Below are 114,243 nucleotides of genomic sequence, written 5' to 3'. Positions count from 1 at the left end.
TGCGTACCAACGGCAAAAGTTCGTCCATTTTCTTTTCCACTGCCAGCTGTCCGGCCGCAATGGCAGCGTGCGCGCGATGGAAATCAAGCGTAGATATTTGCGGGCAAACAGGTTGAATCAGAATATCGGGCGGATCACCTGCCATGCGGTTCCTTTTAAGGCGGTTCTCCAGCACCTGGATAGAAGTGGTCATAATCTCTGTTGCCGTTGGCGCTGTCACCGCCCGACGTGTCGTTATGCTGCCTAACCTTTCTTTCAGACGCGCATGCCACGGCAGAGAATCACCATTCTCGCTATTTTCTTCACTGACATTAAAGGAGAGCAAATCTTGTTGCATCAAATGAGCATCGTGCTGCAGGTCGACCGCTATCACAATATCAGCCCCCAATGCACGCGTGAGGGAAATAGGAATTGGGTTAACTACAGCGCCATCAACCAGCCAGTAGCCGTTATGCGCAACGGGTGCCATTAGTCCTGGAATACTGCATGATGCACGAATAGCAAGATGGAGATCGCCTTCAGTAAACCATAATTCACGCCCAGTACTTAAATTGGTGGCAACAGCCGCGAAGCGACGGGAACAATTTTCGATCTCTGTTTCCGGCATTATTTCGCGATATTGATTGAAGACACGCTCGCCGCGCAGTAACCCACCGCGCTGCCAGGAGAGATCCATCAGGCGTAAAACATCCCAATAACTGAAAGAGGTCACCCAATCTTCCAGCGCAGATAATCGATCGCATGCATAGGCAGCGCCCACCAGCGAACCAATTGAACATCCTGCAACGATATCAATTTCAATACCCACTTTTTTTAGCGCATTAATTACGCCAATATGCGACCAACCTCTTGCCGCGCCAGATCCCAGCGCCAGCCCTATTTTTATCTTTCTCATTATTCCCGCAAGATTCCCCTGGAATGCAATCGTAGCCACATCGCTACTGCTCGGTTAACATAGTGCTACTCAGGCGGTTAATACGCCGTTATTGTTTCCAGGGAGATTATTTGTGTCTCAGCTTTGTCCCTGTGGTAGTGCTGTCGAGTATAGCCTATGTTGCCACCCTTATGTGTCTGGTGAAAAGGTTGCACCTGATCCAGAACATCTCATGCGTTCGCGTTACTGCGCTTTTGTGATGCAAGACGCAGATTATTTAATAAAGACCTGGCATCCATCTTGTGGAGCAGCGGCGTTACGTGCCGAATTGATTGCCGGATTTGCGCATACTGAATGGTTGGGATTGACCGTATTTGAACATTGCTGGCAGGACGGCGGCGATATCGGATTTGTCAGTTTTGTTGCTCGATTTACCGAGGGTGGCAAAACAGGTGCAATAATTGAACGTTCGCGATTTTTGAAAGAAAACGGTCAATGGTACTATATTGACGGTACACGTCCGCAGTTTGGCCGCAACGATCCCTGCCCTTGTGGTTCAGGTAAAAAATTTAAAAAGTGCTGCGGCCAATAATGGTTGACGGTACGGTTTAGCAAACACTCTCAACAAGGTTTTTCCAGCAATGCATTCACTCCAACGTAAAGTTCTGCGTACTATTTGTCCGGACCAAAAAGGTCTGATCGCACGTATTACCAATATTTGCTACAAGCACGAGTTAAATATCGTGCAGAACAATGAATTTGTAGATCATCGTACCGGGCGCTTTTTTATGCGCACGGAACTGGAAGGGATTTTTAATGATTCCACCCTGCTGGCAGATCTCGATAGCGCATTGCCAGAAGGCTCCGTGCGTGAGCTGAATCCTGCCGGTCGTCGCCGGATAGTGATTCTGGTCACTAAAGAAGCACATTGCCTTGGCGATTTGCTGATGAAAGCCAATTACGGCGGCCTGGATGTCGAAATCGCGGCAGTTATTGGTAACCACGATAATTTACGTTCTCTGGTTGAGCGTTTTGATATTCCGTTTGAGCTGGTAAGCCATGAAGGGTTAAGCCGCAACGAGCACGATCAAAAGATGGCGGATGCCATTGATGCTTATCAACCTGACTATGTGGTGCTGGCGAAGTATATGCGGGTATTAACGCCGGAATTTGTGGCTCGCTTCCCGAATAAGATCATCAATATTCACCATTCCTTCCTGCCAGCGTTTATCGGCGCACGTCCTTATCACCAGGCCTATGAGCGTGGCGTGAAGATTATTGGCGCAACCGCTCACTATGTGAATGACAATCTGGACGAAGGTCCAATCATCATGCAGGACGTTATTCATGTCGATCATACCTACACAGCTGAAGATATGATGCGCGCAGGTCGTGACGTCGAGAAAAACGTCTTAAGTCGTGCGCTATACAAAGTACTGGCGCAGCGCGTCTTTGTTTACGGTAATCGGACGATTATTCTTTAATCGTCAGCCAAAATAACTGGTTAGCTTTAATCCGTTACGGATGAAAATCACGCAACCAGTTCATTTTTCTCAACGTAACACTTTACAGCGGCGCGTCATTTGATATGATGCGCCCCGCTTCCCGATAAGGGAGCAGGCCAGTAAAAAGCATTACCCCGTGGTGGGGTTCCCGAGCGGCCAAAGGGAGCAGACTGTAAATCTGCCGTCATCGACTTCGAAGGTTCGAATCCTTCCCCCACCACCATCACTCGATTCCATTATCAAACCTTCGGCTTCTCCCCCATTCGCCGTAAAAACTGCTGCTGTAGCCTCAACAAATCCGCTAACGTCAACAACTGATAATCCAGACCTTGCTGGCTGGCAATTTGCGCAATAATGCGGCTTAGCGCCGAATAATGGCGATGATGCCAGTGAGGAAACAGATGATGGGTAAGGTGCAGATTAATCCCACCCAGCCAGTAGCCAAGCCATGCAGGTTGCGGCGTCCAATCAAAGGTGGTAGCAAAGGTATGCGCCAGTCTGCCCACGGGCATTTTGCCCTCTTCTGGTGGTAACTGCGTATGTCCCTTCGCCCAGTGCGTTCCAATAATCAACGTCACAAAAATCAATGACGCCAGCAGCTGGCTGAGCAGATAAGTCAGCAGGATGGTCATAAAACTAAAATCAGACAAAAGCCAGGGAATTATCAGACACAGCGCACAATGCGCCAGTTTCCCGGCTAAGAAATATCCCCAGCCAGCAAAGCCTCGCAGGGCCAGATGTCGCGTGACCGGCGTAAACCCTGCGCGATCGAGCCAGTCCACTACCCAGATATACCAGGGAAAGGTGAGCGCGGCGACCAGTGGCCAATAGCGATGTTGCTGGCGCATAAAAGGTCGCCACCGTTGCCACGGCGTCTGGCGAAGAATGCCATTTTCTGCTGTATCTGGATCGTAAAATTCAATATTGGTAAAACCGTGATGAAAGCGAACGTGGCGCACCCGCCAGCAGTCCGGATCTAGCCCCATAGGAAAAGCAACCCACCGGTTAAGCCGGGCATTGGTCTTTTTACCACGCAAAAACGCATCATGCGAAGCGTCATGCACCACATTGACCGCTAACAACATGGCGCAAAACATCATCGCGAGATACCACAACAGATACAGTCCCCATTGACGTTGAAATAACGCCAGTAAGTAACAGGAGAAACAAGCAATAATCAACACCGCCATTTTGACGAATGCCCATCCGTCGGCATACCGATGATCGCCTGATTTCGCCAGATAAACTTTCGTACCGCTTTGCAGTTGTTTCACCAGTTGTGGATCATCGGCAGGAAAAGTGATTAACCTGTCGGGATTAAACAGGTTCATACTGTTTCCTTAGCGATTTACGTCCTACGCCGATTACAAATAACAGGCAATGGGCCAGCAGAATACCCACTAATCCCTTCCAGAGCAGAGTACTCCATGAACACATATAGACAATAAAATAGAGCAGTGACAACGTCACAGAGCACCACAAAATCATCCCCCAATGCTGCCCGTCGCTCATGCCCCCCAGCGCAACGGAGCCTGCCGCCAGCAGAACAAATAATACGGCTTGCTCGCTGGTAATAAACTCAATGCCATAGCCATATTGTTGAATGTAGCCAAGCACCAGCATAAACAGCAGGATCACCCCTGCCCCTACCGCCCATGGAGAACTCTGGTAGCGACCTTCAATCGCTTTGCCAAATGAGCAAAAGCCCATTAAGCGTAAAAATGGCAGATTACTCTCGCGCATCGGGTTACAGGACAAGCGACTATTTTTTACGCCGTAGCCTACGTCGTATTCCGGCCCGGCACTATACGAACCGAAAAGTTTATCCCACAACAAAAAGGTGCCACCGTAATTGGTATCGGCATATTGCTTTTGATTCAGATGATGGACGCGATGATGCGAAGGCGTGATCAGCACTTTTTCCAGCCAGCCCAGTTTCGGCGTTAGTGCGTTATGGTTAAAAAATTGCCAACTATAGTGAATAATAGAAACCGCCAAAAAGACCTGTAACGGCACACCAAGCATCGCCAGCAGCATAAAAAACGGGATTGAGGTTAACGAGGAGTACCACGAGTTCCGCACGCCTAATGACAGGTTGTAGTGTTCCCCCTGATGATGCACCACATGTACCGCCCACAGCGGGCGCATTTCGTGATGCCAGCGATGTAGCCAGTAAAAGCCGAAATCCCACGCCAGGATAGTAAACAACCACAGCAGGATCACCGGCACATTATCAAACAGTCCAAGGCTGAAGTGATTGACCACCAGGCCATAGCAGAGCACTTCCAGGCAGCGAAATAACCACAGCATCATATGACCGGAGTTGATATTAAAAATAACGTCCAGCCAGTCCACTTTTTGCCGCCCGGTGAATTGCAACACGCCCGCTTCGGCTAACACCAACAGCACCATCGATATGATGGGGAATAATAAATCACTCATATTGTGTCTTCCTTTTCTCGCATGTTGCGCATATCCAACCGCAAATCGACGCCAGCAACGCGCCGCCTACTAAATCGATAAATAAATGTCTGCGTAATTGCAGAATCGAAAAGGCGATTGCTATCGCCCAGACCACGCTCATTAGCGTCAGCCAACGGTTCCCCTTTTTAGCAATCGCCCATACCGCCAACAGCGTTAGCGCGGCGTGTAAGGAGGGAAAACAGTTCTGGCTTGAGTCAATGGCGATCAGCCTGTTGAGTGCGCCCGCGGATATCCCCATCTGATCAAACGAGGGATAATGCATGGTTGTGGGCCAGAGAAGATAAAATACGCCAGCCACCAGTGCGGAAATTTGCATTGAACGGGCCAGCCAGCGCAGGTGGCAAAGTGGCGTGGATAAATAACCTAACGGCACAATGAAAAAAAACGAGAGATACAGCCACACAGCGGAGGGGGAAAACGCAATCAAATTATCAATTATTGACGGTGTTAATTGATATCCCTCACCTTGCAGGTAGTCGCTAAAGTTGTAGATAACCCCAACAGTTCCCCAGCCCAGCAGCATCTGTTTCAGGCGTAGCAGTGAATTGCTCATTCCCGCCCCCACTGACGCACAATGCGCCGCCGCTTGGCTGTAAAAGAGACTGGCACAGTTTGCAGTTCCAGCGACCAAATTAATTGCCCGACAGCGATATCCTGGCGTATAAACAAGGCATTCAACGCCTCCCGGCAATGCTCCAGCATCCACAGCTCGCAATCGGCGATTAACGTCAATTGTGCTGACCCGGTTTGTAGCAGGCGATAATCGACTGTTAGCGGCAGTGTCATTGCCAGCACACGACTACAGGCATCGGCAAAAACGGTCTGAATATCGCCGGATCTTGTTGGTAGTTGCAGTTGGTCATCCTGCCGCCCTTCGATACGCGCAATCGCCATTGTTGCACTGCCACAGGGGCATGGCTGTTCGCTTGCCACCAGCACATCATCCAGTCGATAACGCACTATCGGCTGTGTGGTGCGGGTAAAGTCTGTGACGATCGGCACGAAACGGTGCTCATCCAGCCATTGCGGTTCAATGTGAACAAACTCTTCGTTGAGATGTAACGTTCCACACCGGCAGGTGGAAGCGAGAAAGCCTTCTGTCGCCTGATAAATTTCCCCCACATTGTGGAACACGTTGCGCAGTAATTCCCGATCCTGCGGCTCCAGAACTTCCGCCACCGAAATCACTTTTTTGACCTTTAGCGTCAATTCGCCGGCCATCACCTCCAGCGCCAGTGCGCGTAATACCTGAGCTGGCGCGACAATAATCGTGGGCGCTCGCTGTTGGAGAAGTTTGAGTTGCGCCTGAAATGGCGCTAGCAGATCGTAAAAATCGAGACTTAACCAGCGATTATTCACGCTTTGATACAGGTTGTTGTCCGCGCGCAGAAACAGCGCCACCCGCTCTTTGGCAAATAAATCATCGGGCAACACTTTTGCCAGCACACCGGCGGCCCACATCTGTTGCTCGTGCGGGCTAACAACAAAAAGTCCACGACGCCCGGATGTACCTGATGAAAGCCCAACGCTGAACTTACCAACGCAGGGTTTGAAATCACGACTCTGCTCACTGCGCATTGCACAATCGAGAAGTTCGTCGCGCTTTAAACCTGCGGTATTCATCTCATCGAAGTGCGTCATCATTAACGCTTTATCCATCATTGGCCACTGATTAAAGGGCAACGTCAGATAACGCTGAAACCACGGGCTATGAGATAAGACATTTTGCCGGAACTGATGCAGCCTTTTTGCCTGCCAGTTTTCCAGTGCCTCGCGATCGGTGAAATGCAGCCTGCGGGTACGGAAGTAGCGCCAGATCAACATCAACGGGATCATAAATCCCCCTCATGGCACAAACGAATCTCCACCACACCGTTTTGCCAAAGCTGATGGAGTTGCCCAAGCGTGTGGTAGTAGGCGTGGCTGTCGGACATAACCAGATGCGCCAGTGGTGAAGGCCCTCGCAGCTCCCGGTAGTTAGCTGGCGCCCATGCCGCATCGCCAGCCAGTAAAGTCCAGCCGTTGTCGGTTAACACAAACGCGCCAATATGTCCGGCAGCATGTCCTGGAAGCGGCACGAGAATAATTTCGCCATTGCTTTCTGGCAGCAAATAGCCGCACTCAAACGGTGCCAGTTGCGCGGGCAAATTCACCGATGCGAAACTTTCAATAAAGCGCAGTGAGGAGTCAAAATTCTCCGGGATTAGCCCTGGCACAAAGGCCTGGCGCAGCGCAGTGACACCACGCAGAGTTCTTACTTGCCGCCAGCCTTCACCAGAACAGATGCAGGAAACATCAGGGAAATCACGCAGGCCAGCAATATGATCAGCGTGAAAATGCGACAGAATAATCGCATCAACATCTTTCGCTGCGAGGCCGGTGGCAGAAAGTTGTCGCACCAGCGCCTGTTGCGGATCGAAATAAACCGGCGTGACCTGGCGATAAAGACGAAACACACCAGATTGCGTGTAGTGTTCGAACCACGATGAATAGCCTGTGTCCCACAGCCACCGTTTGTCGCCCACCTCCAGCAGCCAGGCGCGGGCGGGGAATTTGCACACTTTCAGCCCTGCCCCTTTCAGCGCAATACAGCTAATATGGGTACACCAGCCCGTTTCAAATGCGGTTATTTTTGCCATGTTCCCTCAGCCATTGTCCCGTGATTGCAATACCTTGTTCCATCGAAAAGCGTGGGCGATATCCCAGCTCTGTAATGGCCTTTTGCGCACTCAGCGTCATATCGAAACAGAGTGTTCCGGCGCTGTATCGTGTGATAACAGGTTCCTGATTAACGCACTTCCCATACAGTTCCAGGCCACGCGCGATCAGAGAAAGCAGCGACCAGGGAACAGCAGCAATGCGGTAACTCAAGCCCAGTTGCTGGTGCAGCAAGGCGTCAAGCATCACCGATAGCTGCTGCGGCTGGTGATTGCTGATGTTGTAAATACTGCCCGAGCGTAAGCCTTCAACGTTCGTTGCCAGCCGCATGGCATACACCACGTTTTGCACGAACGTGAGATCCAATAACGCGTCGCCCCCGCGCGGCAAACGTAAGCAACCGCCGCCCTGTTGCAATTGCTGCATCAGACGAGGAACAATTACCTGGTCATGGGGGCCAAACAAACCACGGGGACGCAAAAGAATAAATCTCGTGGCAGAATATCGAGAAACAGCGCCAGCAATAACCTGCTCAGCGGCATATTTACTGCTGGCATAATGGCTGGAGAATGCTCGCGCAAGATAAGTTTCTGGCAGGTCATAGTGATGTTGAAAATCAAAGTAAACCGCAGGCGTGGAGATATGGATAAACCGGGGAATATTCAGCCTGCCTGCCGCCTGTGCCAGAGTGTGGGTCACTTTGACATTGGCAAGCCAGAACGCCGTTTTGTCGCCCCAGGGCGAGGACTTTGCCGCACAGTGCCAGACGGCATCGCAGCCGTCCATCAGGCGGGCGCAGTCATCCTCGGTTGCCTCGGTTAAATCGAGAGCCACAAACTGTGCGCCTGCGTTTGTCAGGCTTCTGCCAACCTCACAATTTCGCCCTGTTGCCACAACCGACTCACCCGATTGCAACAAATATTGCACGGCATTTCGCCCAAGGCCGCTGGTCGCCCCTGTTACGAGGATCTTCACGGTAAAAGCACCATGCCAGCCAGCGTTAGTCCCGCTGCCGTGCCAATCAACATTACAGGTTTATCCGCTGTGAAACGACCGCTAATCACTGCTTCATGCAGCGCCGTGGGGATAGAGGCCGCGACCTGATTGCCGTAAAAACGATACACATCGATGAGCGCAGATTCCGGCACTCGCAGCCGTTTACGCATATGTTCAAGGGAAAGATGACTGGCCTGATGCGGAACGACCGTGCCGATATCAGACAGTTGCAGGCTGCTTTTTTGCAGCAACCGAGAAAAATAATCTTCAATAAGCGAAGAAGCAAAACGAAACAGCGGTTTCCCCTGCATATGAAAAAGAAAGTCGCTATCACTCACACCAGAGCGAGGATTACGCCGCGTACCGCCAGCACGAATTTCACACAGTTCGCTGCCTTCGGGATACATTTCGATCAGGCTAGCGATAATCCCGCTGCGCCCATCGCCCCGCTCAACAATCGCGCACGCCGCGCCATCACCAAAAATTAATGAAGACTCTTCATGATCCCAGTCGATACCGCGTGAAGCAATATCTGCCGAAACGATGGCAATGCGTCGATATGCTCCACAGTTTAATAATCCGGCAGCGACTTCAAGAGCGGAAATAAAGCTCACACAGCTACTGTTGATATCAAACCCGGCAACGCCTACGGGCATGGCTGCGGCTTTAAGAATATGAATTGCGCTACAGGGTAATGCCTGTACGGCAATGGCCGATGCACAAATTAGCAGATCAATATCAGAAGGATTTAAGGCTGCCGCTACTAACGCATTATGTAAAGCCTCTGCCGCCAGTTCGGCCTGGCTGGCGTCGTTGCGGGCAAAATAGCGCCAGCAAATACCGGAACGTCGCTCAACATAGCCAACTGGCTTATTTAACTGAACATCCAGTTGTTTAGAAGTGATTTGATCAGGGGGTAAGGCGATCCCCGTGGCGATTATTTTTAACGCCGCGGAGATCGTCGGTTGATTAGGTCGAGCCACGGTCAGTGCTCCTTCACTGCTCCATAGGTGGACCAATCATATAGATGAAGTACGTTTCCCTACAATCCGAAAAATCGGCAGTGTGTAACCGCCGATGTTTGGTTTAGATAATGTTTGGTTTAGATAATGTTTGGTTTAGATAATGTTTGGTTTAGATAATTAGTGACGAGCGCGCACCAGCTGATACTTACGCGTCAGATACTCCACCGGGACACTCCAGATGTGTACCAGACGCGAGAACGGGAACAGCAGGAATAACGTCATCCCCAACACCAGGTGCAGACGGAAGATAAACGCCACGCCATCAAGATGTTGAGAAGCGCCACCGTGGAAGGTCACTACCGACTGCGCCCAGCCAACCAGTTTCATCATCTCGCTACCGTCCATATGCTGAGCAGAGAACGGAATGGTCAGCAGGCCCAGCGCGCACTGGATAACGAGCAGCGACAGGATCAGGATATCCGCTCCGGTAGTCGTTGCACGCACGCGTGGGCTGAACAGACGGCGTTTCAACAACAGCACGCCGCCAATCAGACACAGTACGCCGCTGGCACCACCAGCAAACATCGCCATTTTCTGCTTCACTTCAATCGGCAGCCAGGCTTCATACATCCAGTGCGGCGTCAGCATACCGAAGAAGTGACCGACAAAAATCCCCAGAATACCGATATGGAACAGGTTCGACGCCAGATTCATCCCTTTGCGATCCAGCATCTGGCTGGACGCCGCGCGCCAGGTATACTGCCCGTAGTCATAACGCAGCCAGCTACCAATCAGGAAGACCGCCCCGGCTATGTACGGGTAGATATCAAAGAAGAACATATTCAGGAATTGCATTAGTGCTGTCCTCCGGTGGTGATATTCAGATATTGCGGCGCGACGGCACCGGCAAAGCGACGCTGATGAGCAGTGATTGCTGAATCACCGCAGCCTTTGTCAGCAAAGAATTTAACCTGCTCTTCTTCCCAGACTGCATCCAGCGCCTGCGGCGTATCGTCGCGCGCTTCGTCGGCAATTTTTTCCGCCACTTTGTCGCTGTCGATTGCGGTATTCGCCAGTTTCAGCAGCAGATCAAACAGCACGGCATAACGGCTTTCACGCTGTTGCAGACGCGCACTCAGCAATGCCAGAATCGGCGCAATATCTTTCAAACCCTCCACGGCTTCGCTTTGCGGCAGCTGCGCCAGGTACTCCAGATACAGCGGCAGATGGTCGGGCAATTCGCGGCTGTTTAACTGCAAGCCGTGCTGCTCGTACTGCGCCAGCAGATCCACCATCGCCTGGCCGCGGTCACGGGATTCACCGTGAACATGTTCAAATAGCAACAGTGACGTGGCGCGGCCACGGTCGAACAGTTCGCTGTACTGCGCCTGGGCATCGAGCGGATCCATCGTCGTTAAATCGCGCAGGAAAATGCCCAGCGCATGGGCATCCTCTTTTGGCAGATTTTTCGACGCGGCAATCGCCTCAAACATCTCTTGTTGATGCTGCCATAAGGCAGCATCCGGATATTCAAGGAGACGCGATACAATCACGAGTTCGATCATGGGTGCGGCTCCGTTTTGCTGGTTACGTCGATGGCATCGATACGGCGGCTGTTGAACAGATTGAATTTGGTATCTGAACCGTGGCAGCCATCACCAAAGGTAAAGCCGCAGCCATTTTTCTCCGGGAAGGCTTCCCGCGCCAGTTCACGATGACTGCTCGGCACCACAAAGCGATCTTCGTAGTTGGCAATAGCCAGATAACGATACATCTCCTGTGCCTGGGCTTCGGTCAGACCGACCTCTTCCAGCGCACGGGTATCGACTTTACCGTCAACGGTTTCAGCACGTTTGTAATGACGCATCGCCAGCATACGTTTCAGCGCGCGCAGTACCGGTTTGGTATCACCGGCGGTCAGCAGATTCGCCAGATACTGTACCGGAATACGCAGGCTTTCGACGTCTGGCAGAATGCCGTTGCTGCCCAGTTCACCCGCGTCTGCCGCAGACTGAATCGGCGACAGAGGCGGCACGTACCAGACCATCGGCAATGTGCGATATTCCGGATGCAGCGGCAGCGCCAGTTTCCATTCCATCGCCATTTTATAAACTGGCGACTGCTGCGCAGCCTCAATAACGCTCAGCGGAATACCGTCTTTAATCGCCTGCTCGATGACTTTCGGATCGTTCGGATCGAGGAACACATCCAGCTGACGCTGGTAGAGATCTTTCTCGTTCTCGGTACTTGCCGCACGTTCAATCGCGTCGGCATCGTACAGCAGCACGCCAAGATAACGGATACGACCGACACAGGTTTCTGAACATATTGTCGGCTGGCCGGCTTCAATACGCGGATAGCAGAAGATGCACTTCTCAGACTTACCGCTCTTCCAGTTGAAGTAGATTTTTTTGTACGGGCATCCGGTGATGCACATACGCCAGCCACGGCATTTATCCTGGTCGATCAGGACGATGCCGTCTTCTTCACGCTTGTAAATCGCACCGCTCGGGCAGGTCGCCACACATGCCGGGTTCAGACAGTGTTCGCACAGGCGCGGCAAATACATCATGAAGGTGTTTTCGAACTGGCTATACATCGCCTTCTGGATGTTGTCGAAGTTCTTGTCTTTCGCCAGCTTGTCAAACTCACCGCCCAGGTCATCTTCCCAGTTCGGCCCTTTTTCGATTTTCGCCATCCGTTCGCCGGTAATCAGCGAACGCGGACGGGCAATCGGCTGTGATTTGCTGCCTTCCGGCGCGGTATGCAGGTTCTGATAATCAAAATCAAACGGCTCGTAATAATCGTCGATCCCCGGCAGATGCGGGTTAGCGAAGATTTTACCCAGCAGCATGGCACGGTTACCCATGCGCGGCTGCAGTTTGCCGTTGATTTTACGGATCCAGCCGCCTTTGTATTTTTCCTGGTTTTCCCAGTCAGTCGGGAAGCCCTGGCCCGGCTTGGTTTCCACGTTGTTGAACCACGCGTATTCCACGCCTTCACGGCTGGTCCAGACGTTTTTACAGGTCACTGAACAGGTGTGGCAGCCGATGCACTTATCGAGATTCAGCACCATGCCGACTTGTGAACGAATTTTCATTTTACGCTCTCCTGTACCTGGTCATTGCCTTCGCCATCTAACCAGTCAATGTTCTTCATCTTACGCACTACAACAAACTCATCGCGGTTAGAACCTACGGTGCCGTAGTAGTTAAAGCCATATGCCAGATGGGCATAGCCGCCGATCATATGCGTCGGTTTCGGCGTGATACGGGTGACCGAGTTATGGATACCACCACGCTGTTGGGTAATTTCCGAACCAGGCAGGTTAACGATACGTTCCTGCGCGTGGTACATCATGGTCATCCCTGCCGGAACACGCTGGCTGACAACCGCACGGGCAGTCAGTGCACCGTTGCTGTTGAAGACTTCAATCCAGTCGTTATCGGCGATACCCAGCTCTTTGGCATCGGCTTCACTCAGCCAGACCACCGGACCACCGCGACCTAAAGTCAGCATCAACAGGTTGTCGCTGTAGGTGGAGTGGATACCCCACTTCTGGTGTGGCGTCAGGAAGTTGAGCGCTTTTTCCGGGTTGCCATTGGATTTCTGGCCCATCACTTCTTTCACCGAACGGGTGTCGATCGGCGGACGATAAACCAGCAGGCTTTCACCGAAATCACGCATCCATTGGTGATCCTGATACAGCTGCTGACGGCCAGAGAGCGTACGCCACGGGATCAGCTCGTGAACGTTGGTGTAACCGGCGTTGTAAGAAACGTGTTCATCTTCAAGGCCAGACCATGTCGGGCTGGAGATGATTTTGCGCGGCTGTGCCTGAATATCGCGGAAGCGAATCTTCTCGTCTTCTTTATTCAGCGCCAGATGCGTATGGTCACGGCCGGTAAACTCGCTCAGGGCAGCCCAGGCTTTTACAGCTACCTGACCGTTGGTTTCCGGTGCCAGCGTCAGGATCATCTCTGCCGCATCAATTGCGGTATTGAGCATCGGCTGACCTTTTGCCGGACCTTCCGCTTTTGTGTAGTTGAGCTTACGCAGCAGATCCATCTCGCTCTGGGTGTTCCAGGCAATCCCTTTACCGCCGTTACCGATTTTCTCCATCAGCGGGCCGATAGAGGTAAAGCGTTCGTAAGTTGCCGGATAATCGCGCTCTACGACCATAATGTGCGGTGCGGTTTTACCTGGGATCAGGTCGCATTCGCCTTTTTTCCAGTCTTTCACATCCAGCGGTTGCGCCAGTTCAGCGGCAGAGTCGTGCTGGATAGGCAGCGTGACGATGTCAGTTTCTTTACCCAGATGACCAACGCACACTTCGGAGAATTTCTTCGCGATGGCTTTGTAGATTTCCCAGTCGCTTTTCGCTTCCCAGGCCGGATCGACCGCCGCAGACAGCGGGTGAATAAACGGATGCATATCCGAAGTATTCATGTCGTCTTTTTCGTACCAGGTCGCCGTCGGCAAAATGATGTCGGAATAGAGACAGGTGCTCGACAGACGGAAGTCCAGCGTCACCACCAGATCCAGCTTGCCTTCCAGACCGTTGTCCTGCCAGTCCACTTCTTCCGGCTTCACGCCGCCCTGCTGCCCCAGGTCTTTGCCCTGGATACCGTGCTCCGTCCCCAGCAGGTACTTGAGCATAAACTCATGACCTTTACCGGAAGAACCGAGCAGGTTAGAACGCCAGATGAACAGGTTACGCGGGTGGTTTTTACCGTTTTCCGGCTGTTCCGCAGCGAAACGGATAGAACCCTCTTTCAGGGATTTCACCGTATAGTCCACCGGATTCATCCCGGCTTTTTCTGCTTCGCGAGCGATAGTCAGCGGGTTAGTGCCTAACTGCGGCGCAGACGGCAGCCAGCCCATGCGTTCTGCACGGACGTTAAAGTCGATCAAGTGTCCGGTATAGCGAGATTTATCCGCCATCGGCGACAGCAGTTCTTCCGCAGTCACGGTTTCATAACGCCACTGGCTGGAGTGGTTATAGAAATAAGAGGTACTGTTCATGTGACGCGCCGGACGCTGCCAGTCGAGGGCAAACGCCAGCGGCTGCCAGCCGGTTTGCGGACGCAGTTTTTCCTGACCTACATAGTGCGCCCAGCCGCCCCCGCTCTGACCGACACAACCGCAGAAAATCAGCATGTTGATCAGACCACGATAGTTCATGTCCAGGTGATACCAGTGGTTCAGCCCTGCGCCGACGATAATCATCGAACGACCGTGCGTTTTATCAGCGTTATCGGCAAATTCACGGGCGATGCGAATAATCTGGCTGCGAGAAACGCCGGTAATCTGCTCTGCCCAGGCAGGGGTGTAAGCTTTCACATCGTCATAGCTGGTTGCACAGTTAACGTCGTTCAGGCCACGTTCCAGACCGTAGTTTGCCAGCGTCAGATCATAAACGGTGGTCACCAGGGCGGTGCTGCCATCAGCCAGTTGCAGGCGTTTCACCGGCAGCTTATGCAGCAGCACGTTTTCCAGTTCCACTTTGTTGAAGTGTTCCGTGCCATCGCCACCAAAGTACGGGAAGCCCACCTCAGCGATCTCATCCTGGCTACCCAGCAGGCTCAGTTGCAGCTCGGTTTCTTCGCCAGTTTTGCCGTCGCGCTGCTCAAGATTCCATTTGCCCTTCTCGCCCCAGCGGAAGCCAATAGAACCGTTCGGCGCAACCATTTCACCATTGGTATTAAAGGCGACAGTTTTCCATTCCGGATTGTTTTCCTGGCCCAGTGCATCCACCAGATCAGCAGCGCGCAGCATACGACCCGCAGCGTAGTAACCGTCGCGCTCTTCCAGCATCACCAGCATCGGCATGTCGGTGTAGCGGCGCACATAGTCGGTGAAATACTGGCTTGGGTTGTCGAGGTGGAATTCACGCAGCATTACGTGACCCATTGCCAGCGCCATTGCCGCATCGGTGCCCTGTTTCGGTGCCAGCCACAGATCGCACAGTTTGGCGATTTCAGCGTAGTCTGGTGTGACGGCAACAGTTTTGGTCCCTTTGTAACGCACTTCAGTAAAGAAGTGAGCATCCGGGGTACGCGTCTGCGGCACGTTTGAACCCCAGGCGATGATGTAGCTGGAGTTGTACCAGTCAGCAGATTCCGGTACGTCAGTTTGCTCACCCCAGGTTTGCGGAGACGCAGGAGGCAGGTCGCAGTACCAGTCGTAGAAGCTTAAGCAAGTACCGCCAATCAGCGAGAGATAGCGCGCACCCGATGCGTAAGAAACCATCGACATTGCCGGAATTGGCGAGAAGCCAGCGACACGGTCCGGGCCGTAATTTTTGATGGTGTAAACGTTAGATGCGGCGATCAGTTCGTTCACTTCCTGCCAGGAAGAACGAACAAAACCACCGCGTCCACGCGCCTGCTTAAAGCTTTTCGCTTTATCGGCGTCTTCAATGATAGAAGCCCATGCCTCAACCGGATCGCTATGCAGCGCCTTCGCTTCACGCCACATTTTCATCAGGCGTTTGCGCATCATCGGGTATTTCAGGCGGTTAGCGCTGTAAAGATACCAGGAGTAGCTGGCACCGCGCGGGCAGCCGCGAGGTTCATGGTTTGGCAGGTCCGGGCGAGTACGCGGATAGTCAGTCTGCTGGGTTTCCCAGGTGACCAGACCGTTTTTGACGTAGATTTTCCAGCTGCAGGAGCCGGTGCAGTTTACCCCGTGGGTAGAGCGGACGATTTTGTCATGCTGCCAACGCTGGCGATATCCATCCTCCCAGTCACGGTTGGTATTGAGAAGCTGGCCATGCCCATCGGCAAAGGTTTCACCCTTCTGTTTGAAGTAGCGAAACCGGTCCAGGAATTTACTCATCGGTTTTCTCCTGTGGGAGCCTGTCGGCCCTCTGATAAATCGACATTGCTAATGTTTAAGGGCAAGGTAACGCTCTGAAACAGCGTGGGAATTGATAACGATCAAGAGTGATGGGGATGAAAAATAAAGTAAATTCCTGGAATACCCCTTTAGGATAATTAACATTTATAGCATAACAGACTGTAAATTAAGACGTTTTACACCTGTGGTTATTTAAACCATTAAGATTTTTATGCAGATGGGTATTAAGGAGTATTCCCCATGGGTAACATATTAATGACTCTTAATGAAATCCAGCGAAATAAGCCATACAACATTAGTATGTTGTAACTAAATGACGCATAAAAAAAGCGCGACATCATGCCGCGCAAAGGATAATCAAATATTACGATTTATTTTTTAGAATGCCGACCATATACCGCCCAGGTAATCACCACGCAGGCGATATAGAAAATCAAAAATACTTTCATTGCGCCGACTGGCGAACCCGTTAATGCCAGCGAGCTACCAAACGCTTTCGGGATAAAGAAGCCACCAATCGCGCCAATCGCAGAGATGAAACCCAGCGCCGCCGCCGTGTCGGTTGCCGCTTCACGCATCGCACGTTCGTCAGAACCCCCTTCTGCTTTCACGCGATCCATTGTCAGTTTACGGAAGATCACGGAAATCATCTGGAAAGTGGAACCACTACCCAGCCCAGCGGTCAGGAACAGCGCAAGGAAGACTGCGAAGAACGCCATGAAGCTTCCGCCCTGTCCGTCAGTCGGTAAGGTCAGGAACAGCAGGCCGCTGAAAATCGCCATCAGGATAAAGTTCACCAGCGTGACACGAGTTCCGCCCAGACGGTCAGATAATGCACCACCTGCAGAACGCGCCAGCGCACCAATAAACGGCCCGAAGAAAGCGTATTGCAGAATCTGAACATCCGGGAACTGCGTTTTTGACAGCATCGCAAAGCCCGCGGAGAAGCCGATGAAGGAGCCGAAGGTTGCCAGATACAGAAGGCTCATAATCCACAGATGACCCCGTTTGAGTACCGGCAACTGCTCCTTGATGGAGGCTTTCGAGGTAGCAAGATCGTTCATGCCAAACCACGCCGCAATGGTGAAGATGGCAAGGAACGGCACCCATATCCAGGACGCATTCGCCAGATACAGCTCAGTCCCATCCGGCTGTTTGACGCCCTGGCTACCAAATACTGCGAAAATCGACAGTGATACCACCAGCGGAGCAACCAACTGCATGACGCTGACGCCCATGTTGCCCAGACCACCATTCAGACCCAGCGCGCCACCCTGCTTCTGTTTCGGAAAGAAGAAGCTGATGTTTGCCATACTGGATGCGAAGTTCGCGCCAGCAAAGCCGCACAGCAGAGAAATGATGATGAAGACGCTATAAGGCGTGGAGGTATCCTGCACGGCAAAACCCAGCCAGACGCAAGGAATAATCAGAATACCGGTGCTGAACGCCGTCCAGCGACGACCACCAAAGATAGGAACCATAAAGGAGTATGGAACACGTAATAACGCGCCAGAAACCGAAGGCAGCGCAGTCAACATAAATAGCTGATCGGTCGTAAAATTAAAACCGACTTTCGGTAAGTTCACCGCAACAGCGCTGAACAACATCCATACGCAAAACGCCAGCAACAGACAGGGAACGGAAATCCACAGGTTGCGGCTGGCAATACGTTGACCGCGTTGTTGCCAGAACGCAGGATCTTCCGGTCGCCAATCTGTAATGACAGCTCCAGTAGCCCTTTCGGGGGCGGATGAGTGACTCATAGACACCTCTGATACTCGTTTCGATGTCTGCCACCTTAGTGTCTGTAGCTAAAGGCAATTTGATGTAAATCAAACGATAAGATAACTTTATCTATCATTGATATTTATCATTATCCATAGTGAGTACAGTGATTTCATAAAAATTATGAGATTTTTCACGGTACTGTAAAATCCCTACCCTTACCGATGTAAAGCGACTAACCACACGGCAAATAAGGAGTAACTCTTTCCGGGTATGGGTATACTTCAGCCAATAGCCGAGAATACTGCCATTCCAGAATGTATCGTCACATTCATTAAGGTTATTGCTCATTTAAAGCCTGAAGGAAGAGGTTTACATGCTTAAACGTTGTCTCTCTCCGCTCACCCTGGTTAATCAGGTTGCGCTTATTGTGTTGCTTTCTACTGCTATTGGACTGGCAGGGATGGCGGTTTCTGGCTGGCTGGTGCAAGGCGTTCAGGGCAGCGCCCATGCGATCAACAAAGCGGGATCGCTGCGCATGCAAAGTTACCGTCTGTTGGCAGCAGTGCCATTAAGCGAGAAAGACAAGCCCTTAATTAAAGAGATGGAACAAACAGCATTTAGCGCCGAGTTGACTCGAGCAGCAGAACGAGACGGGCAACTGGCGCAATTACAGGGTTTACAAGATTACTGGCGTAATGAACTGATCCCTGCACTGATACGTGCACAAAACCGCGAAACGGTGTCAGCGGATGTCAGCCAGTTTGTTGCCGGGCTTGATCAGCTGGTATCTGGTTTTGATCGCACCACGGAAATGCGCATTGAGACAGTGGTGCTGGTCCATCGGGTAATGGCGGTATTTATGGCACTTTTACTGGTATTCACTATTATCTGGTTGCGGGCGAGATTGCTACAACCGTGGCGGCAACTGCTGGCAATGGCGAGTGCCGTCAGCCATCGCGATTTTACCCAACGCGCAAACATCAGCGGGCGCAACGAAATGGCGATGCTTGGAACTGCGTTGAACAATATGTCTGCAGAACTGGCGGAAAGTTATGCCGTACTTGAGCAGCGGGTTCAGGAGAAAACCGCTGGGCTGGAGCATAAAAATCAGATCCTCTCTTTTTTATGGCAGGCTAACCGCCGTTTGCATTCCCGCGCCCCGCTGTGTGAACGCCTGTCACCTGTACTCAACGGCTTACAGAATTTAACCCTGCTACGTGATATCGAACTGCGGGTGTATGGCACTGATGATGAAGAGAATCATCAGGAGTTTACCTGCCAGTCAGATATGACTTGTGATGATAAAGGCTGCCAGCTCTGCCCGCGCGGCGTATTACCCGTTGGCGATCGCGGCACAACCCTGAAGTGGCGGCTGGCTGACACTCATACGCAGTACGGTATTTTGCTGGCGACCCTGCCGCAGGGGCGTCATCTTAGCCATGATCAACAACACTGGTGGATACCCTGGTTGAACAACTCACCGCCACGCTGGCGCTGGATCGCCATCAGGAACGTCAGCAACAGTTGATCGTGATGGAAGAGCGTGCCACCATTGCGCGCGAACTGCATGATTCTATTGCCCAATCTCTCTCTTGCATGAAGATGCAGGTGAGTTGCTTACAGATGCAGGGCGATGCGCTGCCAGAAAGCAGCCGCGAACTGTTAAGTCAGATCCGTAACGAACTGAATGCATCCTGGGTGCAGTTGCGTGAATTGCTCACCACATTCCGTTTGCAGCTCACCGAGCCTGGATTACGTCCGGCGCTGGAGGCGAGTTGCGAAGAGTACAGCGCCAAATTTGGCTTCCCGGTGAAGCTGGATTATCAATTGCCGCCTCGTCTGGTGCCTTCGCATCAGGCAATCCACTTGTTGCAAATTGCCCGTGAGGCATTAAGTAACGCCCTCAAACATTCGCAAGCGAGTGAGGTCGTGGTGACGGTGGCGCAAAACGATAATCAGGTCAAACTGACCGTCCAGGATAACGGCTGCGGCGTGCCTGAAAATGCCATCCGCAGCAATCACTACGGCATGATAATAATGCGCGACCGTGCGCAAAGTTTACGAGGCGATTGCCGCGTCCGCCGTCGTGAATCAGGTGGCACCGAAGTGGTGGTCACCTTTATTCCCGAAAAAACTTTCACAGACGTCCAAGGAGATACCCATGAGTAATCAGGAACCGGCTACTATCCTGCTGATCGACGATCACCCGATGTTGCGAACTGGCGTAAAACAGCTTATCAGTATGGCACCAGATATCACTGTGGTTGGCGAAGCGAGTAATGGCGAACAGGGTATTGAACTGGCGGAGTCTCTTGATCCCGATCTGATCCTGTTAGATCTCAATATGCCCGGCATGAACGGTCTGGAAACGCTGGATAAACTGCGCGAAAAGTCCCTCTCCGGGCGCATTGTGGTATTCAGCGTCTCTAACCATGAAGAAGATGTGGTCACCGCACTGAAACGCGGCGCGGATGGCTATCTGTTAAAAGATATGGAACCGGAAGATCTGCTGAAAGCGTTACATCAGGCAGCTGCTGGCGAAATGGTATTAAGCGAAGCATTAACGCCTGTTCTGGCCGCCAGCTTGCGCGCTAACCGTGCCACTACTGAGCGCGATGTTAACCAGTTAACCCCACGCGAGCGCGATATTCTCAAGCTGATTGCCCAGGGTTTGCCGAACAAGATGATTGCCCGCCGCCTGGACATCACCGAAAGCACAGTAAAAGTTCACGTCAAGCACATGCTGAAGAAAATGAAGCTAAAGTCTCGCGTGGAAGCTGCGGTATGGGTGCATCAGGAGCGCATTTTCTGATTACGGTTCCCAGCGCAGTTCGTCGTTTGACAATGCGTCGAACGGTTCGACAAGCGTTAGCGTGATCTCATTGGAGGAGACACGCTGCCCCTGGTTATCTTCCACCACTACAGACAATCGCCAGTGATTGCTCGCCCCTTCCCCGTTCTGCCAGTCAGGCATGATCAGCGTCCAGCCCTCCTCACTGTTGGCTTGTGCGCCCGGCGTCAAACTTAATATCTGCGTATCGCCCTGCCAAATCAGTTGCCGAATACCGTAACGACTGCGGATTTGTAATTTCAGCGGCACTGTTTCGCCAGGTTTTAGATCCCACGGCGGTGTCGCCAGAAACACCGTTAACGTTTTTCGCTGTCGGTACTCAAGAGTCGGAAGATTATTTCGCTGCGGATTGTCATAGCGACTACCACGTAACGACTGACTTTCGACAACCTCGCCCGCAGAAAGTTGTTTTTTGAGCGGTACACCAAAGCGGTAGTTAAGATTCAGCCCGAGGTTATTTTGATTCTCGCCACTTTCACCCTGTTTATGCTGGGCCGTCACAGTGACTAAGGGCACAGGGGTGTAATTTAATCCCAGACTCAACGCGACGGGATTGTGATAACCCGTACCAGAGTTAAACAAATCGACACGATCACCAAAATACTGTTCTACGCTGACACTGGTATTGAGGTGTTGATAGAACGGCATGCGCATCCGGGCTGTCAGGTCGTACCCGCGCGCCATCCGTTGTTCCTGCGTGGCAGTCTGTTCATGCCATGCAGCAAACGGCTGATAAAAGTTTGCCGATAGTCGCAAATATTCGCCCCACGCTTCAGCGCCAAAGCCCGCTCGCTGAAGATTTTCGTCCAGCAAGTTGTCATAAAAAGTGTTATAACCCACCAGCCAGCTGCCGCGCGCCCAGCGTTGCCCAACGCCCACATTGCTCACCAGCCCATCATCCTGCTGAGTAAGACCAAGCTGGCTCCAGGTGAGATAACGATCATTATCTTGTAACGGCACAAACCAGCTTCCACGACTGCCGGTGAAATGTCCTTCGTTATCCACTTTGACGTCAACACTGGCATTTCCCCACGGTGATAGCCAGGACTCTACGTGCTGATTAACCTGTTGACTAAGCGCATCGCGGACTTTTCCCAATGCGAAAGCTTTTGCCTGCTCGCCAGTATCCAGCCCGTTATCATTCATACTGGTTTCGCCGAAATCTTTCACAATTTCAGCAAAGTGTTTTTCCCCATCATGATGTTCAGGTGCCATGCCTAAATCCGGCAGACCATCATTGCTATTCTCAAAGTGATTTGCCGCTTTTTGCTCGAAGGTAGATTGTGCGTTAGCTGTACCGCCTGCCGCCAGCAAGAGTAAATAAAACGGAATAATGCGAGGAACGAAACGGCTCAAAACGTCGGTAACTTCCGGTAAAAATGAAAAACCATAGCCTTAAAGAATAACGATTACTGGCACCTTTTGTCGTATTTTCTCGCGCTTTCAGGAAAATCCTTAAAAATGTGACCGATTGGTCAGACGCTGCAGAAGCAGTAAGATAGAAGATGAGTGTCTAATTCCCTGAATACAGGAGTAAATAATGCAAAAAATCGTGATCGTTGCCAATGGCGCACCTTACGGGAGCGAATCCTTGTTTAACAGCTTGCGGCTGGCCATTGCGTTACGAGAGCAGGAGAACAATCTGGATCTGCGTCTGTTCCTGATGTCTGATGCGGTCACAGCCGGGTTGCGCGGGCAAAAACCAGGGGAAGGCTACAACATTCAGCAAATGCTGGAGATCCTTACCGCTCAGAATGTACCGGTGAAATTGTGCAAAACCTGTACCGACGGGCGCGGGATTAGTACACTTCCTCTGATTGATGGGGTGGAAATCGGTACTCTTGTTGAACTGGCGCAATGGACGCTGTCAGCCGATAAAGTGCTCACATTTTAATGTTTGAGGGGGCGTCGGACGCCCCACTATGAGGGAAGTTTACTCAGGCGAATCCCGGCCGTAACACACCATCCGGATAATTCTCCGCCAGCAGTTTTTTTACCGATACCAGCAAATCATTCAGCCCATCGTCCTGCATTCCCAGTTTGATAAGCTCCTGTTCCAGTGAAAACAGGTATTGTGCATTGGTTCCCAGCGGACCGCTCGCCGCGGCAATCAACGGCGCTATGACCTGAGCGCGAGTGTCAGATTCATATTCTGGATGTCGCGGGTCCATAATAAACACAATGGCGTTTACTGTGCGTCCATCATCAAGATCAAGCTGACACCAGGTTGGCAGATAACAGCCGGTAATCATCTCACGCTTCCACAGCAGGGTTAGTTCCTGCTCCAGCGTCTCTTCTGGCAGTCGATAGGCGACGCCTGTGGTGCGTCCGCCCTCTTTCAGTGCAAGCATTCGTCCCGGCTGGTGCGCAGTCCCGCGCCCGGCGGTCAGACGCAGGCAAAACGCGCGATGCCATCCAACCAGTGTACCGGTGCACGACTCGGTAAACTCCAGTGCCGGATTCCACATCAACGATCCATAACCGAAGATCCACACCGGTCCCTCATCAGGTCGACAAGCCAGCGTCGCCGCCAGCGAAGCCGCCCGTTGTTCTGCTGACCATAAGAGTGATTCTTCAATGGCACCAAATGCCGTTTTACAATCGGCATTCATCAAGAAATCACGCGTTATCACCTTACACCTCCGCCACTGCATACTTCCCTGCGACAACTTTTTGGTGTCTTCCGGACATTTTTACTGCTCATTTTGAAACCACTAACGGGACAATATGCAATCCACGGACCACTTGCAAGGCAACACCGCACGAATAGCTTTAACTAAGCTACCGGTTTGACGATTTTTTATGCCATTTATCATCATCCCCTTTGGCATATTCATGCTTCACAGCAGCCCAGGCCACTTTATGCGCTGTTTCTTCGCGACTGGCGTCATCACGCCGATCTTCTTTATCTTTATATTGATCCCATGCGCTGTTGAACGCTTCTTTATAGATATCCTGGGCATGAGACGGAAGCACGTGCTTTACGCTTTCCGGCAGATCGCTTTTCGTTTTATACGACATCGTTGACTCCTTTTACAAAGTTGAACATTAAGTGTGGTCAACAATATCTACTCTTGCCAAAACATAAGAATTTTCATGTCAGACTCTTCTTAAGAAGTGCTAAAACAAACATTGTCTAAACGTATTACTTATTTTTATGCCCAAATGAGTAAAAAACCGACAGCGGGGTAAAAATTCGTAAAATGTTACCGATATCCAGACAATTTCTGTTATTTTTCCTACCTATTTTTTACATTTTCGATAAATTCATCTGCAAAGGGATAACCATAATGTCAAATGCTCAAGAGGCGGTAAAAACCCGCCACAAGGAGACTTCGCTTATTTTCCCGGTTCTGGCGCTGGTAGTGCTGTTCCTGTGGGGAAGCAGCCAGACACTACCAGTGGTCATTGCCATCAATCTTCTTGCGCTTATTGGTATTTTAAGTAGCGCCTTTAGTGTTGTCCGTCATGCGGACGTATTAGCCCATCGCCTGGGAGAACCTTACGGTTCGCTTATTCTTAGCCTTTCAGTGGTTATTCTTGAAGTCAGTTTGATTTCAGCTTTAATGGCAACCGGCGATGCCGCGCCAACGCTAATGCGTGATACGCTCTATTCAATCATTATGATTGTTACAGGTGGGCTGGTTGGCTTTTCATTATTGTTGGGCGGACGTAAGTTTGCCACCCAATATATGAATCTGTTTGGTATCAAGCAGTATTTAATTGCGCTGTTCCCCCTGGCGATAATCGTACTGGTATTTCCAATGGCTCTGCCTGCGGCGAATTTTTCAACAGGTCAGGCGTTACTGGTAGCATTAATTTCTGCGGCAATGTATGGCGTATTTTTGCTGATCCAGACCAAAACGCATCAAAGTTTGTTTGTCTACGAGCACGAAGATGACAGTGATGATGACGACCCGCACCACGGTAAACCGTCTGCCCATAGCAGCCTGTGGCATGCCATCTGGTTGATTGTCCATCTGATTGCCGTTATTGCAGTCACCAAAATGAACGCCAGCCCGCTGGAGACATTGCTCGACAGCATGAATGCGCCTGTCGCCTTTACTGGCTTCCTGGTGGCTCTGTTGATTCTGTCGCCGGAAGGTTTAGGTGCGTTAAAAGCAGTGTTGAATAACCAGGTCCAGCGCGCGATGAATCTGTTCTTTGGTTCAGTGTTGGCAACCATTTCGCTTACCGTACCTGTCGTCACGCTAATTGCCTTTATGACGGGTAACGAATTGCAGTTTGCACTTGGTGCGCCAGAAATGGTGGTGATGGTGGCCTCTTTAGTACTGTGCCATATCTCCTTCTCCACCGGACGAACTAACGTGCTCAATGGCGCAGCGCATCTGGCACTGTTTGCCGCCTATTTGATGACGATATTTGCCTGACAGTTATATCTCCTCCGATGACGGAAATCGGGGGAGATAATATAAATTCCTGCTTATTATATTTCTTCATACTAGCTGGACAGGTTGTTAATCAGAATTGCAAGCCTGTACCACAACCTGCACGAAATGACTGCAACAGCTGTTGAAAAACCGGAATGTACTCTTTATTGCAAACATTTCAGGGATGAAGTGAAGATGAATTGCGACGTAGTATCCACACCAAGCCGGCGTTATCCGGTGAGGCGCAATGTTGCGGGGGCTTTATCCCTGGTGGCATTGGTTGCTGGAAAGAGAAAACCCCCGCACGTTGAGAGGTACAACCTGACAACAGAACGGGGGCTAATCTTGAACCAGAACAATTCAAGAATAGCCGCAAAATGTTGTCATTACAACAAGGCGGCTATATGACGCTCGCGCAGTTTGCCATGATTTTCTGGCACAACCTGGCGGCACCGATCCTGGCGGGGATTATTACCGCAGTGATTGTCAGCTGGTGGCGTAACCGGAAGTAAGGTGAAAACGGGCGTCAGGCTGCCGTGATGGCAATATGCGCCCGAAACCGGCCGCAGGGGTAACAGCCTGCGGCCTTTTTTGTATCCGGCACCCATGAAAAAAGTCTTAACGCAGAACGCTAAGACTTTATTTTTCAGGCAAAAAAGATTACTTGCTGGTATCCAGTTCTTCGAAACCTTTCACCAGATCATCAATCGCTTTCATTTGCTTGAGGAACGGTTCCAGTTTAGCCAGCGGCAGCGCGGATGGACCATCACATTTCGCATGTTCCGGATCCGGATGCGCTTCAATAAACAGCCCCGCCAGACCTACCGCCATACCGGCTCTTGCCAGCTCAGCCACCTGAGCACGGCGACCGCCGGAAGCTGCGCCAAATGGATCGCGACATTGCAGTGCGTGGGTAACGTCGAAAATCACCGGCGAATTACCAGACACTTTCTTCATGATGCTGAAGCCCAGCATATCGACAACCAGGTTGTCATAGCCGAAGTTAGCACCGCGATCGCAAAGAATCACTTTTTCGTTGCCGCCTTCTTTGAATTTATCAACGATATTACCCATCTGTCCCGGGCTGACAAACTGTGGTTTCTTGACGTTAATTACCGCACCGGTTTTCGCCATGGCTTCAACCAGGTCAGTCTGGCGAGCAAGAAACGCCGGCAACTGAATCACATCCACGACATCAGCAACGGGCTGTGCCTGACTTGGTTCGTGAACGTCGGTGATAATTTTCACGCCAAAAGTCTGCTTCAACTCCTGGAAGATTTTCATCCCTTCTTCCAGGCCCGGTCCACGATAAGAGTGGATGGAGGAGCGGTTGGCTTTGTCAAAAGAGGCTTTGAACACGTAAGGGATACCCAGTTTCTGGGTCACGGTTACGTAGTGCTCGCAAATGCGCATCGCCAGATCGCGAGATTCCAGCACGTTCATACCGCCAAACAGTACGAACGGCAGGTCATTTGCTACGTTGATGTCACCAATGCTAACCACTTTTTGTTTCATAGGATCGCCTTAATCTTGAGTAAAATGTCGATTAATTAATGCAGCACAATATGTTTATGCGCGATGTTATTTATTTGCGCACGGATCATTTCGCTGATCGGGTCTTCCGGACACTGTTCAACGAAATAACTTAAATCGTTCAACGCAACGTGTTCGCAATCCAGTTGCGCATAAATCAACCCGCGATCGCGAATTTCATAGGGATCTTCCGGGTTGAATTGTAATAAAGCTTCGCTGGTGCGTAACGCCAGCTCCATCTGATTTTCTTCCATCAACGAAGCTTTGAGTGTATCCAGCAATTTGCGGATTACCTCAATGTTATCAGCTTCATCAAGGTCTTCATAAAACAGTTCCGCCGACGGGCTGATATTTCCCTTTAACCACACATCCAGCATATGTTCGCTTAACGATTCACCGTTAAAAGGATTAATCAGCCAAATTTCGCCATCCGGACATTCAATGCGCAATATCAGCTGCGTAGGGAAAATCACCGGCAGCAGCGGCAAATCGAGACGATTCGCGACCCATAATAAAACCGCACCTAATGATACCGCACTGCCCTGTCGATTCTTTAACACCTGGTCCAGCCATAATGCATCGGAAAGACGATAAACGCCGCGTGAGGCTTTAAATCCCCAGTCGCCGTAAAACAGCGCGATCAGTTTTTCCAACTGCTCTTCTAAAGGCAGAAGCTGGCTAATTTCTTCCTTCGCCAGACTAACGAGACGCTCCAGTTCGTCGTAAACATCTTGCGAGGGAAAATCGCGGCGGATTGCTTCGCAAGCCAGGATCATGCCTTCGCACAATGGCGCTTTATTAAATTCGAAATCAGCTAACGATCTCATGACTTACCCCAGTAACGGTACTTTTGTGGTGGCGAGTTTAATGATGATGTACAGCACCACCAACGCCAGCGGGAAGGCAATAATGCGCGCCTGCTGACTGTGCATCCGACGATAATCGAGTGCAATAAAACCCAAAACGATATAAATGATAACTCCAAACAGCTTTTCAGTCAGCCACTGTGCCTGCCCGGAAAATGGCTGGATGTGCGCTTTAGCCATCAACGCAATGCCGCTTAACAATAACAGCGTATCGACAACCGGCGGCACAATGCGCGTCCAGCGAGCAAATGCCTGTGGATGCTTCTGATAACGTAGCCAGAAACGTAAGGTCAATAGCCCAACAGAAAGCGCGATACTAATGAGATGAACGCTAAGCAACGTAGAAAAACTTGTCATTGATAATAGCGGCCGAGCGTTACGCGCTCGTTATCCCCATAGTCACGGCAGGTTTCGACGTCATGATACCCCGCGAGGATAAATGCCTGTCGCACCGCTTCACCCTGCTGCCAGCCATGCTCCAGAAGCAGAAAGCCGCCGGATACCAGCGCGTTACGCGACTGTTCGATGATATGCACGATGTCTGCCATTCCACTGTCTGCCGCAACCAGCGCAGTGAGCGGCTCAAAGCGGACATCGCCTTGTTGAAGATGTGGGTCCTGCTCGTCAATATACGGCGGATTGCTGACAATCATCGCAAACTGCTGCCCGGCTAGCGCGCTAAACCAGTCGCTTTGCAGAATGTGGATATTTTTGATAGCCAGATGCTGGGCATTACGTTGTGCCAGGGCGACAGCATCGGGCATACGATCTACAGCGATAATTTCGCAGTCCGGGCGCTCGCTGGCAAGCGCAAGCGCAATCGCCCCGGTACCCGTTCCGAGATCGAGAATACGGCAAGGTTGTTCAGGCAACCGCGCCAGTGCCTGCTCCACCAGACACTCCGTATCCGGGCGCGGAATTAAGGTCGCTGGCGAAACAAATAACGGCAACGACCAGAATTCTCGCACCCCGGTTAAATGAGCAATGGGTTCACCATCGCGACGACGCGTCAGTAGCGCATCAAGTTGCTGACATTGTTCGTCAGTCAGCTGCGTTTCACCAAAGGCGAGAATAAAAGTACGCCCTTTGCCGGTAACATGCTCCAGCAGGATTTCAGCATCACGCCGCGGGCTTTCGCTCGCCTGAAGTTGGCTTATTGCTTCACGTAACCAGTGTTGATATTCCATTATTCCTGCTCGGACAACGCCGCCAGTTGGTCGGCCTGATGTTCCTGGATAATCGGTTCAATCAGCATATCCAGCTTACCTTCCATCACTTCATCCAGGCGGTAGAGCGTCAGGTTGATGCGGTGATCGGTAACGCGCCCCTGCGGGAAGTTGTAAGTACGGTTACGGTCGCTGCGATCGCCACTCCCCAGCAGGTTACGACGGGTAGACGCTTCGGCCTGTTGCCGTTTTGCCATTTCAGCAGCGTGGATGCGAGCACCGAGTACAGAAAGTGCTTTAGCTTTGTTTTTATGTTGTGAACGTTCGTCCTGACATTCAACAACAATCCCGGTCGGCAAGTGAGTAATACGAATTGCCGAATCGGTGGTGTTAACGTGCTGACCACCCGCCCCTGACGAGCGGAAAGTATCTATGCGCAAATCTGCTGGGTTGATGTCCGGCAGTTCTGCATCAGGCAGTTCTGGCATTACCGCAACGGTACAAGCAGAAGTATGAATACGACCCTGCGATTCCGTAGCAGGAACACGCTGCACGCGATGACCGCCAGATTCGAATTTCAAACGACCATATACACCATCACCGCTAATTTTGGCGATGATCTCTTTATAACCACCATGTTCACCCTCGCTGGCGCTCATGATTTCTACACGCCAGCGGCGGGCTTCGGCGTAACGGCTGTACATACGGAACAGATCGCCAGCGAACAGCGCCGCTTCGTCGCCGCCGGTTCCGGCACGGACTTCGAGGAAGGCGTTACGTTCGTCATCAGGATCTTTTGGTAGTAACAGAACCTGTAATTGCTGTTCCAGTTGCTCGCTTTTTTCTTTAGCTTCGCGCAGTTCATCCTGCGCCATCTCACGCATTTCAGGATCGTCAAGCATCATCTGTGCGGTTTCGATATCTTCCTGAACCTGTTGCCAGTCGGTAAAACAGCGCGAAACATCACTTAACTGCGCATATTCGCGTGATAATGCGCGAAAACGTTCCTGGTCGGCGATAGTTTGCGCGTCACCCAGCAACGCCTGAACTTCTTCATGGCGTTCATGCAGGGCTTCCAGTTTGGCAACGATAGAAGGCTTCATAGGCGTAAATGCACCCTGTAAAAAAAGAAAATGATGTACTGCTACTCCAGCCCGAGGCTGTCGCGCAGAATATTCAGGCGTTCGTTATCCCCGTCACGGGCGGCCTGTTGAAGTGATTTTGTTGGCGCATGGATCAAGCGGTTAGTCAGTTTCCATGCCAGATCCTGCATAATGGCTTGTGCGTCGCCGCCCTGCTCAAGGGCCGCTAACGCTTTGGCGGTTAACTCATCGCGAACGTGCTCTGCCTGGCTGCGATACTCGCGAATAGTTTCGCTGGCGCTTTGTGCACGCAGCCACGCCATAAATTCGCTGGTTTCCTGAGCGACAATAGTTTCCGCCTCAACCGCTGCGGCTTTACGCTGCGCCAGGTTGTGCGAAATGATGCTTTGCAGATCGTCCACGCTATAAAGATAAGCATTCGCCAGTTTGCCAACTTCCGGCTCAACATCGCGCGGAACAGCAATATCCACCAACAGCATTGGTTGGTTGCGACGGCTTTTTAATGCGCGCTCCACCATGCCTTTCCCGATAATCGGTAACGGGCTGGCGGTGGAACTGATGATGATATCGGCTTCGCGCAGACGTTCGTCGATATCACTCAGGGCAATAATTTCCGCGCCGACTTCATCTGCCAGAATTTGGGCACGTTCGCGAGTGCGGTTGGCGATAATCATCTTCTGTACTTTGTGTTCGCGCAGATGACGCGCCACCAGCTCGATGGTTTCGCCCGCACCCACCAGCAGTACTGTCACCGTAGAGAGCGATTCAAAGATCTGCCGCGCCAGCGTACAAGCCGCAAAAGCGACAGACACAGCACTGGCACCGATATCTGTTTCAGTGCGAACGCGTTTCGCCACAGAGAAAGATTTCTGAAACATGCGTTCCAGTTCGCTGGCCTTCATATGACCTTTTTGCGAATCGGCAAACGCTTTTTTAACCTGACCGAGGATCTGCGGCTCGCCAAGGACGAGAGAATCAAGCCCACTGGCAACGCGCATTAAATGACTGACCGCATCGTTATCCTGATGCCAGTAGAGGCTATTACGCAGATCGTCTTCGTTGAGATTATGGTAATCACACAACCAGCGAATGAGCGCCTCTTGCAGGTCATCCCGTTCTTCAACGCTGAGATAAAGTTCTGTGCGGTTACACGTCGACAGCACCACGCCGCCCTGCACCATCGGCTGCGCGAGCAGACTGTCAAGCGCCTGATCGAGCTTATCCGGCGAAAACGATACACGTTCTCGCAGCGATACAGGTGCCGTTTTATGGTTGATACCGAGTGCTAAAAGGGTCATGTCTGCGGGAAATAATACCAACGTTGATAGGGTTAGTCTGCTTGCATCATACAGGATGCGTAAGATCAATAAAAGAGAGCGCCCCCTTTTGGAGTAATTGCCGAAAGCCGTTAGATTCTGGCAATTAAGACAACGTGAACATAGACGATGGCTAACGGTAACGCTAGCATTAAGGGTTATAACTGCAACGTATCTCAAGGACTTGTCATTATTATGACCCTGCCCGATTTTCGCTTTATCCGCCTGCTACCGCTAGCTGCCCTCGTGCTCACTGCCTGTTCTGTTACCACACCCAAAGGCCCAGGCAAAAGCCCGGATTCGCCACAGTGGCGTCAGCACCAGCAAGACGTGCGTAATCTTAATCAGTATCAGACTCGCGGTGCATTCGCTTATATTTCCGACCAACAAAAAGTGTACGCTCGCTTCTTCTGGCAACAAACCGGCCAGGATCGCTATCGTCTGCTGTTAACTAACCCATTGGGCAGCACGGAACTGGAGCTGAATGCTCAGCCGGGTAACGTACAATTAGTCGACAATAAAGGTCAGCGTTACACCGCCGATGACGCCGAAGAGATGATTGGTAAACTAACCGGAATGCCGATTCCGCTCAACAGCTTGCGCCAGTGGATTTTAGGTTTACCGGGTGATGCGACCGATTACAAACTGGACGACCAGTACCGCCTGAGCGAAATCACCTACAGCCAGAATGGCAAAAACTGGAAAGTTGTTTACGGTGGTTATGACACAAAAACTCAACCTGCGATGCCAGCCAATATGGAACTCACCGACGGTGGTCAACGCATCAAGTTAAAAATGGATAACTGGATAGTGAAATAATGCGGACACAGTGGCCCTCTCCGGCAAAACTTAATCTGTTTTTATACATTACCGGTCAGCGTGCGGATGGTTACCACACGCTGCAAACGCTGTTTCAGTTTCTTGATTACGGCGACATCATCAGCATTGAGCTTCGTGACGATGGGGATATTCGTCTGTTAACGCCCGTTGAAGGCGTGGAACATGAAGATAACCTGATCGTTCGCGCAGCGCGGTTGTTGATGAAAACTGCGGCAGACAGCGGGCGTCTTTCGACGGGAAGCGGTGCGAATATCAGCATTGACAAGCGTTTGCCGATGGGCGGCGGTCTCGGCGGTGGTTCATCCAATGCCGCGACGGTTCTGGTGGCGTTAAATCATCTCTGGCAATGCGGACTAAGCATGGATGAGCTGGCGGAAATGGGGCTGACGCTGGGCGCAGATGTTCCTGTCTTTGTTCGTGGTCATGCCGCGTTTGCCGAAGGCGTTGGTGAAATACTAACGCCGGTGGATCCGCCAGAGAAGTGGTATCTGGTGGCGCACCCTGGTGTAAGTATTCCGACACCGGTGATTTTTAAAGATCCTGAACTCCCGCGCAATACGCCAAAAAGGTCAATAGAAACGTTGCTAAAATGTGAATTCAGCAATGATTGCGAGGTTATCGCAAGAAAACGTTTTCGCGAGGTTGATGCGGTGCTTTCCTGGCTGTTAGAATACGCCCCGTCGCGCCTGACTGGGACAGGGGCCTGTGTCTTTGCTGAATTTGATACAGAGTCTGAAGCCCGCCAGGTGCTAGAGCAAGCCCCGGAATGGCTCAATGGCTTTGTGGCGAAAGGCGTTAATCTTTCCCCATTGCACAGAGCCATGCTTTAAGCCGGGCAAGCTGAGTTTCGGTGACAACGTCACCTTGTTCCAGACGTTGCATCGCGCTCTTTAATACACCGCCTGGAAAGAATCATGCCTGGCCCGCACAGTTTTCGGCAGATTCTTTCCACCAATGGACGCATGCCTGAGGTTCTTCTCGTGCCTGATATGAAGCTTTTTGCTGGTAACGCCACCCCGGAACTAGCACAACGTATTGCCAACCGCCTGTACACTTCACTCGGCGACGCCGCTGTAGGTCGCTTTAGCGACGGCGAAGTCAGTGTACAAATTAATGAAAATGTACGCGGTGGTGATATTTTCATCATCCAGTCCACTTGTGCCCCTACTAACGACAACCTGATGGAATTAGTCGTTATGGTTGATGCCCTGCGTCGTGCTTCCGCAGGTCGTATCACCGCTGTTATCCCCTACTTTGGCTATGCGCGCCAGGACCGTCGCGTCCGTTCCGCTCGTGTACCAATCACTGCGAAAGTGGTTGCAGACTTCCTCTCCAGCGTCGGTGTTGACCGTGTGCTGACAGTGGATCTGCACGCTGAACAGATTCAGGGTTTCTTCGACGTTCCGGTTGATAACGTATTTGGTAGCCCGATCCTGCTGGAAGACATGCTGCAGCTGAATCTGGATAACCCAATTGTGGTTTCTCCGGACATCGGCGGCGTTGTGCGTGCCCGCGCTATCGCTAAGCTGCTGAACGATACCGATATGGCAATCATCGACAAACGTCGTCCGCGTGCGAACGTTTCCCAGGTGATGCATATCATCGGTGACGTTGCAGGTCGTGACTGCGTACTGGTCGATGATATGATCGACACTGGCGGTACGCTGTGTAAAGCTGCTGAAGCTCTGAAAGAACGTGGTGCTAAACGTGTATTTGCGTACGCGACTCACCCGATCTTCTCTGGCAACGCGGCGAACAACCTGCGTAACTCTGTAATTGATGAAGTCGTTGTCTGCGATACCATTCCGCTGAGCGATGAAATCAAATCACTGCCGAACGTGCGTACTCTGACCCTGTCAGGTATGCTGGCCGAAGCGATTCGTCGTATCAGCAACGAAGAATCGATATCTGCCATGTTCGAACACTAATCGAACCCGGCTCAAAGACCCGCTGCGGCGGGTTTTTTTGTCTGTAATATCCATTTGTATGACCTATGCCTCCTTCACCTGCCATTTAGTTGACAGATGATGCGCTCACGGATGAAACATTATTGTGAACAAAATATTTTCCTCACATGTGATGCCTTTCCGCGCTCTGATCGACGCTTGCTGGAAAGAAAAATATACTGCCGCACGGTTTACCCGTGACCTGATTGCCGGGATAACCGTCGGGATTATTGCTATCCCGCTGGCGATGGCGTTGGCTATTGGTAGTGGTGTGGCACCCCAGTACGGTTTATATACCGCAGCTGTTGCGGGGATTGTCATTGCTCTGACGGGAGGGTCACGCTTTAGCGTTTCCGGTCCGACTGCGGCATTTGTGGTAATTCTCTATCCCGTTTCGCAACAGTTTGGACTGGCAGGACTGCTGGTTGCGACCTTGCTGTCGGGGATCTTTTTGATTCTGATGGGGCTGGCACGCTTTGGTCGCCTGATTGAGTATATTCCGGTTTCCGTCACCTTAGGTTTCACCTCGGGTATCGGGATCACCATCGGTACCATGCAGATTAAAGATTTTCTCGGTCTGCAAATGGCCCATGTCCCGGAACATTATCTACAAAAAGTCGGCGCATTATTTATGGCGCTGCCGACCATTAATGTGGGTGATGCAGCCATTGGCATTGTGACGCTTGGCATTCTGGTTTTCTGGCCGCGTCTGGGCATACGTTTACCCGGCCACCTTCCGGCCTTGCTGGCTGGTTGCGCGGTGATGGGGATTGTTAACCTGCTCGGCGGACATGTTGCTACCATCGGTTCGCAATTCCACTACGTCCTGGCCGATGGTTCTCAGGGTAACGGTATTCCGCAACTGCTGCCGCAACTGGTGCTGCCGTGGGATCTGCCTAATTCAGAATTCACGCTAACCTGGGATTCTATTCGCACACTGCTGCCTGCGGCATTCTCAATGGCAATGCTCGGCGCAATCGAATCTCTGCTCTGCGCCGTGGTGCTGGATGGTATGACCGGGACGAAACACAAGGCGAACAGCGAACTGGTTGGACAGGGACTGGGGAATATTATCGCTCCGTTCTTTGGTGGCATTACCGCTACAGCTGCCATCGCGCGTTCTGCCGCTAACGTCCGTGCCGGGGCAACTTCCCCTATCTCGGCGGTGATCCACTCTATTCTGGTTATTCTTGCCCTGCTGGTACTGGCACCGCTGCTCTCCTGGCTGCCACTTTCCGCCATGGCAGCCCTGCTGTTGATGGTGGCGTGGAACATGAGTGAAGCGCACAAAGTGGTCGACTTGCTGCGTCATGCACCGAAAGATGACATCATCGTCATGCTGCTGTGCATGTCGCTGACCGTGCTGTTCGATATGGTTATTGCCATCAGCGTGGGGATCGTGCTGGCATCGCTGCTGTTTATGCGTCGTATCGCACGTATGACTCGCCTGGCACCGGTAGTCGTAGACGTTCCAGACGATGTCCTGGTTCTGCGCGTTATTGGCCCGCTGTTTTTTGCTGCCGCTGAAGGCTTATTCACGGACCTGGAGTCACGTCTTGAAGGCAAACGGATTGTGATTCTGAAGTGGGATGCCGTTCCGGTACTTGATGCTGGTGGTCTTGATGCGTTCCAGCGTTTTGTGAAGCGTCTGCCCGAAGGATGTGAACTGCGCGTGTGCAACCTGGAATTCCAGCCACTGCGCACTATGGCTCGCGCAGGCATTCAACCGATCCCGGGACGCCTCGCATTCTTCCCGAATCGTCGCGCGGCGATGGCGGATTTATAAGTACGAGATTGACCAGTCAGCGCAAACTGACTGGTCAGCAAACTGCATTATTTGTTAGCTATGACGGCGATTATCGCTACGGCGGCAACGTTTGTCATAGTGGCGAACCCACCAGTAACGGTCGCACACCTGTTCATGCCCGCCAACACGGGCACCCGCCAGCCAGAGAATCGCACCGACGAAAATACTTAGCACAGCACCATGTGCGAAATACTGGGGCATATTAAACTGTGGTAACTGGTTGAGGATTGAATACCCCACGCCGACCACCATTACCACCAGACCCAACCCCATGAGCACGTTACCGAGTAACGAAGCGTTTTTGCGTTTCATATGTCACCTCCGGAACTTTCTGGGTTGTAACAGGGAATACCCCTCTTCCTTATGTGTAAAGTATAGACAACACCCTGTGGGTTATGTGCGGGTGTGATCACAATTACAACCCTTATTTCAACAAAACTTTACAAATAAACGCCTGAACACCTTGACTTTCTAATAGTCCACTTAGGCAATAATTGCATTATCTGCATTTGATACGCAGTTTTTTGTCAAGCGGGGCCGCAACCAGTAAACTACGCGCCAGTTATGTACACACTCAGGACAAAAAAACGTGACGATTAAATTGATTGTCGGCCTGGCGAACCCCGGTGCTGAATACGCCGCAACGCGACATAATGCTGGTGCCTGGTTCGTTGACTTACTGGCAGAGCGATTGCGCGCTCCGCTGCGCGAAGAGGCTAAATTCTTTGGTTATACTTCGCGAGTCACCCTTGGAGGCGAAGATGTCCGCCTGTTAGTCCCGACTACATTTATGAATCTCAGCGGCAAAGCCGTTGCGGCGATGGCCAGTTTTTTCCGCATTAATCCGGACGAAATTCTGGTGGCCCACGACGAACTGGATCTGCCTCCTGGCGTCGCCAAATTTAAGTTGGGTAGCGGTCATGGTGGTCACAATGGACTGAAAGACATCATCAGTAAATTGGGTAATAACCCTAACTTTCACCGTTTACGCATCGGAATCGGTCATCCGGGCGATAAAAATAAAGTTGTCGGTTTTGTGTTAGGCAAACCGCCTGTTAGTGAACAGAAGTTAATTGATGAAGCCATCGACGAAGCGGCGCGTTGTACTGAAATGTGGTTTACAGATGGCTTGACCAAAGCAACGAACCGATTGCACGCCTTTAAAGCGCAATAAGTCGTTGTCTGCGGCATTTTTGCCGAGTGCCGTGTATAATAGGCAAAGTTATTTCCATTTCTGCAATCTGTTAGCAATAACAGGTTGATTATTAAGATATTAAGGTGATTTAAATCATGGGATTCAAATGCGGTATCGTCGGTTTGCCCAACGTCGGGAAATCTACCCTGTTCAACGCGCTGACCAAAGCCGGTATTGAAGCGGCCAACTTTCCATTCTGCACCATTGAGCCGAACACTGGCGTCGTACCAATGCCTGACCCTCGCCTGGATCAACTGGCTGAAATCGTAAAACCGCAGCGTACACTTCCCACGACCATGGAATTTGTCGATATCGCCGGTCTGGTAAAAGGCGCATCGAAAGGCGAAGGTCTGGGTAACCAGTTCCTGACCAACATCCGTGAAACCGAAGCGATCGGTCACGTTGTTCGCTGCTTTGAAAATGACAACATCATTCACGTTTCCGGCAAAGTTAACCCGGCGGATGATATTGAAGTTATCAACACCGAACTGGCGCTGGCGGATCTCGACACCTGTGAACGTGCGATTCATCGCGTACAGAAGAAAGCCAAAGGTGGCGATAAAGACGCGAAAGCCGAGCTGGCGGTACTGGAAAAATGCCTGCCCCAGCTGGAAAACGCAGGTATGCTGCGCGCGCTGGATTTAAGCGCTGAAGAGAAAGCGGCTGTTCGTTACCTGAGCTTCCTGACGCTAAAACCAACAATGTACATCGCCAACGTCAACGAAGACGGTTTTGAAAACAACCCGTATCTTGACCAGGTGCGTGAAATCGCAGCGAAAGAAGGTTCTGTTGTAGTTCCGGTTTGTGCTGCTGTTGAAGCAGACATTGCCGAACTGGACGACGAAGAGCGTGACGAGTTTATGCAGGAGCTTGGGCTGGAAGAGCCGGGCCTGAACCGTGTGATCCGTGCCGGTTATAAGCTGCTGAACCTGCAAACTTACTTCACCGCTGGGGTGAAAGAAGTGCGTGCATGGACCATTCCGGTTGGTGCAACCGCGCCGCAGGCAGCGGGCAAAATCCATACTGATTTTGAAAAAGGCTTTATCCGTGCACAAACCATCTCGTTTGAAGATTTCATCACTTACAAAGGTGAACAAGGCGCGAAAGAAGCAGGCAAAATGCGTGCAGAAGGCAAAGATTACATCGTTAAAGATGGCGATGTGATGAACTTCCTGTTCAACGTCTAAATTAAATCTGCTGTCTCATGAGGTTTCACTGAATCTCATAAGAACCGTAAAACTCTATAAAATCCACGCAATTGCGTGGATTTTTCATTTCGCAATGTCTCAATTCATCTCATAACAACGCTGTCAAAAATGAGTACATGGATGAGTACAACATTCTTCCATCTTCATTTTAAGTGAGTACAATAACGGTATAATAAATAAACAAGGCCCCGTTATGCTCACTGATACGCAATGCCGCACTGCTAAGCCGAAAGAAAAACTCTATCGACTTAATGATTTCAATGGTCTCTACCTCGAAGTGAAACCCAATGGTAAAAAGGCATGGCGCTATCGGTTTAAACTCAACGGTAAATCCAGCATGTTTGCGCTGGGTGAGTACCCGACGGTAAAACTTGCCGAAGCTCGCGAGAAATGCGAGCAAGCGCGTAAGCAAGTCGCAGATGGAGTTAGCCCAACACAGGCTCGTCAGTTAGATAAGATCCGCAAGGTCAACGACGCATCCAACACCTTTGAGCTAATCGCTAAAGAATGGTTGCAGATGAAAGACTGGGCCGGAATTACCAAAACGCGGCGACTGGATATGCTTGAACGTGTGGTTTTTCCCGCCATCGGTAAGCTCCCTGTCAGAGAGATCACTCCACACCATATACTTAAAATTCTTCAGGAAACCGCTAAACGAGGAGCACCAACAGTTGCCGCTGAAGCCCGTCGCACCATTTCATCAGTTTTTGAGTTGGCAGTCGCGACGCTTAGAGCTGATAGCGATCCCGTATGGCCTGTGCGCAAGGCCCTTCCGGCTAATAAGACACAGCACAAACAGGCACTAAATCCCCAACAAATCGGAAAGTTACTAAGCTGTTTTGACAATAGTCGTGGCTCGTATCAGGTTAACTATTGCATGTGGCTTATGTGGTGGACATTGGCGCGTCCTGCAGAAGCCACCGAAGCAGAATGGACAGAATTCAATCTTGATAACGCCCTATGGACTATTCCGGCAGCGCGAATGAAAGCCCGCAGAGAACACGTTATTCCCCTACCCTTCCAAGCTGTCAAAATGCTCAGAACACTACAGGGATTAACCGGGCATCGGCAGCACCTTTTCCCGGGCAGAGACAATCCGCTAGGTCCAATGACATCGCACTCACTGCGCCAGCTACTTAAAAGCCTCGGCTGGAGTGGTACATATAGCCCACATGCAACCCGGACCACAGGAAGTACCCGTTTAAACGAGTTGGGCTATCGACCTGATGCTATTGAGGCCCAACTTGCGCACGCTGATACCAACAATGTTCGTCGCACATACAACCATGCAACTTATCTTGATGAGCGTAAAGTGATGATGCAGGAATGGGCTGATATGTTGGACAAATGGGTAGCAGGATTCAAGTAGAACTTGCTGCACAAAGTGAACCACGAGGATAGAACTTATTCCTCAAGGTTCTGGAGTGCCCCCAAGCCCGTAGACAAATCTGCCCTATAGTTTGAGCATAGGAGGAGTCTATGGGCACACCACGATTTACCCCAGAGTTTAAGGAAGAAGCTGTCCGTCAGGTCACTGAACGGGGCTATTCCGTTGCCGATGTTTCTGAACGCCTCGGCGTATCGGCTCACAGCCTTTATAAGTGGGTCCGGTCAGTCAGACCGGATAACAGCGGGCATCAGGCGCAGGATTTACTGGATGCGCGGACGGAGATTCTCAGGCTTAAAGCGCAGCTTAAACGTACTGAGGAAGAACGGGATATTCTGAAAAAGGCAGCGCGGTACTTTGCAAGGGAGCCCGACTGAAGTACCGCTTCATCAACGATCACCGTGAAATCTGGTCGATCGTAACAATGTGTCGGGTTCTGAAGGTCGCCCGTGCGGGATTTTACGTCTGGCTTCATCGCCCTGTTTCTGCCGGAGAAAAGGATAATCAGCGGTTGCTGGAGCTCATCCGCGATGCTTATGCACTGAGCGGCGGAGTCTACGGTTATCGCAGGGTTCACGGCGATCTTCGTGAAATCGGTGAAGTATGCAGCAGAAACCGTGTTGCCAGAATCATGAAGCGGAACAGGATACAGGCCGTACATGGCTATAAGGTCCCGCGTGGCGTCAGGGGAAGGCCGTCACTGATAGCTCCTAATCGCGTACAGAGGGAATTTACGATGGTAAAACCCAACCAGGTGTGGGTGACTGATATTACCTACATCCGCACCTGGCAGGGTTGGCTGTATCTGGCGGTGGTTATCGATCTTTTTGCCCGTAATGTGGTGGGCTGGTCGATGAAACCAACGCTGTCGCGCGAGCTGGCACTGGATGCGCTGCTGATGGCAGTCTGGCGGCGTAAGCCTGCAGAAAACGTCATAGTGCACAGCGATCAGGGCAGTCAGTATGGCAGTGATGACTGGCAGCGGTTCTGCAGGGCCAACAATCTGGCGCCGAGTATGAGCCGTCGTGGCAACTGCTGGGATAATGCGGTGGCAGAATCGTTCTTCAGTTCACTGAAAAAAGAGCGCATCAGAAAGCGGATATATAAAACCCGGGACATGGCCCGGGCGGATATCTTCGATTACATTGAAGTGTTCTACAACCGGACCCGGCGCCACAGTCATCTGGGTGGCGTCAGCCCGGAGGCCTTCGAAAAGGCCTCACCGTGAGGACAGAAACTGTCTACCGGAATGTGGTCACTCCACTTGAGTCGTCTTGCTGTACTCCTTTGGCCAATCCATTTAGCTCTCCAACGTGATGTTTTCAACGGTAACAAAAGTAACAATATAACATGCAGTCATTTCAACGATCTCAGTGTTACCACCCATTTTGAGCAATCATATCAAAGTAACAAAAGGGGAATATTGTGTGGTTCATCGCTGAAAGCAGGCTAAGATCACCTGCCGGCTATGCATATCATGAAAGTGCTAAATGTCCCGTCTTGTTTATCAACCGAGATAAGCTGTAATTGACTGAGTGGCTCCCCTTAATGCTTTTTCTCAATCAACAGATATGGATGGGACCAGTCAGTGACCTCTTTATATGAAAAAAACCCATCGTGCTCCAGTGCGCAAACGCCCTTATGACTGGCAACGTAATCGTAAACAGCCCGGCTTTCCAGTCCCTGTAACATGTGCGAAAGCAGCTTTCGGCGCATCACATCTGACTTCCTGCGTTTACTGTCAACAACGGGTAATAAAGTGATCCACTAACCGTCACCACCAACGGTTTAATATTGATCCACCTTGTTTACTCAGGATTAGCTTCAGGTATAACCCCGGCCTTTCGTTTCTACTTCAGTCGATAGCTCTCTCCTTTTATCTGGACTACGTGTGAGTGATGTAAGATACGGTCCAGCATCGCCGATGTCAGGGCTGCATCCCTGGCGAACGTCTGATCCCACTGCCCGAACGGCAGGTTGGAGTCCAGGATCATCGCGCTCCTCTCGTAACGTTTAGCGATGACCTGGAAGAACAGCTTGGCTTCTTCCAGACTGAACGGCAGATAACCTATTTCATCGATGATAAGTAGCTTCGGGGCCATGACACCGCGATTGAGTGTCGTTTTGTAACGGCCCTGGCGCTATGAAGTGGATAGCTGTAGCAGCAGGTCCGCTGTTGTGAAGCGAACCTTGATGCCTGCCCGTAGCGGCGGACGCCCATGGCACAGGTGCCGCAGGCGAGCATGCGTTCAACGGAGAGTCGGGTCCATTAGCTGATGCTGTCAGCGTATTTTTCGAGGAATTTATGTAAGAAGCGTCAAAATGAAAGCGCCAACTAATAATGACAGAATTAATAAAATACCAGTAAGCGCGTATGCTATACCTTTTCCAATCTCGTTTTTTATGGTACGTCCAATTGAATAAAGGATTAAAGATACCGATAGCAAAACTATCAAAATAAAACCATACACTAACGCTGCAAGTGGGCCTGGGTTACTCATAATCATCCTTTATGTTTGAAAATATTCTTATTAATACTATGCTGCTTCCTGTCTGATTCTTTTGGTAGTAATGCTGATGGGAATTTGCAATCACATCTCTCCATGTGTACATATCAGTAGAGAAAATACCTGAAAGTGGTCTCCAGAGGGGCCGCATAATGGGTCAACATGGTAAATCTTTACCAAGTTTTGATGCTCCGGAAACGCTTAAGGGCCGTAAAATAGAATGGGAATACGAAAATCTCACCCACGGCAACAAGGCATACAACGGATACGTGACGGCCATTCTTAACTGAAATGAAGATAGCGATAATCAGGATGGCTAAAATAAAAAACGCAGGTATCAAAATCATTCCCATGACTCACGCCCCAGTGAAGTAACATATTATTCACAAATAGATTATTTCCCCGCCTCAGCTTAAACGCCTCTGTTGTAACAGTTTATCAACACCGTGAACTATGCAACTGTGCTTTTTTATGGCTTACGCCGCACCGTCCTTTTTAACTTCTCGCCAGATTCGCCATGCCATAAACGCCAGAACGGCAACGCCAAGTATTAACGCCCCCCACACCAGCAGCGTTTTCCACTGACTTTGTTGTTCGGCTGCCGACGTCGCCGTTAGTCGCAATTCACCGCCGAGAGTTACGCTCTCCTGCGGTATAGCCCACGGCAGATTATCTATCTCCTGCGTTTTACGCAGCGACGCAGGGATCAACATATCGAGTCCAACATCGGCCTTTTTCGCCGCCCGGTTTCCCCACGCCAGCATGTAAGGACCTTTGCCTTGCGTGTTAAAAACCAGTTGATAACTGTCGCGCGCACCGCTCAATGCTGGCAATGCCTCCGGCAATCGCGCATTAATTGTACGTATTCGAACAGCCTCAACTAACTGGCCAGGAAGACGAATATCTTCTGAACGCTTCCCGTCCAGGCGATACAACACCGTTTTTGTCAGTGACTGCCAGGGTTCTTTTTCGCCGCTGCGCCAGACCAGTTCCACCGGTAAAACGCCTTCATTTTCCAGATCGATCCGCAACGATGTCAGGGGCTGCGGCTGTGTCCATCGCCAGACGGCTTCATCATCCGACACCTTATCCGCCCGAGCGCCAATCACAATACGTTCGGACTCCGGCTCATTACTGTCAGCAATAGCGCTCACGCTGTTTAACGTCAGTGCCGGGCTTTGCGAGTTGAGGATCACCAGCAGGTAGCGATTTCCTTCAAGTGACAATGTCAGGTTGGTGCTGATGGCGTCCATTTTCAGACGATCGCTATCCCGCGTCAGATCCATTAACGGCGCATCTTCCTGCACGGGTCGCCAGTAGCGTAAATCACGGCTGACATAAACCGAGGCTTTCCCCTGCCAGTTGCCCGTCGGCGTCCCCCAGTTCAGACGCAATTGCGTCAGTGAAAGAGAGTCTTTCCTCTCTTCCGGCAACGTCAGTAAATAGCTCTGCCCGAGCGCAGTGACATCATCGCTTTGCAAATGAATTTCAATACCGTTTTTTGAACGTAAAACAACAGCATCCCCACTACGTTGACCCTCATCACGCGGCGGAACCGGCGACATATCAAGCGGGAAAAGACGCAGAGCCACTGTCTCTGGCGTAACGGTCTGGGTTTTCTGCGCCACCAGCGCAAACGGCACCATATCCCCCAGATGGTTAAAAACCCGCACATCGCGCAAATCCGGCCATGCAGTGCTCTGATACACCACCTGCGGCAGCGAAATGCGATACCAGGGCGAATGCCCCCGTGGTTTCCAGCGCGACGCCTGTTGCGTAGTCCGTTGGCGCTTCCTTCACTTCATCGCTGCTGACCGCCGCGCCCGCAGTACTCAGTAGCACGCTGCATAACACCGCTTTCATCCATTTCATTTTTCTTCTCCCGCTTTGGGCGGTAACGGTGAAAAATACCCGACGATTAGCACCAGAATTGCCACGCCGATAAACGTGACCGCGCGTGCCAGGCCGCCGCCACGCGCACTGTCTACCAACATCAGTTTCACAATAACAATCCCTAACAATACGGATCCACAAAGCCATTCGCGACGTGAGCAACGCCGGGTCGCACGTAGCATCACCACTAATGCCGCCAGCATCCAGAACAGGGCAAAACAGGTCTGAATCAGCCGCGAATGCCACAGTGTTTCCGCGCTCCAGGGCACTTCGCCGTACCAGGCCAATGCGCGCAGCAGGATGCCATTCAGCCACCAGAAGCTAAGCGCCAGCAGTGCAATGAGCGGCCAGGGACGGCATACCGAAATCTGCACCGGGAAAAAGCGCTGCGAAACGCGATAAAATACAATGAGTCCCAGTAGCGCAAAAGCGGCCCCCTCCTCCAGTGGATTCACCAGCGGCAGCCAGGTCTGGCGATAAACTACGCCATCCTGCAAATTCGTCAGTACTAGCAGAACAACCAATACCGCAGCTACCGGTATCATCGCCTGAGAAGCGTAGAGTGCGGGCCAGCTTCGGAATGGCCATAGCTGACGATGAACCGCCTCATGAACGAGAAAGATGAGCAGGCCCCCCGCGGCCATCATCAGGCCGGAGCCCCACGCCGCCATGCCCCATGGCAGATCTTGCGCAAACCAGAATAGCTCCGCCGCCAGCGCGAGCAGAATCATCCAGAAGAGTGAAAGGTGCGCCAGTCTGGAGAGGCGCGGCGGCAACGTCTCAGCATCACGCCAGAGCAATGCCCCCGCAGCGGGTAACGCCAGACACCAGGCCAGATTCTGCCAGCCCGCAGCAAAAATCTCATGTTGTGAAATTTGAGACAGCAGCATCACCAGCATCGTCGGCCACAGCAACCATTTGCTGACATCCAGCTCCCACCAGGCCAGACGACCAGAGACAATCCGCCAGCCCCAGACCGATATCGCCATTAACGCCAGCACGCCAGACAGCACCAGCGAGTCCTTTTTCAGCACCAGTTGCGATGCCCCAATGAGCGCGATTATCCAGAAGATCAAACCGCCAGCCAACAGAACCCAACTACCCTGCAACTGAATATTGCGCCACAGCCAGGCGGCAGCCAGCCAGCTGAGGCTGAGTACGGCAAAGATTAGCACCAGAGAAAGCGCGCTCATCCCGTTCATCTGCGCCCACAGCGCGCTGCACACTGCCAGCACCAGCAGCGCAGTGCCGCTATAGCTCATACGCCGCTGCTGCTGTTGCACGCCCAGCCAGAGGATGCCGAGACCTTCCAGCGCCCAGGCCATCGCCGTCCAGCGGGCCGAAAGCGCCAGTGGGATAGCGAGCGTGGTAAATGCCCCACCCAGCGCCAGCGCCGCCAGCACCAGCGGCCTCCCCAAAGAGGGATAGCGACGCAATGCAAGCCATGCTAACGCCAGATAGAAACCGCCGTAACCCAGCGCGCTAAGCGCCGGACCATATTCCATATGCCGGGTTATGGCGTACTGCATGCCAAAACCGACCAGCGGCGATGCAAACAACAGCACGCCATCAATAATCTGCTTACCTTTCTCCTGTGCTCGTAGCGATAGCGCCACGCTCAGCACACCAAAAATGATCGTATTGGCTATCAGGAAAAGCTGACTGCTCAGGTAATACTCTGATCGATAGCCGTCGAGTCCCCAAAGACCGCCGATACCAAAGGTAAATAACAGGCCAAGCAGATTAAGCTCGCGCCAGTGTTGCCAGATGCTGATGGCGAGAATACCGACGGAAAGCAGAAGGTAGAAAGAGAAGAGCGCCACATGACTACCGCCGCCGGTGGAAAGCAACAGCGGTGCCAGATAGCCACCGATACTTGCCAGCATCGCGAGGCTGAGCGCTTTTTGCATAATCGCCAGTCCCACGCTCGCCGCGCAAATCGCCACCAGTAATGCAAACGCCAGCGTCATCGGCAGCATCTGCCAGAGCCAGAATGCGCCAAAAACGGTGAGATAGAGCGTCCCCGTAGCTCCACCCTGTATGATCAGCGCATAAACCAGCTGTTTATGCCGCAATCGCCAGCCCACTACCAGCAGGGCAATCGCAAACAGCGAAGTCGCCACCAGACGTAGCTCAAGCGGGAACAGGGAGTGTTCAACCGTATAACGCAGCAGGAAGGAGAAGCCAAGGAAGAGAAGCAGAATACCCAGCTTTGCCAGCGGGTTGCCCTGCATAAACCAGCGCACCAGGGACGACATCACCCCACCAAAAGCGGAAGATTGTTCGACCGCTGGTGTGGGTAGCGCCTCGTTTTGCGGCTTCGGTTGTGGACGCCAGGGGTCAACGGACTCAGGCGTGACATCAGCCACAGGCTCCGACAGCACGATGTTAACCGCAGGCGAAGACGTTTCAACAGGCACAACCATCTGCGAAACACTCTGCGGCACAGTTGTTACCACTGTGGCGGGTGCTTCAGTCACACCGCGCTGCTCAAGCACCTCCACCCGGCGACGCAGGGTCGCCAGCTCAGAACGAACAGCCGTGCTGCGGCTGAGCGCGATAATCGCGAGGATGGGAACCACCACCAGTGCGAAGAATAAAGCAATGCAGCCAAGGGTTAGCAGCTCATCCATGTTTCCACCGTCGCGGTATAAAGATGGGTCAGAATGACACAAACTGTTGTATTTGTGCCATATGCATTAGCAAAGCGAGCCGCTTTTTCAGAAAATACCATCAACCTCTGCACGCAGGCAGAAACTGTAAAATGCGATTAAAACGCAAAGCACGAACAACCGGGCATTCGTGACCAGAATGTATCTCTGTTTACTTTAAGTGATGAGGTTTTGGATCTACGCACTACTCTTCCGCTTCTGAGGCATTGCTGCAGCTCTTTTTTTAAAGCTCCCCGGGTTGGTATAAAAAGCGTTTTATAAATCATTTCATGTGACACATGCATTTCCTGATTATCGGGATAACAGCGTTTTAGCCAACCGCCAATTTGTTCCGGCGACCAGTCCTGATGCATCTTCTCTGCAATGATTTTACACAATGTGGGGCTTTCAATTAGCTTGCAAGGTTTTGGTCTCAGAGCATTTTCCCACGCAGCAGGATCGGCTTTTGCTGCACGGTATTGTTTTGCACCGCCGTGCCTCCTGATCTCGCGGCTAATCGTTGAGGGAGCTATTGATAATTTAGCAGCGATGTCCCTGATGATGCGTTTTGCTACCAGTCCTCTGGATATCTCCTCTTTTTCATCAAGCGAAAACGCTAACCGGTGCCGCTTTCGCACGGGAGGACGGTAGCCACCGGCCTGGTGGATTGTAGGCATGATAGTAGAGTGAAATCTGTCGAACATTCTGGGGGATATCATGCAGGGAATCACCTTGCTTATATCTGTCCCAAATAATCACCTTTTGCTCTGGCGTGTAGTTAATACGAGTTCTTCGTTTCATGGCAACGTCCCCCTTGATTAGGGACAGCGTTGCATCGACCCGTTGAACTCACAGCTCAAAGCGGACATGGATCACTTACTGGATATGCACATCGTTCCAATGCGCATATCCCATTATGATTGACAACGTAATACGCCCTTATCAGAGATCGCAGATAGTTAAATTCAAGAAAGTAAGCTAGTCCTTCACTTTCATCGTGAAACCACGCCAGTCCGGTAGTGAAAGCGCGCCCGTTGCCACTACCCCATCATGATCCAGCATGCAGACACGACCAGGGTTCATACTGACAACCTCACGGATATACGCCTGCTCCACACCACAGATCATAAACGCCAACAGTGCCTTATTCCGCGCATATTGATGATGGTGAGTCTTTTCACGCTGATACACCTCACTATTAAGATCCAGTATTAATCCGACTTCATTAGCGTACCTGTGATAGTTACGCGGTGATGAACAACTCTTGCGGTGTGCGCCATGCACACGTTCCAGCAATGACTCAAGCGCAGATTTCAATGGACTGATATAACGGTTCCACCAACGCAAAATCTTTAGCGCCTTTTTTTTGCTGTTACCGCACCATCCATACACTTTTGCCCCAAGGCCATCATTAACACCAATAGTCACACGCCCAATTCTGTAGGTGGTGGTATGGACCATCTGTTTGCACTGTTTACGGGTCAGCCCGGTATGTTCCATCATGGTTTTATATATCGATGACTTCACACGATAATCGACGTCATACTGTCTGAACAGATGGTTCAGACAGGCCAGATTGCACGCTTCGATGTCATAGTTGAGTAACCCGGTCCGAAATTTAGCTTTGAACTCATTGGGCAGATTCTGGAAAGCTTGATCATAATACCGCCCTCCAAACGTCAGACGATAATGATGGTCGTAAGTGACATATTGTCCCTCAATCCTGCCATTGTAGAGATGGTTAAGGCTGCGTATTCCTGCGCGGTAATAGTGATCCGGCTCACGGCTACGCAATTCCTTCACAAACTGTATACTCATGCGCCCCCGCCCAACTTTGGCCAAGAAGTCCTTTTCCGTTTGTTTTAGGGCCGTCTGGCGTTTCTCTACATCTATCGCATGCCCAGGAGCTTTCCCGTTCCCCTGAAGCAGAGCTCTAAAACTAACAGACTCACCAGTATCCAAGTCAACCAGATTTAACTTACCCCTGGCAGACTCATCACACACAGGCAGCAGGGGGTTGAACCGCCATGCACTGGCTCTACGCTTTTCCGGGTCTTTGCTCGCTTTTCCTGCACGAAATTCAATATCCGAAAGTGTCGGCAGGAAATCAGTTAGCGTGGACATAAAGCACTCCCCCTGGTAACTAATTTCACACTGTCCCAGGAGACTGGCATAGCTGCTACGGATATCCCGGACAGTGCATATAGTCCAGCCATCATCGTCTGTTTCCAGCCATATGTGAGCCAGGAACCACCGTACTGTCTGCCGCCGGGTAACAGCCCATTGCGTATCCCCCACGACATAATCCGTTATTTCAGTAATACGGTCATAAACCCACTTAGGGATCTTCACTGGATAATCCTTTTCAGTACTCACGGTCCCCTCTCAGCATCCTCGTCTCACTACATTAACCAAACTCAACGCTGGGCAATTCGAAAGTCAAAACCCCAGTCGCGAGGATGGGCTCCGCCCATGATTTGCTCCACTCCGGTCGCAAATCTTTCCCCCTGTTCAGGCTGACGCCTTCCCTCACTCGCTGCGCTCGTTCGCCGTATCGTTTAATGACATGAGAAGGAGATGAAGCCTCCGTAGTGCTGCATGTCCCCAAGCTCTCCGTTGCGCTCAATGGCAATGGTGCTCGCTGACCGCTCCCCCCATTGTGTGTAGAATATTCACTGACAGAAACACAGAAAGCCCTCACAGATGCGCTAACTCGTCAGTTGATGGTAAGGATCGGGTGTGCAGAGGCATCCGTGAGCCCCTGCAGAAAACAGACGGTTGCGTTAAAATCGAGACAGTTGGAATGTTAAAGTGCATCAGCGCCATCAAAATCACTGGCAAGCTTTGCAGTTTTACAACAACGAAAATGCAGTGGTTGCCGCTGTTATTCGTCGTTCCACTGCAATTTAATCAACAGCAAAAGTGCATTGCAGTTGCTGCATTACCGGTAAATCAGTGCACTTTCCCTGGGGGTTGCCCAAACGAAAAAGAAACGACACCTGTTCCGAGTGAGTCCAGGGTAAGCAGACTTTTTAACAGTGTCCGGCCTTTCAGTAGCTCCATTCTTGACTTAACAAGAGCGTCTTTATCAGTCAGTGTGTAATCTGCTGTGTGCCAGACTGGATTCAGGGCGCATGAAATCAGTCTCGCGGGATCTTTATACCTGAGCACGATCACTGGTGTGTTAAGCGTCGATGCATCAATGAATGCCCCACCACTTCGCGACATATGCGCTTTTAGCCCCTTAATCAACGTACTGTCATTGGGCAGGAACAAACACAACTGTGGAACCCAGAAAATACGCTCTTCTGGGCCATCAGGCATATGTCGCATCATACTGAAGGTGCCTGTGGCCGGACCGGCGTACCCCAGGCGGTTAAGTACCCGGCTTATCCTCTGCTTATAACGACCGATTTGCGCCCTGAGCGCCCCAATGTTCTTCCATGGCGGCGGAGTTTGCGTATCCTTGTTGAAAAACAGGACCACTCCCACGTATTCTGCTGAATTCCCCGGCAAGACATGCAACATAGCCAGTTGCGCCAGAATGCGTTCCCGCTGGCAATGCGGGCATATAAGACTGTTGCATGGAGATCCGTTTCTGCACTGCCTTAGTTTTTGAGCAATGATGTTGTAGCAGCGATTGCTGCCTTTCAGTTTATTTAGTAAATGGTTAAGACGCTGCAGTTCATACTCACTTTCCTGCTGGGTAATAATAGTGGGGAATGCTTTACTTAAAATCTCAAGCATTGACGGTGCGTGACGAATGTAATCCGGGTCAGATGTTCTGAAGTAATAAGAATCGTTCATTTAATATTCCTAGCTGTATTGATTACCCTGCCACCAAAATGCAGTGGCAGGGTAATATGTCAGTTTTTCACCATACAGAAATGGCTATTACCCGAATGACCTCGCCTGAGCATCTTCATGCCGCTCAACTAACTTATTGTAATCCCAATGATAAGAGGAATTTTTGTCGTTTGTTTCTAAAAAATCTAAAAATAACTCAGGCAACTGATATAAAGCGTATTCCCCGGTTACATCCACCCCCTGATAATGTAATTGCTGAGCGGTAGAACAATATGCACAGGCCCTGCTCCCGCAGGGAATGTATTTACAACGCTCAAGGATAAGCGCCAGTTTAGCGTAGTTGCTCCACATGTCATCGGCCCCGCCGCAATCCTGTATGAGAATATTGGACACTGTATATGCAGATGCGTAGTTAAGCTTACGTATCCGTAAACGCTGCTCCTTTAACACTGCTGATATCGTTTCTTGTGATAAACCAACCTGTTTCCCCATAGTTTCGAACCAAGGAACCAGCGTTTTTTTCGCAGAACTGGTTTTCGATTTTATCTCTTTCATTTCATTCTCCCGCCTGCATACGGCTGTTAACCCAGTTATTGATATCACTCTCCAGCCAGCCTACCGCCCGGCCATTGTCGCCCGTTAGCCTCTTTGACAAAGGAAAGAATCCTTTCGAGATGAGTCGGTACAACGTCGCTGACGAGTTCCCCGTCAGATGAAGTACCTCTTTTTTACGCAAAATACGGTTGGTGTTCATGCTTGTGCTCCTTTGAGCTGTTTCAGGAGCGGGTTATTTACAACCACCAAAAAACGCAAGGATTCACTCAACGATGCCTTCGTTGAGCACGTTAAGGGCATCTTTAATGTGGATGTCATTCGAGATCATCTATTTCTGTCTCCAGAACGGTCATATAAAGAAGCAATTTTCACTGAGGCTCAATGGTGATATTTTGTACAAAACACTGTCATGGAGGTGACTATGATTGGTAACCAAAGCAACAAGGCTGACGCCAGATGCCACCGGGAACGGAAAAGCAGTAACGAGGTCTTTGAATTTCTGGAGAAGAAGCTTTATCTGGGACGGGATACCCGGCAAAAACTGGCACTGATTGCCCGGAAACTGACGGGAGCGGGTTTTAGCCCGGATAAATTCGCTGCGGAGAAAGCGGCAGATGTGCTGAGTGCCTGCGTGAACCACATGTTTAATGACCTGCTCAATGAGGGAGAGCCAAACGGGATTTATAGGCCGGAGGAACACCCCATGATAGTCCCGGCCAGGTCCCCTAAGGCACTGGAAATCTATACTGTTTACCAGCTTGTAAAAGGTCGTTTTGACAAGCTTCATACGGGGGAGTCAGATCGTGAGAAATATGCTTCGGTAGCAGAAAAACTTAATGAGTATGGAATATGGAAACCCCGGTTAAAACGACTCTCTGACGGTAAAGAATGGGCGCGTGAGGATGTTGCGTGGATGCTTCAGCCTGAAAATATCAATGCACAAATTAACATCCAGAATCAAAAGTACGCGCGGTTGAGTGCTGAAGATGAAACTGAAACCGAGTCTGGCAACGCCTCAACTGCTAAAAACATCTGATGCGCTTGCTGGCACTGATCTTCATAGTATCACCACGACAGTCATAGCGCGTCGTCGTGGATATGTCGCTGTGGCCTGCCAACTGGCGGACGGTATTGATATCCACGCCCTGCTCCAGCAAACGGGTGATGAAGGTGCGCCGCATATCATGCGGGGTAAAACGTGCTATACCTGCCGTTTGCTGTAACTCAGCCAGGATACCCGTTAACCCGGTCGTAGTCAGCGGTTGGCTTGCGACCTTACCACTGCGCTGAATTCGCCTAAACAACGCACTGTCAGCCTCGTCTGCGCCAACTTTCAGCCACGCACGAATAGCCTTGTCCACCGCATCCGCCACGTGAATTTCACGGTATTTACGCCCCTTCCCTTGCCTCACCGTCAGGATGCCGTTGTCATAGTCCCGGCGCTCAAGTTTAACCAGTTCCCCGGCCCGCAGGCCCGTTCCGCAAAGCATCAGCACAATGGCGACATCGCGACAGCGCCGTACAGATTGCGGATGCTGTTTTGCAGCCTGAATCAGTACCCGGATTTCCTGCCTGCCCAGCGCCCTTCCCTTGCGCTGGACATCGCCGCTCACGCGCTTAACTGACCGGATACGTGCCAGCGTTTCGGCATCCATGTAATTGAGGTTAAAGGCCGTCTGCGCTACGCCCCGGAGTGCTGACAGCGCCATGTTGACCGATGACACGGCGTAACCGTCATCCAGCAGTGCCGCGCGCACTTTGGCAACGGCGGCGTAGTTAAGTTGTTCCCACGGATAGTCTGCTGCATCCGCACCGTGTTTAAGTATGCTGGCGCTGCGGTTTAACAGGCTGGTGATACCTCGCCGTCCCGAGGGGGCCAGACCGACAATATACGCATCGAACACGGTGGTTTGCACCACCGGCACGACCTGACGCAACGCTGTCCTGCTCATGCGCGTAACCCGCAATAACGTACATTAAACCAAGTAACTTTCAGCATCACACCAGTCCTCGCTCAGCCATCGACACCGTTTCAGTTCCTGCCACGATAAAGTGATCAAGTAACCGCACATCCAGTATTTCCAGCAGCTCCTGAAGCTTTTTGGTCAACTGGATGTCACACCGGCTGGGTTCAGGCTCGCCGCTGGGGTGATTATGGACAAGGATGACGGCGGCGGCGTTATGTTTCAGCACACGCTTAATAACTTCACGGGGGTGAACGCTGACCGAGTTTAGCGTACCCCTGAACAGGATTTCGCGGTGCAGCAGCTGATTATGATTATCGAGTAGGATGATGCCAAACTCTTCATGTTCAAGCGGTGCCAGCTCAACCATCACGCACCGTCGAACATCATCAGGGGAACAGAGTTGAACCCCACGCTGGTAGTACCGGCTAATAATGTCACGCGCCTGGTCAAGGATACGGGTTTCACGCTGGGTAAACATGGTCATGTCAGAACTCCCGTTCAATGAAGTAAATGGCGTCTGGAAACAGCTGGCGGCGGGTTACGCCAGTACGCAGGGAGAAAGCTTTACGGGGCATGGTGGTTCGCCCGTTGCTGTCGAAGAAGCAGAGCATTTCTTCGTCCATTTTGACCAGAAGGGACCAGTGAAACTGGTCGCTGAGCATAATCAGGCGAGAGTGGTCAGTGACGTCAAGAAACCGCTGCATTTCCCTGAACAGCCGCCCGTCTGTTAACCCCCGCTTCCCTGCAAAGGGTCTGGTGATTTCAACCGGGAACTGGCGGCGGTAATGCCCTTTCTGCAACACCTGAGCTATTAACCAGTCTAAGTGGTCTTCTTCAATTCCTTCAGTCAGCCATTCATGCAAAGGCCAGCGCTGCTGATAAGTCTGAATAAGCCAGTTCATTAACGGGCGTCGTTTCACCCTGCCGTCATACAGCCAGCTCAGCATGTTAACCACGCAATAAGCACCGCAAAGACAGTCCAGTTCGCCCTGTTGAGACGCACGTATCCCTCTGTCAGTCGTCACAGATAATTCCCCATAAATTAGTGATGGTTAGTACAGGGGGATTAGCTTTCCCAGAGAACGGTAATGGTGTAGATGTTCATGCCGTGATACTGAATAAAGTTGGATTGCCAGAGTTCAAACAGCTCCCTTCCGGCGTTAACAGGCAGGTCACCAACATAAGCAAGAAAGACATATTGCTGACTCCAGCTGATATCAATTTCCTTTTCAAGTTCGGGGTATACCGTCCCCATATAACTGAAGTCGGTAATGTAATCAAAATACCATTCATCATTGCGTGAAATAATCCGTATTTCGACAGGATGGTAACCACCCTTTTCAGCGCTGTAACTCAGGTCTTTAAATAACAGACTGACGGCTGTAATTTTGGCTTTATGCGGCGGTGGATTTCCCGCTTCATTTAATATGATATTTATTAATTCCTGATCGACGGGCATAGCTAGCCCTTCCTGATGGACAATATTCATCAGTGATTTTCCTGTTCAATATATTCTGATAAGACGTTATGTCTGCACCAGCACAGGTGGGGTTTAATCACCTAATAAATGGTAAGTGCATGACAACGTACTGACTGGGTAAAATATAGTTCACCAGCAATATTATTATATCAAAAATATACTTTTTATGCAAATAGTAACAAAGAGAAACTAATATGTGGTTCAGCAATGAAATAACTGGCAATAGGTTTTTATTCATTATTAAGTGATGGCATACTTTCCATTCTGCCATGTCAGACAGGTCAGGATTCCGGGGTGGTTCCTTCTGTCTGGCATGGCGGAAAACTGACGCTATCACACCTTCCCGTTCAGCTTTTCAAAGAGGCGCTTACGCTCATCTTCGGGCAGCTTCATGATTTGTACCGCCAGTTCAGAAACATTGGGCCCCTGAGACATCAGATCGTCCTTTACCAGCCTGAGGGCCTGCTCCATCAGTTGCGCCCGCGAAGCTGGCGACATATTGCGATACAGCTGCACCCAGAGGCTTAGCTGGCGATCACTGTCGTTGAGAGTAAACGCTTCGCCCTTAGCCCTGTTTCTCTCATCATCAAGCGACATTGTGGCTGCGCTAATATGGTAAACCACACCTTTCCCGGCAGTCCTTTTACGACGTATTTCCGGGTGCAGGGATGCCAGCTTTTCCAAGCGCATCCTGGCGCCACGCGCAGTGCCCGGCATCCCCTCAATATGAGTGAATTCCTCTGCTGTCAGCCAGTCTTTAGCCTCTTCAACAGAAGCTTCAGGATGAGTAGGTATAGCCGAAACTGTTCTCTTACTGCTCATATAAATTTCACCAGATATCAATGCGTTAATATGAAAACCAATAAATAGATACCAAAAGAACTTGAAAGGTATCTTTTATTCGCATTTAATATCCATGTACTGATTCCATGGAGTTAATACTGTGCGTAACTCAACAGCATCGCAGAAAAAGCAAATCAAAGGAAGTTCAGGGAACTGGCATCGTGCCGATATTGTGGCAGCACTTCACAAGCGAGGGTTAACGCTGGCGTTACTGTCACGCAGTCACGGCCTTGCGCCACGGACATTAAATAACGCCTTAGAGCGTCATTATCCCAGAGCTGAGCGCATTATTGCCGGGGCTCTGGATACGACACCGGAAACATTATGGCCGGAAAGGTATGCCCTTAAAAATGGACCTAATAGCAGGTAAAGGATGCAACCATGGCAACCACCATCACTGAAATAACGGAATGCTTTGAGTATTTTTTCAGTTCTCTTTATCGCAGGGAGTTCGTCAAAACCCTGCGTCTGAACGAATGTAGCGAGCGGGAATTACTGCCTCTGGTACGTTGCTATTTGCTGGGTTGGTTTGCAGATAACGTCTCACCGGAAGTAAAAAGCAAACTGCCAGGAACTGTATCCGGGCACGGTTACATTGATTTTGTCATTGACGATGTGGCCGTTGAGTTTGCAGTACGTAAACCAACTGCGGCACGTTCCAATGTCTCTGCGACCGTCAACAGTACAGAAGTAAAGAAATTGATGAAACATGACGGCAAAGCCTTGCTTGTGCTGTTTGATTTCTCTGACACACCCTATTCAGAAGAACAGATTGAATCCTTCCGCAACTGGCCCTCTCTTGGTCGAGGGAATCATCGCAAGTCTGCATTCAACGTCGTTTATTTCTTTGTGGAAAAACGCAGACCGCTGGCACTGGGGAAAATCACCAAAAACATCCGTATCACTTAACAGGGAATTAATTAATGAACAGAAAACTGTTGGCCTTATTCATGGCAGCCATAACGCTACCAGTCGCAGCAGCGCAGTACGTAAAACCCGGAGCGGTTCTAACCCTGCATCCGGGACAGAATAACGCTGAATTCAACATTAATGCCTCAACGGGGGATGGTTCGGGCGTATGCAATATGGAGGGGACAGCACAGCAAATAGCTGCCGGAGAAAGTCAGAAGCGTCGCTGGGTCTGGAATGACAATGCCAGCGAGTGTGTTGCAGTAATTAGTGAACTGACAAACGGTAAGGCCAGCATTATGACACGTGGTTGCGAGGGATACTGCGGGGCTTCTGCGGCAGGCGCAATGGATGGTCTATTTAATAAGAAATAAAAGTATCATTAATTTACGAAGGAACTACAGATGAAAAGAGCAATACTTCTGGTATTAATTGCTGCTGGTTTGCTGGCTGGCTGCGGCGAGAAAACGCCAAAATGTAGTAGTGATGATGCAAAAAATCTGGTCGGGGATATTGCAAGAAAGACAATCGAGAAAGGGATGAAACTGGATAAGGATGTGCGTATTTCTGTAGAAAATGTCAGAACAATTAGCCATGAATCAGATCTGGATGTTTATCAGTGCGCTGCTGATTTAACGTTTACAAAACCAGATTTGCAAAATTCTCTACCAATCACCTACCGGATTCAGAAAACTGATGAGGGTAAAGGTCCGTTTTATATAAACGTAACAGGTTTATAATCACTGAATAACATCCGGGTTCCTTTTGGGTGAAATAATTCATGTTTTATTCCAAAAGGAAACCCTATGAAAAAGATCATCATATTTACCATTATAGCTATTATCACATTTAGTTGGCTCGTTACACACAATACAACTGAGTCCGAAAAAATCCCTCCTGCTAATACTCCCTTTATTATTAAGTCTAACGTACCTGGCATGTGCAAGGTCAGCGCCATCACAACCTCTACAGATACCAAACAGAATATACCTGTCGTAGCGTGCAAAATCAGCATTACGACCGCAATCACTTCCAGTACTACCAGTTACTGATCACTGTGTTTACTTTACCGACAGACTGGGATACAAAAACGTCAAACACCTTCTCAATCAGTCTTATACCGTAAGCAATGCCGGGTGTGTCGGGCTCTGAGGGTTGATTAATTCCACAGGCATATGAAGACTAAATCCTACCATCCCCATACCTGCTGAGCCGCTCCGTTGAACATCTTTATCGCCTTGCTGTGGGTGCCAATCACGGCTATCCCCGCCCGTCTTGTAGGTTGGGGCTCACCAAATACGATGCCACTGGGAAGCTCTTTCAGTGTCACGTAATGCCATTTATAGCCCAGATATGACCTGCTACTGAGCTAACTACATTGATTTGCCTAAATCCTGGGGCCTCTAAAGCGTCAGCGCCGCGCAGCAGTATAGGCAAGCCACTTTTAACGGGTTTTATCCGGCTCCCTGAGGCTGCTTTCAGAAAAGGCGTGTAATCGGATAACTACAGCAACCTAGGGAAGTATGTGCTTGTAGAATGAATGCAGTGGTAATCAAGACTACCGCTTTTACAAACCCCACCAATCGTATAACTGCGATTTGATGGCTACCCATCCTAAGTTACTTCATTAAAATAGCACTATTTTTTGAGGGCAGCGGGATAAGGGCTCTGCGCTCTCCATCCATTGCATGTTCACCCGCAAACCATTCGTAATGAACTTTATTCATGATTGATACCGGCGGTTCTTTATTCTCTATAACTATGATTTGTAAGGTATCAGGCAATTGGGTCAGTGAATGCCAGAAGCCTTCCTCAATACCAGCCGATATGGGTTCATCGAAGCCCGATACCGTAGCAGCGGCTTTCTTCTTATAACTTGTCAGCGGTGAATCAATCACGACTAGCCCAGGATGCGGGTATCCTTTTTTAATACAATATTTTAGTAATCCAATGATGAAAGCTGAATAAAGAATGGCACGAACACCTTTACCGTGAGACTGCCGAGGTTGTCCATCAACAATGATGTCATACTCTTTTTCATTAAATGAAACGTCAGGCTCGGCACCCCATTTCCAGTCTTTTAAAACAGTTTCAATTTCTCTACAAAGTTCGGCCAGCGTACGGGTAGATAATCCCTCCCATTCGAGCCGTGGTTGACTGCTCTTTTCCAGCAGTATTTCTATATCCTTTTGATGTTTTAGTAACTCAAACCATCTCTGTCGATCATTCAACTCAGAGTCTCTTTCAGCTCGCTGCTCAATAGCTAAATCTAGGCTTTCTTTGGAAAGTGTAAGAAGAGGCTCAAAAGTATATTTGATCTGGTTCTTCATTCCATCCAAGCTTTCTTTTGACTTATATCTGTCTATATTCAGAGCTTCTTTTCTTCGGTCAAGATCACTCATCGCTTTTTGCAGGCCTGCAAGGTATCCATGAATTTTTGCAGCTTCAGCTAAAGAAGAACGTCGGACTTCATTACTGTTCATTAATTTTTTAGCGTTCTCACTGTGTGGATGTAGTAAATTTTGTCCACAAAGGGAACAAGGAACTTCCTGAAGTGAAGTGAAATAGTGAGAACCTTCGGAAATAAAATCCAACCGCTTCAGGTCGGAATGGTAACGTTCTTCTAATAGGCTATATCTCGATTGAATTTCAGATACTCCCATTAACTGAGATTCTATTTTTAACGTTAACGCTGTCTCCATTTTTATTCCCTCGAGCAAGTCAGAAATAGCGGCTGCAGCCCTCTCAACTTCATCAATTGCTTGTGCAATCAATTGATCTGATAAATCATCTGCTGAGCTCGTTAATGGAAACTTGGGCGAACAAATTGAGAAACGTTCATCAAGTGGTCGAATCAAATCCTGGATGAATTCAAGCTTCGCCATCAACCTCGCTTTTACAATTTCAGGCTTTTCCTCTACGGTAACACCACCATCATCGTGCCCGGTAAGGATGTATGAAAACATGCGTTTTCGAGCAGTGTCGTCATAACCGGAACGTCCCGTTACTGGCGAGTATTCGTCGATAATGGATACTTCATCTACCAAAAATATAGGAGCGAGCGTTCGAATCGAGAAACGTTGCGTTTCGCCACGAGCATTCTTGCGAAGCTTCGCCTCTTTGATCCCCGCAAAAGGGAAAAGTATGGACGTCACATCTGGCCCCTTACTCGTTCCTTTACGCACAGGAGCAATTATTTTACCTTCTCCATGGATGTCTTGAATAGCGACATCATGTGCCTCTAATTTCCCCCCCTCAAGACCGCGCTTGAGCGTTAACACCCCCCCTTCATCATTTTCGAATTCAACATAAAGATGGGTGTAATCGGTGGCCTCTTTAAGCTTTTTTTTGAGTTTTTCGGCACCAAGAATGTAGTCAAGACAACTCACAAGGTAACTTTTCCCAGTATCAGATTCCCCTGCTAGAATATTCGCACCCTTATAGAAATCAACATAAGCGTCTTGAACGCTGTTTCCGCGCAATAGTATTTTTCTTATACGAAGCATGTTATAAATCCAGTAGATCAATTGCGGTCAATCGGTCGAATTCAGAACCCCATTGCCCCACATTCTGAGATATATATGAAGCAAGTTCTTCATCCGTATATTCATAGAATTGCTTTGTGACCCAAGAGGCACGTTCTGCGAGCTCTTTTGAATACTGTGACATCAAAAGCCGCACAAACCTTCCTGTTAAATTGGTAGCCTGATACAAAATACCTTCGGCAGCAAAGACAACCTTAATCAATTCTCTTGATAGCATTAAATGCAGCCCTGCCTGAATTGCGCTTCGCTTAACAAGAAGCTCTGCTCCCCGGTGAGGAACTGCTGGATGAAGGCTTTTAGGCCCCCTAGGTACGTCACTGGTATGCACAAGAAGATAGTCATACGAAACTATCCTTTGTAGGTCCATTGCTACATTGTCCGCTGCATCCAATATGAACAGAGCACGAAATCCATACTCCAGCGGAGTGTTAAAAGGTCTCTGCTCAAAGTTTCCTTCAAATACTTGCATTTCGCTCATGGATTGCACCAATTAATCAAGTTTGTATTGGCTAGTTGGTGGCATATACCTTCACGATCCTTATTCGTTACGTGAATGGCAAGTGGGTGCGCACCAAGTTGCAGGGTCTGAGCGGCCTTGACGGTATTTTTTAACCGAAGGAGTGGAGTCCCTGTCAGGTCAGAGGTGTAGTGATACAGACCATCATCAAACTCTACAAGTAAAGAATTAAAGAATTCTTGATTCGCCATTTGGTCCCTAGCGAGTTCCTTTAGCCCTTCCGAGCAATAAAAAGTTATTCGGGACCGTTCAAAGAGTTTTACATGGCTGATACTTGATTGAAAATCAACTAAATCTCGCACGTTGGTTTTGATATCAGCGCTGATAACTGAAAAGAGTTGTTCAATATATACAGTTTCAATGGGAGCCACAGATGATGGGGGCCTAGTTGGTGGATCCCGCTCAATTAATGGTGCGCCAAAGACCATAAGATGAAAAGAGGTTTTACTGTGTTCGGCAAGTATCTCAATAGGCTGTTTTGCATGAAAAATACTAAAATCAAACTCTTTAATATATTTTTCAAGTTCAGGCGTCAGGTCAACACTATGTTTCGATGTAATTTGCTTTGAAAAAGTTGCCCACTCGGATAGCATTTTCTCTTTGAGTTTAGTTGGATCATCTAGGAGGTCTTGGAATGGCGATGTTACCCCTTTATGTGTAACAAAATGGTATTGTGTAGGTACTGTGTAGTCCTTGATGAAAGTATAATAGATAACTTTTGCAACTTCGATGCCTGCCTTAGGAAGGCCTAAATTCGCATCATAATGTTTGCATTGATATAAGTGCCATCTTCGAGGAACAGCATCAGATGGATCAAGCCATACAACAATATCTCTGCCTTTATCTCCTGCCCCGCCACGTTGTTGTACTTCGTTGACATATTGCTGACCAGCTAAGTATTCAGAGGCCCATTCGAGTGTAAACCTTTCAAATTCGGCGGCGCTAAACTGTGCCAGACGATCCAAGGGGGCTATTGGAAGCCCTACACCTAACCCAAGCAGCCGAGCGTTCGCACCCGGCCACGTTGTAGGAGCAGAAAGCGCGCCAAGCGTCGAACTTGAATTTTGTTTCATCTTCTCTACCACCACAACCTCCATGGAGAAGTGATATTAAATCTTTAGTCTTTTAAAATTTTACAAAATCTAACACAGTGCGCCAGGAAAGTAATTGACTAAGGTTCCCCACACACAAGAGCAAATCTTAACCTTGCTACGGGACATAACTACTTCCGCCCCACCGGCTACCCAGTCATCGACAGTTTGGCAGCTCACTCCACTGTGCCGAGCATAAGCCTCTTTTGACATCAGCATTTTTATCTCTTTTCATAACCATCACTTTGATGGGTGTAGATTGATAAAATGTTTTTTGATTTCAATAATTGAATCAAGTATGGGTTTGAATAATGAAAAATCGATAGTTTTTCTATTTTCCCTTACTATATAAGTAGCAAATCTATCTTTTCCAAATGTAGTAGAACTGTCATGATTATTGCTTTTATCGAAGCTTTTTCCATTATACTTCATTTGCAAAACTTTTGGTTCAAAAAAATCCTCTAGTGAAGAATAGTTATCCCCTGGTAATAACGGAGTAAAAAGAACATATAAATTACTCTCTAAGTGATAAAACGCCCCTTTTCTAACATCCTCCGCTTTTTTTGGTAGATGCGAATAATCCTTTATTATTTGATTTATGAAGTCAGATGGCCCTGTGTCATTATCTAATAAAATTATCACTGGATTTTTAGGAGGCTGTTTTTCATACGCTTTACAAAGTAAACCATGTCGTCTGAAAAACCTCGAATAGTCTGCAGCTCCACCAGACAAATCGAGAAAATATTTTTTCTTGTCATTGGTTTTAAATAAATTAACTTTTAACACTCTATTCTTTGTGTTTTTTTCCTCTCTAACTAACTGAGGGTAATCCAAAAACAAAGAATCAATTGCACACTTAAGATAAACCGGGTCAGTTTTCCCTTCTGTTAAGATTGTTATTTGCTCATTTCCATAGAAATTTTTATAGTATAGGAATTTGCTGTATGCTTTCTCTCTGGAGTTAAGTCTCTGCTTAAAATCCAACCCAAATCCTTTAACCACATATCTCTCAGGACGCGCATTTTTCTTTGCTTCCACATTATTATATTTATCAAGCATATCGATAAATGCAAATCGCCCTTCTAATTCACTAAGGGTGCCCTTTCTATGTTTTCCATCTTTCTCAATAAGTGTATACGAACCTTCAAAGTATAAAGAATGCGCCATCGCTCTTGTATTCTTTATATACTCTCTGCTTACATTTATTTTTTTATTTACAGTTAAACCTGTAACTTGCTGTCTTGATGTACACCTAGACACTCTGTTTTTATTATGGTTTAAAGTGAAGCCTGCACGATGAATTTCTTCTACCAATATCTTACCTGGTTCGTTTTCTTTCTCATTAGAAACTAATGCATCAGGGATGTTTTTTTTGTTTGTTGAAAACGTAATGTCATCTGCATAGCGGCTGTAACTACAACCATATGTGACTGCTAGCTTTGATAATCTGAAATCTAAAATCCTACAAATAAGATTAGTTATTACTGGAGAACAAGGGCTTCCTTGCGGAAGCGATCCATCCAGGCAGGCTATCTGCGCAATAATGGTTGCAACATTTGGATGTAACTTGAAATTTTGGTTTGCAATAAAATATCCTCGCACGCGACCAAAATTAAAGGATGGGAAGAAATTCTCAATATCAATATTAAATACAATATTTTTATCTCGATGCCTCTCAGCATTTGTAATTATAGTTTTATTCTTCTCAAAACCATGTGATACATTTTGTTTAATATTATTTTTTGCCCAAATTTCTTCCTGGCATATATATAGAAGTTCAGAAAGTCGTTGTTGAATATCTTTCAGTTTTTCATCAGGAGCAAAGATCTCCCGCTCTCCTCCAGACTTTTTCTTTATAGTAAATTTTTTGTATTGATTTTCTGGCCTTATTCTATACAAAACATTAGTCAGAAATGTAACTTTAATCTGAAGCAAATCAGCCAGTTCAAATTTGTTACAACAAGCCTGCAGCCTTGCCAGATAGGTAGGTTTAAACATAACAGTAAATTCCATTATTGATTATGTTAATGCACATGCAGGTACTCTTACGCATTTAACGGTGACGCCAAGATGACTTGACGGCAGTCAGAGGGCGAATACTCCCGACCTTGTTAACACTGATTGCGATACCACAACCAACAAATCTACCTGCATGTGCCGTATTAAATTAGCATAGTCATCATATAACTCAAGCCCCCAATCAATTTTTTTCAAAATCCTCAATAAGTTATAGATGGTTTGCGTTCTGTTCATTTCTGGCATCAGAGTGATGATTAGGCAAGTTAGCTGGGAAAATTTATCCGGAGTATATACAAAGAAAGTAGTCAGCCCAGTTGAATCATCTAAACAAGACCAATTAACTAATTTATTTAAATGAAAAATAATGCTTTTGAGCTAACCAATTATGCACTTAAGCTAAATTTACCGTTTTTGGGGCTAGCCCAACATCGAGGGCGCATAAGCTTTAGCCCACTTTTACTTTCCTGTTTTCTTTAGTAACAGAAGGTTAACTATCAAATATTTTTGTTGGGCTATGTGGGCTAACAGTTTTCATATTTACGTGTTTTTTTATTCTTCTCCGGTTTCCGTTTCAGATACCGGAGTAAACAACAGCGTATAAGCCCAGGGACGTGCATGCTTGAGGTGTCTCAGCCGTGGCATACGTATCAGCCATCCCTCCACGCTGGTGGACTTTTTGAGCATTCCAGCCTCATGAAGGATTCTGCCGGCAGTATCCTTGCTGAGAGGAGTAGAACCTACGCCCTTCGCATTACGAATGCGAGCTAACTCCAAAATGAGTACGAACATGAGTACAAAAAAAATATATCATTAAATGTAGTATAAATTTCAATCAGATACAGCAAAAATTACAATTCAACGTCTAATTCCGCTAATACTACTCTGGCGGTTAATAACGAGCCATTATGTGAGTTGCACGTAATGGCTTTTTTACGCCTGCTACGCGTCTTCTTTCAATTCTGAGTTACCAAAACTCATAATCAGACTCCTGACAATATTAACAATGCAGCTTTTATGTGATAACAATCACAGTGCATTAACCGTTCAAGAGTTTGTCATGAAAAAAACATTTACCTTCAGCCTGTTAGCAATTGTCTTTGCAAGCCTGTTGAGTGCTTGTGTTCCCCACCATCATCACCGCCACAGCGATGGCCCTCGTGGTCCTGCGCCCTCCGGTAAGCCAATGCCACCTTCAAATGGTGGACCAAATCACGGCAGTCATGGTCGCTATTAATTAGTAATTCATAGCGGGAAAGTACATACTCTCCCGCTATCCACGGCGCTTAAACTGCCCTGCATCAATGCCATGTTGCTTCATTTTCCGCCACAGCGTAGTGCGGCCGATTCCAAGTAAAGCCGACATTTCCTGAATGCGACCGCCTGTGACTTGGGCTGCGTTAATAATTGCCTCTTTTTCAACTTCCGCAAATGACAGACTGGTGGAAAGGCGGGTGGCGCTGACATCATCTGTCGCCTGCTCGGTAAACAGATGTTCCGGCAAATCACTGACGCGAATGCGCCCATTATCACTACTCAGAGCAAGATTCTCGATGACGCTGTAAAGTTCAAAATCGTTGCCAGGCCATGCACAGGAAACCAGGCGAGCGAGGGCATCGTCATCAATTTTCAGCCGCGTAGAGAAGCGTTTTTCAAGGCTGCGTAATTTGTTATTCACCAGCGCCGGAATGCTGCCACGCCGCATACGCAGTGGCGGGATGGTAATTTCAAATGCATGCAGCGCGTAATACAGCTGGCGACTAAAACGATTTTGTTCCACCAGCATTGCGAGGTCCGCGGTCGTTGTGGCAATCACTTTGACATCAATGGGTATTAAACGCCGCGCATCCAGTCGCGTGATAACACCCTGCTTGATAACCTGAAGCAAAGCAGACTGTAACTCCACCGCCAGATATTCAATCTTTTCAAGAAACAGCGTGCCGCCGTGCGCCAGTTCCAGCCGACTCAGACGGCCATTTTCATTATCCGTGCGATCGCCACCAATAAATTCTTCCGCCAGCGCCGCATCACCATATAACTCACAATTGACGGCGATATAAGGCCCCGCTGCACGCTCGCTTTCATTATGAATTGCCTGACTTAGCAGTGCCTTGCCCACGCCCTCTTCTCCACAAAGCAGGACAGGAAAGCTACTGCGCGCCGCCTGGCGACCAAAATGAATCAAGCGGCGGGTTTGCGGATCGTCCTGTGGCATATGAGCGAAGGTATGGCTGACTTTTCCTAATTGACTGGTCATTAACTGCCGCATCTGTTCCACAGGATGGAGCAATAAAATAAAGCTGGTTCCCTGCGTTTCTATTATCGGTTTAAGGGTTATCACCGCATCAATAAACTGATGCTGACTTTCAAAGGTTGCTTCTACGTGTTTGAGCGGATGTGCCTGTTTTATTGCTTGTTGCAATACGGCGGGTAACGTTAAGAGTTCAGTGATTGCCCTTCCCTGACTTGCCGTCGCGTCAAGGCGCAAGACTCGCGCCGCCTGGGCGTTGATAAATTGCAAATTACCCTGCTCGTCCCAGCTAATCACGCCATCATCCATACTTTCTAACAGGGCATTAAGTTGATTTAAATGACGGTTAGTTTCAGCGAGCAAACTGTCCGTCAGCAGTAAATTTCCGACCTCGCGTGCGATTGCCAACGTCAACGGCAAATCAGCTGCGGTAGTTTGCTCAACCGGACACGCCAGCGCTATTGTTCCCGTCAATCGGCCCTTGCTGTCAAACAACGGCGTTGCGCAAAAGGCCCAGTTCCAGAGTGCCTGTTTGAAATGTTGATCGGCCATCGTTTTCACGGCCTGACCAGAGATAGCCGCTAACGATAGCGCACAAGTACCAATAATTCCCTCGGCGCAATACGTGCCGTCATTGAATCCCAGTACACTTAGCTGCTGCAAGGTTTGCGGATCGCCATTACGGCTGAGAATGCAGGCGGTTTCATCGAGGATAAGCAACGCACACTCTCGCGGTGCCATATATTCCCAGGCATCTTCCAGCGCAGCCTGCCCGAGCGTCAGCATCGCTTTCTTACGCCGATAAATAGAAGCAAATGTCACGCCCTGGGCCTGGTGTGGTACGTTCCATGTCTCCCGTTTCATCAGCTTATTGCATCTCTCCCAGGAGGTTGCAATTAAGGGAGATATGCCCCGACCATCGTTGTTAAAAGCGCCACTCATATCCCGCATCCCTTATGACAAAAGGTGTTCCGGCTCGCAATTTTAAGTATTAATACACGTAAAAGTTTCAATATGGAACACTCATTAAAGCATATGTTTCACTATGAAACATAATTTGGGCTAATTTTCTTTTCCCTTGCCTGATGCACAATGGATTCATCGGCAGTCAGTGGTCGCCGTGTCGTTGAACATCATCCATGCCCTACCGTAATTGCTGGAGCAAAATAATGAAAAAATTGATCAATGATGTGCAAGACGTACTGGACGAACAACTGGCAGGACTAGCGAAAGCGCATCCATCGCTGACACTGCATCAGGATCCGGTGTATGTCACCCGAGCTGATGCCCCCGTTGCAGGAAAAGTCGCCCTGCTGTCGGGTGGCGGCAGCGGACACGAGCCGATGCATTGTGGTTATATCGGTCAGGGGATGCTTTCGGGGGCCTGTCCGGGCGAAATTTTCACCTCACCGACGCCCGATAAAATCTTTGAATGCGCCATGCAAATTGATGGCGGCGAAGGTGTACTGTTGATTATCAAAAATTACACCGGCGATATTCTTAACTTCGAAACAGCAACCGAGTTACTGCACGATAGCGGCGTAAAAGTGACCACTGTGGTCATTGATGACGACGTTGCAGTAAAAGACAGTCTTTATACCGCCGGGCGACGCGGCGTTGCCAACACCGTATTAATTGAAAAACTCGTAGGTGCAGCGGCGGAGCGTGGCGACTCACTGGACGCCTGTGCGGAACTGGGGCGTAAGTTGAATAATCAAGGCCACTCAATAGGTATCGCTCTCGGTGCCTGTACCGTTCCTGCCGCGGGCAAACCTTCTTTTACCCTGGCGGATAATGAGATGGAGTTTGGCGTCGGCATTCATGGTGAGCCAGGTATTGACCGCCGCCCCTTCTCTTCCCTTGATCAAACCGTCGATGAAATGTTCGACACCCTGCTGGAAAATGGCTCATACCATCGCACTTTGCGTTTATGGGATTATCAACAAGGCAGCTGGCAGGAAGAACCACAAACCAAACAACCGCTCCAGTCTGGCGATCGGGTGATTGCGCTGGTTAACAATCTTGGCGCAACTCCGCTTTCTGAGCTGTACGGCGTCTATAACCGCCTGACCACACGTTGCCAGCAAGCGGGATTGACTATCGAACGTAATTTAATTGGCGCGTACTGCACCTCACTGGATATGACCGGTTTCTCAATCACCTTACTGAAAGTTGATGACGAAACGCTGGCACTCTGGGACGCCCCGGTCCACACCCCGGCCCTTAACTGGGGTAAATAAGGAGAAAGCAATGTCACTGAGCAGAACTCAAATTGTTAACTGGCTCACTCGTTGTGGCGATATTTTCAGCACCGAGAGCGAGTATCTTACTGGACTGGATCGCGAGATTGGCGACGCTGACCACGGGCTAAATATGAACCGAGGCTTTGGCAAAGTGGTGGAAAAACTCCCTGCTATCGCAGATAAAGATATCGGTTTCATTCTCAAGAATACCGGCATGACGCTACTTTCCAGCGTCGGAGGTGCCAGTGGTCCGCTGTTCGGTACCTTCTTTATCCGCGCCGCACAGACAACCCAGGCACGGCAAAGCCTGACGCTGGAAGAGCTTTATCAGATGTTCCGCGATGGCGCGGACGGCGTAATCAGTCGCGGGAAAGCCGAACCTGGCGATAAAACCATGTGTGATGTGTGGGTGCCGGTGGTGGAATCGTTACGTCAGTCCTGCGAGCAAAATCTCTCTGTTCCGGCGGCGCTCGACGCTGCCAGTAGCATCGCCGAATCCGCTGCACAAAGTACGATTACGATGCAAGCCCGCAAAGGCCGCGCCAGTTATCTCGGTGAACGCAGTATTGGTCACCAGGATCCCGGCGCGACCTCGGTGATGTTTATGATGCAAATGTTGGCGTTAGCCGCAAAAGAGTAAGGAATTGGTGATGGTAAACCTGGTCATAGTTTCACATAGCAGCCGACTGGGAGAAGGTGTCGGTGAATTAGCCCGTCAGATGTTAATGAGTGATAATTGTAAAATCGCCATTGCCGCGGGAATTGACGATCCACAAAATCCCATTGGTACCGATGCCGTCAAAGTGATGGAGGCCATCGAATCTGTTGCCGATGCCGACCATGTGCTGGTCATGATGGATATGGGTAGCGCATTATTGAGTGCTGAAACTGCGCTGGAATTGCTGGCTCCCGAGATCGCCGCAAAAGTACGTTTGTGTGCTGCGCCGTTGGTCGAAGGTACACTGGCAGCAACGGTCAGCGCGGCCTCGGGGGCGGATATCGACAAAGTTATCTTTGACGCCATGCATGCGCTGGAAGCCAAACGTGAACAACTGGGTTTACCGTCCTCCGACACTGAAATCTCTGACACATGTCCTCCGTACGATGAAGAAGCCCGTTCTCTGGCGGTGGTCATAAAAAACCGTAACGGCCTGCATGTACGTCCGGCCTCCCGGCTGGTTTATACCTTATCGACATTTAATGCCGATATGTTGCTGGAGAAAAACGGCAAATGCGTTACACCGGAGAGTATTAACCAGATTGCGTTACTACAAGTTCGCTATAACGATACGCTGCGCCTGATTGCGAAAGGACCAGAAGCTGAAGAGGCACTGATCGCTTTCCGTCAGTTGGCTGAAGATAACTTTGGTGAAACGGAGGAAGTTGCTCCACCTACTCTGCGTCCCGTTCCGCCTGTTTCGGGTAAAGCCTTTTATTATCAACCTGTTTTATGTACGGTACAGGCAAAATCAACCCTGACCGTGGAAGAAGAACAAGAACGATTACGCCAGGCCATTGACTTCACGTTATTAGATCTGATGACGTTAACAGCGAAAGCAGAAACCAGCGGGCTTGACGATATTGCCGCAATCTTTTCTGGTCACCATACACTGTTAGATGATCCGGAACTGCAGGCGGCGGCAAGCGAACTCCTTCAGCATGAACATTGCACGGCGGAATATGCCTGGCAGCAAGTTCTTAAAGAACTTAGCCAGCAATACCAACAGCTGGATGATGAATATCTACAGGCTCGCTATATCGATGTGGACGATCTTCTGCATCGCACCCTGGTCCACCTGACCCAAACGAAAGAAGAACTCCCGCAGTTTAACTCGCCAACTATTCTACTGGCGGAGAACATTTATCCCTCCACAGTACTGCAACTGGATCCAGCGGTTGTAAAAGGTATCTGCCTTAGCGCCGGAACTCCGCTATCCCACAGTGCCCTAATCGCCCGTGAACTGGGAATTGGCTGGATTTGCCAGCAGGGTGAGAAACTGTATGCGATACAACCAGAAGAAACGCTAACGCTGGACGTTAAAACGCAACGTTTCAACCGTCAGGGTTAAACCACCGTTCGGATGGCATCATTCTGATGTCATCCGGCAATTTACTCTGCACTGATGTTTTTTAACTACCTGTTATATTTTTCACCAAATTATGATGATTTTTCTTCGCTAATCGCGAACCCAACGTCGCTGGCTGACGAATAAACAGATGTTATTTTATCACTCTATTTCGCCGTTATTTATCCCTTTAATTCCCTTTTCTAAAATGTCTGTCAGTTCGCAGAATGTGATTTCGATCATGCAGCTAGTGCGATCCTGAACTAAGGTTTTCTGATACTTGAATACCGTTTTATTCGGTTTCGCCAAAGGAGAATGATTGATGAAATCCCCCGCACCTTCTCGCCCGCAAAAAATGGCGTTAATTCCAGCCTGCATCTTTTTGTGTTTCGCTGCGCTATCGGTGCAGGCAGAAGAAACATCGGTAACACCACAACCGCCTGATATTTTATTAGGGCCGCTGTTTAATGATGTGCAAAACGCCAAACTTTTTCCGGACCAAAAAACCTTTGCCGATGCCGTGCCGAACAGCGATCCGCTGATGATCCTTGCTGATTATCGGATGCAGCAAAACCAGAGCGGATTTGATCTACGCCATTTCGTTAACGTCAATTTCACCCTGCCGAAAGAGGGCGAGAAATATGTTCCGCCAGAGGGGCAATCACTGCGCGAACATATTGACGGACTTTGGCCGGTATTAACGCGTTCTACCGAAAACACCGAAAAATGGGATTCTCTATTACCGCTGCCAAAGCCTTATGTCGTGCCAGGCGGACGTTTTCGCGAGGTATATTACTGGGACAGTTACTTCACCATGTTAGGACTTGCCGAAAGCGGTCACTGGGATAAAGTCGCGGATATGGTGGCCAATTTTGCTCATGAAATAGACACTTACGGTCATATTCCCAACGGCAACCGCAGTTACTATTTAAGCCGCTCGCAACCGCCCTTCTTTGCCCTGATGGTAGAGTTACTGGCGCAGCATGAAGGCGACGCCGCGTTGAAACAATACCTGCCGCAAATGCAAAAAGAATATGCTTACTGGATGGACGGTGTTGAAAACCTGCAAGCCGGACAACAGGAAAAACGCGTTGTAAAACTTCAGGATGGTACCCTTCTCAACCGCTACTGGGACGATCGCGATACGCCACGACCAGAGTCATGGGTGGAAGATATTGCCACTGCCAAAAGCAATCCGAATCGACCTGCCACTGAAATTTACCGCGACCTGCGCTCTGCCGCTGCGTCTGGCTGGGATTTCAGCTCGCGCTGGATGGACAATCCGCAGCAGTTAAACACCTTACGCACCACCAGCATCGTACCGGTCGATCTGAACAGCTTGATGTTCAAAATGGAAAAAATCCTCGCCCGCGCCAGCAAAGCTATCGGAGATAACGCGATGGCAAACCAGTACGAAACGCTGGCAAATGCCCGTCAAAAAGGGATCGAAAAATACCTGTGGAACGATCAACAAAGCTGGTATGCCGATTACGACCTGAAAAGTCATAAAGTGCGCAATCAGTTAACCGCGGCCGCCCTGTTCCCGCTGTACGTCAATGCGGCAGCGAAAGATCGCGCCAGCAAAATGGCGACGGCGACGAAAACACATCTGCTGCAACCAGGCGGCCTGAACACCACGTCGGTGAAAAGTGGGCAACAATGGGATGCGCCAAACGGCTGGGCGCCGTTGCAGTGGGTCGCGACAGAAGGATTACAAAACTACGGGCAAAAAGAGGTAGCGATGGACATTAGCTGGCACTTCCTGACCAATGTTCAGCACACCTATGACCGGGAGAAAAAGCTGGTGGAAAAATATGATGTCAGCACCACCGGAACAGGGGGCGGCGGTGGCGAATATCCATTACAGGATGGCTTTGGCTGGACCAATGGCGTGACGCTGAAAATGCTGGATTTGATCTGCCCGAAAGAGCAACCGTGTGACAATGTTCCGGCGACGCGTCCACTCAGTGAATCAACAACACAGCCGCTAAAACAAAAAGAGGCGGAACCTACGCCTTAACTTTACTGTATATCGAGCAATGCCATTACGTGCATAAAATTGGCATTGCTCTTTCTTCATCACGAAATACCACTCTTTCTACGGTCTATGCCTTTATTTTCTTTTATTAGAGAAGATTTTAATTTTATTTTATCAACTTGTTAATCATCACACCTCTATTTATATTTTCCCCCACTCCCCATTCTCCCTGACAATTTTCTTGTGGAACAAAGTGTTATTTAAGAAACAAGCAAATCATTCTGTCTCTTTAGACAAATTTTGACATCAAACATGATCTTTTTCGCTATATGTGTAAGTATATAGCGGTTTTAATTATCAGGATATTACTTATGTCACTAACCAGACGGAGGTTTACACAGATTCTTGCGTCGACATTGTTCCTGCATCATCTGCCGTCCTTTGCACAATCAGTCAAATTCTGGGCCTCACTGACGCTTCCCGAAGCCCAACACATTACACGCATCGTCAGCGCAGGCGCGCCCGCCGATTTACTATTGCTGGCTGTCGCGCCAGAAAAAATGGTCGGTTTTTCCTCTTTTGATTTTGCCCGTCAGGCATTAATTCCATTGCCAGAGCACATTCGCCAGTTCCCCAGGCTGGGACGACTCGCCGGGCGCGCCAGCACACTCTCGCTGGAAGGGCTTATGGCGTTACATCCCGATTTGGTCGTTGATTGCGGCAATACGGATGAAACCTGGATCTCCCAGGCACGGCAGGTTAGCGAACAGACACAAATACCCTGGTTATTGCTTAACGGGAAACTGGAACAATCAGCAGAACAGTTAACAACGCTTGGCAAAACGTTAGGCGAAGAGCACCGCGCCGCAGAACAAGCCAATCTCGCCAGCCGCTTCGTTGGTGAAGCTCAGGCATTCGCCACCTCACCCGCCGCTAATCTCAGCTTTTATGCTGCGCGCGGTCCTCGAGGGCTGGAAACGGGCTTACAGGGTTCGTTGCATACCGAGGCGGCGGAATTATTAGGTTTGCACAACGTCGCGCAAATAGCCGATCGCCACGGTCTGACACAGGTTTCCATGGAAAATCTCCTGCGCTGGCAGCCGGATATTATTCTGGTTCAGGAGGCCGTTACTGCAGATTTTATTCGTCGTGATCCTCTCTGGCAGGGCGTGAAAGCGGTTGCGGAACAACGCATCTTATTTTTAAGTGGCCTGCCCTTTGGCTGGCTGGATGCCCCGCCGGGAATCAACCGTCTTCTGGGATTACGCAGACTTCACGCCTGGCTGGATCCCGCCATCAATCGCCAGTTTAAAAGTGACATGCAGCATTACGCCCAACTGTTCTGGCATTGTTCACTCAGTGACGCCGACTATCAAAAATTGGTGGCGAGCTAATGAGAACCGTAAACGGATGTATTTTGCTGCTGGCAGCTATCAGTATCACTTTTGCCGCCGTAAGTGGGGCTTATCATCTCGATATGCAGCAACTGCTGGCGCTCATTCTTCGTCAAGAAAATGTTCCTGTGCAGGAACAAATTGTCTTCTGGCAAATCCGCGTGCCGCGTATTCTTGCTGCGCTGTTTCTGGGCGCGGCGCTGGCAGGGGCCGGAACCACCTATCAGGGAATGTTCCGTAATCCCTTAGTGTCACCGGATATTTTAGGCGTCTCCGCCGGTGCCGGACTTGGTGCCTGCGCGGCAATCCTGTGGGGATTATCCATTGTTTACATCCAGCTGTACGCATTTTGCGGCGGGCTGATGGTGGTCGCGGGCGTCTGGTTGATTACGCGTCGGGTGACCCGCCACGATCCGATCTTAACCCTGGTGCTGGTAGGCATTGCGTTAGGAACGTTGTGCGGAGCGGGGATATCGCTAATAAAAACGCTGGCCGATCCTTACACCCAGTTACCGTCAATTACCTTCTGGTTGCTGGGGGGGCTGTCCACCGTGACCTTACGCGATCTCTGCTATGCTGCACCGATCATTCTCATAGGCTCCTTGCCCCTGTTTTTTCTCCGCTGGCGCATGAATTTACTCACGCTTTCCGACGACGAAGCCCGTTCGCTGGGACTGAACGTGACACGTCTGCGCTTTGGATTGATTGTCTGCGCCACACTCATCACCGCCAGCACGGTAGCAATAGCAGGCATAATTGGTTGGGTCGGCCTGGTCGTTCCGCACATTGCCCGCTTGTTGACCGGTCATAACCATCAGCAGCTGTTGCCCATGGCAATGTGTACTGGCGCGATTCTGCTCCTGCTTACCGATACGCTGGCACGCAGCATTGGAACAACAGAAATCCCACTTGGCATTCTGACCGCTTTTGTTGGTGCACCGTTTTTCCTGTTTTTGTTGTTACGCGGAGGTCGCCAGTGACTTTGCTTGCCGTCCGTCATGCGTCTCTGGGTTACTCCCGCCATCCGGTGCTACGCGACGTGTCCTTCACCCTGTCGCAAGGAACAATTTGTTGTCTGTTAGGAGCCAATGGTTGCGGCAAAACCACACTCATGCGCTCCATTCTTGGCGTTATACCGTTATTAAAAGGCGAGATCTTACTGGATAGCCTCCCTGTGCAGACACTCAGCCATCGCCAGCGCGCGCAGGCTATTGCCTGGGTGCCGCAGGCGCACGACGGCATTTTTGCTTTTAGTGTGCTGGATATGGTGTTGATGGGCCTGGCCCCCACCATAGGCGCTTTTTCCGTTCCCGGTAAGCAAGAACGCCTGAAAGCAACGGAGCAACTGGAAAAGCTGGGCATTTTGCATCTGGCGACACGACGCTGGAATACGCTTAGCGGCGGTGAACGTCAGCTGGCTTTAATCGCCCGTGCACTCGTCCAGCAACCGCGCTTGTTATTACTGGATGAGCCTGCCTCCAGCCTCGATTTCGGTCATCAGATCCAACTTCTGGACACGCTGGCGCAGCTCAAAAATAACGGCATGACAATGTTAATGTCGACTCATCATCCGCTCCATGCAAACGCCATTGCCGACAGCATTATCCAGGTAGAGCCAGATGGACGAGTAACACAAGGCTTACCGACCGAACAGTTAACAACGAAAAAACTGGCTGCCCTGTACCGGGTTTCTGCCGACCAGATTCACCATCACCTCTCTGCAATTAAGCACTAAGGAAAAATCATGCTCATTGACGATATTGATTTTGCAGACCTTTACCTTCAGCAACTCAGGCTGGCCCATCGCACAGAAAAAACGCCGGATCACTGGGATCAACGGGCGGAAAAAATGGCGGAAAATTGCGCCTCGCCTACGGACAGCTACCTGCAACAACTGACCTCAAAAATTGACCTGCAAGGCGCGCAAACCTTATTCGATATGGGCTGCGGACCGGGTACCGTATCGCTGGCGCTGGCGGACAAACTCACGACGATTTATGGCGTTGATTACAGTCAGGGGATGCTGAACGTTGCCGCCCGTCGTGCCGCCGCGCTAAAGGCAGACAATGTCCACTGGATCCAGCGCGCCTGGGAAGAGGACTGGAGTGACCTGCCACGCTGCGATATTGCCGTGGCTTCCCGCTCCACTCTGGTGGCTGATATGCGCCAGGCAATGAGCAAACTGAATAATCAGGCACGGCTTCGCGTCTATACGACTCATCTGGTCAGCACCTCGTTCGTCTCTCCAGCCATTCAGCGGGCGGCTGGTCGGGAAGTGATCGAATTACCCAACTATATCTTTGCACTCAACGTCCTGTATCAGATGGGAATTTATGCTCACGTTGATTTTATCCGCGGACAAAATTGCCAACAGGATAACAGCACCTGGGAACGTTTTGAGCAGAACGTCAGCTGGAGTCTGGGCGCGCTTAACGACGATGAGCGTGAGCGGTTATATCGCTGGTATCAACAACAAGATGCTCGTGCCCTCGCCCCTGCCAGCCGCGACTGGGCGCTCATCTGGTGGGATAGCGTACCGCAGGAGACACTGCGATGATTTTCCTTTCTCAGGCACAAATCGATGCGTTATTGCTGGAAGATATCCAGGGCGGTGACCTGACCACGCGAGCATTAAATATTGGACACCAGCATGGCTATATAGAGTTTTTTCTCCGTCAGGGCGGCTGCATCAGCGGCATTTCTGTCGCGTGTAAGATGTTAACTACGCTGGGATTAACTATTGATGACGCGGTCAGCGACGGTTCACAAGCGAACGCGGGTCAGCGGCTAATCCGTGCGCAAGGTAATGCCGCAGCACTTCATCAGGGATGGAAGGCAGTCCAGAATGTGCTGGAGTGGAGTTGCGGTGTTTCTGATTATCTCGCTCAAATGCTGGCGTTACTTCGTGAACGTTACCCTGATGGCAATATCGCCTGCACCCGAAAAGCAATTCCGGGCACCCGCTTACTGGCCTCGCAGGCAATTCTGGCTGCCGGAGGACTGATTCATCGTGCCGGATGTGCGGAAACCATATTATTGTTTGCCAACCACCGCCATTTTCTTCATGACAATCAGGACTGGTCAGGCGCAATCAATCAGTTACGTCGCCACGCACCCGAGAAGAAAATAGTTGTTGAAGCCGACACGCCGAAAGAGGCAATCGCCGCGTTACGCGCGCAACCAGACGTACTTCAGCTCGACAAATTTAGTCCGCAACAGGCAACTGAAATTGCGCAAATAGCACCGTCGCTGGCTCCCCACTGCACGCTGGCTCTGACCGGCGGAATTAATCTGACAACACTCAAAAATTACCTCGACTGCGGCATTCGCCTTTTTATTACCTCCGCGCCTTATTACGCGACACCAGCTGACATTAAAGTCAGTCTGCAACCCGCAGCCTCTATTTAATTCTTTGTTAAACGGAATTTATTCTATGAGACTCAAAAAACGTTATCTCTGCACAGCATTATCACTTGCCTTTACCCAGCAGGCCGTAGCGGCTCAGGAGAGTGACACGCTGACCGTATGGTCCAGTCCGGTATCATCAACGACGACCACCGTTCTCGATCAACCCACCATGAAGGCCCTGGATAAACAGAATGTCGCTCAGGCATTAAGTGTCGTCCCCGGCGTGGTGCTGCAAAAGTCAGGTAGCCGCAACGAAGAACAGGTCAAAGTTCGTGGCTTTGATAGTCGTCAGGTGCCGGTCTATTTCGACGGTGTGCCCATTTATGTTCCCTATGACGGCAACCTCGATCTGGCGCGGATTCTGACCAACAATTTGGGGGCAGTTGAAGTTTCCAAAGGGTATTCGTCGCTGCTTCAGGGGCCTAATCAGATGGGCGGAGCCATTAATATCACCACCCAGAAGCCAACAAAACCTCTGGAAGCAAGTCTGGGATATCGCCAGGGATGGAGCCGTAGCCAGGACAATGCCTACGATATGCATGCTTCATTTGCCGCCAGCAGCGATCTGGGGTATTTGCAAGTCAGCGGTAGCCAGCTAAAGCAGGATTTTCTCGGCCTGCCGCATGGTGTAAATAATGATATTGCAGGCAAACACGGCAAGATGATTAATTCATCGGCTGATGATAAACGCGGCATTGTGAAGCTCGGTTTTACACCACGCGAAAACGATGAATACACATTGACTTACATTAAGCAGGATGGTGAAAAAGATAACCCGCCATACAGTGGAAATAGTGGTCAGAAATCACGCTACTGGCAGTGGCCAGAGTATGACAAAGAAAGTTTTTATTATCAGGGAACGACCCAACTAAACGATCGTTTTACCCTGAAAAGTCGGCTGTATCGCGACACCTTTGAAAATACGCTAATGATGTACAACTCGCTGGCTGATTTGAAAAATAAAAAAGGCAGCTACAGCCATTATTCCGATTACAGCGACGGTGCCGGGTTACAACTGGCAGCCGATGTGCGTGAAAACGATCTGCTGTCGTTTGCCGTTAACTGGAAAGATGACGTACACCGGGAAAAAGGTGCGCCGCACGCCGCTTACGATCGCTATGAAGATCGTACCTGGTCGCTCGCCAGTGAATATCAATGGGCTGCTGCCGATAATGTCGATGTCGTGGCTGGAATCAGCTATGACTGGCGCGATAGCGTAGAAGCGAAAAAACATGAGAAAGATGGCAGTATCACCCATTATGACGACAACAATCAGTCAGCTTTTAACTGGCAGGTGATGGGGAAATACCACTTTGCCAATGAAGACACGCTGGCGCTTTCGTACTATGACCGCACACGCTTTCCGACGCTGAAAGAACGCTATACCACGTCCAAACCTGCGTATAACCAGATAGCGATTGTTAACCCGCAGCTCAAGCCGGAACGCGCGCGCGGGGTGGATTTAACCTGGAATGGTGCCTTCACGCACGACTGGGGATTTGAGGTCAGCGTTTACTATAACCGGGTGAGTGATGCCATCCTCTCGCACAATATCGATGCCGATACCATTCAAAATCAGAACAGCGGCACGGTGGATTACAGCGGTCTGGATGCCGGTATTAAGGGGAAAATCAGCAATATACTGGATGTAGGATTGAGCTACGCCCTGATCCACGCTGATGCCAAACGCAAAGACATCGGCAAGATAACCGATCTGCCAACGCAGACAATGACCGCATGGATGACTCTCAAACCGTGGGAGCCGTTAAGCGTAACGCTGTCGGAAGAGGCGCGTTCCTCCAGCTACAGCAACAGTGACGGTTCACAAAAAGCCGCCGGTTTTGCGGTGACTCACATTCGAGCCGATTACACCTTAGGTCATGGCTTCAGCGTTAATGCGTCGGTCAATAACCTGTTTGATACCAAATATGCCTACAGTGAAGGGTTTATTGAAGAAGGTCGCAATTTCTGGGCAGGTATCGAGTATACGTTCTGATGTGAAAGCGGATAGCGGCATCTGTATCGCTATCCGCCTTATGAAAATCTTATTCTCTTCGCAGGAGGCGGAATACGCCCAGCACCAGGATAGCGCCCACCACCGCCACCAGGAAGCTGTGCAAATTAAAACCGCTGATGGAGCCGCCAATGCCAAACATGGTCGCCAGCCAGCCGCCGACCACCGCACCGACTATCCCAAGAATACAGGTCAGGAAAAATCCACCACCATCTCGCCCCGGCATGATTAGCTTGGCGATAATGCCGGCTATCAGGCCAAAAATAATCCAGGCAATAATTCCCATGTTCAGGCCCTCGTTTCGATGAATCGGACGCAAGAAATGCTTACGTCAACGCTCTAAGTATAGGCAAGGGCGGGATCGATGCTGGGCATATGTCGGCTGATTTAAGAACAACATGTAAAAAATATTCGCGCATTTGTATTAAGTTTTGTTAACTGCGACCGATAAACCAAAGACAGTTTGTCAGTCAGGAGTTTTTCCGCGTGAGTCATTACCATGAGCAGTTCCTGAAACAAAATCCGTTAGCCGTCCTGGGCGTGTTACGCGATTTGAACAAAGCCGCAATTCCTTTGCGTATCAGCTGGAATGGCGGGCAGCTGATCAGCAAAATACTGGCAATAACTCCGGATAAACTGGTGCTGGATTTCGGCAGCCAGGCCGAAGACAACATCGCCGTGCTAAAGGCGCAGCACATTACCATTACCGCCGAAACTCAGGGTGCGAAAGTCGAGTTTACTGTTGAACAACTACAGCAGAGTGAATACTTGCAGCTTCCGGCATTTATTACCGTACCGCCTCCCACCTTATGGTTTGTACAACGACGCCGATATTTCCGCATCACCGCCCCACTCCATCCGCCTTATTTTTGCCAGACCAAACTGGCGGATAACAGTACGTTACGTTTCCGCCTGTATGATTTGTCGTTAGGCGGCATGGGCGCATTACTGGAAACAGCAAAGCCTGCCGAATTACACGAAGGCATGCGCTTCGCTCAGATTGAAGTCAACATGGGGCAATGGGGTGTTTTTCACTTTGACGCCCAGTTAATCTCCATCAGCGAGCGCAAAGTGATTGATGGCAAAAATGAAACCATCACCACTCCCCGTCTGAGCTTCCGTTTTCTTAACGTCAGCCCGACGGTGGAGCGGCAATTACAGCGGATTATTTTCTCTCTCGAGCGAGAAGCCCGGAAAAAAGCGGACAATGTGCGTGACTGATTTACATCGCGTCCAGTGCCTGCTCAAGTTTGTAGATATAGCGCGGAGCCTGCGGCGCAGGATGATTTCGCGCTACGTGATCGAGGAACTCATCAGCATCCAGATCGTTGATTTTGCTGATCGCCTTTTTCCGATCTGACGAGAAAGTCCGTAGCAGCGCACCTGCCCCGTTAGCGTATGACACCACCAGCGCATATTGCAGTACCTTCGGATCTTCAATGCCTGCCAGCGGGCCGGTTTCCAGAATATTCAGGTAAGCCGCTCCCATTGAAATATTACGCTCCGGATTTTTCAGCTCGCTGGTCGTCGGCTCACCGCTCCAGCCCATACGACGATATACATCACGTCCGGAGGTTGAAGCTTTTATCTGCATCAAACCAATGGCATTCGATTTACTCACCGCGTTCGGATTACCACCCGATTCGATAGCGATAATCGCCGTGATCAATTGTGGATCGACGCCCCAGGCTGCACCGGCTTTCTGGCTTATTGGCATCCACTGCATCGCACGTTGCACCGGAACTTTCGCGTTCCACGGCGGGTTCGTATAGTCATGCTTTGATGAACAACCCGCTAATAACACAATCAAAAAGGCAAACCATCTCAATTTCACTTCTTCTATCCTTATAGCCTGGAATCGCCGTTGAGGTGACAACGGCACACCTAAGCGGCATGATATACATTTCGTTTCTGTTGTCAGCAAGGAATTGCCATGTCTCTGTTTCACTTAATTGCCCCATCGGGTTACTGCATTAAACAGCACGCCGCGCTGCGTGGTATCCAGCGCCTTACCGACGCGGGGCATCAGGTCAATAACGTCGAGGTTATTGCCCGTCGTTGTGAGCGTTTTGCGGGTACGGAAACGGAGCGTCTGGAAGATCTCAATTCTCTTGCCAGACTGACTACCCCCAACACCATCGTGCTGGCTGTACGCGGCGGTTACGGTGCCAGTCGTTTACTGGCAGATATTGACTGGCAGGCACTGGTGGCTCGCCAACAACATGACCCGTTACTCATTTGCGGACATAGCGATTTTACCGCCATTCAGTGCGGTCTTCTGGCGCAAGGCAATGTCATCACCTTTAGCGGCCCCATGCTGGTAGCAAACTTTGGCGCGGATGAACTAAATGCCTTTACCGAGCACCACTTCTGGCTGGCGTTACGCAATAAAACGTTCACCATTGAATGGCAAGGGGAAGGCCCGACATGTCAGACCGAAGGCACGCTGTGGGGAGGCAATCTTGCGATGCTGATTTCACTGATTGGTACACCGTGGATGCCAAAAATTGAGAACGGTATTCTGGTGCTGGAAGATATTAACGAGCACCCTTTCCGCGTCGAACGCATGCTGTTGCAGCTCTATCATGCTGGAATTTTGCCACGTCAGAAGGCGATTATTCTCGGTAGCTTTAGCGGCAGCACACCTAATGATTATGACGCAGGTTACAACCTGGAGTCAGTGTACGCGTTTTTGCGTTCCCGCCTGTCGATTCCACTCATTACCGGCCTCGATTTTGGTCATGAACAACGCACGGTTACGCTGCCGTTGGGCGCACATGCCATTCTGAATAACACCGAGGAAGGCACTCAGTTGACGATTAGCGGTCATCCTGTTCTTAAAATGTAAAAAAATCACGCTTCAGGGCTAAGTAAAACGCTGTCTCTGCCGCTAATATGGTAGGGTTTATATCAGAGACAGCGTAATCAGGAGTAACCGACCGTTGGATGCCACAACAATAATTAGCCTTTTCATCTTAGGATCCATCCTTGTCACCAGCAGTATATTACTTAGTTCATTTTCTTCCCGTCTTGGCATTCCTATTCTGGTTATTTTTCTGGCGATCGGCATGTTGGCGGGGGTTGATGGCGTCGGCGGTATCCCGTTTGATAATTACCCCTTCGCCTACATGGTAAGTAACCTGGCGCTGGCGATTATTTTGCTCGACGGCGGGATGCGCACTCAGGCCAGTTCCTTTCGTGTGGCGTTAGGACCGGCACTGTCGCTGGCGACGCTGGGCGTACTTATCACCTCTGGTTTAACCGGCATGATGGCGGCGTGGCTGTTTAATCTTGATTTGATTGAAGGATTATTAATCGGCGCTATCGTCGGCTCCACCGATGCTGCAGCGGTCTTTTCTCTGCTGGGTGGTAAGGGGCTTAACGAACGTGTTGGCTCGACGCTGGAAATTGAATCCGGCAGTAATGATCCAATGGCGGTCTTTCTGACGATTACTCTGATTGCGATGATCCAGCAGCATGAAAGCAGTGTCAGCTGGATGTTCGTGGTCGATATTCTGCAGCAATTTGGCCTCGGGATTGTCATCGGGCTTGGCGGTGGTTATTTACTGCTGCAAATGATTAATCGCATCGCCCTGCCCGCCGGATTATATCCATTGCTGGCATTAAGCGGCGGTATTTTAATTTTTGCTTTAACCACGGCGCTGGAAGGCAGCGGTATTCTGGCTGTTTATCTGTGCGGTTTTCTGCTGGGTAATCGGCCGATTCGCAACCGCTACGGCATCCTGCAAAATTTCGACGGCCTCGCCTGGCTGGCGCAAATCGCCATGTTCCTGGTGCTGGGGCTATTGGTTAACCCAAGCGATCTGCTGCCTATTGCCATTCCGGCGCTCATTTTGTCCGCATGGATGATTTTCTTCGCCCGTCCTCTTTCGGTATTTGCCGGATTGCTACCGTTCCGTGGCTTCAATCTGCGTGAGCGCGTGTTTATCAGCTGGGTAGGATTACGCGGCGCGGTGCCGATTATTCTGGCTGTGTTCCCGATGATGGCGGGGCTGGAGAATGCGCGACTGTTCTTTAATGTCGCCTTCTTTGTGGTTCTGGTTTCACTGCTATTGCAGGGAACATCACTCTCGTGGGCGGCGAAAAAAGCCAAAGTGGTCGTTCCGCCAGTGGGACGTCCGGTGTCACGCGTTGGCCTGGATATTCATCCGGAAAATCCGTGGGAGCAGTTTGTTTATCAATTGAGTGCCGATAAATGGTGCGTGGGCGCGGCACTGCGTGATTTGCATATGCCAAAAGAGACGCGTATTGCGGCACTGTTTCGTGATAACCAGTTGCTTCATCCCACCGGCAGCACCCGACTGCGCGAAGGCGATGTGTTGTGTGTAATTGGTCGGGAACGCGATCTCCCGGCGCTCGGTAAACTGTTCAGCCAGTCGCCGCCGGTCGCGCTGGATCAACGCTTCTTTGGTGACTTCATTCTCGAAGCCAGCGCCAAATATGCTGATGTGGCGCTGATATATGGTCTGGAAGACGGGCGAGAATATCGCGATAAGCAGCAAACGCTGGGTGAAATCGTCCAGCAGTTGTTAGGCGCGGCACCGGTTGTCGGTGACCAGGTAGAGTTTGCCGGGATGATCTGGACGGTGGCCGAGAAAGAAGATAATGAAGTGTTGAAGATTGGTGTTCGGGTAGCGGAGGAAGAAGCCGAATCTTAAGTTTAATGTGTTTCGTAACGCTGGATACGACGCTGGTCGCATCCAGCGATAACAAGTTACACCGTCACAACCGGGACGCGTAACGCCAGCGCGCACATCAACTCATAGCCTACCGTTCCGGCAGCGGCGGCGACATCATCAATTTTGATCTCCTTGCCCCACAGCTCAACTGGCGTACCAATACCCGCTTGCGGGCAAGGCGTTAAATCGACCGCCAGCATATCCATCGAGACTGTCCCCACCGTCATGGTGCGAACGCCGTCCACTAAAACAGGGGTACCGGTAGGCGCGTGGCGCGGATAACCGTCGGCGTATCCTGCGGCGACAATGCCGATTCGCTGTTCATCGCGCGCAGTATAGCGACCGCCGTAGCCCACACGCTCGCCCGCTTTTAGCGTCTGGACACCAATAATCTCACTGCTTAGCGTCATCACCGGACGTAATCCGGTATTGGCGATATCACGCCACTGACCGGACGGCGAAGCACCATACAAAATAATGCCAGGCCGAACCCAGTCAAAATGCGCTTCCTGGTGCCACAGAGTCGCCGCCGAATTAGACAACGAACGCCGACACTCCAGCCCTTCCGCCGCCTGCTCAATACGCGCCATCGCGCTGGAAATTCCATCAGGATGTTCCGCTTCGGCAAAATGCGACATCAGGGTCATTTCGCCAACATTCGCCATCGCCCGCAACTGCTGCCAGACGGTAAGCACGCGATCGGGCTGGAAGCCCAACCGATTCATCCCACTGTTCACTTTAAGATAAATATCCAACGGTGCTTTTAGCCGCGCATTTTGCAGTGCTTTGAGCTGCCAGTTGCTGTGTACGCAGGTGGTCAGGCGGTGCTGGTCATAAATCTCCAGATCCTGAGCATGGAAAAATCCTTCCAGCATCAGGATCGGTCCTTTCCAGCCGCGCTCACGTAACGTTATTGCCTCTTCCAGGTTAAGCAATGCAAAGCCATCGGTAGCCCCGAGCGCGCTCCAGATACGCTCAATACCGTGCCCGTAAGCGTTCGCTTTTACCACCGACCAGACGCGCGCGTGCGGCGCGGCCTGGCGGACAATGGACAGATTCTGTTTTAATGCCTGCAGATCGAGGCTGGCCTGTATCGGACGGGTCATCTCGTTTCCTTAGCTGTGTGCGCCATGTAAATGGCCCGGGCGTGATGGCGTAAATCCACGGCTGTAGCGCGCTACGCTTAGAGCTTCATACGGGATCGCTGGCGTGCGCCCCGAGAGCAGATCGCTTAACAACTGACCGGAACCGCAAGCCATCGTCCAGCCGAGCGTGCCGTGACCGGTATTCAACCACAGATTTTTAAAGCGTGTACGCCCGACAACCGGCGTGCCGTCTGGCGTCATCGGGCGCAGGCCAGTCCAGAAAGCCGCCTGATCAACATGACCGCCGCGTGGATAGAGATCGCGAACCACCATCTCCAGCGTTTCACGACGCGGTTGCAACAGCTCGGTGTTAAAACCAACAATTTCCGCCATTCCGCCGACACGAATGCGGTTATCGAAACGGGTAATGGCGATTTTGTAGGTTTCATCAAGAATAGTGGATACCGGCGCACCATCTTCCTGCGCAATTGGAATGGTCAGCGAGTAGCCTTTCAGCGGATACACCGGAATATCAACAATGCCTTTGAGCATCGCCGTCGAGTAAGAACCAAACGCCATCACATACGCATCGGCCTTAATCACTTCATCACCACACTTCACGCCGTAGATTTGCTCGCCGTCGCAAAGCAGTTGGTCAACGGGCGTATTAAAGCGGAATTTAACCCCCGCCTGCTCCGCCATCCGCGCCAGATTCTGGGTAAACAGCTGGCAGTCTCCGGTTTCATCATTGGGCAGTTGCAGGCCGCCCGTCAGTTTGTGCGCTACTTCTGCCAACGCGGGCTCCACTTCCGCCAGGCGGCTGGATTCCAGCAGCTGATACGGTACGCCAGCATCTTCCAGCACGGCGATATCGCGGGTCGCGTTTTCATACTGTTGTTCGGTACGGAACAGTTGCAGCGTCCCACCCTGACGCCCTTCATACTGAATATTGGTTTCGGCGCGCAATGCTTTCAGGCAATCACGGCTGTATTCCGCCAGACGTACCATCCGCCCTTTGTTTTCCATGTAGTGGCTGGTGTCGCAGTTACGTAACATTTGCCACATCCATTTCAACTGGAACTGCGTACCGTCGAGACGAACCGCCAGCGGCGCATGGCGCTGGAACATCCATTTAATCGCTTTTAAAGGCACACCTGGTGCCGCCCACGGTGCAGCATATCCGGGGGAGATTTGCCCGGCATTCGCGGCACTGGTTTCCAGGGCGGCCCCCGGCTCCCGATCAATGACGGTGACCTCATGTCCTGCCTGATTTAAGTACCAGGCGCTGGCAACGCCTACCACACCACTTCCCAGTATGACAACTCGCATAGCCACTCCGATAACGGTAGATACAGTAAAAGAATAATAATCTAATTACATCTTGATAACTCAGTTGAAAATATTATTCAACATACGGCTTTTTTATGGTGAGCTGGCTCACATCTCCCTGACTCTGCGGCAATATGGCGTCTTTAGTATCTCCTGCTGAACGCCCTTTTTATCCAGCATAAAATTCCGTTCAGAAGCGGATTAGTGGCACTCTGATAATAAGAAATCGCAAAGAAAAAAATTCTCCGGCGACGCGGTTTTTAACAGGTGTTCTATGCTTGAAATGAGGTGCTCCACACAGAGAGCGCCGACAACAATGAGGTGCGCGTATGGCGACGATCGATTCTATGAATAAGGACACCACACGTTTGAGCGATGGACCCGACTGGACGTTCGACCTGCTGGATGTTTATCTGGCAGAGATAGACCGGGTGGCGAAACTCTACCGGCTGGATACCTACCCGCACCAGATTGAAGTGATAACCTCAGAACAGATGATGGATGCTTACTCCAGCGTCGGCATGCCAATTAACTATCCGCACTGGTCATTCGGTAAAAAGTTTATCGAGACTGAACGGCTGTATAAGCACGGTCAGCAAGGACTGGCCTATGAAATCGTCATTAACTCTAACCCGTGTATCGCTTACCTGATGGAAGAGAACACCATTACCATGCAAGCGTTGGTGATGGCTCATGCCTGCTATGGGCATAACTCTTTCTTCAAAAACAATTACTTATTCCGTAGCTGGACCGACGCCAGTTCGATTGTCGATTATCTGATTTTTGCCCGTAAATATATTACCGAGTGCGAAGAACGTTATGGCGTTGATGAAGTAGAACGGCTTCTGGACTCGTGCCACGCGCTGATGAACTACGGCGTGGACCGGTACAAACGCCCGCAAAAAATCTCGCTGCAAGAAGAGAAAGCCCGGCAGAAGAGTCGCGAAGAGTATCTGCAAAGTCAGGTCAATATGCTCTGGCGTACCCTGCCGAAGCGCGAGGAAGAGAAAACGGTTGCTGAAGCGCGCCGCTATCCGTCCGAACCACAAGAAAACCTGCTCTATTTTATGGAGAAAAATGCGCCACTGCTGGAATCATGGCAGCGTGAAATCCTGCGTATTGTGCGTAAGGTGAGCCAGTATTTTTATCCGCAAAAACAGACTCAGGTGATGAACGAAGGCTGGGCGACCTTCTGGCACTACACCATCCTTAACCATCTGTATGATGAAGGGAAAGTAACGGAACGTTTTATGCTGGAGTTTTTGCACAGCCACACCAATGTGGTCTTCCAGCCGCCCTATAACAGCCCGTGGTACAGCGGCATCAACCCATATGCCCTCGGGTTCGCCATGTTCCAGGATATTAAACGGATTTGTCAGTCGCCGACGGAAGAAGACAAATACTGGTTCCCGGATATCGCCGGTTCCGACTGGCTGGAAACGCTGCATTTCGCGATGCGTGATTTCAAAGATGAGAGTTTTATCAGCCAGTTCCTGTCACCGAAAGTGATGCGTGATTTCCGCTTCTTCACCGTGCTGGATGATGATCGACATAATTATCTGGAGATTTCCGCTATTCATAATGAAGAAGGTTATCGGGAAATCCGTAACCGGTTATCGTCGCAATATAACTTAAGTAATCTGGAGCCGAATATTCAGATCTGGAACGTGGATTTGCGCGGTGACCGTTCGCTGACGCTGCGTTACATTCCACATAATCGCGCACCGCTGGATCGGGGGCGCAAAGAAGTGCTGAAGCATGTGCATCGCCTGTGGGGATTTGATGTGATGCTGGAACAGCAAAACGAAGACGGCAGCATCGAGTTGCTGGAACGTTGCCCGCCGAGAATGGGAAATCTGTAAAAACAACGAAAAACCCCTCGTTTGAGGGGTTTGCTTTTTAAACGGAAGGGATTATCGTCCCTGAATGGCTAAATCACCCGGCAGATTTTTCTGCATCCGGTGCCAAATCTCGCCACTCTCATGCCCATAGCGACGCACTGTTTCATATACCTGATCGTGTGCGCCTTCACTGCACAACGCCGACAGTTTGTGATAGAAGCCCAGCGCCAGACTGCGCGCTTCCGGATTGGCGAAATAGTGACGACCAATGCGCGTATACAGCCCTTTCATCCCGTTAAGGATCAGACCGTAAATCGGGTTGCCGGAAGCAAACGCCAGGCCGCGGAAAATGTTGTAATCCAGCTCGGCAAAGGCGTCGGCGTGATCGGCCACTTCATTAGCGGTTGCCAGCACTTCCTGCGCTTTATCGGGATGTTGACGAAACGCGGTGCGAATAAAAATAGTTGAAATATTGGTACGCACCGACAGCAAATTATCAATAAGCTGCGGCACACTTTCGTGGTCCAGTCGCGCCAGTGTTTCAAGGATATTTAAACCAGAGGTTTCCCAGAAATTATTCACCTTCGTCGGCTTGCCGTGTTGAATGGTCAACCAGCCATCTCGTGCCAGACGTTGTAACACTTCACGTAACGTAGTACGCGTTACGCCAATTAATTCTGAAAGTTCACGTTCTGCGGGCAAAATAGTCCCGGGAGGGAAGCGGTTATTCCAGATACTTTCAATAATGTACTCTTCCGCGAAACCCGCCGGGCTTTGCGCCTTAATGACCATAGTGAGATTTCCATAACACAGCAAAACAAAGTTGGACTCATCATACCAGAGGGCTAACTACGCTGATAGAAGACAAAAAGAAGAAAAAAGGGATCAAGGCTTCATTTTCTGCATCTCTTTCCCCTTGACTATCAAGACTTGCCTCACTCCTGTCTGACCGTTAAGCTTTGCGTTTAAACATAAAAACATCATTGATTATTTCTAAGGTAAGGGAAACCATCATGGAGATCTCCTGGGGCCGCGCACTATGGCGCAATTTTTTGGGCCAGTCCCCCGACTGGTACAAACTCGCCCTCATCATTTTCTTAATCGTAAATCCGTTAATTTTCCTCATCAGCCCTTTCGTCGCTGGCTGGTTGCTGGTAGCGGAATTTATTTTCACTCTGGCGATGGCCCTGAAATGCTACCCGCTGCTCCCCGGTGGTCTGTTGGCTATCGAAGCGGTATTCATCGGCATGACCAGCGCGGAACATGTTCGTGAAGAAGTGGCGGCAAATCTTGAAGTCTTGCTGTTACTGATGTTTATGGTGGCGGGTATCTATTTTATGAAACAGCTGTTGTTGTTCATATTTACCCGTTTGCTGTTAAGCATTCGCTCCAAAATGCTGCTGTCGCTCTCTTTTTGCGTGGCGGCGGCGCTCCTCTCCGCGTTCCTCGATGCCTTAACCGTCGTGGCGGTGGTGATCAGCGTTGCAGTCGGTTTTTATGGTATTTATCACCGCGTAGCCTCTTCCCGTACTGAAGATACCGACCTGCAAGACGATAGTCATATCGACAAGCATTACAAAGTGGTTCTGGAACAGTTCCGTGGCTTTCTGCGTAGTCTGATGATGCATGCCGGTGTCGGCACCGCATTAGGCGGCGTGATGACCATGGTGGGCGAACCACAGAACCTGATCATCGCTAAAGCGGCTGGCTGGCATTTTGGCGATTTCTTCCTGCGCATGTCGCCGGTGACCGTCCCGGTTCTGATTTGTGGCCTGTTAACCTGCCTGCTGGTAGAGAAGCTGCGTTGGTTTGGCTACGGTGAAACGCTGCCGGAGAAAGTCCGCGAAGTACTGCAACAGTTTGACGATCAAAGCCGCAACCAGCGTACCCGTCAGGATAAAATCCGTCTGATTGTCCAGGCGATTATCGGCGTCTGGCTGGTGACTGCGCTGGCACTGCATCTGGCGGAAGTTGGTTTGATTGGTTTGTCAGTCATTATTCTGGCGACATCATTGACCGGTGTTACCGATGAACATGCTATCGGTAAAGCCTTCACCGAATCTCTGCCATTCACCGCACTGTTGACGGTGTTTTTCTCAGTAGTCGCGGTGATTATCGACCAACAACTGTTTTCGCCGATTATTCAGTTTGTGTTGCAGGCATCTGAACATGCTCAGCTGTCGTTGTTCTATATTTTCAACGGTCTGCTGTCATCCATTTCGGATAACGTCTTCGTGGGGACGATTTATATCAACGAAGCGAAAGCGGCAATGGAAAGTGGCGCTATCACGTTGAAGCAATATGAGCTGCTGGCGGTCGCCATTAATACCGGTACCAATCTGCCCTCCGTCGCTACGCCGAACGGTCAGGCTGCGTTCCTGTTCCTGCTGACCTCTGCACTCGCGCCATTGATTCGTCTCTCTTATGGCCGCATGGTGTGGATGGCCCTGCCTTACACCCTCGTACTGACGGTTGCCGGGTTACTCTGCGTCGAGTTTACGCTTGCTCCTGTAACCGAATGGTTTATGCAAATGGGCTGGATAGCAACGCTTTGATAACAACTTACCGGGCATATAAATGCCCGGTTTGCCTTTTCGCCCGATAATTGTCCAATTGCGTCCTATTTTTGCTGCCTCCTGGTGGCGCAGCGAATGAATTGGTTTAAACTGCGCACTCTATGCATATTGCAGGGAAATGATTATGTTGCGATTTTTGAACCAATGTTCACAAGGCCGGGGCGCATGGCTGTTGATGGCGTTTACTGCTCTGGCACTGGAACTGACGGCGCTGTGGTTCCAGCATGTGATGTTACTGAAACCTTGCGTGCTCTGTATTTATGAACGCTGCGCGTTATTCGGCGTTCTGGGTGCTGCGCTGATTGGCGCGATCGCCCCGAAAACTCCGCTGCGTTATGTAGCGATGGTTATCTGGTTGTATAGTGCGTTCCGCGGTGTGCAGTTAACTTACGAGCACACCATGCTTCAGCTCTATCCTTCGCCGTTTGCGACCTGTGATTTTATGGCTCGTTTCCCGGAATGGCTGCCGCTGGATAAATGGGTGCCGCAAGTGTTTGTCGCCTCTGGCGATTGCGCCGAGCGTCAGTGGGAATTTTTAGGTCTGGAAATGCCGCAGTGGCTGCTCGGTATTTTTATCGCTTACCTGATTGTCGCGGTGCTGGTGGTGATTTCCCAGCCGTTTAAAGCGAAAAAACGTGACCTGTTCGGTCGCTAATCCATTCGGCGCTCCTGCGGGAGCGCTTTTTCCTGCCGCTATGTTTATTTGACCCGCAGTAAATCAGAACTTCGCGTTGTATAACATGGTGAAAGCATGGCACGCTTCATCTGCCATTGTTGCTGGATCCCCTGCCCGGCAAAATAGAGTGTTCCTCTGCCCTCTTTAGCATTCAGCGTATCCATTACCGCCATCAATTGCTCACTCCCGGGGCGTGGTGCGTTGTCATCGAATAAATTGAGCTGCGCGACTCCCTGACTGAAGAAATCCCCCAGCATCACGCCCGCTTTTTGGTAGCGATGGCCCGCTTGCCAGATGGCATCCAGAGATCGCGTAGCGGCGTTAATGATATCCCTGCTGTCCTGAGTGGGCGTCAGCAGTTTTACCGATGCGCTATTGCCGTAATAAGGTTCATTGAACGCAAATGGTGACGTCTTAATAAACGTGGAGATAAACCGACAATATTGATGCTCGCTGCGAAGTTTTTCCGCCGCCCGGGCAGCGTAACTACAAATGGCCTGCCGCATCGACGGATAATCCGTGATGCGTTCACCAAACGAGCGGGAACAGATAATTTCCTGCTTCGTCGGTGCAAACTCTTCCAGTTGCAAACAGGGTTCACCGCGCAGTTCACGCACCGTTCTTTCGAGCACGACATTAAAATGTTTACGGATAAACCGGATATCTGAATCTGCCAAATCTAGAACGGTTTTGATCCCCATCGCGTCCAGTTTTTTGCTGATCCGCCGTCCAATCCCCCAGACTTCATCCACGGGGAGAGCAGACATTAATTTACGCTGGCGTTCCAGATTTGATAAATCCACCACCCCACCCGTCTGCCGCTGCCATTTTTTTGCCGCATGATTGGCAAGCTTAGCCAGCGTTTTGGTCTGGGCGATCCCCACACCAACAGTAAGATGGGTACGTTGTAGCACCGTTGCGCGAATTTCTCTGCCAAAATCAGTCAGATCGCGACAATTATGCACACCTGTCAGATCGCAGAATGCCTCATCAATACTGTAAATCTCGACGCGGGGCGATAGTTCTTCCAGCGTCGACATCACCCGATTACTCATGTCTGCGTAAAGCTCATAATTGCTGCTAAAGCAAACCACGCCACAGCGACGAAACAGATCTTTTTGTTTGAACCAGGGATCGCCCATTTTAACGCCCAGCGCCTTTGCCTCAGCGTTTCGGGCGATAACGCAACCGTCATTATTCGATAGCACAACCACCGGTTTACCCCATAAATCAGGGCGAAACACCGTCTCACAGCTGGCATAAAACGCGTTTACATCACAGAGGGCAAACATCAGCGCATCGCCTTAACGACGTGGATCACCACACCAAAGACATCCAGCGTATCTTCGCTACTGATGGTAATGGGCGAGTACGCACTGTTCATAGGAATAAGCTGTACCGTCGGGCGTAGTTGCAATTTTTTCACCGTAAACTCGCCGTCAACAGCAGCGATGATAATATCACCATGGCTGGCGGTAATAGCGCTATCGACAATCAGTAAATCACCGTCACTAATCCCACCATCAATCATAGAATCACCACTTGCTTTGACGAAATAAGTCGCGCTGGGATGCTGGATCAACAGTTGATTCAGATCGATGCGCTGTTCAACGTAATCTGCGGCCGGTGAAGGAAAGCCACACTGAACAAGATCGCTAAATAGCGGAAAAGTCACAATTTCGCGGAGATCCGCAGGCTTGATAAACAACATAATAATCTGCCTGAAGTTATACTGTTTTTATATACAGTAGTCTGTTCTTGTCAGCAGATCAATACTGATTCAGGCTATCAATATTTGTCGCTGCATAGACTGCTGATTTTTCGTTCTCTTATCCTGTGCTCACGCGGCCTTCTGGCGACAGCGTCCATCCAGCAGAAAGGAAAAATATCACCTGGTTTAAAATAGAATCGAAGCATTCGCCCAGAAAGGCATTCTCATTAAGGTACTGGATGACGGCATCAAGAAACTGTGTTCTATTGCTGCGGGCGTAGTTGAAGGGAAACTGATTCCAGAATTGAAGAACAAGTTAAAATCTGTGCAGAGTTTCTTTACCACCCTGTCTAACACGGTTAAACAAGCGAATAAAGATATCGATGCCGCCAAATTGAAATTAACCACCGAAATAGCCGCCATCGGGGAGATAAAAACGGAAACTGAAACAGCCAGATTCTACGTTGATTATGATGATTTAATGCTTTCTTTACTAAAAGAAGCGGCCCAAAAAATGATTAACACCTGTAATGAGTATCAGAAAAGACACGGTAAGAAGACACTCTTTGAGATACCTGAAGTCTGATAAGCGATTATTCTCTCTATGTACTCAAGGTATAAAATTTATCACATTTAAAAATACAGACGTTTTTTAAAGATTGAGAGTTACCTGTTGATAATAAAGTATCGGGTAACTCTCATTATGACAGAGCGCTTTCAAAAACAGGGCTACGAAATGGCGAGCATCCAGACGTATATTAAGAAAGCCCCCATCAACATCTATTAAATTTATCACTGCGCCCAGTCAGGTTTATTTAAGATATGATCCTGCCAGTCAATCACTTCTGATTCTTTCACTGCGATATGACGCACAGAGATACGTTCACCATGCATTGCCGCTTTCGAACCAGTAAGTAGCGGATGCCACGCAGGTAAACCTTTACCTTCCGCCAGCAAACGATAAGCGCAGGTCATTGGCAGCCATTCGAATGTTGGCAGATTTTCACGGGTTAATTTAATGCAGTCGGGTTCAAACTCGAAACGACGTTCGTAGTTCCGACATTGACAGGTTTTAATATTGAGCTGGCGACAGGCGACGTTAGTGAAGTAGATTTCGTCGGTGTCTTCATCCATCAGTTTATGCAGGCAACACTGACCGCAACCATCACACAACGACTCCCATTCTGCATCGCTCATTTCGTCCAGGGTTTTACTTTGCCAGAAAGGTACATCGCTCATCAGGTGTTCCGCCATTACGTTAAAACGCACCTTATAACCAGTCTGGCACAGCGATGCAAGTTTTGCCGCCGCTTTCAGGCGGCAAAAAGTATTACAAAACGCGAGTTGTCAAAGAATGCCCATCGAAAGTGACTGTCAGCTCATCACCGCTTTGCAACGGGCCGACACCATCAGGCGTGCCTGTCAGCACAACGTCACCGACCTTGAGGGTAAAAAACTTGCTCATATAAGCGATCAGCGGAACGATTTTATGGATCATGTCCGCAGTCGTACCTTGCTGGCGTTGCTCGCCGTTTACGCTCAGGCCCAGCGTTGTATTTTGCGGGTCGCCGGTAAATTCCGCCGCGGGAATAAACCCGGAAAGCGGACAAGAGTTATCAAACGCTTTGGCCTTTTCCCACGGCTGCCCGGCTTTCTTCATTTTTCCCTGAACATCACGCAATGTCAGATCGAGCGCCACGCCGTAACCGGCAATGGCTTTGCGGACATGCTCTTCCGTAGCCTGACGCAGCGTCGCGCCAATCAACACCGCCAGTTCGACTTCATGATGAACTGAACCGAAATCGGATGGGATCGCCAATGGCTGCCGCAGATCGCACAGTGCCGTTTCTGGTTTAATAAACAGCACTGGCTCTTCGGGTACTGCGCTGCCCATCTCTTTAATATGTTTGGCATAGTTACTGCCAACACAGACTACTTTACTCACCGGATAATCCAGCAGCGCACCTTGCCAGTTGTGATGTTGATACATAACGTTCCCCTCACCTTATCGTGGATATGAAAACCCGCGCCGACAAAGATAATGCCACCGCCGGATATCGGTTATTTGTTAGTGTCGTCTGTTTTCTGCCCCATGACGGAAAGATGTTGCTTCAGCAAATCTTCGGGTGGTGGCGGTAACTGCAAATAGTAACCTTGCTCGGTTAATGCCTGTTTAACCTTTTCAATATCGGCATTGACCAGTTTCTTCCGCCCATCCAGCGGAAGAATCATCGCTAACTGAGGCTGACCAAAACCTTTCATCAGTTCCTCAGGAACACGCGAAAAATCGTCTTTTTTTTCGACATATAAATAGGTCTGGTCACGTTTGCTGCTTCGATAAATCACACAAAACATACTTTTACTCTTTAAGATGCCAGGTTTTGGCATAAGCTAACATCAATGAAACCCGCGCCACAAGCCAGCCAGCTGTAGATTTCTACGGTTTGTTCAGTCCATGCCCCCTTTATAAGTAATCCCCCGGCAAAAATGCCGCGCCAGGATTTAACCGAACACAGGAAAGCCACTGGAATTCTCCCGTGAAGGATTGTTATATTATAACAGTTCATCGTACTCATTCTGAACAGGAGACTACCAATGAAAATTAAGGGCATCAGTAAGGCTGTATTGTTGCTTGCACTGCTAACTTCCACGAGCTTTGCTGCGGGTAAGAATGTCAATGTTGAGTTCAGAAAAGGCCATAGCAGCGCTCAGTACTCCGGCGAAATAAAGGGATACGATTACGATACATATACCTTCTATGCCAAAAAAGGTCAGAAAGTGCATGTGAGTATCTCTAATGAAGGCGCTGATACTTACCTCTTCGGGCCAGGAATCGATGATTCTGTTGATTTATCCAGATATTCCCCAGAACTCGATAGTCACGGACAATACTCACTCCCTGCTTCTGGCAAATATGAGCTGCGAGTGCTGCAAACCCGAAACGACGCCCGTAAAAACAAAACTAAAAAATATAACGTCGATATTCAAATTAAGTAAATGTCAACCGACGGGGACTCTCCCCGTCATAAACGTTAACGCCACACTCCTCTCTGTCGCTTAAGAGGTTAATGACGAATAGAACATAATGTAAACAAGACATCACTCACGACACATAAATAACATCTTTGTGGTGGTTTGATTGATTTTTCCACTCCGCTTACCATCCACACCAAAATAACGATCATCACGACATAATTTTTCTTTAACATCGCAAAATACACCGTTAGAGAATGTAAATTCGCTGGGATCGTAGCCTTGTAATGATTGTAAGTTTTCAGCGGCTTTTTCGCCGAGATATTTCCTTGTTAACTCTGGGGAAATGCCATCTGAACTCACACAAATATACGGGTCGCAAACAACGCCACACGCAGGAGATTGAAGCCCGCCAGCGTCATTTCCAGACGCCATTGATGAGAACATCATCCCCACACCTGACAATCCGATATAAAAAATACGCATCATATTCATAGCACATCCTGATAATCCAACCGTACAACACTTATGCTCATTTCATCATCAATCCGTAATCAAAACCGCTGACCTGGACGAGTTACGATGACCTGACAGAAGTATCAGACGTCTTCTGCGGTTTCTATGATAGAGCAATTCTGCGGCGGATATTAAGATAACGGGTATCTGTTCTTTAATGATGCTGCAAAAAATGGAAAGTTAAGAAAGCCTGGCGTGGTGAAAAAATACACTCGCCTCAATACTGGATATTTAAACAGGTCTGAAGATGCTGTCACGATTAGGGTGCGGAAAAAGGAAGCGTAAATAAGAACAATCAAAAGTACGACGGCAATGGGTTGATTGACAAGGGTATTTTTTAAGCTATGAATCAACGCCATTTATCACAGAATAGACTTTTACTCTGAATAAATGGGAGGGTGACTTGCCTCAATATAATCCAGACTATAACATGCCTTATAGTCTTCGGAACATCATCGCGCGCTGGCGATGATTAATAGCTAATTGAGTAAGGCCAGGATGTCAAACACGCCAATCGAGCTTAAAGGCAGTAGCTTCACTTTATCTGTGGTTCATCTGCATGAGGCAGAACCTAAGGTTATCCATCAGGCGCTGGAAGACAAAATCGCTCAGGCCCCCGCATTTTTAAAACATGCCCCCGTTGTACTCAACGTCAGTGCACTGGAAGACCCGGTAAACTGGTCGGCGATGCATAAGGCGGTTTCGGCAACTGGTTTGCGGGTTATTGGCGTAAGTGGCTGCAAAGATGCGCAACTTAAAGCCGAAATTGAAAAGATGGGGCTGCCTATCCTGACGGAAGGAAAGGAAAAATCGCCGCGTCCAGCCCCCGCACCGCAGGCTCCAGCGCAAAATACAACGCCGGTCACAAAAACGCGTTTAATTGATACCCCAGTGCGTTCCGGTCAGCGTATTTATGCTCCACAATGTGATCTGATTGTTACAAGCCACGTTAGCGCAGGGGCCGAATTGATTGCCGATGGTAACATTCATGTCTATGGCATGATGCGCGGTCGTGCGCTGGCAGGGGCAAGTGGTGACCGGGAAACGCAAATATTTTGTACGAACCTGATGGCGGAACTGGTGTCCATCGCAGGTGAATACTGGCTGAGTGATCAAATCCCAGCAGAATTTTATGGCAAAGCGGCACGACTGCAGTTAGTCGAAAACGCTTTGACCGTTCAACCGTTAAATTGATCCCTTTTTAACAAGGAATTTCTATGGCACGCATTATTGTTGTTACTTCGGGCAAAGGGGGGGTTGGTAAGACAACCTCCAGCGCGGCCATCGCCACTGGTTTGGCCCAGAAGGGAAAGAAAACTGTCGTGATAGATTTTGATATCGGCCTGCGTAATCTCGACCTGATTATGGGTTGTGAACGCCGGGTCGTTTACGATTTCGTCAACGTCATTCAGGGCGATGCAACGCTAAACCAGGCGTTAATTAAAGATAAACGTACTGAAAATCTCTATATTCTTCCGGCATCGCAAACTCGCGATAAAGATGCCCTCACCCGTGAAGGGGTCGCCAAAGTTCTTGATGATCTGAAAGCGATGGATTTTGAATTTATCGTTTGTGACTCCCCGGCAGGGATTGAAACCGGTGCGTTAATGGCACTCTATTTTGCAGACGAAGCCATTATTACCACCAACCCGGAAGTCTCCTCAGTACGCGACTCTGACCGTATTTTAGGCATTCTGGCGTCGAAATCACGCCGCGCAGAAAATGGCGAAGAGCCGATTAAAGAGCACCTGCTGTTAACGCGCTATAACCCAGGCCGCGTAAGCAGAGGTGACATGCTGAGCATGGAAGATGTGCTGGAGATCCTGCGCATCAAACTCGTCGGCGTGATCCCAGAGGATCAATCAGTATTGCGCGCCTCTAACCAGGGTGAACCGGTCATTCTCGACATTAACGCCGATGCGGGTAAAGCCTACGCAGATACCGTAGAACGTCTGTTGGGAGAAGAACGTCCTTTCCGCTTCATTGAAGAAGAGAAGAAAGGCTTCCTCAAACGCTTGTTCGGAGGATAAGTTATGGCATTACTCGATTTCTTTCTCTCGCGGAAGAAAAACACAGCCAACATTGCAAAAGAACGGTTGCAGATTATTGTTGCTGAACGCCGTCGCAGCGATGCAGAACCGCATTATCTGCCGCAGTTGCGTAAAGATATTCTTGAGGTCATTTGTAAATACGTACAAATTGATCCTGAGATGGTAACCGTACAGCTTGAGCAAAAAGATGGCGATATTTCTATTCTTGAGCTGAACGTGACCTTACCGGAAGCAGAAGAGCTGAAATAAGCCCCCTGTAAAAGCGCATTTATCTTCAAGGCAGAGTCATCTCTGCCTTGAGTTTTTCATCCCTCTCATCCACGTTGTGGTAAAGCGGCGAGTATTCTTGCTGATACTACTCATTGCTATTTCCCCCCCCTTTACACCTTAAGGCTGTTCCCACGCACAGAACAAAATGTTTACGCCTGGTTGAGTAAATAACCTTATTGTTAGCATGGGTATCCAGGGAGATGATAACCCGCAATTTCATTATTCATTGTTCTCCAATAGGATGAGGTTTCCCGCCGTAACTGGCGGGCTTTTTTTGCCCCAGAATTTTCCCTTTTAGCACCCTGTAAACGAAAACAGCGCCGAAACGCAGTTAATCGTTGATGGTCAGAACGGCCAGTTCACACCGGCCACCGCATTCCACGGGGACTCCACACCGGCACCACGGTTATACCCACCCCGAGATGCCCGCTTAACATACTGCTGAATGAGGCTTTAATACCTGCCTGGTATATTCCACGTCTGCCCGACAAATCATTGACAAAATTACCGTCACTATTCACCTTCACCCGGTTATCATCGACAAATTCTTTGCGCACAGCCGCCTTCAGCCAGGGTTCAATTTCCATACCGTTCCCCAGACGCATGTTGTAGCTCAGCGTTGCGCCCAGTTCACGATATATACTGCGGGTATCGACTGATTTCGATTCCATGCATTGGATAAATGATAGTAGCGTCTAAGTGACCTTAGCTCTGCTGCAACATCAGCCCGCAGGCACCAGACCAGGGGATTCATCCTGAAGAGACAGCGCAAATGTATTGTGTTCACCGCTCATCAAAGACATCATGATGAAATGATGATATCCCGTATAAGAAAGAGGCATTTTTTAAACGCAGTGCGCTGAAGTGTTGTTGGATAAAAAACACTCTTTTCTGATAATACTGTCGTACGCTTATTTTTCGACAATGAGGCCGTCCACAAAATAAAATGACTAATGTAATCGTTGCTAATGAATATCTTCTGCTCACATAACAATCACACAATAATATTGATAAATCAGATTATCTTACCTTTACAACATTGTATTAACAGCCAATGACACTTCTTGAATAAAAATATTGTCAATCAATGAGTTATTTCTCATTTGAGATTATTCTCATTCCCGTAAAAAACATAATTCCTATCATCACAGTCACGCTCATTTTGAATTATCTGAATAATAGCGAGCGTTCTTTAGTTAAGCAGATCTTAATTGAAGACGAAATTATTGTGTGTGCAACTTACTTAATACCGGACAACTAAGTTGAAGAAAAAAATACTCGCCTTCGGGCTTATCTCAGCATTGTTCTGCTCCACGCCAGCAATGGCGGATATGAATCGCACCACGAAAGGTGCATTGCTAGGTGCAGGCGTTGGTTTACTTACTGGCAATGGTGTTAATGGCGTACTGAAAGGTGCAGCTGTTGGCGCTGGTGTTGGTGCAGTAACAGAAAAAGGCCGTGACGGTAAAAATGCGCGTAAAGGTGCAAAAGTGGGTGCCGCCGTTGGTGCTGTCACTGGCGTTCTGACCGGCAATGGCCTCGAAGGGGCGATTAAAGGTGCCGTGATTGGCGGTACGGGTGGTGCAATTCTGGGTAAAATGAAATAAGGAATGATGATGAAAAAATTTGCTTTACTGGCGGGTCTGTTTGTTTTCGCACCAATGACCTGGGCGCAGGACTACAATATTAAGAACGGTTTGCCATCAGAAACCTATATTACTTGCGCAGAAGCCAACGAAATGGCAAAAACTGACAGCGCACAGGTTGCAGAAATTGTTGCGGTAATGGGTAATGCCAGCGTTGCCAGCCGTGATTTAAAAATTGAGCAATCTCCGGAACTGAGCGCCAAAGTGGTAGAAAAACTGAATCAGGTTTGCGCTAAAGATCCGCAAATGCTGTTGATCACGGCAATTGATGACACCATGCGTGCTATCGGCAAAAAATAATATTTCATATGTTACCGCGTCGATGAATTCGACGCGGTTTTTTAGCTAACGGGCGGGATCAGAACTTATATTTCAGGCCCACCATCATTGCGGTGTCATTGTAGCCATTATCACCCAGCTGCACGCCCACATTACCCCAGACGCTGGCCGCCGGATTCAGATTGCCATTTACGCCATGTTTCATTTCCCCCAGATTACGAGCCCCGTCTTGTTCGACTTTCACACCGTTCATTGAGACAGCAAAATCTTTACTGTTATGGATCCCGTTCATTTCAACAAAAGGTTCAAAGTCGTCACCGTGCGGACCGCTGTTTTTCTCCTGAGTACGAATAAAGGTGCGGAAACCAAGTCGGCTCTGGATGTTGTAATTTGCGTCATTCTCAATACGTGAGCCATTGGCTTCCGTGTGCGCATTATGATCGACGCCCATCCAGATGGCCTGTGCCGAGGTCGTTCTCAACTGTCCGTTGCTGTCACGCCAGGCATTATGCCCGCCAATTTGACATAGCCAAAGTTGGCTTGAACGCTCCTGTTCAGTTACAGGATCGATATAGCGCGTTTCACCCGCACGATCGTTCAGACGCGTAACAAAAAGAGTGTTAGCGGCTGCCAGGTTGGCGACGTAACTGCCAGCGTCGGGTCGCAGGACGGGGGTAGGCGTTTCTGTTGATTCTGAAGTGACATTGGAAAAAAATCACTCTCTACCATTGTATATTTTTGCAATGGGGGCTTTAGTGCCATTTGTTGTAATAGAACTTTTTTATATCAATGTTACCTTGTCGAATAGCAACTGCATAACTTCCATCAGCCACAGTTTCAAGTACCACATAATCTAAATTAATATATGCTTTATTCCCATTAGCATAAGTACCATAGCTATTAATACCATTAGTTGTTATGGAACCACCATTCATTTTTAAATCAGCACGGCTAATAACTTCGTAACTGTTAGAATCACAAACTTCATCATCTACAGCATCGACACATGTTCGAGACTCTCCAGGACTTGAACATGCAAGAACTCCTACTGCATTTTCCCCATAGGTAACAATGTTCGTTTTATCTGTGGTTTCAAGACTGGTGTTATTTTCCACAGTCCCAGAATCATTAACCTGACTTAAAAATCCCGCTGAATATGCCCCCTCGTCTCGACTGAATTATCACCATTCATAACGATGGTGCCACCAAATTCACTGACTACTGCGCTGGCTGTTATCCCTCCATTTTCTTTGTCAGATACGCTTCCAGAGGTCTTAATATTGCTATCGCTTATATATAATACTTTGTTTTGGCTATCAACAGAAATACCATAAGATCCATCACCACTAGTCATCACACTGGCATTATTTATATATCCAGTTACACCGTCATCCACTTTCACAGCATGGCTTTCGTCTTAAGTGATTAGATACTCTCCATTACTTGTAGAAGTATTATTTTTGATTTCAATCGGTGATTCTTCATCGGTTATATAGGAAATTACACTATAATTATCCAACAATTGTGTTACCCACCGCCAGAGCAATAAGTCCTAAACTGAACCCGGGGAGTTTTTTCAGTTTCATAGATTAACCATCCATTCATTGGATTAACAAATATTCCTGATAAAATAACCTATGAGTTCAGATCACCAAAACGGAGGGCAAAGATAAAAACAAAAGCACAATAAATTTAAATAGATAAACAGCGACAATATTTAAATGATAAATAAGTCAGCATTATCATTTTTAGCTTATTTTCATGACATTGATCACTTTGGGGTAACTATTTTGTTTAACAAATAACTCTTCGACATCAAAATTATCAACAGTTGCCATAGAAATTATTTCACTGATATATAAAACAACTGTGATAACACCAGGGTTGACAACTATTTGCACAATAATTCCTTTCCTTCAATGATCCAGGGGTTCACTGCCAGCAACCCATTCAGCCGCATACTGACAGTGAGAAACTGAAAGATTAGTGCTGATCCCTGTGGCTGACGAGTCTTTCCCTTAATCGATTAACCAGATTGATCGCCAGCCAAACAAGGGCATTAAGCAAATTTATCGTCACAAGCACTTCTCCCAGCCCGGTGCTGGGTTTTGCAATAAGGATGACCAGGAGAGTGATCAACATAAATGCAATGGAAAAGATGATATAGAGAGTGAAATAATCCAGATTATTACTATTGTTCATGCTACTAATGGCAATCCAGTCAAAACTTTCAAACAATTATAGCAAACAAAAGAATGAACAATAGTAACAAGAGGCAACGAGCTAATTAGCTGTCTATAATTACACCGTACCATGGCCTTACTGATCAATTTTCACTCAACCACAACCTTCACCTTCGGTTTAGAAAGGATAATTTTGACCAGGTCGATGTATGTAACAGGTTTATAGAAATAATAACCCTGCTGAAATGTAATATTATTTTGGTTCAGATAGTCAAGTTGTTCTTTCGTTTCGACACCTTCAGCGACGATACTGATCGAAAGTTTACGCGCCAGATCCAATACACAATCCAGAATTCGGGTTGATTCTGGGTCTGCGTTGACGCGGCCAACGAAACTGTGATCAATTTTTATATAATCAATATGCAGGTCATGCAGATAAGAAAGCCCTGAGTAACCAGTACCGAAATCATCCAGCGCGATGACAAAACCATTTTCATGCAGAATGTTCAACCGCTGAACCAGACTTTCATCAACATTTAATGGTTCACGCTCGGTGACTTCCAGAACAAGGTTTAAATCGCGGCGGGTAAAACTGTCACGGTAATTTAAGCACTCGTCGACAAACGTCGGCGAAACAATATGCGAGGCGCTAAAATTAATCCCAATATGAAAACCTTCCGGCAGTTTACTCGCGATAGCGTTCATCTGGGTGGCAACCTGATTCATCAGGCTTTGCGTAAGCGGAACGATTAATCCGCATTTTTCAGCAAGTGGAATAAATGCCGCAGGTGATATATATCCACCGTGAGGTTGTTTCCAGCGGGCTAACACCTCAACTCCCCGCAATGTCCCTTCCCGACCATTTACCACAGGTTGGTAAAAAGGGACGATCTCCCCATTATTTATAGCCCGTCGCAGGATCTCTTCAGGCGTTGCGCTTTTATTGAAATACCTATCAAGAAGGAAGGCAGCGGCGCAGGCGATTAACAGAATAAATATCAAAATCCCAAAGCCTTTATCGATAAGTCTGTAGAAGCTAAAGAGACGTTCATTCGCTCGCGCTGGGGTCTACAGATAGCATGGTAGAGAGCATCACAAATATCCACGCCGAAGATAAAATTTTCTCCAACTTCATCTAACCTATTAATTATTTAGAACAATGTAGGCAGAATTAAACAAATTAGGCGGGATATCAGGCGTCAAGAATGGAAAACGAGCGCTCTCCATTCCTGTTTGCCCTCTGATATTGCGGATATATTAAGAAAGCATAACGCCTGAAATGCTCACTTTGCATCAGCATAGTGATACAGCTGATGTTTATTCAAAAACCTTACTCAAGTTTTAAGAGAGCACGGATTCCCTGTCATTAATAATGATATCCGTTAGTGTAGTCTTATGCATTTCAATGTACTGCAAGATTTGCAGATAGAGATCAGAAAGAATAACACTGGTCTCATCTTTTAAACGCAACCGTAAAGCATGAGCAATAATATGACTATCAACATATCCATGTGTCATGAACACCTCCTTCTCGAGGTTTTTAAACAAAGCACATTGAAAAATAAATCTCTCTGGGATTGAATTATTCATGTCAGCCTCGCAGGAATAGTGACCCAATAAAATTATGCTATGTATAGTCTAAAGCGACAGACAAAAATAAGATGAATGAGTTTTCTATAAACTTATACTTTATAATTAAAAGTTACATATCATCAGCTGTGTATCGCAACACGATTTCCAGTGTTTTTCTAATCACATCAGCTTTGAGAATATCACTTGTTGTTTCCAGGGAGTGTATCAGACTTAAGATAATATTTTTATTATTAACATTATCACCTGAAAGCATTAAATTGGTCACAGCCTGCCCTAACACAGCTGACTCTTCTTCTAACAAATTACCTGAACTACGAAAGTAACTTGATAACGCTTTATCAGATATTGCATTATGAATAGTAGTATCTTCAAGCATGGTAACCTCTCATCTTACTTATGAAATTTTAATGTATTCTGTTTATTTTCTTACCAGTGAACATATTTTTATTGTCAGCGATCGCTGTTCTTCGGTTTGGCCCTCCTGTATCACTGTTGCTAAAATCACGAATTATGCTGTCAATTAAATCTCGTCGGAAAGTATTTTCCTCAGCCGATTTCATTACGAGTAATTGCTTAATAAGAGTCTGCAACGAAAAATTTATCTTCATGCGCAGTATCTGGAGCACCGCCTGGCCAGTAATTTCATATTTAATACTTTCATTATCAGATGTCTTCATAACGACTTCATAGCTAACCTGTTAAATAATCAGGCTGTTGCATTATTCAAAAAGCAACCCAATTAGTGCATTATAATGTTTCTGTTCCTCTTCCCCTGTCGCTTGTTCCAGTCGGCAAAGAAGTTTGGCACAAAGCGACTTTCGACTCAGATTACGTCCATCTTTCAAAATCTCAGTCACAATTTCCCCGAGAGTTTCCTGCTGAGTAGGCAAGTTAGCTTTTGCAAAGTAACGAGTGATTGCTCCTGCAGAATCTGAAGTCACTGAATTTTGATGCATGCTACGCCTCTGTTAAAAATGTTAATCAATGTTAAGTGAGGTAACAATAGCAAACTTGTACGAAATATGTGTACAGAATGATAAATTAATTTTTCGCAATTAGTGCTAATTCATATAAAACAATGCATTACGATAAAACATATTGCATCATTTAAATGACAACCTATACAGGTTTTTTCACCAAACCGTCTTCAACCTTTTCCACTTTTTATCAATGTAAAGAAACGGTTATGTTTTGGTATTAAAAGAAAGACACAAGAAGATATGTCTGTTACCGTCTTACTCTCGCCTCGCCCATTACCCTGGATTGTTAATGCTTACCACCCTTATTTATCGTAGCCATATACGTGACGCCGAACCTGTCAAAAAAATCGAAGAAATGGTTTCGATAGCAAATCGCAGGAACATGCGGTCTGACGTAACAGGGATCTTACTGTTTAATGGTTCTCATTTTTTCCAGCTTCTGGAAGGTCCGGAAGAACAGGTTCAAATGATATATCGGGCCATATGCCAGGATCCACGGCACTATAATATTGTTGAACTGTTGTGCGATTACGCGCCTGCTCGCCGTTTTGGCAAAGCAGGAATGGAATTATTTGATTTACGCCTGCACGAGCGAGATGACGTTTTACAGGCCGTATTCGACAAAGGCACATCAAAATTTCAGCTAACTTATGATGACAGAGCGCTACAATTTTTTCGTACTTTTGTCCTTGCAACTGAACAATCAACCTATTTCGAGATTCCTGCTGAAGACTCCTGGCTTTTTATCGCTGACGGATCTGATAAAGAACTTGATTCTTGTACCCTTTCATCAAATATAAACGACCACTTTGCCTTTCATCCTATTGTCGACCCTTTATCGCGGCGGATAATCGCTTTTGAAGCCATTGTGCAAAAAAATGAAGACAGCCCGTCAGCTATAGCGGTTGGGCAGCGTAAAGAAGGGGAAATCTACACAGCGGATCTCAAAAGTAAGGCGCTTGCATTCGCGATGGCACACGCACTTAAGCTCGGTGATAAAATGATTTCAATCAATCTATTACCTATGACCCTGGTTAACGAGCCTGACGCAGTCTCTTTTTTACTTGATGAAATAAAGGCCAATGCTCTGGTGCCTGAACAAATCATCGTTGAATTTACTGAAAGTGAAGTCATATCTCGGTTTGATGAGTTTGCCGAAGCGGTTAAATCGCTAAAGGCTGCCGGTATCAGTGTAGCAATTGATCATTTTGGCGCAGGTTTTGCTGGTTTGTTACTCCTGTCACGCTTCCAGCCTGACAGAATTAAAATCAGTCAGGAATTGATTACCAACGTTCATAAAAGCGGACCACGGCAGGCAATTATTCAGGCGATCATGAAATGCTGTACATCACTTGAAATTCAAGTCTCTGCTATGGGCGTGGCAACACCAGAAGAGTGGATGTGGCTTGAATCTGCAGGAATTGAGATGTTTCAGGGAGATCTGTTTTCCAAAGCTAAATTGAATGGTATCCCTTCAGTTGCGTGGCCGGAGAAAAAATAATTTTCAGCACATTATTTCGCATGATTTCTGGAAATCATCGTGAAAATGAATACGTTATGTTTTAATTTAATCCACATTAAAAATAATATTTCATCCAATTTAGCTGAAATCTTATTTATACTTTGTACAATTTTAGCGTATATTGTACAAAGTATTATTGGGTCGTGTAGAGGCGACGGAGATTTATGACCGCAAGGAGGAATTGTGGCTTATTACAGCATTGGTGATGTTGCTGAACGTTGCGGGATTAATCCTGTCACTCTCCGGGCCTGGCAACGCCGCTACGGTTTGTTAAAACCACAACGCAGTGAAGGCGGACACCGACTCTTTGATGAAGAAGACATACAACGCATCGAAGAGATCAAGCGTTGGATAAGTAATGGCGTTCCTGTAGGCAAAGTTAAAGCATTACTGGAAACTACCCGCCAGGATACGCAAGATGACTGGAGCCGCCTGCAAGAAGAGATGATGTCAATTCTTCGTATGGCTAATCCAGCCAAACTACGCGCGCGAATTATTTCACTGGGTCGAGAGTACCCAGTAGATCAATTGATTAATCATGTTTACCTTCCTGTTCGCCAGCGTCTCGTGCTTGATCACAACACCTCCCGCATTATGAGCAGTATGTTTGACGGCGCATTAATTGAATACGCAGCGGCCTCACTTTTCGAAATGCGCCGTAAGCCCGGTAAAGAGGCCATTCTGATGGCGTGGAATGTTGAAGAGAGAGCACGATTGTGGCTGGAAGCATGGCGTTTATCATTGTCAGGATGGCACATTTCTGTTCTTGCTGATCCCATTGAATCGCCGCGCCCGGAACTGTTCCCAACGCAAACATTGATTGTCTGGACAGGCATGGCACCAACGAGAAGGCAAAACGAACTTTTACAACACTGGGGTGAGCAAGGTTATAAAGTCATCTTTCATGCCCCCTAAATTCACCTTTATCCCGCCCCTTAGACAGAATGTTATAATCTGAACCCACAACAGCGTTTGTAGCGGAGCTGGTCCGTTGCAAAATGCTCACCGGGAGAATTCAGGTAATCCCCCTTTGACACTTTGTACATATCACAGCCAAAGGACAGACCAGATTGAAGTGGTAAAACCGATCGTGCACACTACGCAGTCTCACACCTAACAAGAGGTTATTATCCTGATGGATCAGGTCGTTGTTTTTCAAAAGATGTTTGAGCAAGTGAGAAAAGAGCAAAACTTCTCCTGGTTTTATTCAGAATTAAAACATCACCGTATTGCACATTACATTTATTATCTGGCTACGGATAACATCAGAATTATTACTCACGATGACACGGTTTTGTTATTAAGAGGAACCAGGAACCTGTTAAAAGTTAGTACGACCAAGAACCCAGCTAAAATAAAAGAGGCCGCATTGCTTCATATTCGCGGAAAATCTACATTTCGGGAATACTGTTCAACACTGGCAGGCGCAGGCGTTTTCCGGTGGGTTACTGATGTTAATCATAACAAACGCAGTTACTACGCCATTGATAATACGCTTTTATATATTGAAGATGTAGAAAATAATAAACCATTAATCTAGCTAAAGTTGGGAGCTTAAGAAATGCTTCATAATTCAGTAAGGCATTAGCATAATGGAAATAAAAGTGCAGAGACCATCCCTATGGATGATTAATACTGTCTTTTTATTGCTTCCCATAAATAATCACCAGACCAATACGATCAAATTGATATTTGAAATGTGTTCACTTGACTTTTGATACGTTATTTTATAATGGTTAACATATTTATAACAACAACGGGCGTGTTATACGCCCGTTACCGTTTTTAACACATGCAGAAATTACATATTCTTGATGATCGCGTCACCAAACTCTGAACATTTCAGCAGTTTAGCGCCTTCCATCAGACGTTCGAAGTCATAGGTTACGGTCTTCGCATTGATTGCGCCTTCCATACCTTTAACAATCAGGTCTGCGGCTTCAGTCCAACCCATGTGGCGCAGCAGTATATAAAAATTATGTATTCAACTCGCTGATATTTAATCATAAATATTATTTTCTTGTCTTTGTATTAGCCAAAATCAACTTTATTCAACCGTTTGATTTCATTGACGTTCGTTTTTATTTTGGGGAAAGATTTTCTCTACCATTTATATCAAAATTACAAGTCTACATTTTATTAACATCTCAATACATGTGTGGCCTTGCAAGCCATTGCGAGGCCTTATGTGTCTCAGTTTTGTCCCGCCTTGTATTACGACTTGCATAGCCAATGAAGATAAACGTGACGACAAACAAAGCAGCTGTCTTCTTTTCTTTCACACTTTCCCCACTCAGCAGCATGCATACCTTCTACTATAACTGTAGTGAATGTCTATTATGAGCGAACTGCGGACATCGTGGAGACAACATGCTGCTGGGTGCGGATATCCCATGGCACGTCATATCGCTCGCCGTATTACTTGTTATTTTTTTGAAACGAGAAGTTGATACAATTCCTTCAGGGATAAGGCTAATAACTCATTCTTCCTGATGAGATCTTTATCAGCGTCTATACCCTCTGCGCATGATTCATTTAAATAGTTCAGTGTTTCCTGATCATCATCCAAGCATTCATAGCTGCCTGAATAAAATTCATCGCAACTTGCTTTGTTATTTTTGTCAATGTAACCAATGCATTGAATCACGCCTTTAACAACTTTAGCAGCAGAAAAAACAAAGTAACTGCAGTCATTTATATAGCGTTCAATATCAAAAATCATATAAAAATAGTGCATAGAGTGTTTTTCAATTTCAAACTCACTTGAAATCATAGCTATTTCACATTCAAGGTCTTTCAGACCATCTAACATTATGGAAAGTTTACATTGTTTTTCTTGCACAGTTTCATACTTAAATGACTCTCTCCCCTTTGCCCTGACATTTATTCTTTCTTCAATTGCATAAATATAAGCAGGATATACACGCGACCACACTTGGTTTATTTTTAGGATTAACCGGCCTCTTTTCAGCCTTTCTTTTGTAGCTATAAATTCTGCATATAGCGCAGCATCCTCTTCGCACCATACATCAACTTTTCGTTTATAACCCAACTTTAATTCTTTCCCTACGCATTCAGGAAACAAAGGATCAAAGTCCTTTAAGTATTCAAACTCACTTAGATAGAATCCTGTCTCATAACGATTAAATAATTTCCTAAACTCTTTCCCACTTAAGGTTTTCATTGTATCAATCACTCTGTTTTCATAAAAGCAAAGTCAACAAGATAAAACAATAAAAACTCTTACACAACCAGCTGATGTTTTTAAAATAGAGGATAATATAAGACAAGCATAACCTCGTTCACTTCAATGCTACTCCTATCGTTCTTTTGCGTCACAGAGCGCCTGCCGGACAACTGCATCATAGACCAAACGGAACTGCTTCCGTCGATTAATCAGATGGCAGCGCATAAACACGCTCAACAACCCGTTTGACTGCTTCAATTTTAAGCTCTTCGGAATAACGCTTACCGTGTAAGTCTCCCTGCAAAACGAGCTATCAACTTTTAAGGAGTCTCTGGCCCCCCTGCTTCCGCTCCTGGCACACAGCAGCCCTAGAGACAGTGGAGTAAAGTCATGGAGGCTCGGTGGGGGGAGGTGCAAATCCTCCCATACAAAAAATACGAAAATCAGTAACGGCTAGAAATCATTCAATACATGCACTCTCGAAATTGCATCAGCCAACCGCAAAACGTTATTTCAAAGCCTACTAGCTGCCTTACTTTTTTCCTCAATAACGCGTCGCCAGCAGGAAACAACCTAATCCCTGTTTTGGGCCTCAAAGCTGCTAATGATAATCATTTTCATTTTGTATAGGCTGTGCTATAAAACATAGCCGTTGCTATATTTGTTCTAATTTTGCTCACTATAGGTACTAAATTATGCACTCGATAAAAAAAGTAACCATGCTCTTGGGGGGGCTCGCACTCACCTGCTCGATCGCATTTCAGGCAAGTGCAACTGAAAAATTCAAGGTCATTACAACATTTACCATCATCGCGGATATGGCCAAAAACGTGGCGGGAGATGCTGCAGAAGTCTCATCCATAACCAAGCCTGGTGCAGAAATTCATGAGTATCAGCCTACCCCTGGCGATATTAAACGTGCGCAGGGGGCACAACTGATTCTCGCCAATGGTATGAATCTGGAATTGTGGTTCCAACGCTTTTACCAGCATCTCAATGGGGTTCCAGAAGTAATTGTCTCTTCGGGTGTGACGCCTGTAGGGATCACCGAAGGACCCTATGAGGGCAAACCTAACCCCCATGCATGGATGTCGCCAGATAATGCTCTGATTTACGTCGATAATATTCGTGATGCGTTGATAAAATACGATCCGGCAAATGCACAAACCTACCAACGCAATGCCGATACTTATAAAGCCAAGATTACCCAAACCCTTGCCCCCCTGCGTAAGCAGATTACGGAACTCCCTGAGAATCAGCGATGGATGGTCACCAGTGAAGGGGCTTTTTCTTATCTCGCACGCGATTTGGGGCTAAAAGAGCTTTATCTGTGGCCGATTAATGCCGATCAACAAGGAACACCGCAGCAGGTACGTAAGGTTGTTGATATAGTTAAGAAAAATCATATCCCGGCAGTCTTTAGCGAGAGTACGATTTCCGATAAACCAGCGCGTCAGGTTGCGCGTGAAACCGGCGCACACTACGGCGGTGTGCTCTATGTCGATTCCCTGAGCACAGAAAACGGCCCGGTACCGACGTATATCGACCTTCTTAAGGTTACTACCAGTACGCTGGTACAGGGAATTAAAGCTGGGAAAAGGGAGAAATAATGATGCAATCTGCAGGCATTGTCGTTAATGATGTTACTGTCACCTGGCGTAACGGGCACACAGCACTGCGCGATGCATCCTTCACAGTACCAAGTGGATCTATTGCCGCTCTGGTTGGGGTAAACGGTTCCGGAAAATCGACGTTGTTTAAAGCGATTATGGGATTTGTGCGTCTGACCAGCGGAAAGATATCTGTTCTGGGTATTCCCACGCGACAGGCGTTACAGAAAAACCTGGTTGCCTACGTCCCTCAGTCAGAAGATGTTGACTGGTCATTTCCTGTACTGGTGGAAGATGTGGTGATGATGGGCCGCTATGGGCATATGGGTATGTTGCGTATCGCCAAAAAGAGGGATCGTCAAATTGTCACCGATGCGCTGGAACGTGTCGATATGGTGAATTTTCGCCATCGACAAATCGGCGAGCTTTCCGGTGGACAAAAGAAACGCGTCTTTCTGGCGAGAGCGATTGCACAGCAGGGTGATGTGATCCTGCTGGATGAACCTTTTACTGGCGTTGATGTGAAAACCGAAGCCAAAATCATCAGCCTGTTGAGGGAGTTACGCGCGGAAGGCAAAACGATGCTTGTCTCAACACACAATCTCGGATCCGTCACGACATTTTGCGATTATACGGTCATGGTCAAAGGCACCGTCCTGGCAAGCGGGCCGACAGACACCACTTTTACAGCCGAGAACCTAGAGCTGGCTTTTAGCGGCGTACTGCGCCATGTCACACTTAACGGCTCGGAAGAAAGCATTATTACTGACGATGAACGCCCTTTTGTGGCTCATCGACCGTCAGCGGTGCAGAGGGAAGAAAGATGAACGTGCTACTGGAACCCTTCAGCTATGAATATATGCTCAATGCGATGTGGGTCTCGGCGATGGTCGGCGGTCTCTGCGCTTTCCTGTCATGCTATCTGATGCTAAAAGGCTGGTCGCTGATTGGCGATGCGTTGTCGCACTCTATTGTCCCGGGTGTTGCGGGGGCATATATGCTGGGGCTTCCGTTTTCTCTGGGAGCCTTCTTTTCCGGCGGACTGGCTGCGGGCAGCATGCTGTTTCTTAACCAACGCACCCGCTTAAAAGAAGATGCCATCATCGGTCTGATCTTCTCGTCCTTTTTTGGCCTGGGGCTGTTTATGGTGTCATTGAACCCGACATCTGTGAACATTCAGACCATCGTCCTGGGCAATATTCTGGCAATCGATCCGGCGGATATCCTGCAACTCACTATCATTGGCATTCTCTCGATCATCGTGCTTTTTTTCAAATGGAAAGATCTTATGGTGACCTTTTTCGACGAGAATCACGCCCGTGCTATTGGATTGCATCCGGGCAGATTAAAACTCCTCTTCTTCACCCTGCTGTCGGTTTCGACCGTTGCGGCGCTGCAAACGGTTGGTGCCTTTCTGGTGATCTGTCTGGTGGTGACTCCCGGTGCAACAGCATGGTTGTTAACCGATCGTTTTCCCCGCCTGCTCATGATTGCTGTAACTATTGGCAGTGTAACCAGTTTCCTCGGCGCGTGGGTCAGTTACTTTCTGGACGGCGCGACAGGTGGAATCATCGTGGTGGCGCAGACACTGCTGTTTCTTTTAGCATTTGTCTTTGCGCCCACCCATGGGCTTTTGGCAAATCGTCGGCGTGCGCATAAGGCGCTGGAGGATCGCTCATGATGGCATTATTACTGGAGCCACTGCAGTTCACCTTTATGAGTCACGCACTGCTGATTTCACTGGTAGTTTCCATACCCTGTGCGCTGCTGTCGGTCTTTCTGGTCCTGAAAGGTTGGGCACTGATGGGTGACGCGATGAGTCATGCGGTTTTTCCTGGCATCGTGCTTGCCTGGATTCTGGGGTTACCTTTGGCTACAGGGGCATTCGTCGCCGGAGTATTCTGTGCGGTGGCGACGGGATACCTGAAAGACAACAGCCGAATCAAGCAAGATACAGTGATGGGGATTGTTTTTTCTGGCATGTTTGCCGCAGGTCTGATCTTGTATATTGCAGTCAAACCAGACGTACATCTTGACCATATTCTTTTCGGCGACATGCTCGGGATAACCATCGGCGATATAATCCAGACGATGATTATTGCCGGGCTGGTTACACTTGTTATTAGCGTAAAATGGCGGGATTTTTTGCTGTTCAGCTTTGATTATCAACAGGCGCAGGTAAGCGGTTTGCATACGAGATGGCTGCATTATGGGCTGCTGTGCATGGTCTCTCTGACCATTGTGGCGACGCTGAAAGCGGTAGGTATCATTCTCTCCATTTCTCTGCTCATTGCGCCTGGCGCCATTGCGGTACTCCTGACACAACGCTTTCATATTGCGCTCCTACTGGCGACTGGCATATCGGTAATAGTGTCAATGACTGGTGTCTGGTTGTCCTTTTTTATCGACAGCGCACCAGCTCCGACGATTGTCGTCTTATTCGCGGTTTTGTTCATCATGACGTTTGCCGTTACCAGCATCAACGCACGCAAAAAGGGAAACTCCCATACACAGGATCTGTTATCACCCAATTAGCACAACATCCGAGGACAGCAACACCCGATACTTTTTCCTGGCTTCCAGCAACGGGGTTTCTTCCTCCGTTGCATATACAGCTCACCTTTTTTCACCCACGATTAACCAACAGCCAGACCAGCAGACACGCCACCACCGGCACAGCAAAATCCATCAGGCTTGCCA

At 49.0% G+C, this 114,243-nt stretch carries 113 protein-coding genes, 1 tRNA gene and 10 pseudogenes (1 of these 124 only partly in view); 55 read left to right on the top strand and 69 right to left on the bottom strand.

Going from position 1 to position 114,243, the window contains the following annotated elements:
* A protein-coding gene (rssA, locus tag ACJHX4_RS13550) for a patatin-like phospholipase RssA (protein ID WP_001226476.1) crosses the window boundary here: on the bottom strand, positions 1-895 show its 5' portion. The gene continues 11 nt to the left of window position 1, outside the view; only the first 895 of its 906 coding nucleotides appear in the window; it begins with the start codon at positions 893-895; the stop codon falls past the left edge of the window.
* A 112-nt stretch (positions 896-1,007) separates the two neighbouring features.
* Here rssA and ACJHX4_RS13545 point away from each other — a divergent pair, with 112 nt between their 5' ends.
* From ACJHX4_RS13545 to ACJHX4_RS13535, 3 genes are all read left to right on the top strand, one after another.
* Positions 1,008-1,466, top strand: a complete 459-nt coding sequence (locus ACJHX4_RS13545; RefSeq protein ID WP_001311640.1) for a YchJ family protein — start codon at positions 1,008-1,010, stop codon at positions 1,464-1,466.
* A gap of 49 nt (positions 1,467-1,515) precedes the next feature.
* A complete protein-coding gene (gene purU, locus ACJHX4_RS13540) occupies positions 1,516-2,358 on the top strand; it encodes a formyltetrahydrofolate deformylase (RefSeq protein ID WP_000555842.1) in 843 nt (280 codons plus the stop codon).
* A gap of 159 nt (positions 2,359-2,517) precedes the next feature.
* A tRNA-Tyr gene (locus ACJHX4_RS13535) sits at positions 2,518-2,602 on the top strand.
* 16 nt (positions 2,603-2,618) lie between these two features.
* Here ACJHX4_RS13535 and ACJHX4_RS13530 read toward each other — a convergent pair.
* From ACJHX4_RS13530 to narK, 12 genes are all read right to left on the bottom strand, one after another.
* Positions 2,619-3,710, bottom strand: a complete 1,092-nt coding sequence (locus ACJHX4_RS13530) for a fatty acid desaturase family protein (RefSeq protein ID WP_001048211.1) — start codon at positions 3,708-3,710, stop codon at positions 2,619-2,621.
* Positions 3,697-4,821, bottom strand: coding sequence for a sterol desaturase family protein (locus tag ACJHX4_RS13525; protein ID WP_001281627.1), 1,125 nt, complete (start codon positions 4,819-4,821; stop codon positions 3,697-3,699). The genes ACJHX4_RS13530 and ACJHX4_RS13525 overlap by 14 nt, the downstream gene beginning before the upstream one ends.
* Positions 4,814-5,416 carry a phosphatase PAP2 family protein gene (locus ACJHX4_RS13520; RefSeq protein WP_001296008.1) on the bottom strand — a complete coding sequence of 201 codons (603 nt, stop codon included), beginning with the start codon at positions 5,414-5,416 and terminating at the stop codon, positions 4,814-4,816. Before ACJHX4_RS13520 ends, ACJHX4_RS13525 begins: the two co-directional genes overlap by 8 nt.
* On the bottom strand, positions 5,413-6,699 hold the full coding sequence (locus tag ACJHX4_RS13515; RefSeq protein WP_000612537.1) for a F390 synthetase-related protein: 1,287 nt from the start codon (positions 6,697-6,699) through the stop codon (positions 5,413-5,415). The genes ACJHX4_RS13520 and ACJHX4_RS13515 overlap by 4 nt, the downstream gene beginning before the upstream one ends.
* A complete protein-coding gene (locus ACJHX4_RS13510) occupies positions 6,696-7,502 on the bottom strand; it encodes an MBL fold metallo-hydrolase (RefSeq protein ID WP_001074140.1) in 807 nt (268 codons plus the stop codon). Before ACJHX4_RS13510 ends, ACJHX4_RS13515 begins: the two co-directional genes overlap by 4 nt.
* Positions 7,480-8,496: an NAD-dependent epimerase/dehydratase family protein gene (locus ACJHX4_RS13505; RefSeq protein ID WP_001531634.1), complete on the bottom strand. Its 1,017-nt coding sequence runs from the start codon at positions 8,494-8,496 to the stop codon at positions 7,480-7,482. Before ACJHX4_RS13505 ends, ACJHX4_RS13510 begins: the two co-directional genes overlap by 23 nt.
* On the bottom strand, positions 8,493-9,500 hold the full coding sequence (locus ACJHX4_RS13500) for a 3-oxoacyl-[acyl-carrier-protein] synthase III C-terminal domain-containing protein (RefSeq protein WP_001296007.1): 1,008 nt from the start codon (positions 9,498-9,500) through the stop codon (positions 8,493-8,495). The genes ACJHX4_RS13505 and ACJHX4_RS13500 overlap by 4 nt, the downstream gene beginning before the upstream one ends.
* Before the next feature lie 159 nt (positions 9,501-9,659).
* On the bottom strand, positions 9,660-10,337 hold the full coding sequence (narI, locus tag ACJHX4_RS13495; protein WP_001160110.1) for a respiratory nitrate reductase subunit gamma: 678 nt from the start codon (positions 10,335-10,337) through the stop codon (positions 9,660-9,662).
* Positions 10,337-11,047, bottom strand: coding sequence for a nitrate reductase molybdenum cofactor assembly chaperone (gene narJ / locus ACJHX4_RS13490; RefSeq protein WP_000571681.1), 711 nt, complete (start codon positions 11,045-11,047; stop codon positions 10,337-10,339). The genes narI and narJ overlap by 1 nt, the downstream gene beginning before the upstream one ends.
* Positions 11,044-12,582 (bottom strand): nitrate reductase subunit beta, encoded by a 1,539-nt coding sequence (gene narH / locus ACJHX4_RS13485; protein ID WP_000702647.1) that lies wholly within the window; start codon positions 12,580-12,582, stop codon positions 11,044-11,046. Before narH ends, narJ begins: the two co-directional genes overlap by 4 nt.
* Entirely contained in the window at positions 12,579-16,322 is a 3,744-nt protein-coding gene (locus tag ACJHX4_RS13480; RefSeq protein ID WP_000032955.1) for a nitrate reductase subunit alpha, read from the bottom strand. The genes narH and ACJHX4_RS13480 overlap by 4 nt, the downstream gene beginning before the upstream one ends.
* A 392-nt stretch (positions 16,323-16,714) precedes the next feature.
* On the bottom strand, positions 16,715-18,106 hold the full coding sequence (gene narK, locus ACJHX4_RS13475; RefSeq protein WP_000019827.1) for a nitrate transporter NarK: 1,392 nt from the start codon (positions 18,104-18,106) through the stop codon (positions 16,715-16,717).
* A gap of 338 nt (positions 18,107-18,444) precedes the next feature.
* Here narK and narX point away from each other — a divergent pair.
* Positions 18,445-20,240, top strand: a pseudogene (narX, locus tag ACJHX4_RS13470) (nitrate/nitrite two-component system sensor histidine kinase NarX).
* Positions 20,233-20,883, top strand: a complete 651-nt coding sequence (gene narL / locus ACJHX4_RS13465) for a two-component system response regulator NarL (RefSeq protein WP_000070491.1) — start codon at positions 20,233-20,235, stop codon at positions 20,881-20,883. Before narX ends, narL begins: the two are co-directional and overlap by 8 nt.
* Here the strand turns inward: narL and ychO are convergent, their stop codons facing one another.
* Positions 20,884-22,278, bottom strand: coding sequence for an inverse autotransporter invasin YchO (gene ychO / locus ACJHX4_RS13460; RefSeq protein WP_000086187.1), 1,395 nt, complete (start codon positions 22,276-22,278; stop codon positions 20,884-20,886).
* Positions 22,279-22,462: 184 nt separating this feature from the next.
* Between ychO and ychN the strand changes: the two genes are divergently transcribed.
* Complete coding sequence (gene ychN, locus ACJHX4_RS13455) at positions 22,463-22,816, top strand: DsrE/F sulfur relay family protein YchN (protein WP_001169659.1); 354 nt, start codon at positions 22,463-22,465, stop codon at positions 22,814-22,816.
* Between the two features lie 43 nt (positions 22,817-22,859).
* On the opposite strand, the gene chaC is transcribed toward ychN, so the two are convergent.
* Both chaC and chaB read right to left on the bottom strand, forming a co-directional pair.
* Positions 22,860-23,555 (bottom strand): glutathione-specific gamma-glutamylcyclotransferase, encoded by a 696-nt coding sequence (gene chaC, locus ACJHX4_RS13450; protein WP_001295621.1) that lies wholly within the window; start codon positions 23,553-23,555, stop codon positions 22,860-22,862.
* 148 nt (positions 23,556-23,703) lie between these two features.
* On the bottom strand, positions 23,704-23,943 hold the full coding sequence (gene chaB, locus ACJHX4_RS13445; RefSeq protein WP_000120702.1) for a putative cation transport regulator ChaB: 240 nt from the start codon (positions 23,941-23,943) through the stop codon (positions 23,704-23,706).
* 269 nt (positions 23,944-24,212) lie between these two features.
* Here chaB and chaA point away from each other — a divergent pair, with 269 nt between their 5' ends.
* Together chaA and ACJHX4_RS13435 are read left to right on the top strand one after the other, a co-directional pair.
* Positions 24,213-25,313 (top strand): sodium-potassium/proton antiporter ChaA, encoded by a 1,101-nt coding sequence (chaA, locus tag ACJHX4_RS13440; protein WP_000063608.1) that lies wholly within the window; start codon positions 24,213-24,215, stop codon positions 25,311-25,313.
* A 404-nt stretch (positions 25,314-25,717) separates the two neighbouring features.
* A complete protein-coding gene (locus tag ACJHX4_RS13435; protein ID WP_001531632.1) occupies positions 25,718-25,825 on the top strand; it encodes a type I toxin-antitoxin system toxin Ldr family protein in 108 nt (35 codons plus the stop codon).
* Positions 25,826-25,973: 148 nt separating this feature from the next.
* On the opposite strand, the gene kdsA is transcribed toward ACJHX4_RS13435, so the two are convergent.
* From kdsA to hemA, 6 genes are read right to left on the bottom strand one after another with little or no spacing between them, the layout of a single operon-like run.
* Positions 25,974-26,828 (bottom strand): 3-deoxy-8-phosphooctulonate synthase, encoded by an 855-nt coding sequence (gene kdsA, locus ACJHX4_RS13430; RefSeq protein WP_000811065.1) that lies wholly within the window; start codon positions 26,826-26,828, stop codon positions 25,974-25,976.
* Between the two features lie 35 nt (positions 26,829-26,863).
* The gene (gene sirB1 / locus ACJHX4_RS13425; RefSeq protein ID WP_001257044.1) at positions 26,864-27,673 is read right to left on the bottom strand and encodes an invasion regulator SirB1; all 810 of its coding nucleotides are present in this window, start codon (positions 27,671-27,673) and stop codon (positions 26,864-26,866) included.
* Positions 27,674-27,676: 3 nt separating this feature from the next.
* Complete coding sequence (gene sirB2 / locus ACJHX4_RS13420) at positions 27,677-28,069, bottom strand: invasion regulator SirB2 (RefSeq protein WP_000200375.1); 393 nt, start codon at positions 28,067-28,069, stop codon at positions 27,677-27,679.
* The gene (prmC, locus tag ACJHX4_RS13415; RefSeq protein ID WP_000456450.1) at positions 28,066-28,899 is read right to left on the bottom strand and encodes a peptide chain release factor N(5)-glutamine methyltransferase; all 834 of its coding nucleotides are present in this window, start codon (positions 28,897-28,899) and stop codon (positions 28,066-28,068) included. Before prmC ends, sirB2 begins: the two co-directional genes overlap by 4 nt.
* The gene (gene prfA / locus ACJHX4_RS13410) at positions 28,899-29,981 is read right to left on the bottom strand and encodes a peptide chain release factor 1 (RefSeq protein WP_000804726.1); all 1,083 of its coding nucleotides are present in this window, start codon (positions 29,979-29,981) and stop codon (positions 28,899-28,901) included. Before prfA ends, prmC begins: the two co-directional genes overlap by 1 nt.
* Positions 29,982-30,022: 41 nt before the next feature.
* Entirely contained in the window at positions 30,023-31,279 is a 1,257-nt protein-coding gene (gene hemA / locus ACJHX4_RS13405) for a glutamyl-tRNA reductase (protein ID WP_001296006.1), read from the bottom strand.
* A 213-nt stretch (positions 31,280-31,492) separates the two neighbouring features.
* Here hemA and lolB point away from each other — a divergent pair, with 213 nt between their 5' ends.
* The 4 genes from lolB (at position 31,493) to dauA (ending at position 35,869) form a co-directional block, all read left to right on the top strand.
* Positions 31,493-32,116, top strand: a complete 624-nt coding sequence (gene lolB / locus ACJHX4_RS13400) for a lipoprotein insertase outer membrane protein LolB (RefSeq protein ID WP_000174480.1) — start codon at positions 31,493-31,495, stop codon at positions 32,114-32,116.
* Entirely contained in the window at positions 32,116-32,967 is an 852-nt protein-coding gene (gene ispE, locus ACJHX4_RS13395; RefSeq protein WP_001260309.1) for a 4-(cytidine 5'-diphospho)-2-C-methyl-D-erythritol kinase, read from the top strand. The genes lolB and ispE overlap by 1 nt, the downstream gene beginning before the upstream one ends.
* 150 nt (positions 32,968-33,117) lie before the next feature.
* Positions 33,118-34,065, top strand: coding sequence for a ribose-phosphate diphosphokinase (gene prs, locus ACJHX4_RS13390; RefSeq protein WP_001298109.1), 948 nt, complete (start codon positions 33,118-33,120; stop codon positions 34,063-34,065).
* 124 nt (positions 34,066-34,189) lie between these two features.
* On the top strand, positions 34,190-35,869 hold the full coding sequence (gene dauA, locus ACJHX4_RS13385) for a C4-dicarboxylic acid transporter DauA (protein ID WP_001033350.1): 1,680 nt from the start codon (positions 34,190-34,192) through the stop codon (positions 35,867-35,869).
* Positions 35,870-35,923: 54 nt separating this feature from the next.
* Here the strand turns inward: dauA and ychH are convergent, their stop codons facing one another.
* Complete coding sequence (ychH, locus tag ACJHX4_RS13380) at positions 35,924-36,202, bottom strand: stress-induced protein YchH (protein ID WP_000823885.1); 279 nt, start codon at positions 36,200-36,202, stop codon at positions 35,924-35,926.
* A gap of 277 nt (positions 36,203-36,479) precedes the next feature.
* Here ychH and pth point away from each other — a divergent pair, with 277 nt between their 5' ends.
* The 4 genes from pth (at position 36,480) to ACJHX4_RS13360 (ending at position 40,908) form a co-directional block, all read left to right on the top strand.
* Positions 36,480-37,064 (top strand): aminoacyl-tRNA hydrolase, encoded by a 585-nt coding sequence (gene pth, locus ACJHX4_RS13375; protein ID WP_000152940.1) that lies wholly within the window; start codon positions 36,480-36,482, stop codon positions 37,062-37,064.
* A 116-nt stretch (positions 37,065-37,180) separates the two neighbouring features.
* Positions 37,181-38,272 (top strand): redox-regulated ATPase YchF, encoded by a 1,092-nt coding sequence (gene ychF / locus ACJHX4_RS13370; RefSeq protein WP_000505872.1) that lies wholly within the window; start codon positions 37,181-37,183, stop codon positions 38,270-38,272.
* A gap of 214 nt (positions 38,273-38,486) precedes the next feature.
* Positions 38,487-39,662, top strand: a complete 1,176-nt coding sequence (locus ACJHX4_RS13365) for a tyrosine-type recombinase/integrase (protein ID WP_000954595.1) — start codon at positions 38,487-38,489, stop codon at positions 39,660-39,662.
* A 110-nt stretch (positions 39,663-39,772) separates the two neighbouring features.
* Positions 39,773-40,908, top strand: a protein-coding gene (locus ACJHX4_RS13360; RefSeq protein WP_076611385.1) for an IS3-like element ISEc24 family transposase whose coding sequence is annotated in 2 segments (ribosomal slippage) — positions 39,773-40,019 and positions 40,019-40,908 — 1,137 coding nt in all. Because the reading frame shifts where the segments join, the coding sequence is not laid out codon by codon here.
* 622 nt (positions 40,909-41,530) lie between these two features.
* Here ACJHX4_RS13360 and ACJHX4_RS13355 read toward each other — a convergent pair.
* Together ACJHX4_RS13355 and ACJHX4_RS13350 are read right to left on the bottom strand one after the other, a co-directional pair.
* Positions 41,531-41,899, bottom strand: a pseudogene (locus tag ACJHX4_RS13355) (ATP-binding protein); the annotation flags it as partial.
* A gap of 84 nt (positions 41,900-41,983) precedes the next feature.
* A complete protein-coding gene (locus ACJHX4_RS13350) occupies positions 41,984-42,181 on the bottom strand; it encodes a hypothetical protein (RefSeq protein ID WP_001531630.1) in 198 nt (65 codons plus the stop codon).
* Between the two features lie 158 nt (positions 42,182-42,339).
* Here ACJHX4_RS13350 and ACJHX4_RS13345 point away from each other — a divergent pair, with 158 nt between their 5' ends.
* Positions 42,340-42,477 carry a hypothetical protein gene (locus tag ACJHX4_RS13345; RefSeq protein ID WP_001296004.1) on the top strand — a complete coding sequence of 46 codons (138 nt, stop codon included), beginning with the start codon at positions 42,340-42,342 and terminating at the stop codon, positions 42,475-42,477.
* A gap of 186 nt (positions 42,478-42,663) precedes the next feature.
* On the opposite strand, the pseudogene ACJHX4_RS13340 reads toward ACJHX4_RS13345, so the two are convergent.
* The 7 genes and pseudogenes from ACJHX4_RS13340 to ACJHX4_RS13310 all read right to left on the bottom strand — a co-directional run bounded on the left by ACJHX4_RS13340 (position 42,664) and on the right by ACJHX4_RS13310 (position 51,292).
* Positions 42,664-44,059: pseudogene (locus tag ACJHX4_RS13340) on the bottom strand (DUF3999 domain-containing protein).
* Entirely contained in the window at positions 44,056-46,713 is a 2,658-nt protein-coding gene (locus tag ACJHX4_RS13335) for a DUF2339 domain-containing protein (RefSeq protein WP_000343920.1), read from the bottom strand. The pseudogene ACJHX4_RS13340 and the gene ACJHX4_RS13335 overlap by 4 nt, the downstream one beginning before the upstream one ends.
* 194 nt (positions 46,714-46,907) lie before the next feature.
* Positions 46,908-47,532: pseudogene (locus tag ACJHX4_RS13330) on the bottom strand (transposase); the annotation flags it as partial.
* Between the two features lie 177 nt (positions 47,533-47,709).
* Positions 47,710-48,855, bottom strand: a complete 1,146-nt coding sequence (locus tag ACJHX4_RS13325; RefSeq protein WP_033555205.1) for a hypothetical protein — start codon at positions 48,853-48,855, stop codon at positions 47,710-47,712.
* An 828-nt stretch (positions 48,856-49,683) separates the two neighbouring features.
* Positions 49,684-50,538 carry a hypothetical protein gene (locus tag ACJHX4_RS13320; RefSeq protein ID WP_001000136.1) on the bottom strand — a complete coding sequence of 285 codons (855 nt, stop codon included), beginning with the start codon at positions 50,536-50,538 and terminating at the stop codon, positions 49,684-49,686.
* 87 nt (positions 50,539-50,625) lie between these two features.
* Complete coding sequence (locus ACJHX4_RS13315; protein WP_000658784.1) at positions 50,626-51,093, bottom strand: hypothetical protein; 468 nt, start codon at positions 51,091-51,093, stop codon at positions 50,626-50,628.
* Between the two features lies 1 nt (position 51,094).
* Positions 51,095-51,292, bottom strand: coding sequence for a helix-turn-helix transcriptional regulator (locus ACJHX4_RS13310; RefSeq protein ID WP_001095671.1), 198 nt, complete (start codon positions 51,290-51,292; stop codon positions 51,095-51,097).
* A gap of 222 nt (positions 51,293-51,514) precedes the next feature.
* On the opposite strand from ACJHX4_RS13310, the gene ACJHX4_RS13305 reads away from it, so the two are divergent.
* Complete coding sequence (locus ACJHX4_RS13305) at positions 51,515-52,129, top strand: hypothetical protein (protein ID WP_000580009.1); 615 nt, start codon at positions 51,515-51,517, stop codon at positions 52,127-52,129.
* On the opposite strand, the gene ACJHX4_RS13300 is transcribed toward ACJHX4_RS13305, so the two are convergent.
* The 5 genes from ACJHX4_RS13300 to ACJHX4_RS13280 form a co-directional block, all read right to left on the bottom strand.
* Positions 52,116-53,045 carry a tyrosine-type recombinase/integrase gene (locus ACJHX4_RS13300; protein ID WP_023141324.1) on the bottom strand — a complete coding sequence of 310 codons (930 nt, stop codon included), beginning with the start codon at positions 53,043-53,045 and terminating at the stop codon, positions 52,116-52,118. The genes ACJHX4_RS13305 and ACJHX4_RS13300 overlap by 14 nt on opposite strands.
* Positions 53,046-53,091: 46 nt before the next feature.
* Positions 53,092-53,544: a RadC family protein gene (radC, locus tag ACJHX4_RS13295; protein WP_000177770.1), complete on the bottom strand. Its 453-nt coding sequence runs from the start codon at positions 53,542-53,544 to the stop codon at positions 53,092-53,094.
* Between the two features lies 1 nt (position 53,545).
* On the bottom strand, positions 53,546-54,007 hold the full coding sequence (locus tag ACJHX4_RS13290) for a hypothetical protein (RefSeq protein WP_032143830.1): 462 nt from the start codon (positions 54,005-54,007) through the stop codon (positions 53,546-53,548).
* Positions 54,008-54,126: 119 nt separating this feature from the next.
* A complete protein-coding gene (locus ACJHX4_RS13285; protein ID WP_063270541.1) occupies positions 54,127-54,519 on the bottom strand; it encodes a DUF2787 family protein in 393 nt (130 codons plus the stop codon).
* Positions 54,520-54,873: 354 nt separating this feature from the next.
* Positions 54,874-55,362: a hypothetical protein gene (locus ACJHX4_RS13280; protein ID WP_000095786.1), complete on the bottom strand. Its 489-nt coding sequence runs from the start codon at positions 55,360-55,362 to the stop codon at positions 54,874-54,876.
* Positions 55,363-55,483: 121 nt separating this feature from the next.
* On the opposite strand from ACJHX4_RS13280, the gene ACJHX4_RS13275 reads away from it, so the two are divergent.
* Genes ACJHX4_RS13275 through ACJHX4_RS13260 form a run of 4 tightly spaced genes read left to right on the top strand, consistent with a single transcriptional unit; the run spans position 55,484 to position 57,032 of the window.
* A complete protein-coding gene (locus ACJHX4_RS13275) occupies positions 55,484-55,753 on the top strand; it encodes a transcriptional regulator (protein WP_001531625.1) in 270 nt (89 codons plus the stop codon).
* An 11-nt stretch (positions 55,754-55,764) separates the two neighbouring features.
* Positions 55,765-56,292: a hypothetical protein gene (locus tag ACJHX4_RS13270; RefSeq protein ID WP_000246193.1), complete on the top strand. Its 528-nt coding sequence runs from the start codon at positions 55,765-55,767 to the stop codon at positions 56,290-56,292.
* 14 nt (positions 56,293-56,306) lie between these two features.
* The gene (locus tag ACJHX4_RS13265) at positions 56,307-56,666 is read left to right on the top strand and encodes a hypothetical protein (protein WP_001080418.1); all 360 of its coding nucleotides are present in this window, start codon (positions 56,307-56,309) and stop codon (positions 56,664-56,666) included.
* A 30-nt stretch (positions 56,667-56,696) separates the two neighbouring features.
* Positions 56,697-57,032, top strand: coding sequence for a hypothetical protein (locus tag ACJHX4_RS13260; protein WP_000816505.1), 336 nt, complete (start codon positions 56,697-56,699; stop codon positions 57,030-57,032).
* Between the two features lie 879 nt (positions 57,033-57,911).
* On the opposite strand, the gene ACJHX4_RS13255 is transcribed toward ACJHX4_RS13260, so the two are convergent.
* From ACJHX4_RS13255 to ACJHX4_RS13240, 4 genes are all read right to left on the bottom strand, one after another.
* Positions 57,912-59,798, bottom strand: coding sequence for a hypothetical protein (locus ACJHX4_RS13255; RefSeq protein ID WP_000944508.1), 1,887 nt, complete (start codon positions 59,796-59,798; stop codon positions 57,912-57,914).
* A 1-nt stretch (position 59,799) separates the two neighbouring features.
* Entirely contained in the window at positions 59,800-60,315 is a 516-nt protein-coding gene (locus ACJHX4_RS13250) for an ABC-three component system middle component 2 (RefSeq protein ID WP_001293316.1), read from the bottom strand.
* Positions 60,312-61,427, bottom strand: coding sequence for an ABC-three component system protein (locus ACJHX4_RS13245; RefSeq protein ID WP_168876894.1), 1,116 nt, complete (start codon positions 61,425-61,427; stop codon positions 60,312-60,314). The genes ACJHX4_RS13250 and ACJHX4_RS13245 overlap by 4 nt, the downstream gene beginning before the upstream one ends.
* Before the next feature lie 258 nt (positions 61,428-61,685).
* A complete protein-coding gene (locus tag ACJHX4_RS13240) occupies positions 61,686-63,443 on the bottom strand; it encodes a retron Ec67 family RNA-directed DNA polymerase/endonuclease (protein WP_000476153.1) in 1,758 nt (585 codons plus the stop codon).
* A gap of 1,078 nt (positions 63,444-64,521) precedes the next feature.
* On the opposite strand from ACJHX4_RS13240, the gene ACJHX4_RS13235 reads away from it, so the two are divergent.
* Positions 64,522-64,698 carry a hypothetical protein gene (locus tag ACJHX4_RS13235; RefSeq protein ID WP_001311636.1) on the top strand — a complete coding sequence of 59 codons (177 nt, stop codon included), beginning with the start codon at positions 64,522-64,524 and terminating at the stop codon, positions 64,696-64,698.
* Positions 64,699-64,734: 36 nt separating this feature from the next.
* Here ACJHX4_RS13235 and dhaR read toward each other — a convergent pair whose 3' ends face one another.
* Complete coding sequence (dhaR, locus tag ACJHX4_RS13230) at positions 64,735-66,654, bottom strand: dihydroxyacetone kinase operon transcriptional regulator DhaR (RefSeq protein ID WP_001295998.1); 1,920 nt, start codon at positions 66,652-66,654, stop codon at positions 64,735-64,737.
* 227 nt (positions 66,655-66,881) lie between these two features.
* On the opposite strand from dhaR, the gene dhaK reads away from it, so the two are divergent.
* The 10 genes from dhaK to ACJHX4_RS13180 all read left to right on the top strand — a co-directional run bounded on the left by dhaK (position 66,882) and on the right by ACJHX4_RS13180 (position 78,797).
* Positions 66,882-67,952 carry a dihydroxyacetone kinase subunit DhaK gene (gene dhaK / locus ACJHX4_RS13225; RefSeq protein ID WP_000733698.1) on the top strand — a complete coding sequence of 357 codons (1,071 nt, stop codon included), beginning with the start codon at positions 66,882-66,884 and terminating at the stop codon, positions 67,950-67,952.
* Between the two features lie 10 nt (positions 67,953-67,962).
* Positions 67,963-68,595, top strand: coding sequence for a dihydroxyacetone kinase subunit DhaL (dhaL, locus tag ACJHX4_RS13220; RefSeq protein ID WP_001295997.1), 633 nt, complete (start codon positions 67,963-67,965; stop codon positions 68,593-68,595).
* A 10-nt stretch (positions 68,596-68,605) separates the two neighbouring features.
* On the top strand, positions 68,606-70,024 hold the full coding sequence (gene dhaM / locus ACJHX4_RS13215) for a dihydroxyacetone kinase phosphoryl donor subunit DhaM (RefSeq protein WP_001295996.1): 1,419 nt from the start codon (positions 68,606-68,608) through the stop codon (positions 70,022-70,024).
* A gap of 319 nt (positions 70,025-70,343) precedes the next feature.
* A complete protein-coding gene (treA, locus tag ACJHX4_RS13210) occupies positions 70,344-72,041 on the top strand; it encodes an alpha,alpha-trehalase (protein WP_000841745.1) in 1,698 nt (565 codons plus the stop codon).
* Positions 72,042-72,370: 329 nt separating this feature from the next.
* A complete protein-coding gene (locus tag ACJHX4_RS13205; protein ID WP_000060128.1) occupies positions 72,371-73,393 on the top strand; it encodes an iron ABC transporter substrate-binding protein in 1,023 nt (340 codons plus the stop codon).
* The gene (locus tag ACJHX4_RS13200; protein WP_001261263.1) at positions 73,393-74,373 is read left to right on the top strand and encodes a FecCD family ABC transporter permease; all 981 of its coding nucleotides are present in this window, start codon (positions 73,393-73,395) and stop codon (positions 74,371-74,373) included. The genes ACJHX4_RS13205 and ACJHX4_RS13200 overlap by 1 nt, the downstream gene beginning before the upstream one ends.
* Positions 74,370-75,128 (top strand): ABC transporter ATP-binding protein, encoded by a 759-nt coding sequence (locus tag ACJHX4_RS13195; RefSeq protein WP_000173310.1) that lies wholly within the window; start codon positions 74,370-74,372, stop codon positions 75,126-75,128. Before ACJHX4_RS13200 ends, ACJHX4_RS13195 begins: the two co-directional genes overlap by 4 nt.
* 9 nt (positions 75,129-75,137) lie before the next feature.
* The gene (locus ACJHX4_RS13190) at positions 75,138-75,950 is read left to right on the top strand and encodes a class I SAM-dependent methyltransferase (protein ID WP_000904011.1); all 813 of its coding nucleotides are present in this window, start codon (positions 75,138-75,140) and stop codon (positions 75,948-75,950) included.
* The gene (modD, locus tag ACJHX4_RS13185; protein WP_000576824.1) at positions 75,947-76,801 is read left to right on the top strand and encodes a ModD protein; all 855 of its coding nucleotides are present in this window, start codon (positions 75,947-75,949) and stop codon (positions 76,799-76,801) included. Before ACJHX4_RS13190 ends, modD begins: the two co-directional genes overlap by 4 nt.
* A 25-nt stretch (positions 76,802-76,826) precedes the next feature.
* Entirely contained in the window at positions 76,827-78,797 is a 1,971-nt protein-coding gene (locus ACJHX4_RS13180) for a TonB-dependent receptor plug domain-containing protein (RefSeq protein ID WP_001295995.1), read from the top strand.
* Between the two features lie 49 nt (positions 78,798-78,846).
* On the opposite strand, the gene ACJHX4_RS13175 is transcribed toward ACJHX4_RS13180, so the two are convergent.
* Positions 78,847-79,101 (bottom strand): GlsB/YeaQ/YmgE family stress response membrane protein, encoded by a 255-nt coding sequence (locus ACJHX4_RS13175; protein ID WP_000511315.1) that lies wholly within the window; start codon positions 79,099-79,101, stop codon positions 78,847-78,849.
* Between the two features lie 200 nt (positions 79,102-79,301).
* On the opposite strand from ACJHX4_RS13175, the gene ACJHX4_RS13170 reads away from it, so the two are divergent.
* Positions 79,302-80,036 carry a flagellar brake protein gene (locus ACJHX4_RS13170; protein WP_000020178.1) on the top strand — a complete coding sequence of 245 codons (735 nt, stop codon included), beginning with the start codon at positions 79,302-79,304 and terminating at the stop codon, positions 80,034-80,036.
* A gap of 1 nt (position 80,037) precedes the next feature.
* Here the strand turns inward: ACJHX4_RS13170 and emtA are convergent, their stop codons facing one another.
* Positions 80,038-80,649 carry a membrane-bound lytic murein transglycosylase EmtA gene (gene emtA / locus ACJHX4_RS13165; protein WP_001295994.1) on the bottom strand — a complete coding sequence of 204 codons (612 nt, stop codon included), beginning with the start codon at positions 80,647-80,649 and terminating at the stop codon, positions 80,038-80,040.
* A 99-nt stretch (positions 80,650-80,748) separates the two neighbouring features.
* Between emtA and ldcA the strand changes: the two genes are divergently transcribed.
* Together ldcA and ACJHX4_RS13155 are read left to right on the top strand one after the other, a co-directional pair.
* Positions 80,749-81,663, top strand: coding sequence for a muramoyltetrapeptide carboxypeptidase (gene ldcA, locus ACJHX4_RS13160; protein ID WP_000051565.1), 915 nt, complete (start codon positions 80,749-80,751; stop codon positions 81,661-81,663).
* Positions 81,664-81,757: 94 nt separating this feature from the next.
* Complete coding sequence (locus ACJHX4_RS13155; protein ID WP_000340206.1) at positions 81,758-83,494, top strand: potassium/proton antiporter; 1,737 nt, start codon at positions 81,758-81,760, stop codon at positions 83,492-83,494.
* A 56-nt stretch (positions 83,495-83,550) separates the two neighbouring features.
* Here the strand turns inward: ACJHX4_RS13155 and dadX are convergent, their stop codons facing one another.
* The gene (gene dadX / locus ACJHX4_RS13150; protein WP_000197847.1) at positions 83,551-84,621 is read right to left on the bottom strand and encodes a catabolic alanine racemase DadX; all 1,071 of its coding nucleotides are present in this window, start codon (positions 84,619-84,621) and stop codon (positions 83,551-83,553) included.
* A gap of 9 nt (positions 84,622-84,630) precedes the next feature.
* Positions 84,631-85,929 (bottom strand): D-amino acid dehydrogenase, encoded by a 1,299-nt coding sequence (gene dadA / locus ACJHX4_RS13145; protein ID WP_001266905.1) that lies wholly within the window; start codon positions 85,927-85,929, stop codon positions 84,631-84,633.
* A 329-nt stretch (positions 85,930-86,258) separates the two neighbouring features.
* Between dadA and ACJHX4_RS13140 the strand changes: the two genes are divergently transcribed.
* Complete coding sequence (locus ACJHX4_RS13140; RefSeq protein WP_000190854.1) at positions 86,259-87,791, top strand: SpoVR family protein; 1,533 nt, start codon at positions 86,259-86,261, stop codon at positions 87,789-87,791.
* Positions 87,792-87,842: 51 nt separating this feature from the next.
* Here the strand turns inward: ACJHX4_RS13140 and fadR are convergent, their stop codons facing one another.
* A complete protein-coding gene (gene fadR / locus ACJHX4_RS13135; protein WP_000234823.1) occupies positions 87,843-88,562 on the bottom strand; it encodes a fatty acid metabolism transcriptional regulator FadR in 720 nt (239 codons plus the stop codon).
* 221 nt (positions 88,563-88,783) lie between these two features.
* Here fadR and nhaB point away from each other — a divergent pair, with 221 nt between their 5' ends.
* Positions 88,784-90,325, top strand: a complete 1,542-nt coding sequence (gene nhaB / locus ACJHX4_RS13130; protein ID WP_000406413.1) for a Na(+)/H(+) antiporter NhaB — start codon at positions 88,784-88,786, stop codon at positions 90,323-90,325.
* A 145-nt stretch (positions 90,326-90,470) separates the two neighbouring features.
* On the top strand, positions 90,471-91,001 hold the full coding sequence (dsbB, locus tag ACJHX4_RS13125; RefSeq protein ID WP_000943452.1) for a disulfide bond formation protein DsbB: 531 nt from the start codon (positions 90,471-90,473) through the stop codon (positions 90,999-91,001).
* A 44-nt stretch (positions 91,002-91,045) separates the two neighbouring features.
* Here dsbB and umuC read toward each other — a convergent pair whose 3' ends face one another.
* Both umuC and ACJHX4_RS13115 read right to left on the bottom strand, forming a co-directional pair.
* The gene (umuC, locus tag ACJHX4_RS13120) at positions 91,046-92,314 is read right to left on the bottom strand and encodes a DNA polymerase V catalytic protein (RefSeq protein ID WP_000457596.1); all 1,269 of its coding nucleotides are present in this window, start codon (positions 92,312-92,314) and stop codon (positions 91,046-91,048) included.
* Complete coding sequence (locus tag ACJHX4_RS13115; RefSeq protein ID WP_000897376.1) at positions 92,314-92,733, bottom strand: translesion error-prone DNA polymerase V autoproteolytic subunit; 420 nt, start codon at positions 92,731-92,733, stop codon at positions 92,314-92,316. The genes umuC and ACJHX4_RS13115 overlap by 1 nt, the downstream gene beginning before the upstream one ends.
* Positions 92,734-92,992: 259 nt before the next feature.
* On the opposite strand from ACJHX4_RS13115, the pseudogene hlyE reads away from it, so the two are divergent.
* Positions 92,993-93,319: pseudogene (gene hlyE / locus ACJHX4_RS13110) on the top strand (hemolysin HlyE); the annotation flags it as partial.
* A gap of 206 nt (positions 93,320-93,525) precedes the next feature.
* On the opposite strand, the gene ACJHX4_RS13105 reads toward hlyE, so the two are convergent.
* The 4 genes from ACJHX4_RS13105 to ACJHX4_RS13090 all read right to left on the bottom strand — a co-directional run bounded on the left by ACJHX4_RS13105 (position 93,526) and on the right by ACJHX4_RS13090 (position 95,258).
* Positions 93,526-93,972, bottom strand: a complete 447-nt coding sequence (locus tag ACJHX4_RS13105) for a YcgN family cysteine cluster protein (RefSeq protein ID WP_001339583.1) — start codon at positions 93,970-93,972, stop codon at positions 93,526-93,528.
* Between the two features lie 91 nt (positions 93,973-94,063).
* Positions 94,064-94,723: a fumarylacetoacetate hydrolase family protein gene (locus ACJHX4_RS13100; protein WP_000284278.1), complete on the bottom strand. Its 660-nt coding sequence runs from the start codon at positions 94,721-94,723 to the stop codon at positions 94,064-94,066.
* A gap of 71 nt (positions 94,724-94,794) precedes the next feature.
* On the bottom strand, positions 94,795-95,088 hold the full coding sequence (locus ACJHX4_RS13095; RefSeq protein ID WP_001295992.1) for a YcgL domain-containing protein: 294 nt from the start codon (positions 95,086-95,088) through the stop codon (positions 94,795-94,797).
* Between the two features lie 11 nt (positions 95,089-95,099).
* On the bottom strand, positions 95,100-95,258 hold the full coding sequence (locus tag ACJHX4_RS13090) for a hypothetical protein (protein WP_001295991.1): 159 nt from the start codon (positions 95,256-95,258) through the stop codon (positions 95,100-95,102).
* Between the two features lie 70 nt (positions 95,259-95,328).
* On the opposite strand from ACJHX4_RS13090, the gene pliG reads away from it, so the two are divergent.
* On the top strand, positions 95,329-95,730 hold the full coding sequence (pliG, locus tag ACJHX4_RS13085; protein ID WP_000693755.1) for a g-type lysoyme inhibitor PliG: 402 nt from the start codon (positions 95,329-95,331) through the stop codon (positions 95,728-95,730).
* 102 nt (positions 95,731-95,832) lie between these two features.
* On the opposite strand, the gene ACJHX4_RS13080 is transcribed toward pliG, so the two are convergent.
* The gene (locus tag ACJHX4_RS13080) at positions 95,833-96,201 is read right to left on the bottom strand and encodes a YcgJ family protein (RefSeq protein ID WP_001056851.1); all 369 of its coding nucleotides are present in this window, start codon (positions 96,199-96,201) and stop codon (positions 95,833-95,835) included.
* Between the two features lie 519 nt (positions 96,202-96,720).
* Between ACJHX4_RS13080 and minC the strand changes: the two genes are divergently transcribed.
* The 3 genes from minC to minE are packed head-to-tail and all read left to right on the top strand — an operon-like array spanning position 96,721 to position 98,522.
* Complete coding sequence (minC, locus tag ACJHX4_RS13075; RefSeq protein ID WP_001295990.1) at positions 96,721-97,416, top strand: septum site-determining protein MinC; 696 nt, start codon at positions 96,721-96,723, stop codon at positions 97,414-97,416.
* A 23-nt stretch (positions 97,417-97,439) separates the two neighbouring features.
* Positions 97,440-98,252, top strand: coding sequence for a septum site-determining protein MinD (gene minD, locus ACJHX4_RS13070; RefSeq protein WP_000101055.1), 813 nt, complete (start codon positions 97,440-97,442; stop codon positions 98,250-98,252).
* Positions 98,253-98,255: 3 nt separating this feature from the next.
* Positions 98,256-98,522, top strand: a complete 267-nt coding sequence (gene minE / locus ACJHX4_RS13065; protein WP_001185665.1) for a cell division topological specificity factor MinE — start codon at positions 98,256-98,258, stop codon at positions 98,520-98,522.
* A 366-nt stretch (positions 98,523-98,888) separates the two neighbouring features.
* On the opposite strand, the pseudogene ACJHX4_RS13060 reads toward minE, so the two are convergent.
* From ACJHX4_RS13060 to ACJHX4_RS13050, 3 genes and pseudogenes are all read right to left on the bottom strand, one after another.
* Positions 98,889-99,231, bottom strand: a pseudogene (locus ACJHX4_RS13060) (autotransporter outer membrane beta-barrel domain-containing protein); the annotation flags it as partial.
* Positions 99,232-99,265: 34 nt separating this feature from the next.
* Positions 99,266-99,385 carry a hypothetical protein gene (locus tag ACJHX4_RS13055; protein ID WP_001131456.1) on the bottom strand — a complete coding sequence of 40 codons (120 nt, stop codon included), beginning with the start codon at positions 99,383-99,385 and terminating at the stop codon, positions 99,266-99,268.
* Positions 99,346-99,530 (bottom strand): annotated as a pseudogene (locus ACJHX4_RS13050) (hypothetical protein). Before ACJHX4_RS13050 ends, ACJHX4_RS13055 begins: the two are co-directional and overlap by 40 nt.
* A 100-nt stretch (positions 99,531-99,630) precedes the next feature.
* Between ACJHX4_RS13050 and ACJHX4_RS13045 the strand changes: the two are divergent.
* From ACJHX4_RS13045 to ACJHX4_RS13035, 3 genes are read left to right on the top strand one after another with little or no spacing between them, the layout of a single operon-like run.
* Positions 99,631-99,804 carry a hypothetical protein gene (locus ACJHX4_RS13045; RefSeq protein ID WP_000120100.1) on the top strand — a complete coding sequence of 58 codons (174 nt, stop codon included), beginning with the start codon at positions 99,631-99,633 and terminating at the stop codon, positions 99,802-99,804.
* Position 99,805: 1 nt separating this feature from the next.
* On the top strand, positions 99,806-100,150 hold the full coding sequence (locus ACJHX4_RS13040; RefSeq protein ID WP_000726974.1) for a YMGG-like glycine zipper-containing protein: 345 nt from the start codon (positions 99,806-99,808) through the stop codon (positions 100,148-100,150).
* A gap of 3 nt (positions 100,151-100,153) precedes the next feature.
* Positions 100,154-100,489 (top strand): YmgD family protein, encoded by a 336-nt coding sequence (locus tag ACJHX4_RS13035; RefSeq protein ID WP_000979977.1) that lies wholly within the window; start codon positions 100,154-100,156, stop codon positions 100,487-100,489.
* Between the two features lie 58 nt (positions 100,490-100,547).
* Here ACJHX4_RS13035 and ACJHX4_RS13030 read toward each other — a convergent pair.
* The 10 genes and pseudogenes from ACJHX4_RS13030 to ycgZ form a co-directional block, all read right to left on the bottom strand.
* Positions 100,548-101,177: pseudogene (locus ACJHX4_RS13030) on the bottom strand (autotransporter outer membrane beta-barrel domain-containing protein); the annotation flags it as partial.
* 43 nt (positions 101,178-101,220) lie between these two features.
* Positions 101,221-101,583 carry a hypothetical protein gene (locus tag ACJHX4_RS13025; RefSeq protein WP_001295988.1) on the bottom strand — a complete coding sequence of 121 codons (363 nt, stop codon included), beginning with the start codon at positions 101,581-101,583 and terminating at the stop codon, positions 101,221-101,223.
* Positions 101,584-101,606: 23 nt separating this feature from the next.
* Positions 101,607-101,870 carry a hypothetical protein gene (locus tag ACJHX4_RS13020; protein WP_001295987.1) on the bottom strand — a complete coding sequence of 88 codons (264 nt, stop codon included), beginning with the start codon at positions 101,868-101,870 and terminating at the stop codon, positions 101,607-101,609.
* 346 nt (positions 101,871-102,216) lie between these two features.
* A complete protein-coding gene (locus tag ACJHX4_RS13015; RefSeq protein ID WP_001167734.1) occupies positions 102,217-102,369 on the bottom strand; it encodes a hypothetical protein in 153 nt (50 codons plus the stop codon).
* 82 nt (positions 102,370-102,451) lie between these two features.
* Positions 102,452-102,670 carry a cell division-associated protein YmgF gene (gene ymgF, locus ACJHX4_RS13010; RefSeq protein WP_001065862.1) on the bottom strand — a complete coding sequence of 73 codons (219 nt, stop codon included), beginning with the start codon at positions 102,668-102,670 and terminating at the stop codon, positions 102,452-102,454.
* Positions 102,671-102,801: 131 nt separating this feature from the next.
* A pseudogene (locus tag ACJHX4_RS13005) lies at positions 102,802-103,695 on the bottom strand (cyclic diguanylate phosphodiesterase); the annotation flags it as partial.
* A gap of 297 nt (positions 103,696-103,992) precedes the next feature.
* Positions 103,993-104,241: a protein YmgC gene (gene ymgC / locus ACJHX4_RS13000; protein WP_001531618.1), complete on the bottom strand. Its 249-nt coding sequence runs from the start codon at positions 104,239-104,241 to the stop codon at positions 103,993-103,995.
* Between the two features lie 112 nt (positions 104,242-104,353).
* Positions 104,354-104,620, bottom strand: coding sequence for a biofilm/acid-resistance regulator AriR (ariR, locus tag ACJHX4_RS12995; protein WP_000888771.1), 267 nt, complete (start codon positions 104,618-104,620; stop codon positions 104,354-104,356).
* A 28-nt stretch (positions 104,621-104,648) separates the two neighbouring features.
* Complete coding sequence (locus ACJHX4_RS12990) at positions 104,649-104,921, bottom strand: hypothetical protein (protein WP_000858012.1); 273 nt, start codon at positions 104,919-104,921, stop codon at positions 104,649-104,651.
* Positions 104,922-104,963: 42 nt separating this feature from the next.
* A complete protein-coding gene (gene ycgZ / locus ACJHX4_RS12985; RefSeq protein WP_000554153.1) occupies positions 104,964-105,200 on the bottom strand; it encodes a regulatory protein YcgZ in 237 nt (78 codons plus the stop codon).
* Between the two features lie 313 nt (positions 105,201-105,513).
* Between ycgZ and bluF the strand changes: the two genes are divergently transcribed.
* The 4 genes from bluF (at position 105,514) to ACJHX4_RS12965 (ending at position 108,464) form a co-directional block, all read left to right on the top strand.
* The gene (gene bluF, locus ACJHX4_RS12980) at positions 105,514-106,725 is read left to right on the top strand and encodes a blue light-responsive regulator BluF (RefSeq protein WP_001311624.1); all 1,212 of its coding nucleotides are present in this window, start codon (positions 105,514-105,516) and stop codon (positions 106,723-106,725) included.
* A gap of 204 nt (positions 106,726-106,929) precedes the next feature.
* Positions 106,930-107,661 (top strand): DNA-binding transcriptional repressor BluR, encoded by a 732-nt coding sequence (gene bluR, locus ACJHX4_RS12975; RefSeq protein ID WP_000332288.1) that lies wholly within the window; start codon positions 106,930-106,932, stop codon positions 107,659-107,661.
* 220 nt (positions 107,662-107,881) lie between these two features.
* The gene (locus tag ACJHX4_RS12970) at positions 107,882-108,286 is read left to right on the top strand and encodes a DUF1398 domain-containing protein (protein WP_000373104.1); all 405 of its coding nucleotides are present in this window, start codon (positions 107,882-107,884) and stop codon (positions 108,284-108,286) included.
* Positions 108,287-108,338: 52 nt separating this feature from the next.
* Complete coding sequence (locus ACJHX4_RS12965) at positions 108,339-108,464, top strand: hypothetical protein (protein WP_023146274.1); 126 nt, start codon at positions 108,339-108,341, stop codon at positions 108,462-108,464.
* A gap of 83 nt (positions 108,465-108,547) precedes the next feature.
* Here the strand turns inward: ACJHX4_RS12965 and ACJHX4_RS12960 are convergent.
* Positions 108,548-108,715: pseudogene (locus ACJHX4_RS12960) on the bottom strand (isocitrate/isopropylmalate family dehydrogenase); the annotation flags it as partial.
* A gap of 456 nt (positions 108,716-109,171) precedes the next feature.
* Complete coding sequence (locus tag ACJHX4_RS12955) at positions 109,172-109,942, bottom strand: hypothetical protein (RefSeq protein WP_000567449.1); 771 nt, start codon at positions 109,940-109,942, stop codon at positions 109,172-109,174.
* Positions 109,943-110,628: 686 nt separating this feature from the next.
* Here ACJHX4_RS12955 and sitA point away from each other — a divergent pair.
* The 4 genes from sitA to sitD are packed head-to-tail and all read left to right on the top strand — an operon-like array spanning position 110,629 to position 114,078.
* Positions 110,629-111,543 carry an iron/manganese ABC transporter substrate-binding protein SitA gene (sitA, locus tag ACJHX4_RS12950; RefSeq protein WP_000555630.1) on the top strand — a complete coding sequence of 305 codons (915 nt, stop codon included), beginning with the start codon at positions 110,629-110,631 and terminating at the stop codon, positions 111,541-111,543.
* Entirely contained in the window at positions 111,543-112,370 is an 828-nt protein-coding gene (sitB, locus tag ACJHX4_RS12945; protein ID WP_000983716.1) for an iron/manganese ABC transporter ATP-binding protein SitB, read from the top strand. Before sitA ends, sitB begins: the two co-directional genes overlap by 1 nt.
* Complete coding sequence (gene sitC, locus ACJHX4_RS12940) at positions 112,367-113,224, top strand: iron/manganese ABC transporter permease subunit SitC (RefSeq protein WP_001101732.1); 858 nt, start codon at positions 112,367-112,369, stop codon at positions 113,222-113,224. The genes sitB and sitC overlap by 4 nt, the downstream gene beginning before the upstream one ends.
* A complete protein-coding gene (sitD, locus tag ACJHX4_RS12935) occupies positions 113,221-114,078 on the top strand; it encodes an iron/manganese ABC transporter permease subunit SitD (protein ID WP_000968127.1) in 858 nt (285 codons plus the stop codon). The genes sitC and sitD overlap by 4 nt, the downstream gene beginning before the upstream one ends.
* The last annotated feature ends 165 nt before the right edge of the window (positions 114,079-114,243 follow it).

Source organism: Escherichia sp. WS2035 (genome assembly GCF_046487065.1).
Taxonomy (GTDB): Bacteria; Pseudomonadota; Gammaproteobacteria; order Enterobacterales; family Enterobacteriaceae; genus Escherichia; species Escherichia coli.
This window is presented reverse-complemented; position numbering and strand designations above follow the sequence as displayed.

Excerpts from the sequence above, each read along its gene's own strand:
- purU (WP_000555842.1), top strand. The coding sequence starts at position 1,516 with ATGCATTCACTCCAACGTAAAGTTCTGCGTACTATTTGTCCGGACCAA.
- ACJHX4_RS13530 (WP_001048211.1), bottom strand. The coding sequence starts at position 3,710 with ATGAACCTGTTTAATCCCGACAGGTTAATCACTTTTCCTGCCGATGAT.
- ACJHX4_RS13525 (WP_001281627.1), bottom strand. The coding sequence starts at position 4,821 with ATGAGTGATTTATTATTCCCCATCATATCGATGGTGCTGTTGGTGTTA.
- ACJHX4_RS13520 (WP_001296008.1), bottom strand. The coding sequence starts at position 5,416 with ATGAGCAATTCACTGCTACGCCTGAAACAGATGCTGCTGGGCTGGGGA.
- ACJHX4_RS13515 (WP_000612537.1), bottom strand. The coding sequence starts at position 6,699 with ATGATCCCGTTGATGTTGATCTGGCGCTACTTCCGTACCCGCAGGCTG.
- ACJHX4_RS13510 (WP_001074140.1), bottom strand. The coding sequence starts at position 7,502 with ATGGCAAAAATAACCGCATTTGAAACGGGCTGGTGTACCCATATTAGC.
- narI (WP_001160110.1), bottom strand. The coding sequence starts at position 10,337 with ATGCAATTCCTGAATATGTTCTTCTTTGATATCTACCCGTACATAGCC.
- narJ (WP_000571681.1), bottom strand. The coding sequence starts at position 11,047 with ATGATCGAACTCGTGATTGTATCGCGTCTCCTTGAATATCCGGATGCT.
- narH (WP_000702647.1), bottom strand. The coding sequence starts at position 12,582 with ATGAAAATTCGTTCACAAGTCGGCATGGTGCTGAATCTCGATAAGTGC.
- ACJHX4_RS13480 (WP_000032955.1), bottom strand. The coding sequence starts at position 16,322 with ATGAGTAAATTCCTGGACCGGTTTCGCTACTTCAAACAGAAGGGTGAA.
- narK (WP_000019827.1), bottom strand. The coding sequence starts at position 18,106 with ATGAGTCACTCATCCGCCCCCGAAAGGGCTACTGGAGCTGTCATTACA.
- narL (WP_000070491.1), top strand. The coding sequence starts at position 20,233 with ATGAGTAATCAGGAACCGGCTACTATCCTGCTGATCGACGATCACCCG.
- ychN (WP_001169659.1), top strand. The coding sequence starts at position 22,463 with ATGCAAAAAATCGTGATCGTTGCCAATGGCGCACCTTACGGGAGCGAA.
- chaB (WP_000120702.1), bottom strand. The coding sequence starts at position 23,943 with ATGTCGTATAAAACGAAAAGCGATCTGCCGGAAAGCGTAAAGCACGTG.
- chaA (WP_000063608.1), top strand. The coding sequence starts at position 24,213 with ATGTCAAATGCTCAAGAGGCGGTAAAAACCCGCCACAAGGAGACTTCG.
- ACJHX4_RS13435 (WP_001531632.1), top strand. The coding sequence starts at position 25,718 with ATGACGCTCGCGCAGTTTGCCATGATTTTCTGGCACAACCTGGCGGCA.
- kdsA (WP_000811065.1), bottom strand. The coding sequence starts at position 26,828 with ATGAAACAAAAAGTGGTTAGCATTGGTGACATCAACGTAGCAAATGAC.
- sirB1 (WP_001257044.1), bottom strand. The coding sequence starts at position 27,673 with ATGAGATCGTTAGCTGATTTCGAATTTAATAAAGCGCCATTGTGCGAA.
- sirB2 (WP_000200375.1), bottom strand. The coding sequence starts at position 28,069 with ATGACAAGTTTTTCTACGTTGCTTAGCGTTCATCTCATTAGTATCGCG.
- prmC (WP_000456450.1), bottom strand. The coding sequence starts at position 28,899 with ATGGAATATCAACACTGGTTACGTGAAGCAATAAGCCAACTTCAGGCG.
- prfA (WP_000804726.1), bottom strand. The coding sequence starts at position 29,981 with ATGAAGCCTTCTATCGTTGCCAAACTGGAAGCCCTGCATGAACGCCAT.
- hemA (WP_001296006.1), bottom strand. The coding sequence starts at position 31,279 with ATGACCCTTTTAGCACTCGGTATCAACCATAAAACGGCACCTGTATCG.
- lolB (WP_000174480.1), top strand. The coding sequence starts at position 31,493 with ATGACCCTGCCCGATTTTCGCTTTATCCGCCTGCTACCGCTAGCTGCC.
- ispE (WP_001260309.1), top strand. The coding sequence starts at position 32,116 with ATGCGGACACAGTGGCCCTCTCCGGCAAAACTTAATCTGTTTTTATAC.
- ychH (WP_000823885.1), bottom strand. The coding sequence starts at position 36,202 with ATGAAACGCAAAAACGCTTCGTTACTCGGTAACGTGCTCATGGGGTTG.
- ychF (WP_000505872.1), top strand. The coding sequence starts at position 37,181 with ATGGGATTCAAATGCGGTATCGTCGGTTTGCCCAACGTCGGGAAATCT.
- ACJHX4_RS13365 (WP_000954595.1), top strand. The coding sequence starts at position 38,487 with ATGCTCACTGATACGCAATGCCGCACTGCTAAGCCGAAAGAAAAACTC.
- ACJHX4_RS13350 (WP_001531630.1), bottom strand. The coding sequence starts at position 42,181 with ATGAGTAACCCAGGCCCACTTGCAGCGTTAGTGTATGGTTTTATTTTG.
- ACJHX4_RS13345 (WP_001296004.1), top strand. The coding sequence starts at position 42,340 with ATGGGTCAACATGGTAAATCTTTACCAAGTTTTGATGCTCCGGAAACG.
- ACJHX4_RS13335 (WP_000343920.1), bottom strand. The coding sequence starts at position 46,713 with ATGGATGAGCTGCTAACCCTTGGCTGCATTGCTTTATTCTTCGCACTG.
- ACJHX4_RS13325 (WP_033555205.1), bottom strand. The coding sequence starts at position 48,855 with ATGTCCACGCTAACTGATTTCCTGCCGACACTTTCGGATATTGAATTT.
- ACJHX4_RS13320 (WP_001000136.1), bottom strand. The coding sequence starts at position 50,538 with ATGAACGATTCTTATTACTTCAGAACATCTGACCCGGATTACATTCGT.
- ACJHX4_RS13315 (WP_000658784.1), bottom strand. The coding sequence starts at position 51,093 with ATGAAAGAGATAAAATCGAAAACCAGTTCTGCGAAAAAAACGCTGGTT.
- ACJHX4_RS13310 (WP_001095671.1), bottom strand. The coding sequence starts at position 51,292 with ATGAACACCAACCGTATTTTGCGTAAAAAAGAGGTACTTCATCTGACG.
- ACJHX4_RS13305 (WP_000580009.1), top strand. The coding sequence starts at position 51,515 with ATGATTGGTAACCAAAGCAACAAGGCTGACGCCAGATGCCACCGGGAA.
- ACJHX4_RS13300 (WP_023141324.1), bottom strand. The coding sequence starts at position 53,045 with ATGAGCAGGACAGCGTTGCGTCAGGTCGTGCCGGTGGTGCAAACCACC.
- radC (WP_000177770.1), bottom strand. The coding sequence starts at position 53,544 with ATGACCATGTTTACCCAGCGTGAAACCCGTATCCTTGACCAGGCGCGT.
- ACJHX4_RS13290 (WP_032143830.1), bottom strand. The coding sequence starts at position 54,007 with ATGCTGAGCTGGCTGTATGACGGCAGGGTGAAACGACGCCCGTTAATG.
- ACJHX4_RS13285 (WP_063270541.1), bottom strand. The coding sequence starts at position 54,519 with ATGCCCGTCGATCAGGAATTAATAAATATCATATTAAATGAAGCGGGA.
- ACJHX4_RS13280 (WP_000095786.1), bottom strand. The coding sequence starts at position 55,362 with ATGAGCAGTAAGAGAACAGTTTCGGCTATACCTACTCATCCTGAAGCT.
- ACJHX4_RS13270 (WP_000246193.1), top strand. The coding sequence starts at position 55,765 with ATGGCAACCACCATCACTGAAATAACGGAATGCTTTGAGTATTTTTTC.
- ACJHX4_RS13265 (WP_001080418.1), top strand. The coding sequence starts at position 56,307 with ATGAACAGAAAACTGTTGGCCTTATTCATGGCAGCCATAACGCTACCA.
- ACJHX4_RS13260 (WP_000816505.1), top strand. The coding sequence starts at position 56,697 with ATGAAAAGAGCAATACTTCTGGTATTAATTGCTGCTGGTTTGCTGGCT.
- ACJHX4_RS13255 (WP_000944508.1), bottom strand. The coding sequence starts at position 59,798 with ATGCTTCGTATAAGAAAAATACTATTGCGCGGAAACAGCGTTCAAGAC.
- ACJHX4_RS13250 (WP_001293316.1), bottom strand. The coding sequence starts at position 60,315 with ATGAGCGAAATGCAAGTATTTGAAGGAAACTTTGAGCAGAGACCTTTT.
- ACJHX4_RS13245 (WP_168876894.1), bottom strand. The coding sequence starts at position 61,427 with ATGAAACAAAATTCAAGTTCGACGCTTGGCGCGCTTTCTGCTCCTACA.
- ACJHX4_RS13240 (WP_000476153.1), bottom strand. The coding sequence starts at position 63,443 with ATGTTTAAACCTACCTATCTGGCAAGGCTGCAGGCTTGTTGTAACAAA.
- ACJHX4_RS13235 (WP_001311636.1), top strand. The coding sequence starts at position 64,522 with ATGAAAAAAACATTTACCTTCAGCCTGTTAGCAATTGTCTTTGCAAGC.
- dhaR (WP_001295998.1), bottom strand. The coding sequence starts at position 66,654 with ATGAGTGGCGCTTTTAACAACGATGGTCGGGGCATATCTCCCTTAATT.
- dhaK (WP_000733698.1), top strand. The coding sequence starts at position 66,882 with ATGAAAAAATTGATCAATGATGTGCAAGACGTACTGGACGAACAACTG.
- dhaL (WP_001295997.1), top strand. The coding sequence starts at position 67,963 with ATGTCACTGAGCAGAACTCAAATTGTTAACTGGCTCACTCGTTGTGGC.
- dhaM (WP_001295996.1), top strand. The coding sequence starts at position 68,606 with ATGGTAAACCTGGTCATAGTTTCACATAGCAGCCGACTGGGAGAAGGT.
- treA (WP_000841745.1), top strand. The coding sequence starts at position 70,344 with ATGAAATCCCCCGCACCTTCTCGCCCGCAAAAAATGGCGTTAATTCCA.
- ACJHX4_RS13205 (WP_000060128.1), top strand. The coding sequence starts at position 72,371 with ATGTCACTAACCAGACGGAGGTTTACACAGATTCTTGCGTCGACATTG.
- ACJHX4_RS13200 (WP_001261263.1), top strand. The coding sequence starts at position 73,393 with ATGAGAACCGTAAACGGATGTATTTTGCTGCTGGCAGCTATCAGTATC.
- ACJHX4_RS13190 (WP_000904011.1), top strand. The coding sequence starts at position 75,138 with ATGCTCATTGACGATATTGATTTTGCAGACCTTTACCTTCAGCAACTC.
- modD (WP_000576824.1), top strand. The coding sequence starts at position 75,947 with ATGATTTTCCTTTCTCAGGCACAAATCGATGCGTTATTGCTGGAAGAT.
- ACJHX4_RS13180 (WP_001295995.1), top strand. The coding sequence starts at position 76,827 with ATGAGACTCAAAAAACGTTATCTCTGCACAGCATTATCACTTGCCTTT.
- ACJHX4_RS13175 (WP_000511315.1), bottom strand. The coding sequence starts at position 79,101 with ATGGGAATTATTGCCTGGATTATTTTTGGCCTGATAGCCGGCATTATC.
- ldcA (WP_000051565.1), top strand. The coding sequence starts at position 80,749 with ATGTCTCTGTTTCACTTAATTGCCCCATCGGGTTACTGCATTAAACAG.
- dadX (WP_000197847.1), bottom strand. The coding sequence starts at position 84,621 with ATGACCCGTCCGATACAGGCCAGCCTCGATCTGCAGGCATTAAAACAG.
- dadA (WP_001266905.1), bottom strand. The coding sequence starts at position 85,929 with ATGCGAGTTGTCATACTGGGAAGTGGTGTGGTAGGCGTTGCCAGCGCC.
- ACJHX4_RS13140 (WP_000190854.1), top strand. The coding sequence starts at position 86,259 with ATGGCGACGATCGATTCTATGAATAAGGACACCACACGTTTGAGCGAT.
- fadR (WP_000234823.1), bottom strand. The coding sequence starts at position 88,562 with ATGGTCATTAAGGCGCAAAGCCCGGCGGGTTTCGCGGAAGAGTACATT.
- nhaB (WP_000406413.1), top strand. The coding sequence starts at position 88,784 with ATGGAGATCTCCTGGGGCCGCGCACTATGGCGCAATTTTTTGGGCCAG.
- dsbB (WP_000943452.1), top strand. The coding sequence starts at position 90,471 with ATGTTGCGATTTTTGAACCAATGTTCACAAGGCCGGGGCGCATGGCTG.
- umuC (WP_000457596.1), bottom strand. The coding sequence starts at position 92,314 with ATGTTTGCCCTCTGTGATGTAAACGCGTTTTATGCCAGCTGTGAGACG.
- ACJHX4_RS13115 (WP_000897376.1), bottom strand. The coding sequence starts at position 92,733 with ATGTTGTTTATCAAGCCTGCGGATCTCCGCGAAATTGTGACTTTTCCG.
- ACJHX4_RS13105 (WP_001339583.1), bottom strand. The coding sequence starts at position 93,972 with ATGAGCGATGTACCTTTCTGGCAAAGTAAAACCCTGGACGAAATGAGC.
- ACJHX4_RS13100 (WP_000284278.1), bottom strand. The coding sequence starts at position 94,723 with ATGTATCAACATCACAACTGGCAAGGTGCGCTGCTGGATTATCCGGTG.
- ACJHX4_RS13095 (WP_001295992.1), bottom strand. The coding sequence starts at position 95,088 with ATGTTTTGTGTGATTTATCGAAGCAGCAAACGTGACCAGACCTATTTA.
- pliG (WP_000693755.1), top strand. The coding sequence starts at position 95,329 with ATGAAAATTAAGGGCATCAGTAAGGCTGTATTGTTGCTTGCACTGCTA.
- ACJHX4_RS13080 (WP_001056851.1), bottom strand. The coding sequence starts at position 96,201 with ATGAATATGATGCGTATTTTTTATATCGGATTGTCAGGTGTGGGGATG.
- minC (WP_001295990.1), top strand. The coding sequence starts at position 96,721 with ATGTCAAACACGCCAATCGAGCTTAAAGGCAGTAGCTTCACTTTATCT.
- minD (WP_000101055.1), top strand. The coding sequence starts at position 97,440 with ATGGCACGCATTATTGTTGTTACTTCGGGCAAAGGGGGGGTTGGTAAG.
- minE (WP_001185665.1), top strand. The coding sequence starts at position 98,256 with ATGGCATTACTCGATTTCTTTCTCTCGCGGAAGAAAAACACAGCCAAC.
- ACJHX4_RS13055 (WP_001131456.1), bottom strand. The coding sequence starts at position 99,385 with ATGCCTCTTTCTTATACGGGATATCATCATTTCATCATGATGTCTTTG.
- ACJHX4_RS13045 (WP_000120100.1), top strand. The coding sequence starts at position 99,631 with ATGAGTTATTTCTCATTTGAGATTATTCTCATTCCCGTAAAAAACATA.
- ACJHX4_RS13035 (WP_000979977.1), top strand. The coding sequence starts at position 100,154 with ATGATGATGAAAAAATTTGCTTTACTGGCGGGTCTGTTTGTTTTCGCA.
- ymgF (WP_001065862.1), bottom strand. The coding sequence starts at position 102,670 with ATGAACAATAGTAATAATCTGGATTATTTCACTCTCTATATCATCTTT.
- ymgC (WP_001531618.1), bottom strand. The coding sequence starts at position 104,241 with ATGAATAATTCAATCCCAGAGAGATTTATTTTTCAATGTGCTTTGTTT.
- ariR (WP_000888771.1), bottom strand. The coding sequence starts at position 104,620 with ATGCTTGAAGATACTACTATTCATAATGCAATATCTGATAAAGCGTTA.
- ACJHX4_RS12990 (WP_000858012.1), bottom strand. The coding sequence starts at position 104,921 with ATGAAGACATCTGATAATGAAAGTATTAAATATGAAATTACTGGCCAG.
- ycgZ (WP_000554153.1), bottom strand. The coding sequence starts at position 105,200 with ATGCATCAAAATTCAGTGACTTCAGATTCTGCAGGAGCAATCACTCGT.
- bluF (WP_001311624.1), top strand. The coding sequence starts at position 105,514 with ATGCTTACCACCCTTATTTATCGTAGCCATATACGTGACGCCGAACCT.
- ACJHX4_RS12970 (WP_000373104.1), top strand. The coding sequence starts at position 107,882 with ATGGATCAGGTCGTTGTTTTTCAAAAGATGTTTGAGCAAGTGAGAAAA.
- ACJHX4_RS12965 (WP_023146274.1), top strand. The coding sequence starts at position 108,339 with ATGGAAATAAAAGTGCAGAGACCATCCCTATGGATGATTAATACTGTC.
- sitA (WP_000555630.1), top strand. The coding sequence starts at position 110,629 with ATGCACTCGATAAAAAAAGTAACCATGCTCTTGGGGGGGCTCGCACTC.
- sitB (WP_000983716.1), top strand. The coding sequence starts at position 111,543 with ATGATGCAATCTGCAGGCATTGTCGTTAATGATGTTACTGTCACCTGG.
- sitC (WP_001101732.1), top strand. The coding sequence starts at position 112,367 with ATGAACGTGCTACTGGAACCCTTCAGCTATGAATATATGCTCAATGCG.
- sitD (WP_000968127.1), top strand. The coding sequence starts at position 113,221 with ATGATGGCATTATTACTGGAGCCACTGCAGTTCACCTTTATGAGTCAC.